Raw genomic sequence first — 112,933 nt, 5'->3', positions numbered from 1 at the left:
CGAGCAGAATAATACGCATTGCGTAAATCCCCTTGCGAATCGCATTGATCTATCTTCGAAGCGGAAGAACATACCATTATGACCCGCGCATCACAAGGAAGCGCACGGATTGTGCAAGGCAATCAGAGGGGATTCAGAGCCCTGAACCGGGCCCGCCGGGTCTGCCTGCCGTTTTTTCAGATTTACCACCCGCGCTGAGCAGCAACTGCAGCCGCCGGCTCAGATAATGCGTCATGTTCACACTTTTTTTTCCACTGCCACGTACGTTCGCATTAAGTTGCAGTCGGGACTGCTGCGGCCATTTCACCACATCGTCAGCATCGGAGAGCGTTGAAATCAGGGAAGCCGGCACGTTAAAGCTGGCAAACGGCAGGCCGGGCTGATGACAGGAGTTCAGCGGCAGCGGGCTGGAGAGGGAAAGCGCATCGACGGTGGCGGCGTTGTAAGGCCGCCACTGCGGGTCGCTGAAGCGACGAAGGGCCGCCTGCGTCGCGGTCAGGGTCAGCCCCTGTTCAAACAGGCGCAGTTCGCTGCGCACCAGGGTACTGAAATCGTAGGTCCGTAACGCCACCAGCACCAGATCGCTACAGATCTCCGCATGGCGATCCAGTCGGGTGACAAACAGATGCGCCTCCTCGACCAGTTTATGATGCAGCACGCTGGCAAAGCTTTCGCTTGCCTCCGTCACCCCCTGATTCTGGCAATCGCGCAGCGGACGAATCCGTCCATTAGGCAGTTCGACATGCGGCACCAGCATAATACTGCCCGCGATAAGCGGCACCGCAGGCAGAACATTGAGTTCGGTTACCGGATAGCGCGAAGCGTAACGCTGCTGGTTGCGCGCCTGTTCCTGCCGCAGAAACAGCTGAGAAAGTAATACTTTTGCCACATGCAGCGAAGGCGCAAAGAAGAGGTCGAACTGCTCCAGACCGTAAAAGCGTGAAAGCGCCAGACGTAACCGATGGCGCGCCTCTGCTGAGGTTTCAGAGGATAAAGGACCGTGTGCCATGGGTGTCTCGCTTTGGTAAGTGTGCGACGCAAGCGCAGGTTAAGCGAGGCGGAATATCCTTAAAAAATCACAGATATAAGGCTGAGTCAACCCGCCAGAATTTGCCCTGTAGAGTAGGCCAATGCGGCTGGACTTTAAAATGATATAAACTGACAATCCCTGTTAGTTTTTTGCACAGGGGATAAGGATGAACGGTTTGCCGCCACTGAGAGCACTGCACTATTTTCACCAGGCGGCCTTACACTGCAGTTTTAGCGTGGCAGCTGTGCATCTGCATGTCACACACAGCGCCATCAGCCATCAGATTCGTCAACTTGAAAGCTGGATGGGTAAACCCCTGTTCGTGCGCAGCAATGGCCGCGTCAGACTCACCGCCCACGGCGATCGGTTGCTGTTAAGTTGTCAGCAGGCTTTCAGCGAATTACGCAGCAGCTGCGAGCAGATCCGGACCAGTGTGCTTGAGCAGATCCGCATCTCCTGCCCCCCCAGTTTTTTATCCCAATGGCTTATCCCTCGTATCGCCACGTTTTATCAGCGCTATCCGGAGATTGAGGTTCACTTTCAGCCGCTGACCGCGGTGGCGCAGCTGCGCAGCGAGCATGTGGATGTGCTGATTCTGAGCCAGAGTGAAGCGCCTGAAGCCGACGTTGACGCAACGCTGATCAGCGAGGAGGAGATTGGCCCACTCTGCGCACCACACTTTGCCTCGCAGCTGCGCGCGGGTAGGGATCTGGCGGTAATGCCTTTGCTGCATGCTGATACGCGGCGGCACGCCTGGTCAGAGTGGGCAGAAAAAACAGGAAACTGCGGTCAGTTTGACGGCGGTCAGCATTTTGAAACGCTGACGCTGGGCATTCAGGCTGCGCGAAGTGGTCTTGGGATCCTGATGGCTCCGCGTCTGCTGGTACGACGGGAGCTGGAGGAGGGAACGCTGCTGGCCCCGTTAGGGTTTGTGCGTGTGGAACGCGCCACCTGGATGATGACGAAGCAGAGCCGCCGTCACGACAGAGAGATCAGCCTGTTTCGCGCCTGGCTGCAGGATGCCGCGCGGCCATAAAAAAAGCCGGTGAATCTCACCGGCTTCTGTGCGTTATGCCGTCAGCAGCTGGTTCATGCGACGGATAAACTGGTTTGGATCGTCCAGAGTGCCGCGCTCTGCCAGCAGCGCCTGATCCAGCAGCAGCTCGATCCACTCGCCGAAGCGTGCTTCATCCTGGGTATCCGCAACGCGTTTCACCAGCGGGTGATCCGGGTTGATTTCAAACAGATACTTCACCTCCGGCACTTCCTGTCCGGCCGCCGCAAACAGCTTCGCCATCTGGGTGGTCATCTCGTTGGCATCGGTGGTGACGATGGCTGGCGTATCGGTCAGACGATGCGTCAGACGCACCTCTTTGACGCGCTCGCCCAGCAGATTTTTCACACGCTCAACAAACGGCTCCAGCGCCTTTTCTGCCTCTTTCTGCTCGTCAGTTTCTTCATCCGCGAGCTTGCTCAGCGATTCATCCGCCTTGCTGACTGACTGGAATGCTTTACCGTCGAACTCGGTGAGGTAGCTCATCATCCATTCGTCGATGCGATCGGAGAGCAGCAGGACTTCGATGCCTTTTTTACGGAACAGCTCCAGGTGCGGGCTGCTCTTCGCGGCGGCGTAGCTGTCAGCGGTGATGTAGTAGATCTTCTCCTGACCTTCCACCATGCGGCTGACATAATCTTCCAGCGAAATGGTCTGCGCCGCGCCCTCGCTCTGAGTGGTCGCAAAACGCAGCAGCTTCGCGATCGCTTCCTGGTTGGCGTGATCTTCTGCCGGGCCCTCTTTCAGCACCAGGCCAAACTCTTTCCAGAAGGTCTGATATTTTTCGCTGTCATCTTTCGCCAGTTTTTCCAGCATCTGCAGGGTACGCTTAGTCAGCGCACCGCGCAGGCTCTGGGTAACCCGGCTGTCCTGCAGAATTTCACGAGAGACGTTCAGCGGCAGATCGTTGGAGTCAATCAGGCCACGCACAAAGCGCAGGTAGTTCGGCATAAACTGCTCGGCGTCATCCATAATAAAGACGCGCTGAACATAGAGTTTCAGGCCATGTTTATGATCGCGGTTCCACATATCGAACGGGGCGCGTGCCGGAATGTAGAGCAGGCTGGTGTACTCCTGCTTGCCTTCCACGCGGTTGTGGCTCCAGGCGACCGGGTCGCTGAAGTCGTGCGCGATATGCTTGTAGAACTCATTGTACTCTTCGTCGCTGATGTCAGATTTGTTGCGGGTCCACAGCGCCTGCGCTTTGTTGATTTTCTCCCAGTGGGTGCCCTCGCCCTCTTCATCTTTGGCTTCGATTTCCACCGGCAGCGCGATGTGATCGGAGTATTTGCTGATGATGTTGCGGACGCGCCAGGCATCCAAAAACTCATCTTCGCCTTCGCGAAGATGCAGAGTGATTTCGGTCCCGCGGTCGGCCTTCTCGATCTCAGCCAGGGTATATTCGCCCTCGCCCGCCGACTCCCAGAACACCCCTTCATCGGCGGCTGCGCCTGCAGCACGGGTGCGCACAGTGACTTTGTCCGCCACGATAAAGGCGGAGTAGAAACCGACACCGAACTGGCCGATCAGCTGGCTGTCTTTCGCCTGATCGGAGCCCAGAGATTCAAGGAAAGATTTGGTGCCCGATTTGGCGATAGTCCCGAGGTTCTCAATGACCTCGTCGCGACGCATACCGATACCGTTGTCGCTGAGCGTCAGGGTACGGTTGTCCTTATCCACAGAGAGACGCACGCGCAGTTCGCCATCACCTTCATAGAGGCTGGCGTCTGACAGCGCGCGGAAGCGCAGTTTGTCTGCCGCATCCGAGGCGTTGGAGATCAGCTCACGCAGGAAAATCTCTTTGTTTGAATAGAGAGAATGGATCATCAGGTGCAGAAGTTGTTTTACTTCCGACTGAAAGCCACGGGTCTCTTGTCCTTTCATGGTCATTGCTACCTCAACAAAACAGGTTGAACAAACGTTGAGGTTGATGTGGGGATGACAGGGAGATTTTCAAGCCGGTGTCTGTCACAACACCGGCAAGTGCTTAAAATTTAAACTTCTGGCGGCCCGCCAGTGAGTGGGACAGCGTGGTGCCGTCGACCATCTCCAGCTCACCGCCCACCGGCACGCCGTGCGCGATACGGCTGGCATCGACGCCATACTGGCCGCAGAGCTCCGCGATATAGTTGGCGGTCGCCTCCCCCTCCACCGTCGGATTGGTGGCGAGGATCACCTCCTGCAGCGGTTCGCTCTCCAGACGCTGCTCCAGACGATCCAGTCCGATGTCGGCCGGACCGATCCCGTCGAGCGGCGAAAGGTGGCCCATCAGCACAAAGTAGCGCCCGCCAAACTGGCCGGTCTGCTCAATGGCATGAATGTCTGCCGGGCTTTCCACCACGCAGATCTGACCATTCTGCTGACGCCGTGGATTGGCGCAGATGGTGCAGATTTCCTGCTCGGTAAAGGTGCGGCAATCGGCACAGTGCCCAATCTCCGACATCGCCCGGGTCAGCGCCTGGGCCAGCCGCATACCGCCACTGCGGTCACGCTGCAGCAGCTGAAAAGCCATGCGCTGCGCCGACTTCGGCCCAACGCCGGGCAGGCAGCGCAGCGACTCCATCAATGCTTCAAGCAGTGGGCTGGTTTGCATCAGAACGGCATCTTAAAGCCTGGTGGCAGCTGCATGCCTGAGGAAACAGATGCCATTTTCTCTTTCTGGGTTTCATCAATGCGACGTGCCGCATCGTTGAACGCAGCCGCGATAAGATCTTCCAGCATCTCTTTGTCATCTTCCAGCAGGCTCGGATCGACTTCTACGCGACGGCAGTTGTGCGCGCCGTTAATGGTTACTTTGACCAGGCCCGCACCGGATTCACCGGTGACTTCAATTGCGGCAATCTCTTCCTGAGCCTTGGCCATTTTTTCCTGCATCTGCTGGGCCTGTTTCATCAGGTTGCCCAATCCGCCTTTACCACCAAACATAGTTTTCTCTCTCAGCTGAGGCTGCAGCGCTATCGTTGAAATAGCCGCAGCGTGTCTAAACAGGTCGGATACTCTCCTCATCCAGGTCAGCATCAAAAAAGCGCTGTAACGTCTGAATGTGGGTATCACAGGTGATCGACTGACGCGCCTGCGCCAGTTTCTCTTCGTAAATGGCCTGACGCCACTCCAGTGGCGTCAACACCGATGAATTATCGTCTTCAACTACCGAGAGTTCAACTCTCTGCCCGGCACGCTGACTCAGCGCCTCGCTTAAGACCTGCTGCGCCGAGGGGGAATTGAGGTGACGCTGACTGCTGCGCAGATGCAGGCAGACGCCGGTTTCGGTAACCTCTTTCCAGGCATTGAGCGCCAGCTGCTGCACCAGTTTCGGCAGCGGCAGCGTGGGAATCTCTGCAGCCCACGGGTCGCGCGCCTGCGCTTCTTCCGCCAGCCGCGCCGCCAGCTCAGGGGTTTTCTCATGCTCCAGCGCAGAACGCAAGGCCTTTGGCGTCGCCACCGGCTCTGCCACTTCCACTGGCTGATTCACCGCTTTCCAGCGGTAGGCCTCCTCTTTTACCGGGGCGGCCGGTTCGCGATCGCGGATACGCTGCTGGCTGCGCTCGGTAACCGAGGCCAGCCGCTCCAGCGCGGAGTTGGCCGGCCGCGCACCTGGCGCCGCCGGCTCACTCTTTTTTGGTTTGTTCGCTCCCTGACGCAGCAACTGCGTGCGCGCCTGCAGGAGCTGACTGGTGGAACTGGAAAACGCCGAATCAGAGGCCGCCTCCGGCGGCGGCGCATCCGGTGGTGGCGTACTGTCCGGAGCCGGGTCGGGCGCGGCCATCTGCGGCTGCGCAGCGACCTGTCGCGGCGCTGGCTGAGGCGCTGGCTGTCGGGCTGCCGGTGAGGCGCCCGGCGATGACGGCGTGGCGGCGCGCGCAGCCGGCGCCGATGCCGCCGGGGAAGCGGCGGTTTCTGCCGCCGCGCCAGGCGCAACGGGCGACATCTGCTGGGTCAGCGCAGGACGCGCAATGGGTTCTGCCACCGCCGCTTTGGGATGAAACGCCAGCGCACGCAGCAATGTCATCTCAACCCCCATGCGACGATCGGGCGCAATCGGCAGATCTTTGCGGCCCATTAGCAGGGTCTGATAATAGAGTTGCAGATCGGCAGGTGGCACGACGCGCGCCAGCTCACGCAGGCGTATCGCGTTGCTCTCATCATCGTCGTTGAGTGAGGCCGGCAGCAGCTGCACCATCGCAATCTGGTGCAGCAGGCGCAGCATCTCAATCAGCAGCGCTTCCCACTCCACGCCGCGTGACGCGGCCTGACTCAGCAGACTCATCACCTGCTGACCGTCGCCGTCTACCAGCGCCTCCAGCAGGCCCAGCGGCTGTTCATCGTCCAGCGTGCCTAGCATGACGCTGACGGTGCTGCTGGTTACTTTACCCTGCCCCATAGCAATCGCCTGGTCGGTGAGGCTCAGCGCATCGCGCATACTGCCATCTGCGGCGCGGGCCAGCTGCTGCAGTGCACGGGTTTCGCTTTCAATCTCTTCCTGCCTGAGGACATGCTCAAGCTGCTGACGAATCTGGTCAACATCAAGCGCTTTGAGGTGGAACTGCAGGCAGCGCGAAAGAATCGTCACGGGCAGCTTCTGCGGATCGGTGGTCGCCAGCAGGAATTTGACGTGCGCAGGCGGCTCTTCCAGCGTCTTTAACAGCGCATTGAAGCTGTGACGTGAGAGCATGTGCACTTCATCGATCAGATAGACTTTGAAGCGGCCGCGCGCCGGGGCGTACTGCACGTTGTCGAGCAGGTCGCGGGTATCTTCAACTTTAGTGCGTGAGGCGGCATCGATCTCGATCAGATCGACAAAGCGGCCCTGCTCAATTTCACGGCAGTTATCACATACGCCACAGGGGGTGGCGGTGATGCCCGTTTCGCAGTTAAGGCCTTTGGCCAGCAGACGCGCAATCGTGGTCTTCCCGACGCCGCGGGTGCCGGAGAAGAGATAAGCATGATGGATGCGTCCCAGAGACAATCCATTCGCCAGCGCCGTCAGAACATGTTCCTGACCGACAACATCAGCAAAAGCCTGGGGACGCCATTTTCGCGCAAGTACCTGATAGCTCATGTGGATTCGACGAAGTTGGATGGAAAGATGAGCGCAGACGCTCTGCAACCCCTGTATAAGATTGCAGTAGTCTATCAGCTACGCTTTTCGCTGGCACTCGTTATCTTGATGCCGGGGCGTGACGGCCTCGCCGGGTCGCAAGGCCGAAAAAATGGCTTAGTGGCCGGGGAAGTTGACCAGGCTGTAGCTCTCGACGCCCAGGGCCTCAAGGCGGGATTCACCGGTCAGGTCGAACAGATTAATGATGAAAGCCGCATCGTTGACTTCACCGCCAGCGCGACGAATCAGCTTAACGGTCGCTTCGATCGTTCCGCCGGTCGCCAGCAGGTCATCCACTACCAGCACCACGTCGCCTGGCTGGATAGCATCTTTGTGCAGTTCCAGCGTGTCGGTGCCATATTCCAGCTCATAGGATTCGCTCCAGACCGCGCGAGGCAGTTTACCCGGCTTACGTACCGGGACAAAACCCACTCCCAGACCTAATGCGACCGGAGCACCAAACAGGAAACCGCGTGCTTCGGTGCCCACGACTTTGGTGATGCCCTTGTTACGGTAGCGCTCAACCAGCAGCGAAATCGACGCGGCATAGGCGTGGGGATCTTCCAGCAGACTGGTGACATCGCGGAACAGGATGCCTGGTTTAGGATAATCGGGAATACTTTTGATGCTGTTTTCAATCAATTCAAGCTGCTGCGCAGTGTCGGTCATAATGATACGCCTGGTAAAAAATTCTGTTTCGCGCAGCTTCAAAAGCGCTAATACCTGATAAAAGGCTCAGCGGAGGTTAATTCACAAAGGGAAGCCACGCATGAAGACGCCCAAATCTAAGCAAATGACCGGCTAAATGCAACTTTATCGCGGCGGTTGCGGTGCGTCCGCTGCTTCTGCCACCACCGGAATGCGCCACATAAACAGCAGCAGCGCCGCCAGCATGATCAGCAGCATAATGCGCACCCAGAACTGATGAACCAGAAACAAAGAGAGGCTGAAGGTCGCGACGATCAGGCAGATTGCGCGCACTTTGGCTCCCGGCGGCATCGCGCGGTAGTGTTGCCAGTGGCGCAGATAGCGGCCAAAGGGTGATTTCCACAGCAGCCAGTGGTGAAAACGCGGCGATGACCGGGCAAAACACCAGGCAGCCAGCAGCATAAATGGCGTAGTTGGTAATAAAGGTAATACAATGCCCAGCGTTCCCAGCACAATCGCCAGCCAGCCGAGGGTCAATAACAGAATGCGTTGCATGAATGCTGTCCACCTCACCGCTCATCAGCTCACGTTAACACATCAGAGCGTCATGCCATGAGTGCGAGTGTGACGCAGGCGCGTCTGGAGCACCTTCTGATCGCTCTGCGCCAGGAAATTGCACGTCATCCCGATGGTGCCTGCCGTCAGCCACGTTTTGACGCTCAGCTGTTCCGCACCAAAGGCACGCGTCTGGCTGACTACCTGCAGGAAGTCGAGGAGAATGTCGCCCGGCTGCGCGACGCCAGCCACGATCTGGCCCGCAGCGCCTGGCTGGCAGAACGGCTGGTCGATCAGATTGCTGCCCTGCAGCGCGAAGCAATGACTCAGCAGCTGCGCCTCCATCGCGAACAGCCCGTGCGTGAACCGCGTTCCTCCAGATATCAGGAGTACCGTGAGTTTGAGCGCCGGCTGCTGGCGATGATCGCGCAGCGGGAGGCGCGACTGGCGCAGGCGGAAACCCTGGCTGTTCAGCAGCAGCTGAAACAGGATCTGGAGACGCTGGAGGGCCGGCTGGCCCGCTGTCGCCAGGCGATTCGCGCTGTTGAGTGGGCCGCCTCGCTGCGTGGCCACGAGCGGGACGAATAAAACGCAGCGTAACAAAAGCACTTCTATACTGGGTGTAATTCTGCGTGGAGAAGAACGATGGGTTTACTGACCTGGCTAATGGCGGGGCTGCTGCTGGGCTGGCTGAAACGGCTGCTTATGCCGGGACGACCCGGCGGTCTGGTCGCCACCCTGACGCTGTCGATGATCGGCGCGCTGCTGGGCGGCTATATCGCCACTTATTTTGAGCTGGGCAGCCTGGCAACACTGCACGCTGGCGCACTGGGCATGGCGGTCCTTGGCGCCCTGCTGATGCTGCTGGTCGTGGCCCGATTACGTATTTAGGAGAAGCGATGTCCCTGGAAAATGCCCCTGATGACGTCAAACTGGCCGTTGATCTGATTCAGCTCCTGGAAGAGCATCAACTGCCGGTAGAGACGGTGCTCTCCGCGCTGGCAATGGTACAGCGCGATTATGAGAACAAGCGCGACCGCCAGTCGGTTTAGTGACGGGCGGTCAGCGTCGGGCTGAGACGAAGCATATCGATAACGGCATTGACCAGCGCTGGCGCGTCCGCAGCCAGATCAAAGCTCTCTGGCGCAAACAACCAGCTCTCCATCATCCCGTTAACATAACCGCGGAGGATTAGTGCGGCCTGACGTGTGCTGAGCGTGTCCGGCAGTTGGCCTGCCTCAATACACTGGCGCAGGACATCTTCGATTTTGTCATAGCATTCCAGCAGTAAACTTTGTTGCATGTTCTTCAGCGCTGACATTTCACCCACAAATTCGCATTTGTGGAAAATGATCTCCATCAGAGCCCGACGCTGAGGATCCTTTGCTGTCGCATCAAAGATATAGACCAGCATTGCGCGCAACACAGAGAGTGGATCCCCCGGGTATTTTGTCTGATACTCAAGTTCCACATCGTCCAGACCAGCATCACAACGAAGCCATATTTCGTGTAATACATCGGCTTTATTTTTAAAGTGCCAGTAGATTGCGCCTCGGGTGACGCTGGCTGCGGTTGCAATGTCTGCCAGAGAGGTGGCTGAGACGCCCTGTTGTGAAAACAGGACGATAGCGGCATCGAGAATTTGATGCCGCGTTTCAAGTGCTTGCGCTTTGGTTTTTCGTGCCATAGGGGGCTTTTTTTACAAACAGGTAAGTTTACATACATTTGTGAATGTATGTACCATAGCATGACCTGCGACTTGACACAGCAATGGGTTTCCAGTTTGTGATCCATTAACCAATTGATACCGGACACTAGAGGTTTATTTATGAATAAAAACAGAGGATTATCGCCTCTGGCGGCCGCCCTGATGCTATCAGGCAGCTTTTTATTAACAGGATGTGACAACAATAAATCCGACCAGGCCGCCCAGCAGCAGCAACCGCCAGCCGTGGGTGTGGTGACACTGAAAACTGAACCCCTCAAGATTTCAACTGAACTACCTGGCCGCACCTCGGCATACCGTGTGGCTGAAGTCCGTCCGCAGGTGTCCGGTATCATTCTGAAGCGTAATTTTGTTGAAGGCAGCGATATTAAAGCTGGCCAGTCTCTCTATCAGATCGATCCTGCGACCTATCAGGCCGCCTACGACAGTGCCAAAGGCGACTTAACCCAGGCGCAGGCGAATGCCCGTATCGCACAACTGACCGTTAAGCGTTACAAACCGCTGCTGGGCACGAAATATATCAGTCAGCAGGATTACGACACCGCCGTGGCGACCGCTGCACAAAACGATGCCGCCGTTCAGGTTGCCAAAGCCAACGTGGAAACGGCACGCATTAACCTGGCCTATACTCGCGTGACCTCCCCTATCAGCGGCCGTATCGGCAAATCGTCAGTCACGGAAGGTGCGCTGGTACAGAGCGCCCAGACCACCGCGCTGGCGACGGTTCAGCAACTGGATCCGATGTATGTCGATGTCACACAGTCGAGCGAAGATTTTATGCGCCTGCGTTCAGAGCTGGAGTCAGGTCAGCTGAAGCAGAACGACGGCAAAGCTAACGTCACCCTGCTGATGCAGGATGGCAGCAGCTATGCGCAGACGGGTACCCTGGAGTTTTCCGACGTGACCGTTGATGAAACCACCGGTTCTATCACGCTGCGCGCCATCGTGCCAAATCCGAACCATACCCTGTTACCGGGAATGTTTGTCCGTGCGCGCCTGGATGAAGGCACCAACCCGAATGCACTGCTGGTGCCACAGCAGGCGGTTACCCGTACCCCAACCGGTCAGGCCACTGTGATGGTCGTGGGTGCGGATAATAAAGTGGAATCACGTCCGGTCACCACCTCGCAGGCGATTGGCGACAAGTGGTTAGTCACGGGCGGTGTAAAAGCGGGCGAGCGCGTGATCAGCACGGGTCTGCAGCGTGCCAAACCTGGCGCACAGGTTACTCCACAAGAAGTCTCAGACGATGCGAAAGCGGCACCCGATGCAAAGCCGCAGTCTGACAAGTCATCGTCATAACAGGAGCCGTTGATTCATGGCTAAGTTCTTTATCGATCGCCCCATCTTTGCGTGGGTGCTCGCCATCATCATCATGCTGGTCGGTGCGCTATCGATTCTCAAACTTCCGATCGAGCAATATCCGAATGTTGCGCCGCCGGCGATTGAGATTCAGGCTTCTTACCCGGGTGCGGATGCGAAAACGTTACAGGACTCGGTGACCCAGGTCATTGAGCAGAACATGAACGGTATCGATGGACTGATGTATATGTCCTCGAGCAGCGACTCCTCTGGTACGCTGACCCTGACGCTCTCGTTTGAGTCAGGCACCGATGCGGACATCGCGCAGGTTCAGGTGCAGAACAAACTGCAGCTGGCGACGCCGCTGCTGCCGCAGGAAGTTCAGCAACAGGGGATTCAGGTTAAAAAATCCTCCAGCAGCTTCCTGATGGTGGCCGGTTTCATCAGCGACGACGACAATATGACGCAGAACGATATTTCTGACTATATTTCGTCGACCATCAAGGATCCGCTGAGCCGTACCAAGGGCGTGGGTGACACCCAGGTCTTCGGTGCGCAGTATGCTATGCGCATCTGGATGGATCCGCACAAGCTGAACAACTACAACCTGACGCCGGTTGACGTGATCAGCGCGCTGAACACCCAGAACACCCAGGTCGCTGCCGGTCAGTTAGGCGGTACGCCACCGGTTCCGGGCCAGCAGCTTAACGCGTCGATCATTGCGCAAACCCGTCTGACCTCGACCGATGAGTTCGGCAAAATCCTGCTCAAGGTCAATGAGGATGGTTCTCAGGTTCGCCTGCGTGATGTCGCTAAGATCGAACTGGGTGCGGAAAACTACGAGATCATCGCCCGCTACAACGGCAAGCCTGCTTCCGGTATCGGTATCAAGCTGGCTACCGGTGCGAATGCGCTGGATACCGCCAATGCGGTGAAAGCGGAACTGGCCAAAATGCAGTCGACCTTCCCGGCCGGGATGAAAGTGGTCTATCCGTATGACACCACACCGTTTGTAAAAATCTCGATTTTCGAAGTCGTGAAAACGCTGATTGAAGCGATCGTGCTGGTGTTCCTGGTCATGTACCTCTTCCTGCAGAACTTCCGCGCAACGCTCATTCCGACTATCGCCGTGCCAGTGGTCCTGCTGGGAACATTCGCCGTTATTAATGCCTTTGGGTACTCGATAAACACCCTGACGATGTTCGGTATGGTGCTGGCAATCGGTCTGCTGGTGGATGACGCCATCGTCGTGGTTGAAAACGTTGAGCGCGTGATGGCCGAAGAGGGCCTGCCGCCAAAAGAGGCGACCAAACGTTCCATGGAGCAGATCCAGGGCGCGCTGGTCGGTATCGCGCTGGTGCTGGCCGCCGTGTTCATTCCCATGGCGTTCTTTGGTGGATCGACCGGCGTGATTTATCGTCAGTTCTCCATCACCATTGTATCTGCTATGGCCCTGTCGGTACTGGTCGCCTTTATTCTGACGCCAGCACTCTGCGCCACCATGCTGAAGCCGATTGAAAAAGGCGAGCACGGCAAAACCACCGGTTTCTTCGGCTGGTTCAACCGCATGTTCGACAAAAGCACCAACCACTATGTGGACAGCGTGGGCCACATGATCCGCAGTACCGGTCGCTATATGCTGATCTATCTGCTGATCGTGGTCGGTATGGCGTTTCTGTTTATGCGACTGCCCTCCTCCTTCTTACCGGAAGAGGACCAGGGTCTGCTGCTGGCTCAGGCGCAGCTGCCTGCCGGTGCAACCCAGGAGCGTACCCAGAAGGTTCTGGATCAGGTTACCGACTACTTCCTGACAAAGGAGAAGGATTCGGTTAAATCCGTGTTTACCGTTAACGGCTTCGGCTTTGCCGGTCGCGGACAGAACACCGGTATCGCCTTTGTCAGTCTCAAACCCTGGGATGAGCGTACCAGCAGCGATATGAAAGTACCGGCGATTGCGGGCCGTGCCATGCAGGCACTGGGCGCGATCAAAGATGCGATGGTCATTCCGTTCAACCTGCCCGCGATTATCGAACTGGGGAACGCCACCGGCTTCGACTTCGAGCTGATCGATCAGAACAACCTCGGTCACGAAAAGCTGACGGAAGCGCGTAATCAGCTGTTCGGCATGATTGCCCAGCATCCTGATACGCTGGTGGGTGTGCGTCCGAACGGGCTGGAAGATACCCCGCAGTACAAGCTGACGATCGATCAGGAGAAAGCGCAGGCGCTGGGCGTATCACTGAGTGATATCAACACCACGCTGGCAGCCTCCTGGGGCGGCTCATACGTTAACGACTTCATCGACCGGGGTCGTGTGAAGAAAGTGTACGTGATGGGTAAAGCGGACTCGCGTATGTTGCCGGACGACATTGGCAAGTGGTACGTGCGAAACAGCAGCGGAACCATGGTGCCGTTCTCGGCCTTCTCAACCGCGAAGTGGCAGTATGGTTCGCCACGCCTTGAGCGTTACAACGGCCTGCCGGCAATGGAGATCCTGGGCCAGGCTGCACCAGGCAAGAGTTCGGGTGCGGCGATGGACCTGATGGAAGAGCTGGCAGCGAAACTGCCTGCGGGTATCGGGTATGACTGGACTGGTATGTCCTACCAGGAACGTCTGTCGGGCAACCAGGCCCCTGCTCTCTACGCCATCTCACTGATTGTGGTCTTCCTCTGTCTCGCCGCCCTGTATGAGAGCTGGTCGATTCCGTTCTCGGTTATGCTGGTGGTGCCACTTGGGGTGATTGGTGCACTGATCTTTACCACGCTGCGTGGCTTAAGCAATGACGTCTACTTCGTGGTGGGATTACTGACAACCATCGGTCTCTCGACCAAGAACGCCATCCTTATCGTCGAGTTCGCGAAAGATTTGATGGATAAAGAGGGCAAAGGGCTGATTGAAGCGGCGCTGGAGGCATGCCGTATGCGTCTGCGTCCTATCCTGATGACGTCACTGGCGTTCATTCTCGGGGTGCTGCCGCTGGCGATCAGTACCGGAGCCGGTTCCGGTTCGCAGAACGCAGTGGGTACCGGTGTTATCGGGGGCATGGTCACCGCAACGCTGTTGGCGATCTTCTTCGTGCCGGTATTCTTCGTGGTGGTCCGCCGCCGCTTCGGTAAGAAAAAAGATAACGCAGCAAAAAATCATCCGGTCACCGCTGACCAGACACACTAAGCTGTAACGAACAGAAGGCCGCGCAAGCGGCCTTTTTTTTGCCTGCGATTTTCCTTTCACCTGCGGCCTCTGCGTGTCGCGGCGTTATCCTCCCCCCTCGCTTTATGCTTTCCGGACACACCGATCGTTGCAATTCCGGGCGGTCTGCTGCATACTAAATGTTATAGTATAACATTACATTTGAGATCATTATGAAAGCGAATATTCATCCTCACTATCGTCCGGTGGTCTTCCACGACACGTCAGCTGACGTCTGGTTCAAAATTGGATCGACGATTAAAACCGACCGTACCGTGGAGTTTGAAGGCGAAACCCTGCCCTACGTCACCCTGGATGTGTCGTCGGCCTCACACGTTTTCTACACCGGTAAACAGAAAGATTTCGCCAAAGAGGGCAGCACCGCACGCTTTAACCAGCGTTTCGGGACTTTCCTGGGCGCAAAAAGGAGGTAAGTCATGCAGGTTGTCAGCTCACTGCGCGCCGCTAAAAATCGCCATCGCGATTGCAAAGTCGTGCGCAGGAAAGGACGTGTTTACGTTATCTGTAAAACTAATCCACGTTTCAAAGCGGTGCAGGGAAGAAAAAAAGACGCTAGTGTGTGTCGTGATGACTGGCCGGGCTTGCCCGGCCTTTTTTATGCTTACTGCATGCTCTTCAGCATCGCATTGACGTTATGTTTAAAGGCGGCCTGATAGGTCGCCGCCGGACCCGAGGCCGTGGACAGGGCTTCCGGATAGAGCTCGCCTCCCGGCTCCGCGCCGGTAGCACTGGCGATCTGCCTGACCAGACGCGGGTCGGTCTGGTTCTCAATAAAATAGCGGGTAATGTGCTGCTGCTTTAGCTGGGTGATTAAGCCGCCTACGTTGCTGGCGCTCGCTTCTGCTTCCGTAGAGAAGCCCACCGGGGCCAGGAACGTTACGCCATAGCGCTGCCCGAAGTAACCAAACGCATCGTGGCTGGTCAGCACTTTCCGTTTATCGGCCGGTATGCGATCAAAGGCAGTTTTCGCCCAGCGATCCAGCGCCTGCAGCTGCTCGATGTAGTTCTGTCCGCGCTGACGGATGGCCGGTGCATCTTCAGGGTCCGCTTTGACCAGCGCATTCATCACGTTGGTCGCGTAGATCACGCCGTTCAGCATACTGTTCCAGGCGTGCGGATCGGTGATGGTTTTGCCCTCATCCTCCATACTGCGGGTGGTAACGCCTGCTGACGCGACAACGGGCTGGCCGCGATAGCCTGAGGCGGTGACCAGCCGTTCCATCCATCCTTCCAGGCCCAGACCGCTGACAAACACCAGATCGGCCTTCGCCAGCGCCTCGCTGTCCTGCGGTGTCGGTTCAAAAGTGTGAGGATCGCCATTCGGCCCCACCAGACTTTTTACTTTCACATGATCGCCGCCCACCTGCTTAACGATATCGCCCAGTACAGTGAAGCTGGCAACGACATCCACCGTTTTTGCCATTGTCACAGGCGCGGTAAACAGCGCAGCGAGCGCCAGCGTCACGGGTAATTTTTTCATAGTGTCCTCTTATTGTTAATGACGGCGTAAAATTCCGCCGCACGGCCCTGTCAGAATGGAAAGAAAAAAGAGCATGGCGGCGCTCAGCACCACTGCGGGTCCGGCTGGCAGAGAGAAGTGCCAGGAGAGCATCAGGCCTGTCAGCGCCGACATCATCGCCATCCCCATCGCGATAAGCAGCATGACGGCCAGATGGCGACTCCAGAAACGAGCGCTGGCGGCGGGCAGCATCATCAATCCCACCGACATCAGGGTGCCCAGCACCTGAAAACCGGCCACCAGATTCAGCACCACCAGCATTAAAAACAGACCATGAACCAGCGGGGCGCTCCATTTTCCCTGTGCCCGCAGGAAATCACTGTCAAAGGCGTCAATCACCAGTGGCCGGTAGATGACAGCCAGCATAATCAGCGTAAACGCCGCGATCCCCCCACCAGCAGCAGGGCCGCGTTATCCACTGCCAGCAGCGAACCAAAGAGCACATGCAGCAGATCCACGCCTGAGCCACGCAGGGAAACCAGCGTTACGCCCAGCGCCAGCGAACCCAGGTAGAACCCGGCAAAGCTGGCATCCTCTTTCAGCGGCGTATAGCGACTGACCGCGCCAGAGAGCAGCGCCACAGCTAAACCCGCAATCAGCCCCCCCACGCCCATAGCGACCAGTGACAGGCCGGAAATCAGATAACCGATGGCGGCCCCGGGCAGCACTGCGTGAGATAAGGCGTCGCCGATCAGACTCATACGACGCAGTGAAAGAAACACGCCGAGCGGAGTGGCGCTGACAGCCAGTGCCAGGCAGGCGACCAGCGCACGGCGCATAAAACCGAACTCGATAAAAGGCTGTATCAGGATCACGTCGCCAGACTCCGCTGCACGGAAAAAGGCGAGCAGATTTCGCCAGCATCACCTTCATCCATAGACAGTACGCAGCTGAAATAGCGGGCCACCAGCGGACGATCGTGCAGAACCACCAGCAACGTGGTTCCCGCCCGCTGCTGCTGCTCCAGAATCGACATCAGGAGTGTTACCGTCTGGCTGTCGATGCCGTTAAATGGCTCATCCAGCAGCCAGAGCGCGCTGCGCTGCAGCATCAGCCGGGCAAACAGCACACGCTGAAGCTGGCCGCCTGACAGGGTTGCGGGCTGCGCCCCGGCGAAATCGCGCATCTGCACCGCCTCCAGCACCTGCCAGATTTCCCGGCGCAGCATCCGGTTAATACCGCCGAACCAGCCGCAGCGAGGCCAGCAGCCCATCGAGACCAGTTCAAATACCGTCAGAGGAAAACGGGTTTCCAGTTCGGTACGCTGCGGCAACCAGCCGATATCCCGCCGCGCAACCTGCAGTTCGCAGCGTCCCGCTATCGGCGGCAACAGACCTGCAATGGTCTTAAGCAGCGTCGATTTGCCGCTACCGTTCGCGCCGACCAGCGCGGTCATTGAGCCAGCGATGAGCTGGCCGTTCAGGGCCGGGGTAACGGCCTCACCCTGGTAGCCAGCCCGCAGCGAATCAAACCGGATCATGCGCTAATCCCCCATTTCATCGCCACGGCAAGCAACGCGATGATGAGCAGTGCAACAGCCAGCCGCCCGCCCAGTGACATAAGTAATCCGCTCTGACGCATCAGTTCACCAATATGTTATAACATAACAACTAACATACCCGATGCGGCGTGGAGTTAAACGGGAGAATGTGTATCAAAAGATAAACAGGCAGGCGATAGCAGGCGGGCCCGAACAGAGGAAACGTGCTCAGCCAGGCTGACCCTGTTTGTAAACTGACGCTTTTGTGCTTTGCAGACTTGCAAACCCGTTGCAGAAAACCAATGATAGGTTATTAATGGTCTGAAGCGAACCGGATATGCTGTCACGCATCGAATGTAATATTGTCGCAGGCGAAACGGACTGCGCAAAAATAGCTGAAGTTGTTCAGCGGAATATTCTCAAAATAACCGATCTCCTGGTGGGAGATTTACGCTGGTATTCACAAAACGCCCGTTTCGTTCCGGGTAGTTTAAAAATTATTTCTGTTGAATACCGGGATCTGAATAGTTTTAAATTACTTTACGATTTTGACTGGAATTTATTTAGTCCCTGCCAGGATCTGAATGAAACAGTGACACAGTCGGAACAGGTTAACTTTCACATCAGGCCCGGTGCACTTGAGTTTGATGTGATCGACAATCAGCAACCCTCCCCTGGCGATGAATTGTAATATTTAGTAATGGAGGTGAGCAGAACTAATGGTTTTACACTATCTTTAAGATGTCCCGTTTAATAACTGCCCCGATAATCGCTTCCTGGCCGCGTTATCCTATCTCGCCGCCCTGCGGCAACTGTGCTAGCTATGGAGGGGAAAAAGATGGACGAATACTCACCGAAACGGCATGATATTGCGCAGCTTAAATACCTGTGTGAGAGTCTGTTTGACGACAGCATGGCATCATTAACTGACAGTCATCATGGCTGGGTAAATGACCCTACTTCCGAAAGCAATCTGCAGCTTAATGATTTGATTGAGCATATTGCCTCTTTCACCATGAATTACAAAATCAAGCACGTTGAAGATGAAGCGCTGATTTCGCAAATCGATGAATATCTTGACGATACTTTTATGCTATTCAGCAACTATAGTGTGACAGGTCCGGATCTTCAGCGATGGCGACGTTCAGCGAAACGCTTATTTAATCTGTTCACTGAAGAGTGCGCTTTTCTCCAGCAACCGAGCCATTCGTTATAGTACTGAGATGAGAACGGTTTAATTATGAACAAAACCCTGACAAAAACCGATTATTTGATGCGACTGCGGCGCTGTCGCTCATTGGATACCCTGGAAAGGGTGATTGAAAAAAATAAGTATGAATTACCAGAAGATGAATTAGCCATATTCTATTCAGCGGCTGACCATCGTCTGGCAGAACTGACGATGAACAAGCTCTACGATAAGGTTCCGGGTTCAGTATGGAAATTTGTCCGTTAATCTAATCGTTTATTACTGATTTTTACCCCTGTTTAGTACCAGACATTCCTGCCTGCCGGCAAAGGATCGGCCCGGGCGGGTTTTGCCTGTCTGAGGTTCGGGGGCGCTTCTGAAGGGGATAAATGGTGGGGGCCCTGCCAGCTACATCCCGGCACACGCGTCACCTGCTGCGGCTGCTTCCTTCCGGATCTGACCGAGTTCACAAGCTAGCATTGCGGGAGAACCAACAGGGCCCCCATTGACAAGCCCTCTTTACGAGAGCGGGGGCATTATCTGGGAAGGAGGGGGCAATTGCAAGCGTAGTCGGGACAACCGTTGTTTTCTTGAACAACCCTCGCCGGAAAGCGTTCAGTGCCCCTTCTCCATGCTAAAATGAAGACTCTTTTTCCTGATGAAATAAGCAGATGGATCAGCCTGACACTTTCCAGCACCGCATCTGGCAGATTGTGGCCGCAATTCCGTATGGCCGCGTTGCCACCTATGGTGATGTCGCCCTGCTGGCCGGTTCGCCACGCGCGGCACGCCAGGTCGGCGGCGTGCTGAGCCGCCTGCCTGCAGATACCACCCTGCCCTGGCATCGCGTCGTTAACCGGCACGGCACCCTTTCACTGCAGGGGGATCGTCTGTTGCGTCAGCGGGATGCGCTGGCATCAGAAGGCATTGAGATAAGTGATAGCGGGCAGCTCGATCTGGCCACCTGGCGCTGGCAATTTTAGACAGAAAAAGGGGCGACAGTGTCGCCCCGAAAAACGCTTAAATGTGGGTGGGTGCCGGAACCGCAGCGGATGGCGTCACCATCGTCGGTGAGGTCGAAGGGACGGTGGTCGCAGCGCCTGGCTGAGTCGGCATCGCCATAGACGGAACCGGAACCAGCAGCAGCTCGGCTTTAGTGCCACCCTGATTGATCACTGGCTTCACACCTTCGGTGACAAAGGCCAGTTTGCCGTCGATGGCGATCGCTGCACTTAACAGAATACGGGCGTTGGGCTGAATGTCGGCCGGGTTAAACGGCAGAACAAACTGGAACGGCGCCTGTTTGCCCTCGGTGCGCACAACACGCTGTGACAGCACTTTTGACGGCGCATCGGCCATTGACGCATCAGACAGCGTCACGGTTAATACGGCATCCGGCGGCAGCGCAATGCGCTGGCGGATATAGATTGAGCCACTGACGTTCGGCTGCGCAATCGCCGTTGTCTGACCCGCCACGGCGGACCCCAGCGTCGGCGTTGGCACAGGTTTACTTTTATCGGCGCATCCCGCAACAGCAACCGCCATAACTACTCCACTAAACACATGCCTGAGTTTCATTGATGTCGTCTCCATTTGATCAAAATGATTATCGGCAGCGAATCCGGCTTACAGCGTTTCACTCGCCGTATGTCCTTAATGTTGGCACAAAAATGAGATTTTGCCTGGCACAGGTAAAGCCGAAAGTCTGATTGACGTTAACTGGTCCGATCTTTCACACTGAGCAGGTTACTACACTGAGGAATGCGCCATGAGTCAGGCACTGCAGAATCTGCTGAATTTATTGAATCTGGAAAAACTGGAAGAGGGTTTATATCGCGGCCAGAGCGAAGATCTGGGGCTGCGCCAGGTCTTTGGCGGTCAGGTAGTGGGTCAGGCGCTGTATGCTGCAAAGCAGACCGTCCCAGAAGATCGCACTGTTCACTCTTTTCACAGCTACTTTTTGCGGCCTGGCGACAGTCAGAAAGCGATTATTTACGATGTTGAAACGCTGCGCGATGGCAAAAGTTTCAGCGCACGCAGGGTCAGTGCCATTCAGAACGGGCAGCCGATTTTCTATATGACTGCCTCCTTCCAGTCACCGGAGCAGGGATTTGAACATCAGAATCCGATGCCACAGGTCGCGGGCCCCGAAAATCTGTTAACCGAGCAGGCGATGGCGCAAAAGATGGCTCATCTGCTGCCCGAAAAATTACGTGAAAAATTTATTGCCGAACGCCCGCTGGAGATTCGTCCGGTGCAGATCCATAACCCGCTGCGGGGACACGTGGATAAGCCTGAGCGTCAGGTCTGGATTCGGGCCACCGGGCCGCTGCCTGACGACCTGCGTATTCATCAGTATCTGCTCGGCTATGCCTCCGATCTTAACTTCCTGCCGGTTGCGCTGCAGCCGCACGGCAAAGGTTTTCTGGAGCCGGATATGCAGGTCGCGACGATCGACCACTCGATGTGGTTTCATCGCCCGTTCGACTTCACGGAATGGCTGCTCTACAGCGTGGTCAGCACCTCCGCGTCCGGCGCGCGCGGCTTCGTCCGCGGTGAGTTTTATAATCAGAAGGGTGTGCTGGTGGCATCAACCGTTCAGGAAGGCGTGATGCGCCAGCGCAGCGAATAAAAAAGGGGCGATTGCTCGCCCCTGACGCTTTTTACTGCCCGACGCTTACTGGTTGTAAGCGTTCTCGCCGTGGCTGTTCACATCCAGACCTTCGCGTTCATGCTCTTCCGGCACGCGCAGGCCGACTGTCAGATCCGCCAGCTTGAAGCCGATGAAGGCAACAACACCCGACCAGACAATGGTGATGCCCACGCTGAAGATCTGCACCCATACCTGATGGCCCATGGTCACGCCTTGTGCATAACCCACGCCGCCCAGTGAAGAGGAGGCGAACACACCGGTCAGGATACAACCTACGATACCGCACACGCCATGCACGCCGAACACATCGCAGGGATCGTCCACGCGCAGCCATTTTTTCAGGGTGGTCACACCCCACAGTCCCGCCAGACCACCGGCCAGGCCGATGATTAACGCGCCGCCGACGCCGACATAACCACAGGCTGGGGTAATCGCAACCAGTCCGGCAATAAAGCCTGAACAGGCACCCAGCAGTGAAGGTTTACCGCGCACCGCCCACTCGCCAAAGGTCCATGACAGCACGGCACCTGCGGTTGCAACAACGGTATTCAGGAAGGCCAGCGCCGCAATTTCATTCGCTGCAGACGCGGAACCGGCGTTGAAGCCGAACCAGCCGACATAGAGAATGGCCGTTCCGGTAAAGACCATCGGCAGGTTGTGCGGTTTAAAAGCTTCTTTACCAAAACCGGCACGTTTGCCTACCAGGTAAGCGCCCACCAGGCCTGCCACTGCGGCGTTGATGTGTACAACGGTCCCGCCAGCAAAGTCCAGTGCGCCATCCTGAGCCAGGAAACCGCCCGCCCAGACCATGTGTGCGATAGGCAGATAAGAGAGCGTCAGCCAGACGCCGACAAAAATCAGCACGGCAGAGAAGCGGATACGCTCGGCGATGGCACCCACAATCAGCCCCACGGTGATACAGGCAAAGGACGCCTGGAACGCTACGTGGATATACTGATAGAAACTGCCCATCACGGCGGTAAGCTGAATGTTTTTCAGCATCGCCCAGCCAAAGCCGCCGAAAAAGGCGTTGCCTTCGCTGAAGGCCAGCGAGTAGCCATAGACCACCCACAGCACACAGACCAGCGAGAAGGTGACCGCCACCTGAGTCAGCATCGACAGCACGTTTTTGCCGCGAATCAGGCCGCCATAAAAGAGTGCAATACCTGGAATTGACATAAACAGCACCAGCGCGGTGCAAATCATCATAAATGCGTTATCAGCCTTGTCCGCAACGGCAGGCGCGGCCATCGCGAGTGAGGGTAACAGTGCCAGGCTGGTGAGGCCCAACTTCACTAACATTTTATTCATTTTTATCTCATCCCATCACAGTACTGAGTCGTAATTACAGAGCGGCTTCGTCGGTTTCGCCGGTACGAATACGGATAACGCGCTGCAGTTCAGCCACGAAAATTTTACCGTCGCCAATTTTGCCGGTGTACGCTGCCTTACTGATGACATCCACCACTTCGTCTAACTGGTCGTCGGCAATCGCGATATCAATCTTGACCTTGGGCAGAAAGTTCACGCTGTACTCTGCGCCGCGATAAAGCTCTGCATGGCCTTTCTGACGACCAAATCCTTTCACTTCGGAGACGGTCAGCCCCTGAATGCCGATAGAGGATAAAGCTTCACGTACATCCTCCAGCTTGAATGGCTTAATTACGACGGTAACCAGCTTCATTGGATCCCCTCCAGCAAGTAAATAGATAACGTTTACGGACACGCAGGGATATAAGCAAAGCCTGTGCCAGAGTGTAAAACCAGCATAAATCAGTGAGTCAGACGCGACGCGGCAAGGGATGGATTGGTGTGCCGCCTGATCAGGCGCGCGGTATGACGGGGATCACAATCGAAGAATGCACTCCTTTGGTGCTTCAGGCGTCAAAGGAGTGCATTTATACAGATTATTCTGATAAAAGTGCGCAAAAAAGGTGCAACTTAGCTTTCAGCAGTCGCCACCGCGCCCGACGCCAGTTCATCACCCGCCTGCTGAAGCTGATACATCTGCCAGTAACGGCCCTGCATCGCCAGCAGTTGCTGATGGGTGCCCTGCTCCACGACATGACCGCGGTGCAGTACCAGAATCTTATCTGCCTCGATAATCGTTGAGAGACGATGCGCAATCACCACCAGCGTGCTGTGCTGGCGCAGCGTTGTCAGCGTCTGCTGAATGGCCTGTTCCGTTCCGGAGTCGATATTGGCCGTTGCCTCGTCCAGAATCAGAATCTGTGGCAGGTCGACCAGCACCCGGGCCAGTGCCAGTAACTGCTTCTGGCCCACCGACAGGTTGTTGCCCTGCTCGCCCAGACGGGTATGAATTCCCTGAGGCAGCGCATGCGCCAGCGGAGCCAGCTGCACCTGCTCCAGCACACGCCAGACGGCCTCTTCGCTGATGTTACGCCCCAGACGCACGTTCGCCAGCAGCGTATCGGCGAGCACCACCGGATCCTGTTGTACCATGGCAATACCGTGACGCAGCACGGCGTGGCTCAGGTCGCCGATGGGGCGATTGTCAATCCGGATGGCGCCGGGCGTCACCGGGTAATAGCCCATCAGCAGATTCGCCAGGGTGCTTTTACCGCTGCCGGTATGTCCCACCAGCGCTACAAATTCCCGCGGTGCAACTTCCAGATTAATATCACTCAGCACGTTGCGGTTTTCGCGGTAGGCAAAGCTCAGCTGGTTCAGCGTAATGCGACCGGATGCCAGAGGCTGCGGGTCGGCACCATACTGCTGCTGAGCTGCATCCATCAGCTCAAAGATTCGCTCACCGGAAACCACCGCCTGCTGCAGCATCGACTGCTGCGTCGTCAGCTCAATAAGCGGCTCATTCAGCCGGCCCAGATAGGTAATAAAGGCGTAAAGTACTCCGACCTCAAACACGCCAGGTACGGAGAAGCTGAACAGAATCAGCAGTCCGCACAGCACCATGGCGGAGAAGAGACTCAGTAATGGACGCAACAGAAAGCCATCGAGACGCAGCGTTTCCATGCGCGCCAGATAGTGAGAACGGCTCGCTTCGCCCATCCGCTCACCAAATCTGGCCTGCTGACGGAACTGCTGGATCACACTCATGCCGCTGATAACTTCGTTAAAGCCATTGTTGATGTCGGCCAGATAACTACGGACCCGGCGGGCAATCGGTGTGCTGTAACGCTGATAGATAAACATCACCATCAGTACCAGCGGGAAGATCATCATCGCCACCAGCGCCATGCGCCAGTCAAGGCTGAACATCGCCACCATCATGGCACCGACCAGCGCAGCACTACGCAGTACGGTAGAGACCACGGTGACATAAAGATCGCGGATCACTTCGGTGTCATTGGTGACACGCGAAATAATCTGCCCGACCGGCTGGGTATCAAAGGCGCTCAGCGGCTGACACAGCGCCGCGTTCATCACATCACTGCGTAGCCGCTGTACCACGCCGATAGCGGCACGGTTAAACAGCAGCGCCTGCCAGTAATGCAGCGCGGCGGCCAGCAGCTGAAGCAGAATAAACCCCACCACCAGCCCCGCGACCAGCCCCCAGGGCATCTGATGTTTTGCCACCAGGTTATCAATAAAGTAGCTGACCAGCACCGGTCCGGTCACTTCGGCTGCGGCAGCGATCCACAGCATCCCGACTGCCAGCGACAGCGACTTTCGCCAGGGGCTGCCGTAGCTGAGCAGGCGCTTCAGGGTCGGCCACACGCGTGCGGACTTAGCCATGCGGCACTCCTTTTTCATTTTCATCATCATCCAGCGCGGCTTCCAGCTGCTGGTAACGGTACATATCGCGATACCATCCCGCCTGACTGGTCAGCGCGTCGTGGTCGCCACGCTGCGCCACGCGGCCCTGCTGCAGCACCAGAATCTCGCTGGCTTCCGTGAGGGCAGACAGGCGGTGGGCGCTGATAATCAGCGTGCGGCCCTGCCCCCAGATGCGCAGGTTGTGCAGGATTTCGTGTTCGGTCCGGCCATCCACTGCCGAAAGCGCATCATCCAGAATCAGGATTTCGGCATTCAGCAGCAGTGCGCGGGCGATCGACAGGCGCTGCTTCTGCCCGCCCGACAACATCACCCCACGCTCCCCGACCTCGGTTTCATAGCCCTGCGGCAGACGCAGGATATCGTCATGCACGCAGGCCAGCGTGGCGGCCCTTTCGAGCTCCTCGCGGGTGGCATCCGGTTTCCCCAGCGCAATGTTGTTTGCCACGCTGTCGGAGAAGAGGAACGGCGTCTGGCTGACGACGGCCAGACGGCTGCGCCAGCTGTCCAGCCGCAGCTGAGGCAGCGGGATCTGGTGATAGCGAATGTCCCCCTGCTGAATATCAAAGTGGCGCTGAATCAGGCTCAGCAGGGTGCTTTTGCCACTGCCGGTCGGGCCGCACAGCCCCAGCATCTCACCCGGTTTGAGCTGGAAGCTGACGTCGCTCAGCACCGGACCGGCGCTGGCCGGATAGTCAAAAGCGCGAATCGCAACCTGCAGCGTGCCGGGTTCAGCTGGCAGTGATCTGTCACCATCTTCTACGGCCGGCGCCTCCGCCAGCAGCGCGCCGATGCGGCTCCAGGCCGCGCTGCCGCGTTCGACAATGTTAAACATCCATGCCAGCGCCAGCATCGGCCAGATCATCAGGCCCAGGTACATCACAAAGCTGGTGAGCTGACCCAGGGTCATCTGATCATGCCAGACCAGCCAGCTGCCGCCGCCAATCGCCAGCAGGTTAGAGAAACCGATCGCGATATAGATGGTCGGGTCGAAACGGGCATCGACCCGCGCTACGCGCAGGTTCTTTTCACCCGTTTCGCGGGCGATATCAGAGAACTGCTGCGACTGATGCTGCTCAAGCCCGAAAGCTTTTATCATCCGGATACTGGTCAGACTCTCCTGCGTCTGATCGTTAAGGCTGGAAAAAGCGGCCTGCGCCAGCTTAAAGCGGTGATGCAGCTGATTGCCGTAGCGATGAATCACGAGTGCCATAATCGGCATTGGCACCAGCGCAAGCAGCGTCAGCTGCCAGCTAATCTGCGTGCTCATGACCAGCAGCACGACGCAGCCCATCACCAGCGAGTCGACCAGTGTCAGAACGCCCTCTCCGGCGGCAAACACCACCCGATCCACATCATTCGTCGCGCGGGCGATCAGATCGCCGGTGCGGTGACGCAGATAGAAAGCGGGTTGCTGACGACTCAGCTGGCGATAAAAATCTTCACGCAGCTCAACCGCCAGCTGATAGGAGGCGCCGAACAGCAGCACGCGCCAGACATAGCGCAGCAGATAGACCACCACGGCTGTCGCCAGCATGATCCCGATCCACATCATGATGCGGCCGGTGCTCATGTTGTCACGCGTTACGCCATCCACCACCACGCCGACCACATGCGGCGGCAGAAGCTGAAGGATCGCAATTACGATCAGCAGGATGACCGCGCCCAGATAGCGCCGCCACTCCCGCAGAAAATACCAACTTAATTGACTGAATAATCGCACAACGCTGTTCTCAATCTTGGGCCCTCAGGGGGCAACAGGTAAGGCCGTGGTGTATTTAATCTCTTCCATGGCAAAGCTGGAGGTGACATCAATCAGGCCAGGCACACCATTCACCAGTCGTTTGTAGAAGGCATCATAGCGTTTCATATCAGCCACCTGAATCCGCAGCAGGTAGTCATACTCTCCCGCCATCCGGTAAAAGGCCATCACCTCGGGCATGGCGCTCACTACCGAGACAAAAGTCTGATACCACTCGCGGCTGTGCTGCTGGGTTTTCACAAACATAAAGGCCGTCAGTGACAGTCCGATTTTATCCCCGTCCAGCAACGCCACGCGTGCGCGAATGATGCCATCATCTTCGAGCTTTTTCAGGCGCTTCCAGCAGGGAGTGGTGGTAAGGTTGACGGCCTCCGCCAGCGATTGCAGTGACAGCGTACAGTCATGCTGCAGCAGTGCCAGTAATTTCAGGTCAGTTTTATCTAACATTTGCGGCTCCGAGAGAATCATTTTCTCCACTGATGCGATTTTAGCGGCAATTATGCAATCTCTTTTTCCTGCACGTGCCATAAAATGGCCTCATCATTTTTTACCGGACGTCTGAGATGCACACCTGCTGGATTCGCCACGCTATCAACGAAATTAACGCTGACTTTCAACGATCGGCAGAAACGCATCTGATCCGTTTTGATCTGGCGGACTTTCCCGGCATCTGGTTTTATCTGAAAGATGAGAGCACCCATCCCAGCGGCAGCCTTAAGCATCGGCTGGCACGCTCACTGTTTCTCTACGGCCTCTCCAACGGCTGGATTAAACAGAATACGCCGATTATCGAAGCCTCGTCAGGCAGCACTGCCGTTTCTGAGGCGTACTTCGCAAGGCTGCTGGGACTGCCCTTTATTGCGGTGATGCCTGCCAGTACCGCGAAGCGTAAAATCGAGCAGATCACTTTTTATGGTGGTCAGTGCCACTTTGTGGAGGATCCCTGCCAGCTCTATGCGGAATCGGAACGGCTGGCGCGCGAGCTGAATGGCCACTTTATGGATCAGTTCACCTACGCGGAACGCGCCACCGACTGGCGCGGCAATAACAATATTGCGGAAAGCATTTTCCGTCAGATGCAGCATGAGCCCTACCCGATTCCCCATACGGTTATCATGAGTGCGGGCACCGGCGGCACCTCGGCCACGCTGGGCCGCTACATCCGCTATCAGGGGCTGGAAACGAAACTGCTGGTGGTCGATCCGCAACACTCTGTCTTTTTCGATTACTGGCAGCAGCGTGATGCCACGCTGACCAGCACGCGCGGCAGCCTGATCGAGGGCATTGGCCGTCCCCGGGTAGAGCCATCATTTATGCCGGACGTGATCGATGAAATGGTGAAAGTACCGGATGGCGCGACGCTGGCCGCGATGCTGAAGCTGGAAAGTATTCTGGGACGCAAACCTGGTGCTTCAACCGGCACCAACTTCTGGGGCATGATGCAGGTGGCAAAACGTTTACGGGCCGCGAACCAGCGTGGATCGCTGGTCACCCTGCTGTGCGACAGCGGCGAGCGCTATCCCGACACCTACTATCAGCCTGAGTGGGTAGCAAAACATATCGGCGATATCACGCCCTGGCAGCGCGAGCTGGCATAAAAAACCGGACATCCTGTCCGGTACACGGCAAACCTCAGCATTCGGGGGAATACGCGAGGTGGGGTGTTGCCAGCCAGTGGTTTAAGTAATGAGACACAGCCTGTGTCTCGCAACGACCAATTACCGGCAGATGCGGCAGTGCGGCTTTCAGCTGCGCCATCGCATTGCCCATGATGAAACCCTGTCCGGCCTGCGCCAGCATCTCGCGGTCGTTCATCGCATCGCCAAACGCCATACACTCCGCCATTGTCAGCGACAGATGATCACATAACTGACTCAGGGCGCTGCCTTTGTTGCAGCCTGCAGGCAGCACCTCCAGACAATCCACGGCGGAAAAACAGATGTTGGCCTGCTCGCCCAGCGCCGCATCCAGCTCAGCTTTCAGCGCGTGCAGGCGTGGGTGCTCGTCGATAAAGCAGATTTTCGTCACCTGATGCGCGGGCAGCGCTTTCAGATCGCAGAGCTGATAGCGGAACCCGCTCATCTGATGGGCATTAAGCAGTTCAGGCCGCGGGCGGTCGGTAAACCACCCCCGATCGTTGAAAATATGCATTGAGGCAGACGTTCTCCAGTGACCGTGAATTACTGCTTCCGCCACGGCAGCGGGCAGATCCTGCGCAGCAATCCGCTGACCGGACGGGTCATGGATACGGGTGCCGTTGCCGGTGATCAGCCACGCGGGCAGCGCCATTTTTTCACTTAACACCTGCATCTCCAGCAGGTGACGGCCCGTCGCGAGCACCAGATGAATGTTGCGCTGATGCAGCGCCTGCAGAGTGTCGAGCGTCTGCTGTCCCGGTTGATGATTCGGCAGTAACAGTGTGCCATCCATATCGAACGCCGCTAAACGCACCATGATTGATCTCCTGATGAAAGAGGAACTCCACTATTGCCTGTTAATTGCGGAACTAATAGTGAATACTTTGAAAAAAATGTTCCGGGTTTAGAATGCGCCAGCTTAACCGTCTTAATCAGTTTCAGCGTCTGTGGCAACAAAGTCAGGGCGCGGCACAGCAGACCTGCGTGGCGGAGATGGCCCGCCACTGCATCTGCAGCGAGCGTCATCTGCGCACCCTGCTTTCACAGTGGCAGCATGCAGGCTGGCTCAGCTGGCAGGGCGAACCTGGGCGCGGCAGGCAGGGGCAGCTGCGGTTTCTGCGCACGCCGGAACAGTTACGTCAGCAGCTCCTGCAGCGGCAGCTTGAGGCCGGTGAGACGGCGGATGCCCTGCAGCTGCTGGACCTGCCGCCGGAAAGGCTGATCAACATGCTGCAGCCCCTGATGGGCGGCCAGTGGCAGAATGATACGCCGGTTTTGCGCATCCCCTACTACCGGCCAATGGAAAGTACTCATCCGCGTCAGATTGCCGGTCGCGCTGAACAGCATCTGGTTCGTCAGATCTATTCCGGCCTGACCCGCTTTGAGCAGGATGAGCCGGTCGGCGATCTGGCACATCACTGGCAGCACGATGACACGGCCTGCCACTGGCTGTTCTGGCTGCGGCCGCAGCTGATGTGGCACAACGGTGAGCCTGTCCAGGCCGGGCAGCTGGTGACACAGTTCCGCCAGATGCTGCAGGATCCGCGCGTCAGCCTGCTGCTGGCTGAGGTGGCCGTCGTCGATGCGCCCCATCCGCTTGCCGTGCGGTTTACCCTCTGTCAGCCAGATTTCTGGCTGCCCCATCGCCTCGCCCATCTGCTGTGCCTGCTGCCCCACCCCACGGAACCCACCATCGGCAGCGGCCCCTGGAGACTGCGGCACTTCAGTCCCGAGCTGGTCAGGATCGAAAGTCATGCGCGCTGGCATCTGCAGCAGCCGCTGCTGCAGGCGGTGGAATACTGGATTACGCCGCAGCTGTTTGATCCCAGCCTGGGCAGCAGCTGCCGTCATCCGGTGCAGATTGCGATAGGTGAACCCGCCGCGCTCAGGACGCTGCAACCGGTCAGCAGCAGCATCAGTCTCGGCTTCTGCTATCTGGTCTGTCGTCCGCGAGCAGGTTTTACCACCGATCAGGCACGCAGACTTTTTCAGTTAATTCAGCAGAGCGGCATCGTCGGCCGGTTGCCGCTGGATGAGGGATTGATCACCCCCAGCCGGGAGCTGCTGCCCGGCTGGGGTGTGCCGCAGTTTGAGGGGGCCCCGGTTGCTTTACCGGCGACCCTGACGCTGCATTATCAGTTACCGGTGGAGCTGCACGAGATGGCTCAGGCGCTGGTGACACTGCTGGACGCGCACGGCTGCGTTCTGAAAGTGGTGTTTCATTCGGTAAAAAACTGGCACACCCTCGCCCCGCCTGATGAAGCGGATATCGTAATGGGCGATCGGCTGATTGGCGATGCACCGATCTTTACGCTGGCCAGCTGGCTGCAGATGGATCCGCTCTGGCGCCCCCTGTGGCTTACACCGCTGGGCGAAGAGGTGGCGGCGCAGCTGCAGGCAATCCGGCAGATAGCGGAGGGCGAGACCCGAAGCGATATGCTGCAACAGCTCTGTCAACAGCTGATGCGCGACGGGATCCTGCTGCCCCTGTTTAATTATCGCTACCAGATCCACGCGCCATCCGGCGTAGAGGGCATCGAGCTGAACACGCTGGGCTGGTTTGATTTCAGCCGGGCGTGGATCCCGCCGCCCATCGATCCCGCCTGCCGCTGTTCAGCGACAGAATGAGGGATTACCATAGGCGCAAAATTTCACTACCAGGAAAATGCCATGAAACGCGCAGTTGTTGTTTTCAGCGGTGGACAGGATTCCACCACCTGCCTGATCCAGGCTATGCAGCTTTATGATGAAGTCCATTGCGTCACTTTTGACTATGGACAGCGCCACCGGGAAGAGATCGCGGTGGCACAGGCGCTGGCGACGAAGCTGGGTGCGCGCGCGCATAAAGTGCTGGATGTCACCATGCTGAACGAACTCGCTGTCAGCAGCCTGACGCGGGATAATATTCCGGTGCCGGCTTACGATCCTGCGGCAAATGGTTTACCCAGTACGTTTGTTCCCGGACGCAACATTCTCTTCCTGACCCTGGCTTCAGTTTACGCGTATCAGGTCGAGGCAGAAGCGGTGATTACCGGCGTCTGTGAAACCGATTTTTCCGGCTACCCTGACTGTCGCGATGAGTTTGTCAAAGCACTGAACCAGGCCGTGACGCTGGGGATGGCGCGCAACATCCGTTTTGAGACGCCGCTGATGTGGCTTGATAAAGCGGAAACCTGGGCGCTGGCGGACTACTGGCAGCAGCTCTCGCTGGTGCGCGAGCAGACGCTGACCTGCTATAACGGTGTGAAAGGCGACGGCTGTGGAGAGTGTGCAGCCTGTCATTTGCGGGCCCGGGGTTTAGAAACGTATCTCAACGATCGGCCGGGCATTATGGCGGCCATGAAAGCAAAAAGCGGCCTGAACTAGAGCTGTCATGCAGGGCGGCAGGGCTTTCCGGACTGTCGCCCTGTTCCGTTCAGGCCATCAGGCGCATCAGTCTTTCGCGCAGTTCCCCTTCCAGCGCCACGGCCTTCTGAGTACGCAAATCAATACAGACAAAGGTCAGTGCAGCATCCGCCACTACGGTTTCCTGACCGGCCAGCAGCACACGCTGCGCAATAATGCCGCTCCTGCCATTTAGCTGGGTAATCTCACTCTCTATCGCCAGTACGTCGCCCAGCACGGCCGGGCGACGGTAGTTGATGTTGATATTGACCACAACGAAAGCGAGCTTCTGCTCCAGCAACCAGTGAAATGCTTCGACCTCTTCCAGCCACTGCCAGCGCGCTTCCTCAAGAAACTCAAGATAGCGCGCATTGTTGACGTGCTGATAAACATCCAGGTGATAGCCGCGCACTTTTATTATGGTCTGCATAGTCATGCTCTCCTGCTCTCTCAGGTTAACTGGTTGGACCTGTCTACTGTAGCAGAGTCGCCAGCGCTGAGCGGATTAAGCATCACCGTTGTGTGCGGCCTCACAGTTTCAGCCGGGCCGCATTGCGCTCGATCAGCGCATTGCCGATGCCCGGCACTTCACTGAGTTGCTCAATAGCGCTAAACGGCCCGTACTGTTCGCGATAGTTCACAATTGCCTGGGCCTTTTTTAGCCCCACCCCATTCATGGCAGCTGAGAGCTGCTCCGCTGTCGCCTGGTTGATGCTGACCTGTTCCTGCGACAGCAACGGGGTGATCTCCGATGACGAAGCTGATGTTGCCTTCTGTGAAGTGACGCTGGCGGCCGGTTCCGGTTCCGCAGCCACAGCGACGCTGCTGTGACAGAGTGCGCCGCCCAGCGCGAGGGAAAGATAAAGGGCAATAAGTTGTGGTTTAGCCATGCTGTGTTTCTCCTTGTGTGTACTCAGCAGCGACAGCGTGTCACCGCCCTGCACAAGGCTCAAACGCCGGATAACAGAAACGGAAAAGGCCGCGAATGCGGCCTTTGATTATTACAGTCGTTACGCGGTTTCTGCGAGGCTTACTGCATTTGTGCGGCTGCGCCGTACTTGATTTTGGCCTCTTTACGCAGGTTCTGCAGCAACGCTTCAAACGTCAGCTGTGCATTGTTCTGCGTGACGCCTTTGACCATTTCGTCAATCTGCGCCTGCGGCATGCTGCCGGTTTTCACCTTATCGACCGCCACCAGCACAACGTTGCCCTGCATATCTTCGCTGACACCCCAGGACGGTTTGTTTTCCGCTGGCTGAGGCAGATTGAACGCAGCCTGCGCAACCGGATCCTGTGCATTGCGATCCACGGTCTTGCTGGCGCTCAGCGTCAGACCGGCCGCCGTCAGCGCGTCCTGCTTGCCAGCTTTAAGGTCGGCCAGCAGCTTATCGGCCTGCGCTTTAGCCTGCTGTGTCGCTTTATCGTGTTTAAGCGTGTCAGCAATCTGCGCCTTGACCTGATCCAGCGGTTTCACTGCTTCCGGCTTATGCTCGCTGATACGCAGCACAAAGGCACGATCGCCATCGACGGTGATGATGTCCGAGTTGCTGCCCGGCGCGCCGTTCTGGCCCACCAGACCACCGTTAAAGATCGCCTGTTTTACCGCGTCGAAGTTCAGCTCCGCTGGCAGTGTGTCCTGACTGAACCAGCCAGTTTCTTTGGCTTTCAGACCTGACGCCTGCTCTGCACCTGCCAGTGACTCATTGTCATTGCTGGCTGCTTCGCTGACCTTCTGTTGCAGTTTGTAGAAGGCATCAACGCCCTTCTCCTGCTTCACTTTAGCTGCAACGGCGCTGCGGACTTCATCCAGCGATTTAACCTGCTCTGGCTGGATATCATCCAGGCGAACCACCAGGAAGCCGACGGAGGATTTGATCACACCTGACATCTGGCCTTTCGCGGTCAGACCCGCATTTTTCAGCTCGTCCGGCGTCGTTGACGGTTCCAGCCAGCCCATATCACCGCCTTTACGGGCAGAGATAGGGTCAATCGATTTGGCTTTTGCCACGTCAGCGAAGCTGGCGCCCGCTTTCAGCTGCGCCAGCACCGCATTGGCATCAGCTTCCGTTTTTGTCTGAATGACGCTGTAACGGCTGCGCTGTGGCTGGGTGTAGTCCGCTTTATGCTGATCGTACCAGGCCTGAATATCAGCGTCGCTGGCCGCCTGCTGCATGCTGGCCGCATCCATCAGCAGGTAGCTGACCCGGAACTGTTCGGGTGCCATGAAACTGCTTTTGTGCTGCTGATAATACTGGCTGATTTCGTCGTCGGTGACGGTCTGTTTCGCCGCCAGCGCGTTGACGTCCAGCGTGGCCTGACGGATTTCACGCTGCTGTGACACCAGGTCAACCAGTTTGCTGGCTTCGCCTTTCAGCGTGAAGTCGGTGTTTGCCACGGCATTGATCAGCTGCTGATTAGAGAGCTGCTTGCGTAGCGCTTCCGCATACTGATCCGCGCTGAAGCCCATGTTGCCGATCAGGCCCAGATATTTCGCGTTATCGAATTTGCCGTTGGTCTGGAACGCCTGCTGGTTGAAGATCGCCTGCTTAACCTGATCGTCGCTGATGCTGAGGTGAAGATCTTTGATGTAGCTGTCGAGCAGCGCCTGATCGATCAGCTGCGACAGCGCCTGCTGGCGGATCTGCTGCATGTAACCTTCGTTGCTGGCCAGCTGCGAGAACTGGTCGCCCAGCATCTGCTGCTGACGGTTGCGTTCGCTGTTAAACGCCTGCTCCAGCTGTCCCCGGCTGATTTCCTGACCGTTAACTTTGGCTGCATAGTCGTTATTGCCGCCAATCAGATAGTTGCCAACGCCCGTCAGCACAAAGGAGAGGATAATCAGCCCCAAAATAATCTTGAGCACGACATGGTTCGACGCCGCGCGTAAATTGTCCATCATGGTATGGCAACACTCCGCTGTAGTGTGAATGTAAAGCTCGGTCGCAATTCGCCACTGGCTGGCGTCTCACGTAACTGCTTCCGCTGGCAGTCTCAATCCGGTCCTGGCCCATCTTGCGGCCCGATTCTCACCGGTTAAAACAAAAAAGGCACATCTGATTGATGTGCCCGTATGTTACATGAGAACGCGCAAAGCGTCCTCTAATCCACTGAAGAAAATGCGTCAATGAATCTATTCGTTGTTCTTAATTGACAGCGTCTTTCAATGCTTTACCAGCACGGAAGCCAGGTACTTTACCGGCCGGAATGGTGATCTCTTTACCGGTTTGCGGGTTACGGCCGGTACGTGCTGCGCGGTCACGCACAGAGAAGGTACCAAAACCGACCAGGGCCACTTCATCACCTTCTTTCAGCGCATCTGAAACAGAACCCATAAATGCATCTAAAACACGTCCCGCGGCCGCTTTAGAAATATCAGCATCAGCAGCAATTTTGTCGATCAATTGTGACTTATTCACTCTCTTCATCCCCTCTTTATTATTTCACATCGCACCGGGCTTCCGGCCGGGTACGAACGCGCAGCAAGTTATATCAAGCCTGTGGAGCCGAAACAACGGAATTTCTCTGAGAACGTCGCGTCGACAGCCACCTAAATTAGCGGCACAAAAAAAGCTGGCAAGCGCCAATTGCCTTGCCAGCTCCGCTTTTTAACGGTTTATGCCATTAATCACTATTTTGCTGTCGCGACCTGCATACCGTATGGCGCATTTTCCAGAGCCAGATTCAGCACCTCTTCAATGCGTTTCACCGGATGGATCTCCAGGTCGGCAATCACGTTCTGTGGAATGTCTTCCAGGTCACGTTTGTTGTCGTCCGGGATCAGCACGGTTTTGATACCGCCACGGTGTGCTGCCAGCAGTTTTTCTTTCAGTCCGCCAATCGGCAGTACCTGACCGCGCAGGGTGATCTCCCCTGTCATGGCCACATCCGCCCGTACCGGGTTCCCGGTCAGACAGGAAACCAGCGCCGTGCACATCGCGATACCGGCACTCGGACCATCTTTTGGTGTCGCGCCTTCAGGAACGTGAACGTGAATATCGCGTTTCTCATAGAAGTCACCATTGATACCCAGCTTCTCGGCACGCGCGCGCACTACCGTCAGCGCAGCCTGAATCGACTCCTGCATCACCTCACCCAGAGAACCGGTATAAGTCAGCTTACCTTTACCCGGCACACAGGCGGTTTCGATGGTCAGCAGATCGCCGCCCACTTCCGTCCATGCCAGACCGGTGACCTGACCCACTCGGTTTTCACTGTCGGCGCGGCCATAGTCAAAGCGCTGAACGCCCAGGAAATCCTTGAGGTTTTCGCCATTGATGGTGATGTGCTTTTTACTCTTGTCCATCAGCAGTGATTTCACTGCTTTACGGCAGAGTTTTGACAGCTCACGCTCAAGACTACGTACTCCGGCTTCGCGGGTGTAATAGCGAATGATACCGATGATCGCGCTGTCATCGACCGTGATCTCGCTGGCTTTCAGGGCGTTACGTTCGATCTGCTTGGTCAGCAGGTGCTGCCTGGCGATGTTCAGCTTCTCATCTTCGGTGTATCCCGACAGACGGATGACTTCCATACGGTCCAGCAGCGGCGCCGGGATGTTCATGGAGTTCGAGGTCGCCACGAACATCACATCCGAAAGGTCATAGTCGACTTCCAGATAGTGGTCGTTAAACGCAATGTTCTGCTCAGGGTCAAGCACTTCCAGCAGCGCAGAAGCCGGATCGCCGCGCATGTCCGAGGACATTTTGTCAATTTCGTCCAGCAGGAACAGCGGGTTTTTCACCCCGACCTTGGCCATTTTCTGGATCAGCTTGCCCGGCATTGAGCCGATGTATGTCCGGCGGTGACCACGGATTTCCGCTTCGTCACGCACGCCACCCAGTGCCATACGCACATATTTACGGCCGGTCGCTTTCGCAATCGACTGACCCAGCGAGGTTTTACCCACCCCTGGCGGTCCGACAAGGCACAAAATCGGGCCTTTGATTTTGCTGACGCGACTCTGCACCGCAAGATACTCAAGAATACGATCCTTCACGCGCTCCAGGCCGTAATGGTCGGTATCCAGCGTTTCCTGCGCCTTACGCAGATCTTTTTTCACTTTGCTGCGTGCGTTCCACGGAACCTGCACCATCCAGTCGATGTAACCGCGAACCACCGTCGCTTCAGCGGACATCGGGGACATCATTTTCAGTTTCTGCAGCTCAGCTTCCGCTTTCTCACGCGCCTCTTCCGGCATTTTCGCCGCGTCGATTTTGCGTTTTAACGCTTCATACTCGTCAGGCGCGTCGTCCATCTCGCCCAGCTCTTTCTGAATCGCCTTCATCTGCTCATTCAGATAGTACTCGCGCTGGCTCTTCTCCATCTGCTTCTTGACGCGGTTGCGAATGCGCTTCTCAACCTGCAGCAGATCGATTTCAGATTCCATCATCGCCATCAGATATTCCAGACGCTCATTGACGTCGGACATCTCCAGCACAGACTGTTTGTCGGCCAGCTTCAGCGGCATGTGTGCTGCAACGGTGTCGGCAAGGCGCGCCGCATCGTCAATGTTGTTCAGCGAGGTCAGAACCTCGGGCGGAATCTTTTTGTTGAGTTTGATATAGCCTTCAAACTGGTTGATCGCCGTGCGCACCAGGACTTCCTGCTCGCGCTCTTCGATCTCAGGCGAAACCAGGTATTCAGCTTGTGCGACAAAATGGTCACCGTTATCGGCCAGCGTCGTAATGTGGGCGCGCTGTAAACCTTCGACCAGAACTTTGACGGTGCCATCCGGCAGTTTCAGCATTTGCAATACAGATGCAACGGTCCCTACTGAAAAGAGATCGTTAATGCCAGGTTCATCCGTTGAAGCCTCTTTCTGTGCGACCAGCATGATTTTTTTATCATGATCCATTGCGGCTTCAAGGCACCGAATTGATTTTTCCCGGCCAACAAACAACGGAATTACCATGTGCGGATAAACCACCACGTCGCGCAACGGCAACACGGGGATTTCAATGCGTTCAGAACGCTCAGGATTCATAGAGCTCTCTCTTTGTTTAATGTCCGCCAGGTGATGGGAACCGCATCAGGCAGGTATGCAGTTAAACCCACAGGTATCTGAGTATATGGGGATGATTGTCTGACATTCAACGTCACAGAGGCGAGAAAAGCAAAAGGGGAAAGATTTTCCCCTTTTTTACGAGTACAACATGGACGATATGTTTATTTATTCGCCAGACGCCTGGGCTTCATGCTTACCATAAATCAACATCGGGTCAGACTGACCATCAATAACTGATTCATCAATCACGACTTTCTCCACGTCATCCATGGAAGGCAGGTCATACATCGTTTCCAGCAACGCACCCTCTACGATAGAACGCAGACCGCGCGCGCCGGTTTTACGTGACATCGCTTTTTTAGCGATCGCCGTTAATGCCTCGTCACGGAATTCCAGTTCAACGCCTTCCAGGTTAAACAGCGCCTGGTACTGTTTTGTCAGGGCGTTTTTCGGCTCACGCAGGATCTGAATCAGTGCTTCTTCGCTGAGTTCGCTCAGGGTTGCCACGACGGGCAGACGACCGATAAACTCCGGAATCAGACCAAACTTGATCAGATCTTCAGGTTCGCACTGTGAAAGCAGCTCACCTTCACTGGCTTTCTGCGATTTCCCTTTAACGGTTGCGCCAAAGCCGATACCGGAGCCGGTTTCGACACGCTGGGAGATCACCTTATCCAGACCGGCAAACGCGCCGCCACAGATAAACAGAATCTTAGAGGTATCGACCTGTAAGAACTCCTGCTGCGGATGTTTGCGTCCACCCTGTGGTGGAACGGCTGCCACGGTGCCTTCGATCAATTTCAGCAGAGCCTGCTGAACACCTTCACCTGACACGTCACGGGTAATGGACGGGTTGTCAGACTTACGTGAAATTTTGTCGATTTCGTCAATGTAGACGATGCCGCGCTGCGCTTTCTGCACGTCATAGTCGCACTTCTGCAGAAGTTTCTGGATGATGTTTTCAACATCCTCACCCACGTAACCCGCTTCCGTCAGCGTAGTGGCATCGGCCATGGTAAACGGCACATCAAGCAGACGGGCCAGCGTTTCGGCCAGCAGGGTTTTCCCGCTCCCGGTCGGGCCGATCAGCAGGATGTTACTTTTGCCCAGTTCAATACCATTGCTGGTATCGCCGTTACGCAGACGCTTGTAGTGGTTGTAGACCGCTACCGCCAGCACTTTCTTCGCTCTTTCCTGACCGATGACATAATCATCAAGGTGATGGCGGATTTCATGTGGCGTAGGCAAAGCACTACGCTCGCGGTGCGGAGCGACTTCTTTAATCTCTTCGCGAATGATGTCGTTGCACAGGTCAACACACTCATCGCAGATATACACTGACGGCCCGGCAATCAGCTTTCGCACTTCATGCTGGCTTTTGCCGCAAAAAGAGCAGTACAGCAACTTTCCTGAACCGTCTTTGCGCTTATCTGTCATCAGTTAACCTCTTCATGTTCTCAGGCCATACCCGCGTATGGCACTGGCCGTGCAGAGACGGCCGAAATTCATTCAACCCATTAAGTACCGTTGTTCCGATAACTATAGACCAGGAACAACGGCAGGTCGGGTCTTATTGACGATGCGTCAGAATCGAATCGACTAATCCATACTCTACCGCTTCATTTGCAGAGAGGAAACGGTCGCGCTCGGTATCACGCTCAATTTCTTCCAGCGTTTTACCGGTGTGCTCAGCCATCAGCTCATTCATACGCTGCTTAACTTTCAGGATTTCGCGCGCATGGATCTCGATGTCGGTCGCCTGGCCCTGATAACCGCCCAGCGGCTGGTGAATCATGACGCGTGAGTTAGGCAGACAGAAACGCTTGCCTTTGGTGCCCGCCGTCAGCAGGAAAGCGCCCATGGAGCAGGCCTGACCCATACAGATGGTGCTGACATCCGGCTTGATAAATTTCATGGTGTCGTAAATCGACATACCGGCCGTGATCACACCGCCAGGTGAGTTGATGTAGAGATAGATGTCTTTTTCGGGATTCTCAGCTTCCAGAAACAGCATCTGCGCCACAATCAGATTAGCCATGTGGTCTTCTACCTGGCCGGTCAGGAAAATGACGCGCTCTTTCAGCAGACGGGAGTAGATGTCGTAAGAACGCTCACCACGCGAAGTTTGTTCAACCACCATTGGCACCAGCGCATTGTGCGGTGCAGTATATTCACGATCGCCACTGTATGACATTACCGTCTCCTGGATAAATTTCATTGGCAACATTCTGTACCGATTCTACGTAAGACGCGCGGGAAACTCCACGCTGCATCTTTTCCGACTCCTTCAGGACGGTTAATCAGCCAGCCTCACTCTCATTTCTGCATACTCCCGGTATCTGGGGATGCTGCACGCATGTTTCAAGCATAACAATCTTTTCCCTGTTCGCTAACCCGGAAAAAGCGATGCGTGAATAATTTGCCGATAAATTAAACAAATAGCGGCAAAGCGCGGCGGCCTGGCTGCAGAATACAAAAAAGCCCGCGACTTTTCAGTCACGGGCTTAGCACACAAGGTTAATCGGGTGATCAGGCCTGAGCGGTCTGATTCATCAGATCCTGGAAGTTGGTTTCTTTCTCGGTCACTTTTGCTTTCGCCAGGACCGCTTCAACCGCCTGCTCTTCCAGCGCAACGTTGCGCATGTTGTTCATCAGCTCGTCGTTCTTGCTGTAGAACGCGATCACTTCCTGCGGATCTTCATACGCAGAAGCCATCTCTTCAATCATGGTGTTAACGCGCGCGTCGTCCGCTTTCAGCTCATGGGTACGAATCACTTCGCCCAGCAGCAGACCAACGACAACGCGGCGTTTAGCCTGCTCTTCAAACAGTTCGCGTGGCAGTTCCAGCGCCTGTTTTTCGTTGCCACCAAAGCGCTGTGCAGCCTGACGACGCAGAACGTCGATTTCGCTGTCAACCAGAGCGGCCGGGACGTCGATTTCGTTGGCCGCAACCAAACCGTCGATTGCCTGAGACTTGATGCGGTTGCGGATTGCGCCTTTCAGCTCGCGGTCCATGTTCTTACGCACTTCGGTACGCAGACCAGCCACTGAACCATCTTCAACGCCGAAACGTTTGATGAACTCTTCAGTCAGCTCAGGCAGTTCGCGCGTTTCAACTTTCTTCAGCACGATCTCGAACTTCGCATCTTTCCCTTTCAGGGTTTCTGCATGGTAGTCGTCCGGGAATTTCACGTCGATAGTGAAGGTTTCGCCTGCTTTGTGACCCACAACGCCTTCTTCGAAACCTGGAATCATGCGGCCCTGGCCCATGGCCAGAACGAAATCAGAAGCTTTGCCGCCGTCAAATTCTTCGCCGTCAACAGAACCGTTGAAATCGAGAGTTGCACGATCTTCCGGGCCTGCAGCCGCGTCGCTTTCGATCCAGTTGGCCTGCTGCTTGCGCAGGGTATCCAGCATGGTGTCAACGTCAGCGTCGGTTACTTCAACCAGCGGTTTTTCGACTTCGATGTTTTCCAGGCCTTTCAGCTCAACTTCCGGATAAACTTCGAATTCAACCGCATAGGTGAAGTCCTGACCTTCTTTGTATTCGCCTGGCACGTAGTTCGGTGCGCCAGCCGGATTAATTTTTTCTTTGATGATGGCATCAACGAAGTTGCGCGTCATCAGCTCGCCCAGCACGTCCTGACGGACAGAAGCGCCGTAACGCTGTGCCACAATGTTCATCGGCACTTTGCCTTTACGGAAACCGTCGATGCGAACTTTCCTGGCAACGTCAACCAGTTCTTTTTTTACTGCGCTTTCGATGCTGTCAGCAGCGACAGTGATCGTAATGCGACGGCCCAGGCCCTGAGTGGTCTCTACAGAAACTTGCATCTTGTTACCTCAAAAAATCACGTGCTCGGTCAACTTCAGACACCACACATCGTGAAATGCGCCGTATCTAACAACCGGGACGGCTTCCGTGAAGAGAACCTGATCCCTGTTACCAGAAGCGTCCCGAAGACATTCCGGAAAAATAGACGCAGCATTATAGCGACATCACCGGAATGAGTCGAGGACGCTAACTCACCACCGGTGGGATCTTACGTTGCTGATTGCTTTAATGAACCTGACATCATTCCTGAAACGGATCGCGGGGATATCTGTCCGCAGAAAACGGTAACCGGGGAGGACCTGTTTGTTCTGTGCTGCCTTTCCCCGCAGCAGGCCTGAGAGCGTTGTCCCGGCGAGGCATCCCCTACTCAGCAACAGTGAGCGTCAGGGCCTCTGCACACAGGCAGAGGCCCTGACAGCCCTGTGACGTTAGCGAACCAGCTGCCAGAGTGCCATCGTCTCTGCCGGCGCCCAGTGCGCCATCGACGGGTGTCCCTGCAGACAGCGATACTGTTTTCCTTTATAGGTCACGATATCCCCCGTTTTGTAGTTCACACCTGTTTTCCACGCTTCTGACGATGACGGTTGTGGAGCCGGTGTCGGCTTAACCGCACTGGCCTGCGTTTTGACCTTCAGGGCGGCACTCGCCAGTGACGTTTGTCCTTTCGCGTTTTCAGCCACAACCGTATAACTGTAGGCCGTTGCTGCTTTCAGATCCCTGTCGTCAAACCGGGTTCCCGCGAGTGTGCCGACCTGCATGCCATTACGCAGCACCTTATATTTCACTGCGCCGGCAACACTACGCCACTGAATACTCAGCTGGGTTTTCCCGGCAGAAACCAGGCTCAGACCAGCCGGCGCGTCAGGCGCGACAGTCACAGCCTCAGGAGCCGGGCGCGTTTTCACGTCCACTGCATTGCTGGCATCAGAGAGATTGCCTGCCGCATCAAATGCTTTAACGGTATAGCGCCAGGTAACGCCACCTGGCGCGATATCGTTGTCTGTCCAGCGCGTGTCTGTCGTGGAGCCAACCGGCACACCATTGCGCAGAATGGAATAGCCTTTTACGCCCACACTGTCCGTTGACGGCTGCCATACCAGCGTAATCGCGTTGTCGCTTTCCATCACTTTCAGCCCTGTCGGGGCCGTTGGTGCGGTCACATCCTCGCTCGCAGACTGGCCGGACATCAGGTCAGCCCGTTCTTTCATTTCATTAAAGTAATCGACCTGCTGGGCAAGCGGTTGCTGCTGGTTGTTGGCACCCAGCGTCCAGATAAAGAAGCCACCGTAGCCGTGTTCTGCCTGCCACCCCGCACGGTTGACATTCGTCTGGCGACTTTCTACAAACCGTCCTGCTGGCCCCCACTGAGAGTTAATCGTCTGCCCCAGGATAATTTTACGTTTGTCACCCACGGCACGCGCGTAGTTGCCATCTCCGTCCCGGTAATCATCCGAAACCGAACGGTTGCCGTCTAAACGGATATAACCTGTACTGTTACCGAAGACCGTATTAACGTTCTGGTCTGAGCGGCCATTTGCTCCCTGAAGAAGATCAGCCGACCCTTTTATTCCCGGCTGGCTGAACAGCTCCGGCTGACGTTCAAATAGCAGCGTGCCTGCTGAGGCCATTGGCCCATGGGTGACACTTTGTGGTCCTTTTATCACCGTCAGCGAGTCGTAACTTTTGGGTGTGATGTAAGCAGTGGGGGTATCCATTCGGCTGCCACAGCCCCCCTGAGTCGTGGCGCCCTCGGTCAGAATAGCCAGCCGCGAGCCAAACATCCCGCGCAACACCGGATCACCATTGCTGCCACCGCTACGCAATATTGAGAAACCGGGAATGGTTTTAAGGAGATCTGCACCGTCACTGGCAGGAACAGGCTGGCGTGGCGTTTGGGTGGAGGTCACGAGATGACCCGGATCGCTTACCGGCGCGGTAACAAACATGACCTGCTCTGCGGCGACCGGAAAAGCCGCTGCGCAGGCCAGCGCAAGCAGCAGCGGACGTCCTGCTTTACGGAGGTGCGGGTTGAGTAAAGAGACAGTGAGCATAATGATATTCCGTTGAAATCACGACAAAATTAAGCTCACTATTGTTGTGGATAGTCTGCAAAGAAGACACGCCAGCCAGAGGCGAACGGGCTCACGCTGAAAGAGACATATCTTTAAAGACATAAGATGTTTATTAAAGGCAGAAGAAGCGGGAAAGCGTCCGGCAGTAAGGCCAGGCAGAATAGCGGAGGTAACACATTCAGTCGGCCAGAGGAACGACGGGCAAAGAGGGATTTTGTTTGATTTGCTCTCAGCAGCGGGTCAATCAGCGTGGCTGACAAAGAATCGATATTCATAAGTCAGCGTGCTGACCACGCCTTCAAACGTCTCCGGAACAGAAAGAATTGGCTGACCCGGTAACGTCGCGCTGGCTCTCCTGGCAGTTGCAGCCTGTTAAATTGCGTCCCGTCGGCTCTGCTCACGACTATCATGCGGATACATTCGTCTCAACGGATTGAAACGGCCCGCAGGCCGTTTAACAGACCGGGAATCAGGCGAGTGTGCCGGCACCACGGCAGTTAGGCGAAGCCAGTACCGTGTCCTGTAATCCGTCCCACTCTTTCAGTGTGTAGGTATGCAGGGCCAGAGCATGTACGCTGCCCGCTAATTCTGCTGCCAGTTCACCGTAAATCAGGCGGTGACGTGCCAGAAAACGCTGGCCCGCAAAGCAATCGCTGACGATAACAACTTTAAAATGGCTTTCAGACCCGGCGGGCACATTATGTCGATAACTTTCGTCATGGACTTCCAGATGAGCTGGCTGAAACGCCACACGCAGCTTTTCTTCTATTTGTTCGCGAATCATGGCTATTACTCCTCAATGGCGAGCGCAGTGCCCCATCTCATTCAATCTTAGTTGCTTTTTGTGCGCTTACCCGTCAGCAGAGGGTAAATTTTTCATTTGTGATCTGCACGTTAACGGCGCGCATCATAACCCACCTTGAATGAACCGCAAACCCGTCTGCGGCAGGGCCTTTTAAAACGATTTCAGACACAATTTCACCTGTCGCGGGGCTTTTTTCACTGCCGGGCAATGCTATGATGGCCGCAGTTTTTGCAAACCAACCCCTGACATCTACGAGAAAAAGTATGTTGAAAAAACTGTTATTCCCTCTGTTGGCTGCGTTTGTTTTAGCCGGCTGTGCAACCAGCAATACCACCTTGAACATTCAGCCTAAAATTGAGTTACCTCAGCAGGATCCGGGCCTGATGGGTGTGACTGTCAGCATCAACGGTGCAGACCAGCGCAAAGATCAGGCGCTGGCAAAAGTAAACCGTGATGGTCAGTTAGTGACCTTAACGCCATCGCGCGATCTGCGTTTCCTGCTGCAGGAAGTTCTGGAGAAGCAGATGACTGCGCGTGGTTATATGATTGGTCCTGATGGCGCGGTCGATCTGCAGATTGTGGTCAACAACCTTTATGCCGATGTGACGCAGGGCAATGTGCGCTACAGCATTACCACCAAAGCGGACATTTCTATTATTGCCACCGCTAAAAACGGCAACAAGCAGGTTAAAAACTACCGCCAGACTTACAGCGTAGAGGGCGCGTTTAACGCCAGTAACCAGAAGATTACCAACGCCGTGAATGCCACGATGAGTGACGTGATCGCCGATATGGCGCAGGACACCAGCGTCAACGACTTCATCAAACAGAACGCCCGTTAATACCCTCTCTTCTCTGCCCTGCCTTGCGCAGGGCAATTTGTTATCTGCAGGATGCGCATGAATCACTATCTTCGCCTCTTCCGCCAGAAAAACGCCGCCGTATTGTTACTCCTCGGTTTCGCATCCGGACTGCCCCTGGCACTGACATCAGGCACGTTACAGGCATGGATGACGGTGGATAATGTCGATCTGAAAACCATCGGTTTCTTTTCGCTGGTCGGCCAGGCCTATGTTTTTAAATTTCTCTGGTCGCCAATGATGGACCGCTACACGCCGCCGTTTCTGGGCCGGCGTCGCGGCTGGCTGCTGATTAGTCAGCTGGCGCTGGCAGGCGGAATCCTCGCCATGGGCTTTCTGCAGCCCACGCGCGATCTCACCCTGATGGCCGCGCTGGCGGTGCTCATCGCCTTCTGTTCCGCCTCGCAGGATATCGTGTTTGACGCCTGGAAAACGGACATCCTGCCGCCGGAGGAGCGCGGCAGTGGCGCGGCAATCACCGTGCTGGGTTACCGGCTGGCGATGCTGATTTCTGGCGGACTGGCGCTGTGGCTGGCTGACCGTTATCTGGGCTGGCAGGCAACCTACTGGCTGATGGCGCTGATGATGGTGCCTGGGATTATCGCAACGCTCATGGCCAGCGAGCCGGATACGCGCATCTCAACGCCCCATTCACTTCGTCAGGCGGTCGTCGACCCCCTGACGGATTTCTTCCAGCGCAACAATGCGTGGCTGTTGATCACCCTGATTATCCTTTACAAGCTGGGCGATGCCTTCGCCGCCTCGCTGACCACAACTTTTCTGATTCGCGGTGTCGGCTTCAACGCCGGAGACGTCGGCCTGGTCAACAAAACCCTGGGTCTGCTGGCGACAATTATCGGCGCCCTGTATGGCGGCGTGCTGATGCAGCGACTGAGCCTGTTCCGCGCGCTGCTGATTTTTGGCGTGCTGCAGGCGGCGTCAAACTTTGGCTACTGGCTGCTGGCGGTGACGGACAAACAACTGTGGAGTATGGCCAGCGCGGTCTTCGTTGAAAATCTCTGTGGCGGAATGGGCACCGCGGCCTTTGTCGCTTTATTGATGACGTTGTGTAACAAATCGTTTTCGGCAACCCAGTTTGCGCTGCTCTCAGCACTCTCGGCGGTGGGCAGGGTCTATGTCGGCCCGGCAGCGGGCTGGCTGGTTGAGCTGTGGGGCTGGCCGACCTTTTATGCTTTTACGGTGGTGGCCGGTCTGCCGGGCTTGCTGCTGCTGCTGTTTTGCCGTCAGACGCTGAATCAGGTGGAGCGGAGTGGCAAATTCCTCACGCGCAGCTACTATCCTCATGGCTATCGCTGGACGAATCGTCTGTTTGTAGCCGGGTGCGGTATTCTGGCGATCTGGCTGGTGGCGCTGGCAATGGATGCGCTGGGATGGACGGCGCTTTCATCGTGGCTGACGCATCTGTTTGAGCTGGGCATGACACTCGCCCTGCTGGCGGTGCTGGCTGGCGTGTTGCTGGACTACCGGGCGCTGAAAAAAACGCCTGTGCACCCTGCATCTGACGCTTAAGCGAAATCGATAGGTTGACCGATCGGGGTTTATTTTTTTGACAGACGAATAAACCCCGATCATTTATCATCGCGTGTTATTTTTAAAAAATAGCAATATGACCTGAGGAGACACAGACTGAATACTAAAAACCGGTGAGCAATTACTTTGGTTAAATTTCATCACACAAATGATGCAGACTTGTTAAATATTTGGGAGTTAAAAGTAAGGGTTATTCCTTTCCCTGATTTTTCAGCCGTAGCTTTTATTGGTTTTTGTTATATTGGTGCCAACTGCTTGTCTGCGTTAACTATTTGTCACCTGACGCAACATCTGTGACACCCCTAGCAAAAGGTGTCAACACGCATCTGACACATCCTTAAGCTGGTTTACACTGCATAAACCTTCCCGTAAAATGCGCGCACACTTAAACGACAATAGAGCCCTTTGTCATTGAGGTCGTTAAATGAGACTCAGTAAATACAATAAAAGTTTGGGGATTTTGTCATTAATTGCAGGCACTTTATTAATGAGTGGCTGCGATAGTGCATTGTTAAATCCCAAAGGACAGATTGCACTGGAGCAACGTTCGCTGATACTGACTGCCTTTGGCCTGATGTTGATCGTCGTGATTCCCGCAGTCCTGATGGCCGTGGTGTTTGCCTGGAAGTATCGGGCATCCAACACAAATGCGAAGTACAGCCCCAACTGGTCACACTCTAACAAAGTGGAAGCCGTGGTCTGGACCATTCCGATCCTGATCATTCTCTTCCTCAGCGTGCTGACCTGGAAATCGACCCATGCACTGGAGCCCAGCAAACCGCTGCAATCCGATGTGAAGCCGGTTGAGATCGATGTGGTTGCACTGGACTGGAAATGGTTGTTCATTTACCCGGAACAGGGTATTGCGACCGTGAACCAGATTGCCTTCCCGGCAAATACTCCGGTGAACTTCAAAATCACCTCTAACTCCGTCATGAACTCTTTCTTCATCCCAACGCTCGGCAGCCAGATCTATGCGATGGCCGGTATGCAGACTAAGCTGCATCTGATTGCGAATGAGCCGGGAACTTTCGACGGTATCTCTGCGAACTTCAGTGGTCGTGGTTTCTCTGGCATGAAGTTTAAAGCCATTGCAACTAAAGACGATGCGGAATTCCAGCAGTGGGTGGCTAAAGTTAAAGCAGCCCCTAACACGCTGACCACCATGGATGATTTCGAGAAAGTGGCTGTGCCAAGCGAAAATCACCCGGTGGAATATTTCTCTTCAGCTGATCCGAAACTGTTCATGCAAGTCATCGACAAGTTCAAGATGAGCCACGGGAAAATGGACATGCCACAGCATGAAGGTATGGACATGAGTCACACCGCTTCCGCGGGAGCCGAGGAATAATACGATGTTCGGAAAATTAACACTGGATGCAGTGCCGTACCATGAGCCGATTATCATGGTCACGGTCGCCGCTATCATCTTAGGTGGTCTGGCGCTGGTCGCTGCGCTCACCTATTTTGGTAAGTGGAAATATCTGTGGTCTGAATGGCTGACGTCAGTCGACCACAAACGCCTGGGTATCATGTATGTCATCATGGCGTTCGTCATGCTGCTGCGTGGTTTCGCCGATGCCATCATGATGCGTACCCAACAGGTTATGGCTTCGGCCGGTGAAGCGGGCATTCTGCCACCGCACCACTACGACCAGATCTTTACCGCGCACGGCGTGATTATGATCTTCTTCGTGGCGATGCCTTTCGTGGTTGGCCTGATGAACATCGCCGTTCCGTTGCAGATTGGTGCACGCGACGTTGCGTTCCCGTTCCTGAACAACCTGAGCTTCTGGTTTACTGCGGTCGGTGTGATCCTGGTTAACATTTCTCTGGGTGTGGGCGAGTTCGCACAGACCGGCTGGCTGGCCTATCCGCCGCTCTCCGGTGCGGAGTACAGTCCCGGGGTCGGGGTCGATTACTGGATCTGGAGCCTTCAGCTCTCAGGTATTGGTACGACCTTAACCGGTATTAACTTCTTCGTGACTATCCTGAAGATGCGTGCGCCAGGCATGAGCCTGTTCAAAATGCCGGTCTTCACCTGGACCGCGCTGTGCACCAACGTCCTGATCATCGCTGCGTTCCCGGTTCTGACCGTGACCCTGGCGCTGTTGACCCTTGATCGTTATCTCGGCTTCCATTTCTTCACCAATGAAATGGGCGGGAACATGATGATGTACGTCAACCTGATCTGGGTCTGGGGCCATCCGGAAGTGTATATCCTGGTACTGCCGGTGTTTGGTGTGTTCGCAGAAATTACCGCGACCTTCTCCAAAAAACGTCTGTTTGGTTATACCTCTCTGGTCTGGGCGACTATCGCCATTACCGTCCTGTCGTTCATCGTCTGGCTGCACCACTTCTTCACCATGGGTGCGGGTGCCAACGTTAACGCCTTTTTCGGTATCATGACGATGATCATCGCAATTCCGACCGGCGTTAAAATCTTTAACTGGCTGTTCACCATGTACCAGGGCCGCATTCAGATGCACTCTGCCATGCTGTGGACCGTTGGCTTCCTGGTAACCTTCTCCGTTGGGGGAATGACCGGGGTTCTGCTGGCCGTTCCGGGTGCTGACTTTATTCTGCACAACAGTCTGTTCCTGATTGCGCACTTCCATAACGTTATTATCGGTGGTGTGGTCTTCGGTTGTATGGCGGGCGTGACCTACTGGTTCCCGAAAGCGTTCGGCTTTACCCTGAACGAAACCTGGGGCAAGCGCGCCTTCTGGTTCTGGATTATTGGTTTCTTCGTTGCCTTTATGCCGCTGTACGCACTGGGCTTCATGGGTATGACCCGTCGTCTGAGCCAGAATATCGATCCACAGTTCCACTCTCTGCTGGTGGTGGCTGCGGTCGGTGCGGGTCTGATTGCACTGGGTATCCTGTGTCAGCTGACCATGTTCTATGTGTCGGTCCGTGACCGTCATCAGAACCGCGATCTGACCGGTGACCCGTGGGGCGGTCGTACGCTGGAGTGGGCAACCTCTTCACCACCACCGTTCTATAACTTTGCTGTTATCCCACATGTGCATGAGCGCGACGCTTTCTGGGAAATGAAAGAGAAAGGCGAAGCGTACAAACAGCCGGCATCGTACGAAGAAATTCATATGCCGAAAAACAGCGGTGCCGCTATCGTCATCTGCGCATTCGCAACGGTGATGGGTTTCGCGCTGATCTGGCATATCTGGTGGATGGCGGGTCTTTCATTCCTCGGCATGATCGTTACCTGGATCGTGAAGAGCTTCGACGAAGACGTGGATTACTACGTTCCGGTTGCTGAAGTTCAGAAGATTGAAAACCAGCACTTTGACGAAATCAGCAAAGCAGGTCTGAAATAATGTCAACTGAAACTCTGATTAAACATCACCACGACGCCCATGCGGAGCATGGGCATCACGATGCAGGAGCCAATAAAGTCTTTGGCTTCTGGATCTACCTGATGAGTGACTGCATTATCTTCGCAACCCTGTTTGCGACCTATGCTGTCATGGTCAACAACACTGCCGGTGGCCCGGCAGGTAAAGATATCTTTGAGCTGCCATTTGTTCTGGTAGAAACCGCCCTGCTGCTGCTGAGTTCGATCACTTACGGTATGGCTGTTATCTCCATGAACAAGGAGCAAAAAGGGGCCGTTATCGGCTGGCTGGCGCTGACCTTCCTGTTTGGTCTGGGCTTCATCGGAATGGAAATCTATGAATTCCATCACCTGATTGCCGAAGGCTTTGGTCCGGATCGCAGCGGCTTCCTGTCTGGCTTCTTTACGCTAGTCGGCACCCACGGTCTGCACGTGACCTCCGGCCTGATCTGGATGCTGGTTCTGATGTTCCAGATTTCCAAACGTGGCCTGAACGCGACTAACCGCACCCGTATCATGTGCCTGAGCCTGTTCTGGCACTTCCTGGACGTGGTCTGGATTTGCGTCTTCACCGTTGTTTACCTGATGGGAGCCATGTAATGAGTCATTCTGTTAACGAACATGGCGCTTCACACGGTAGCGTGAAGTCCTACATGATCGGCTTCATCCTCTCTATCATCCTGACGGCGATCCCGTTCTGGATGGTAATGGATGGCAGTGCATCTCACGGTACTATCCTTGGTGTTGTTCTGGTATGTGCAGTCATTCAGGTGCTGGTGCACCTGGTTTACTTCCTGCACTTAGACAGCAAATCTGAGGGTGGCTGGAACATGGTAGCCATTGTTTTCTCGGCCATCATCATCCTGATTGTCGTAGTAGGCTCACTGTGGATCATGTGGAACCTCAACTACAACATGATGCCTCACTAAAGAGTCACACGTAATGTTTAAGCAATACCTGCAAGTTACAAAACCAGGAATTATTTTCGGGAATTTAATTTCTGTGATCGGCGGATTCCTGTTGGCCTCTAAAGGCAACACGGATTACGCCCTGTTTCTCATCACCCTGGTGGGCGTGTCACTGGTGGTTGCATCCGGTTGTGTTTTCAACAACGTGATCGACCGCGACATTGACATCAAGATGGAGAGAACCAGGAATCGGGTGCTGGTAAAAGGCCTCATCTCCGCGAAAGTAAGCCTGGTTTACGCCACTGTGCTGGGTATTGCTGGCTTTGCGTTGCTCTACTTCGGTGCTAATCCGCTGGCCATGTGGCTGGCGGTAATGGGCTTCGTGGTTTACGTGGGTATTTACAGCCTCTACATGAAGCGTCACTCCGTTTACGGCACGCTGATTGGCAGTCTGTCGGGTGCTGCGCCGCCGGTTATCGGCTACTGCGCCGTCTCCAACCAGTTTGATGCAGGCGCGTTAATCCTGCTGGCTATCTTTAGCCTGTGGCAGATGCCGCATTCGTACGCGATTGCCATCTTCCGCTTTAAAGATTACCAGGCCGCGAACATCCCGGTTCTGCCGGTGGTGAAAGGCATCTCGGTGGCTAAAAATCATATTACGCTCTATATCCTGGCGTTTATGATTGCCACGCTGATGCTGACGCTGGGCGGTTACGCGGGCTACAAATATCTGGTAGTGGCTGCTGCGGTCAGCGTCTGGTGGCTGGGCATGGCCTTGTCGGGTTATAAAACGGCGGATGACCGTGTCTGGGCGCGTAAACTGTTTGTCTTTTCAATCGTCACCATCACCGCGCTGAGCGTGATGATGTCGGTCGATTCGATGGCACCCGTGTCGAAGGACCTGCTGACTTACGTCTGGTAACCGGCACCGAAATGACATGAAAAGGGCGCGATTTTCGCGCCCTTTCTTTTTGTTACCACTGCTTAAAAACTATTGTTTTACCCGCCCTGCCCCGCCCCCTAGAATAAATGCAGCACATTAACAGAGGTTGGAATGAACGATAATAAAATGACTCCGGTGGAGCTGCGTGCCACATGGGGCCTCGGTACGGTCTTTTCCCTGCGGATGCTGGGAATGTTTATGGTCCTGCCGGTACTGACCACTTATGGCATGGCATTACAGGGTGCAAGTGAAGCCCTTATCGGGCTGGCAATTGGCATTTATGGCCTTGCCCAGGCAATATTTCAGATCCCTTTTGGTCTGCTCTCCGATCGCATCGGGCGTAAGCCTCTGATCGTTGGCGGGCTGTTGCTGTTTGTACTGGGCAGCGTAATCGCTGCCAGCACCGACTCTATCTGGGGCATCATTCTGGGCCGTGCGTTGCAAGGCTCAGGGGCAATTGCCGCAGCCGTCATGGCTCTCCTGTCCGATTTAACCCGCGAGCAGAACCGCACTAAAGCGATGGCGTTTATCGGCATCAGTTTTGGCATTACGTTCGCGATTGCCATGGTTGTCGGTCCGATTGTGACCCATGCGCTGGGTCTGCATGCGCTCTTCTGGATGATTGCGATTCTGGCCTCACTGGGTATTGTGATCACGCTGCTGGTGGTGCCTTCCGCCTCCCACCATGTGCTGAACCGTGAGTCCGGCATGGTCAAAGGCAGCTTCCGTAAAGTGCTGGCCAATCCGCGTCTGGTGAAGCTGAATTTCGGGATTTTCTGCCTGCATGTCCTGCTGATGTCGAGCTTTGTGGCTCTGCCGGGTCAGTTCGAGCAGGCGGGCTTTCCGGCGCCCGAACACTGGAAAATCTACCTCTCCACTATGCTGATCGCCTTTGCGGGTGTAGTGCCGTTCATCATCTATGCCGAAGTGAAGCGTCGCATGAAGCGCGTGTTTGTCGGCTGCGTCGGGATGATCGTGATTGCTGAGATCGTGTTGTGGGGCGCAGAGGGGCATTTCTGGACTTTAGTACTGGGTGTTCAGCTCTTCTTCTTCGCCTTTAACCTGATGGAAGCCATTCTCCCTTCGCTAATCAGTAAAGAGTCACCTGCCGGTTACAAAGGCACGGCGATGGGTATTTACTCCACCAGCCAGTTTCTGGGGGTCGCGGTAGGCGGCAGCATGGGCGGCTGGGTATTTGGGCATTTCGATGCGCAGACCGTCTTTCTGTTGGGCGCGATGGTGGCGGCAGCCTGGCTGTTTGTCAGCATGACGATGCAGGAGCCGCCTTATGTCAGCAGCCTGCGCATTGTGCTGAGTGACGCGGCACTGGCGTTGCCGAATCTGGAGCAGCGCCTGAAAGCGCAGAAAGGCGTTAACTCCGTATTTATCGTGCCGGAAGAGAAAAGTGCCTACATCAAAATCGACAGTAAAGTTACCAGCCGCCCTGAGCTGGAAGCCCTGCTCGGCAGCTGCTGACGGCTGAACGGAGTTGTGGCGATATCCACCCTTTAGCTTCAGGCCCGGATCGACAAGTCACAAAAGTCTCCCGATGGAACGCCTGTTCCGACAATAAAAAACCCGGCCTGTGCCGGGTTTTTTATCACAGTCTTCATGCTGAGAACACCCAGCCTGCTCTGCTTAATCGCGGAAGTTTTTAAACTGGAATGGCTGCCCCAGATTGCTGCCGCGCACGATCGCCATCGCACTCTGCAAATCGTCACGCGCTTTTCCGGTCACACGCAGGGCTTCACCCTGAATCTGCGTCTGCACTTTCAGCTTGCTGTCTTTGATCAGCTTCACCAGCTTTTTCGCGACGTCGCTTTCAATGCCCTTTTTCAGTTTTGACTCAACCGTCCAGCTTTTACCGCTGTGTTCAATCTCTTCCGGCACCTCTAAGGCACCGCCTTCAATCCCGCGCTTCAGTAGTTTCTCACGCAGAATATCGACCAGCTGCTTAACCTGAAAATCGGACTCGCTGGTGATTTTAATGGTTTCATTCTTTTCGTTGAGCACAAACTCGGCGCTCACGTTGCGGAAATCGAAGCGGGTCGACACTTCACGGTTAGCATTTTCCACCGCATTGCGAATTTCCTGCAGATCGACTTCTGAAACGATATCGAAAGATGGCATCTCTTCTTCTCCTGACGCTAAAGTGACATGCATAATACGCGTCTTAAGGTGCTAAATAAAATCAGGCTGCACACAACGCTATAATAAGAGTGTGACAGCAAATAACAGATGGATAGCCCGCCAGCGGGAGGCAGTATGAAAATTACCGTGTTAGGTTGCGGAGCGCTGGGTCAGGTCTGGCTGACCGCGTTTGCCCGCCAGGGACATGAAGTGCAGGGATGGTTACGGGTGCCGCAGCCTTACTGCTCGGCGAATGTAATCGACCCACAGGGCAATATCTCGAATCGTACGTTTATTGCCAACGATCCGCTGTTTCTGGCGGAAAGTCAGCTTCTGCTGGTCACGCTCAAAGCACCGCAGGTTTCCCCGGCCGTCAAAAACCTGGAAAGTGTGCTGCCAGAGGAGTGCCCGGTACTGCTGCTGCACAATGGCATGGGCACGCTGGAGGAACTGAAAGGACTGACACAGCCTCTGCTGCGCGGCGTCACGACCCATGCCGCGATGCGCGATGGTACCGTCATCAAACATATTGCCAGCGGCATCACCCACATCGGCCCCGGCAACCGCAAGAGTGCAGCCTACAGCGACCTTGCCGATATTTTGCACCCTGCCCTGCCCGATGTAGCCTGGCATGATAATATCCGGGCGGCCTGCTGGCGGAAGCTGGCCGTCAACTGCATCATTAATCCGCTGAGCGTGGAGTATGATTGTCAGAACGGCGCCCTGCGCGCTTATCCGCAACAGATTGCACAACTCTGCGAAGAGATCAGCTGGGTGATGGAGCGTGAAGGCCAGAGCATCGCCAGCGAAAGTCTGCAGGATATTATCTTTGATGTCATTGAAAGCACCGCAGCCAATACCTCTTCAATGCTGCAGGATGTCCGCGCCCAGCGGCTCACAGAAATTGATTATATCAGTGGTTTTCTGCTGCGCCGCGCCCGGACGCACGGCCTGGTGCTGACGGAGAACAGCCGTCTGTATGACATGATTAAACGCAAGGAGTCTCATTATGAGCGCGAACGCATGGGTGCTGGTCTGCCTGGCACATGGCAGTGAAGAAACCGAAGCCGTCACCACCATCGATCTGCTGGTTCGGGCAGGACTCAGGGTCGTCACCGCCAGCGTCGACAGCGATGGCAACCGGGAAATTGTCTGCTCGCGCGGTGTGCGTCTGCTGGCTGACGTCACGCTTGTCGACGTTGCCGACAATGATTTCGCCGCAATTGTGCTGCCCGGCGGCCTCAAAGGAGCGGAAACCTTTCGCGACAGTCCGTTGCTGGTCGAAACGGTGCGTCAGTTTCACCTCAATGAGAAAATCGTCGCCGCGATCTGCGCGGCAACAGGTACGGTATTGGTCCCGCACGATCTTTTCCCCGTCGGTAACATGACCGGCTTTCCGGGTTTAAAAGAGACTATCCCGGCTGAGCAGTGGATGGAGCGTCGGGTCGTCTGGGATCCGCGTGTCAATCTGCTGACCAGTCAGGGACCCGGCACGGCAATAGATTTTGCGCTGAAGCTTGTCGATCTGCTGGTGGGAAAAGAGATGGCGCGCGAAGTTGCGTCCCAGCTGGTGCTGGCCCCCGGCATTTATGACTATCAGGCTTAAAACAGGTCGTTTCGTTAACGCCAGTCAGCTCTGAACAGGACTGACTGGCAACGCGCTATGGCTTTATGGACGATAAACTTTGACGTTCTTAAAGCCCTGCTCATGCAGGTAGAGCGCCTGAAGACGGCTCATCACACCGCGATCGCAGTAGAGCAGCCAGGTGCGGTTCTGGTCGAGATTGCCAAACTGAGTGCTGAGTTTGTAGAACGGCAGCGACTTCACTTCCGTGGCATTCAGCGTCAGCGGATTATCTTCCTGCTCATCAATGGCACGGATATCCAGCACCACATCGTTTTCACTCAGCAGGGCAACGGTTTCCACTTCCACCACGTCCTCTTCAGTCTGTTCGGCGATAGTGCGGATATCGACATTCGTCGCCTCTTCAACAACCCGATCCAGAATGGTGAAGTCGAAATTCTGCTCTTCCGCCTCGATCTTTGCCTTGACCGCTTTCACCGTCGGGCTTTTTGAGATTACGCCACAATATTCCGGCATGGTGCTGGCAAAATCTTCGGTGCCGATCTCGCGGGCAACTTTGATGATGTGTTCTTTATCGTGCGAAATCAGGGGACGCAGAATCAGCGTGTCGGACGCATTATCAATCAGACGCAGATTGGTCAGCGTCTGGCTCGACACCTGACCGACCGCTTCACCGGTGACCAGTGCCTGCACACCGTAGCGCTCTGCAATCGTCGAGGCGGCACGTACCATCATGCGCTTCAGCACCACGCCCATCTGTCCGTCATCCACTTTTTCCAGAATCTCGCCCACCACTGGCTCAAAATTGATGGCCACGAAACGCACGCGGTGTGAACGGCCAAAACGATTCCACAGATAGTGCGCCACCTGACGGACACCAATCTCGTGCGCCGCGCCGCCCAGATTAAAGAAGCAGTAGTGCACGCGACTGCCACGGCGCAGCAGCATGTAACTGGAGACACCGGAGTCAAAACCACCGGAAATCAGCGACAGCACATCTTCCTGCGTACCGATCGGGAAACCGCCCAGGCCTTCATAGCGTGCGGTCACCAGCGTCAGTCGGTTCTCTTCAATCTCAAGATGCACCGTCATGTCCGGATTTTTAAGCTGCACGCGGGCACTTTCAATATGCTGATTCAGGCCGCCGCCGACATAACGCTCCACATCCTGCGAACTGAAGCTATGCTTACCACGACGTTTTACACGTACGGCGAAGCTTTTTCCTTCCAGACTGTCGCGATACTGCGCCAGCGTTTGTTCAAAGATGTGATGGACATCGGTGTACTCACGATCTTCGACCGCTAAAACGTGATGGATCCCCGGAATGCGCGTCAGCTCATCGGGAATAATGTCCCGCAGTGCCGGATTTTTTGACCGCACTTCAATGTGATCCCAGAAACGCACAACGGCGATATCGTCGCTCACGGTTTTCAGGACATTACGAATATTGCTGGCAAGAATCTTGATAAAGCGCAAACGCACCGACTGACTCTTGATGGTGATTTCTGGAAATAACTTGATGATAAACTTCATGGCGACACAGCTTCGTTGGGCAAATAAGTGCTAAAACAGGCAGCACTTAGCTGGTAAAATCACAAAATTGCGGGCTGCAAGGCGCAACCGCATCCGAGGCGCGGGAGTATATCACCTTTGTCAGGTGACTGCTTCTTCATCAGCCGCCGCATTGATTATTTTGCTAATCATAGGCTCTCAGCTACCATGACCGATTGCGAAATAATGTCCCAACCGTGAGTCGACACGAAATATGCCGAAAAAAGCCGAACAGCCAGCCAGCTTTGAAACGTCATTGCAGCAGCTGGAGCAGATTGTCAGCCGTCTGGAAAGTGGTGAACTGCCGCTGGAAGAGGCCCTGAATGAGTTTGAGCGCGGCGTACAGCTGGCGCGTACGGGTCAGCAGACGCTGCAGCAGGCTGAACAGCGCGTCCGTATTCTGCTGAATGAAGATAAAGACGCCGACCTCACTGCTTTCACGCCGGAAAACAACTAATGGATTTTGCCCGCTTACTCGACGATCGTCAGCAGCAGGTTAACGCTGCGCTGACGCGTTTTATAGAGCCACTTCCTTTTCAGAGTTCTCCTCTGGTGAATGCCATGCATTATGGGGCATTATTAGGCGGTAAACGCCTGCGTCCTTTTCTGGTCTACGCTACCGGTGAAATGCTCCACGCCGACCCGGCGAGTCTGGATGCGCCCGCCGCCGCGGTTGAATGCATTCATGCGTACTCTCTGATTCACGACGATCTCCCTGCGATGGATGATGATGCACTGCGTCGCGGGCAGCCAACCTGTCACATTAAGTATGGCGAAGACACCGCGATTCTGGCGGGCGACGCCCTGCAGACGCTGGCCTTTTCCATTCTGGCCGATGAAGCGATGCCTGGTGTCAGCGCGGAATATCGTCTGAAAATGCTCTCCGAACTGGCACAGGCCAGCGGCGTTGCCGGGATGTGTGGCGGACAGGCACTGGACTTAGCCGCAGAAGGCAAACAGGTCGATCTCGATCAGCTGGAACAGATCCATCGCCACAAAACCGGCGCCCTGATCCGTTCCGCCGTGCGCCTGGGGGCTCTGGCGGCCGGCGATGCGGGCCGTGACGCGCTGCCGCTGCTGGACCGCTATGCCGCAGCGATCGGTCTCGCCTTTCAGGTGCAGGACGATATTCTGGATGTGGTGGGTGACACGGCAGTCATCGGAAAACGTCAGGGTGCCGATGAGCATCTTGGAAAAAGCACCTATCCTTCATTGTTAGGCCTTGAAAATGCCCGTGCTAAAGCGCGGGATTTGTATCAGGAAGCTCTTGATGCTTTAGAAATGCTCGCTGCGCACTCTTATAACACCACAGCACTGCAGGCGCTGGCGAGCTTCATAATTGAACGCGACAAATAACTTCCATAATGAGTCTCTGATGAGTTTTGATATTGCTAAATACCCGACACTGGCGCTGGCAAACACGGTTCAGGAGCTGCGCGCCCTGCCCAAAGAGAAGTTGCCTGCGCTGTGTGATGAACTGCGTCAGTATCTGTTAGACAGTGTGAGCCGCTCCAGCGGCCATTTTGCGTCGGGTCTGGGCGTAGTCGAACTGACGGTCGCGCTGCATTATGTCTACAACACGCCCTTTGATCATCTGGTCTGGGATGTGGGTCATCAGGCTTATCCCCATAAAATTCTGACGGGTCGCCGCGATCGCATCGGCACCATCCGTCAGAAAAATGGCGTACACCCGTTTCCGTGGCGTGGCGAAAGTGAATATGACGTACTGAGCGTGGGTCACTCCTCCACCTCCATCAGTGCCGGTCTGGGCATGGCGGCCGCGGCTGAACGTGAAGGTCAGGGTCGCCGCACCGCCTGCATCATTGGCGACGGCGCCATTACTGCTGGGATGGCGTTTGAGGCGATGAACCACGCCGGCGATATCAAGCCGGACATGCTGGTGATCCTCAACGACAACGAAATGTCGATCTCGGAGAACGTTGGTGCGCTGAACAACCGCCTGGCGCAGATTCTGTCGGGCAAAACCTATTCCCGTCTGCGCGAAGGCAGCAAACGGGTGCTGACCAGCCTGCCGCCAATCAAAGAACTGGTCAGGCGCACCGAAGAGCACCTCAAGGGGATGGTCGTACCGGGGACGCTGTTTGAAGAGCTGGGCTTTAATTACATCGGTCCGGTGGACGGTCATGATGTCCTGACGCTGGTGAATACGCTGAGCAACATGCGCAACCTCAAAGGGCCGCAGTTCCTGCATATCATGACCAAAAAAGGCAAAGGCTACGCACCAGCTGAAGAAGATCCGATTGCCTGGCACGCGGTGCCTAAATTCGATCCTGCCATTGGTGAACTGCCTAAAAGCGCAGAGGGTCTGCCGAGCTATTCGAAAGTCTTCGGTAACTGGCTGTGCGAGATGGCCGCAGATGATCCGAAACTGATGGCGATCACCCCGGCGATGCGTGAAGGTTCCGGCATGGTGGCCTTCTCACGTAAATTCCCGAAACAGTATTTTGATGTCGCGATTGCCGAGCAGCATGCGGTCACCTTCGCAGCGGGTATGGCGATTGGCGGCTACAAGCCCATTGTTGCCATCTACTCCACTTTCCTGCAGCGCGCCTACGATCAGCTGATCCATGATGTCGCCATCCAGAAACTGCCGGTCCTGTTTGCTATCGATCGCGGTGGTATTGTCGGTGCAGATGGTCAGACCCATCAGGGCGCATTTGACCTCGCCTATCTCCGCTGTGTGCCGGATATGGTGATCATGACCCCGAGCGATGAAAACGAGTGCCGCCAGATGCTTTATACCGGCTATCACTATCAGGATGGCCCCAGCGCCGTGCGCTATCCGCGTGGCAACGGCGTCGGCACGCCGCTGGCGCCGCTGCAGAGCCTGCCACTGGGTAAAGCCGTGGTGAAACGTCAGGGTGAAAAGCTGGCGATCCTGAACTTCGGCACGCTGTTGCCGGAAGCCGCCGCCACCGCAGACGCACTGAACGCCACGCTGGTCGATATGCGCTTTGTGAAGCCGCTGGATGAAGTCCTGATCGCCGGGCTTGCTGCCACGCACGACTCGCTGGTCACGCTGGAAGAAGGCGCGATCAAAGGCGGTGCCGGGAGTGGCGTCAATGAATTTGTGATGGCGAAACGCCTGGCTGTGCCGGTGCTGAACATTGGTCTGCCCGACGAATTCATTCCGCAGGGTACGCAGGATGAAATACGGCACGATTATCAGCTGGACGCGGAGGGCATTCAGCAGCAGATCGCCCGCTGGCTGGCACAGTAACGTTCTTCCTCTCTGCGCTCCCTCCGGGGAGCGCAACGCCCTGCTATGCTAAAACCTTTGCACTTTCGCAGGAGCCTCCACCATGAAAATGATTCAACTGGGTACCACAGACCTTCAGGTTTCCCGTCTTTGTCTGGGCTGTATGACCTATGGCGAGCCCACACGCGGCAATCACGCCTGGACGCTGCCGGAAGCAAGCAGCCGTCCGCTGATTCAGCAGGCGCTGGACGCAGGCATTAACTTTTTCGACACCGCCAACAGCTACTCCGATGGCAGCAGTGAAGAGATTCTGGGCCGCGCGCTGAAAGATTTTGCCCGTCGGGAAGAGATCGTGGTTGCCACGAAAGTCTATTTTCCGCTGACCAATCTGTCCCAGGGCCTGTCGCGCAAAAATATCCTGCAATCGATCGATGACAGCCTGCAGCGTCTCGGTATGGAGTATGTTGATCTGCTGCAGATCCACCGCTGGGATTATGACACGCCGCTGGAAGAGACGCTGGAAGCCCTGCATGATGTCGTACAGTCTGGCAAAGCCCGCTATATCGGCGCGTCCTCAATGCACGCCAGCCAGTTTGCCCGCGCTTTGCAGATGCAGTCAGAACAGGGCTGGCACCGCTTTGTCACCATGCAGGATCAATACAACCTGATTCAGCGTGAAGAGGAGCGTGAAATGCATCCGCTCTGCCTGAAAGAGCAGATTGCCGTATTGCCGTGGAGCCCGCTGGCACGCGGTAAGCTGACCCGCCCGTGGGGCGAAAACACCGCGCGATCCGCCTCTGATCAGGTGATGGCAAAGCTCTATGACAATACGGAAGAGAACGATGCGGCAATCGCCGGGCGACTGGCGCAGGTGGCGGAAAGCAAAGGCGTCACCCGGGCGCAGGTGGCGCTCGCCTGGCTGCTGAGCAAGCCTGCCGTCACCGCACCGATTATCGGCGCGTCCCGTGCGGAGCAGTTTGAAGATCTGGTGAAGGCGGTCGAGGTCACGCTGAGTGACGAGGAGATAACCCTGCTGGAAGAGGCTTACCAGCCACATCAGGCGGTGGGATTCGAATAATGCCAGACGTGACGCCCTGCCCGGGCGTCACACCCTTCGTAAAGCGGGCTGAGCAGCTAGCCCGCCAGCCAGACCCCAAAGCCATAGAGCATCACCGCCGCGATCACGCCAGCAATGATGTCATCCACCATGATGCCCATGCCACCGTGAACGTTGCGATCAAACCAGCGAATCGGCCACGGCTTCCACATATCAAGGATGCGGAACAGCACAAAGCCCCCCGCGACCCACTGCCAGTTATTGACCGGAATCGCCATCAGCGTAATCCACATGCCGATAAACTCATCCCAGACAATACTGCCGTGATCGTGTACGCCCATGTCTTTAGCGGTGCGATGGCACAGGTAGACGCCAACGCAGATGCCCACCAGCACCACCAGCGAATAGAGATCCTGCGGCAGAAACGTCATCAGCCACCAGAAGGGGATGGCCGCCAGCGATCCCATGGTTCCGGGCACCACCGGACTTAACCCGCTGCCAAAACCGGTTGCCAGCAGATGCCAGGGATTGCTCATCCGCAGGCGGCTTTTCGCCACGTCGTTATTTAGTCTCAAAGTGATCGAACCCTTTATGGCGGAATGTCGCGGGCTTGCCGTTGTCCAGCAGCATCAGGCCTTCCGATGCCGGCGCTATCTGCCCGATACAGGTGTAAGGCACGCCCAGGTGACCCAGTGCCACATCGAGCGCGCCATGATTGACTTCCGGCACCGTGAAGCAGAGTTCGTAATCTTCGCCACCACTCAGCGCCCAGCGCAGCACCTGCTCGGGGTCGAAGTGATCGCGCAGTGCCGCCGAGAGCGGCAGCGCCTCCAGATTCAGGCGTGCGCCGCAGCCGCTGGCTTTCAGCACATGGCCGAGATCGGAGATCAGGCCGTCGGAGATATCCACCGCTGAAGAGGCGAGTGAACGCAGAGCCTGCCCCTGCAGAATACGTGGCATCGGGCGCAGATGGCGTTTAATCAGCGCCTCATGCACCACCGGATCGCTGATGCGGCAGTGATGCTGCAGCAGCGCCAGCCCGGCTGCACTGTCGCCCAGCGTGCCGGTCACATAGATCCAGTCGCCGGGTTTCGCACCGGAACGTTTCAGGGCACGGCCCTGCGGCACCATGCCGTGGATCGCCAGCGTCAGGCTTAAAGGCCCGCGCGTGGTGTCACCACCAACCAGCTGCATATCGTAATATTCCAGCAGTTCGAACAGACTTTCGCTGAAGGCGGACAGCCAGCCTTCATCGACCTGCGGCAGGGTTAAGGCCAGCGTAAGCCAGGCAGGATCGGCCCCCATGGCCGCGAGATCGCTGAGGTTTACCGCCAGGGCTTTGTACCCCAAATCGGCAGGATGAATATCCCGTAAGAAGTGCACACCCGCGACCAGGGTATCGGTGCTGATCGCCAGCGTCTGTTTTTCCGGCACGCTAAGTAACGCACAATCGTCACCGATGCCGAGTTCGACATCACGGCGGCTGCGTGTTCTGCGGTTGAAGTAGCGTGCGATGAGTTCAAATTCACCACAAGACATAATTACGTTCCGCTTAACCCTTTATGAAAAAAGGCCGGCAAGCCGGCCTTTTTATTTATTTACGATGGGGTCGAATTTGTGGACCGGCTTTATCCAGCACGCCGTTGACAAATTTGTGGCTGTCTTCAGCACCGAAGACTTTCGCCAGCTCAATGCCTTCGTTGATGGCCACTTTATAGGGCACATCATCGCGCTTGCTCAGCTCATAAAGCGAGATGCGCAGAATCGCTTTCTCTACCTGTCCCAGCTCTTCAAGCTGACGTGACAGGTAGGGTTTCATCAGTCCATCCAGATACGCACTGTTGGTCGCCACACCGGACAGCAGTTCGCGGAAGTAGGTAATGTCGACATCTTTGACGTCCTGTTCCGCCAGAAACTGGTATTCCACATCGGCAATGTCGTTGTTCGACAACTGCCAGGAGTAAAGCGCCTGAACAGCGCACTCACGGGCGCGACGACGAGCAGCAGGTTTCACAAAATTCCCCTTACAAAAATCAGGCTTTAATGGCTTTCAATACGTTGATCATTTCGAGCGCGGTCAGTGCCGCTTCGGCACCCTTGTTACCGGCTTTAGTCCCGGCACGTTCAATGGCCTGCTCGATGCTTTCAGTGGTCAGCACGCCAAACGCGACAGGAATATCGCTGTTCATGGCGACGCTGGCGATACCAGAGCTGGCTTCACCTGCCACATATTCGAAGTGGGCGGTGCCACCACGAATCACGGTACCGAGTGCGATAATCGCATCGTGTTTGCCGGCGTTAGCCAGCGTGCGGGCGGCCAGAGGCAGTTCATAAGCGCCCGGCACCCAGACGACGGTGATATTGTCATCTTTGACCTGGCCAATGCGTTTCAGGGCATCAACTGCGCCATCCAGCAGGCTGTCATTAATGAAGTTGTTAAAACGCGCAATAACGATGGCAACACGGGCCTCAGGCGTTGCAACAGCAGCTTCGATAACTTTCATACTTATCCTTTCAGGGGTTTGGTTAGCCCCGCGCAGGGGGGCGGATTCTATCATACTCTTGGGCGGCGTGCTCTCGCTTTTCCGACCATGCTATTGCGGCGTCAGCGTCAGGCGTAAATCGTCACCAATCTGCCGGACATCACTGAAACGGAAAGCTGGTGCGTCAGCCAGCTGGCTGAGTCCGGGCAGCTGGCACAGGCCACGCCCTTCATGACCTAACAGTTTAGGCGCGACATAGAGGATCAGCTCATCGACGACGCCCGCCTGTAATAGGGCACCTGCCAGCGCGGCGCCCGCTTCTACCCAGACGCTGTTAATCTGCCGCTGCCCCATCAGCATCATCATCGCGACCAGATCCAGCTGTTGCTCGCGCAGTGGCACCGCGATTTGCGTCACCGCCTCTGGCCAGCGTTGCTGATCCGGCTGATGGCGCATCAGCCAGGTTTCACCCGGCTGCGAAATAATCCGATGCTGCGGCGTCACGCGATTCTGGCTGTCGATGATAACCCGCACCGGCTGGCGCAGTGCCTGTTCATTCAGCAGAGCCTGGCTGTCATCATTGAGTTCGGACCAGCGCACCGTCAGGGCGGGATCGTCCGCCAGTATCGTGGCGCTGCTGCTGAGGATCGCGGCGCTCTGCGCACGCAGCTGCTGCACATCGCGACGGGCCGCCGCCGAGGTAATCCACTGGCTTTCGCCGCTGGCCATTGCCGTCCGGCCATCCAGTGATGCGCCCAGCTTGAGCTGCACCCACGGGAAGCCGGTGCGCATCCGCTTGAGGAAGCCGCGATTCAGCGCCTCCGCTTCGGCCATCATCAGGCCGTGACTGACGTCAATGCCCGCCTGGTACAGGCGGTGAAGCCCACGGCCCGCGACCTGGGGATTCGGATCCTGCATCGCGGCCACAACACGTTTCACACCGGCGGCGATCAGCGCATCGCAGCAGGGCGGCGTGCGGCCATGATGACTACAGGGTTCGAGCGTGACATAAGCGGTTGCGCCACGCGCTTTTTCGCCCGCCATGCGCAGCGCATGGACTTCTGCATGAGGTTCACCCGCACGCTGATGCCAGCCCTCCCCCACCACCTCGCCATCACGTACAATTACGCAGCCAACATTAGGGTTTGGCATAGTGGTAAAGCGGCCGCGTCGCGCCAGCTCCAGCGCGCGCGCCATATAGCGTTCGTCCATGGTTTAATCCTGTAGCCGGGCGATCTCTTCGCCAAAATCACGAATGTCTTCAAAGCTGCGGTACACCGAAGCGAAGCGAATATAGGCGACTTTATCGAGCTTTTTCAGCTCATCCATCACCAGATTGCCAATCAGTTTACTGGGGATCTCACGTTCGCCGGTGGCGCGCAGCTGGGTTTTAATATGGTTAACGGCGCTCTCAACCGCGTCGGCACTGACCGGACGCTTCTCAAGCGCCTTCATCATCCCGCTGGCCATTTTGTCTTCATTGAAGGGTTCGCGCACATCATTGCTTTTCACCACGCGGGGCATCACCAGTTCCGCCACTTCAAACGTTGTGAAGCGTTCATGACACATCAGACACTGGCGGCGGCGTCGCACCGAAGATCCTTCACTAACCAGACGAGAATCAATCACTTTGGTGTCCACAGCGGAGCAGAATGGGCAATGCATGACGTTTCCTGACGCGAGAGTGATGGGCCAGACAGTGTAACGCGAACTGCGGATCAACAAAATCTCTTCCGTGCCTTTCCTGGGATTCTCATCGCAGGATAAACGACGCTCAATTTCGTCTGCCGCAAAACGGACTACGCTTTACAGGCAACATTAAAAATTTTCCACTCACACACTGGAGGTTACATGGGGCTGTTTAACTTTGTGAAAGAGGCCGGCGAAAAATTATGGGATGCCGTGCATGGCGGCGATGACCAGAATAAAAAGCTGCAGGATCACATCAACAAGCTCGGCTTACCCGACAGTGACAAAGTTGATGTAAAGGTCAATGGCGACACCGTGACCGTAACCGGCGATGGCCTTTCGCAGGAGCTGAAAGAGAAGATCCTGATTGCGGCGGGCAACGTCGCAGGCATTACCAAAGTGGAAGACAAGGTTACCGTCACCGACGGCGCGACCGAATCTCAGCTTTACACTGTGAAAAAAGGCGACACGCTGAGCGCCATTTCCAAAGAGGTGTATGGTAACGCCAATGAGTACAACAAGATTTTCGAGGCGAACAAACCGATGCTCTCTCATCCTGATAAAATCTATCCCGGTCAGGTTTTACGTATTCCCAAATAACGGACAAGGATAACTTATGAACAGGTTGGTTTGGGCGCCGGTGGCACTTTCGCTGGTTACGCTGAGCGGCTGCAGCACAACGGCCGGTAATCCGCAGGTCAGAGAGTTGCATCAGGAAGTCACGCAGCTGAATCAGCAGATGCAGCATCTGACCACGCAGGCCAGTGCGCTGGAGATTCAGGGACAGCTTAACAGCCACTCTGAACAGGGTGCGTGGCTGGTGCCGCAGGCGAACACGCCGGTAGCACTGCAGACCCAGCTCGGCACGCTGCGGCTGACACTGTCGCCGGTCACCGCCGAAGCCAGCGGCTCGCGGGCGACCCTCACCGTTCGTTCAATGGACGATCGGCCTCTGCCCGCCCTGCATGCAACCGTCATCTGGGGTGAACTCGACCCGGCAACCGGTAAACCGCTCAACAGGGACAGTCTGAGCCAGACGGTTGCGCTGCCGGCTTCGCTGCTGCCACAGCACTCGGCGTCCATCCCGCTGCGGCTCAGCGGTCTGACACCCGAGCAGTTAGGTTATGTCCGGGTGCACAACGTGACCGGTGACGCCCCGGCCCCGACCAACCCTGCGGCATCCGCTACCCCTTAGGTCAGCGAGGCAAAAAAAAGGGCAGCCCTGAGGCTGCCCGTTTTTATTGCGCGACGCGCATTACGGCAGGATTGAAGGCTGATCGGCGCCCTCTTTCTCCACCTTCTGCACCAGCATGTGTTCACGCTTCATGCCCAGCTTCAGCGCCAGCGCCGAAGAGACATAAATGGATGAAATCGTACCGATCGCCACACCAATCAGCATGGTCAGTGAGAAGCCTTTCAGCAACGCGCCGCCAAAGATGAAGAGGATGAGGATCATCGCCAGCGTCGTCAGCGAGGTAATCAGCGTACGGCTTAAGGTCTGGGTCAGCGACACGTTCGTAATGTCGTAAGAGCTGCCGCGACGGATCTTGCGGAAGTTTTCACGAATACGGTCCGACACCACGATTTTATCGTTAAGCGAGTAGCCGATCACTGACATCAGCGAGGCGACAATGGTCAGGTCGATTTCAATGCGGAACAGCGCCAGCAGGCCGCAGGTGATAATCACGTCGTGCGCCAGCGCCAGTACTGTACCCAGCGCCAGACGCCACTCAAAGCGAAAACCGATATAGATCAGAATCGCAATCAGTGCAGACAGCAGCGCCATCGCCCCCGCCTGCGCCAGATCGCTGCCCACGCTCGGGCCGACGAACTCAATGCGCTTCACGGTCGCGTTTTGCTGGGTGGTCTGATTGATCACCGACACCACTTTATTGCCTAACTCGGTGCCGGCACCGCCGGTTACCGGCGCCATACGCACCATCACGTCGCGGCTGCTGCCAAAGTTCTGTACCAGCGGCTCGTCAAAGCCCGCTTTCACCAGCTCACTGCGCAGCGTGTCGAGGTCGGCGGGTTTCTCCAGCGCGATCTCAATCACCGTACCGCCGGTGAAATCGAGACCCCAGTTGAAGCCACGCACGCTCACGATGGCAATCGCCGCGAGGATCAGCAGTCCCGAAATGATGAAGGCCAGCTTATCCCAGCGCATAAAGTCGACGACTTTACGCCCGTGGTTCAACTGCTCAATGTTATATTCCTGTGCCACAACGCACTCCTCAGATAGACAGCTTGTTGATGCGTTTGCCACCGTAAACCAGGTTAACAATGGCACGGGTACCGATAATCGCGGTGAACATTGAGGTCGCGATACCAATTGCGGTAGTAATCGCAAAACCTTTGATCGAACCGGTGCCGACCGCGTAAAGAATGATAACTTTGATCAGGGTCGTAACGTTCGCATCGACAATACTGGAGAAGGCGCCTTTGTAGCCCTCATGAATTGCCTGCTGAACCGAGCGCCCGTTGCGCAGCTCTTCTTTAATACGTTCATTAATCAGTACGTTAGCATCCACCGCGACCGCCAGCGTTAACACGATACCGGCAATACCAGGCATGGTCAGGGTCGCCCCCGGCAACAGGGACATAATCCCGACAATCAGCACCAGGTTTACCAGCAGTGCACTGGTCGCAATCAGGCCAAACTTCTTATAGAAGATCACCATAAACAGGATCGACGCAAGCAGACCCCACAGGCAGGCTTCCAGACCCTGGGTGATGTTCTGCTGACCCATGGTCGGTCCGATAGTACGCTCTTCCACAATCTGGATAGGCGCAATCAGCGCACCGGCGCGCAGCAGCAGCGAGAGCTGACGTGCTTCGTTTGGATTGCTGATACCGGTAATGCGGAAGCTGTTCCCCAGGCGGGACTGGATGTTGGCGACGTTAATCACCTCTTCCTGTTTCACCAGAATGGAACGACCGCTGGCATCTTTTTTACCGCTGTCTTTATACTCCACAAACAGGGTCGCCATCGGCTTGCCGATATTGTCCTTGGTGAAGTTCGACATGATGTTACCGCCCGCGCCATCCAGTGAGATGTTCACCTGTGGCTGGTTGTACTCATCCATGCTGGAGGTCGAGTCGGTGATGTGGTCACCGGTCAGGATCACCCGCTTGTAGAGCACGACCGGCTGACCATCACGCATCTGCTTCACTTCCGAGTCACCCGGCACACGGCCACTGGCCGCGGCACCCGGATCCACGCTGGTGTTAACCAGACGGAATTCCAGCGTTGCGGTTGCGCCCAGAATCTCTTTGGCGCGCGCCGTATCCTGAATCCCCGGCAGCTCAACCACGATGCGATCAGAACCCTGACGCTGCACCAGCGGTTCCGCCACGCCCAGCTGGTTCACACGGTTACGCAGAATAGTAATGTTCTGCTGAACCGCATATTCACGCGCTTCACTCAGACGGGCATCGCTCATGGTGGCACGCAGGGCATCGCTGCCGCTGCTGTTGATCACCAGATCCTGATGACGTGAGCTCAGCCAGGAGATCGCCGCATCGCGGCTGGCAGCGTCACGGAAACGAATTTCCACGCCGTAGTTCGCGATTTTGTTAACGTTGGTGTAAGGGATGTTTTTGGCGCGCAGGTCGCTACGCAGCGTATCGGCATTCTGCTCCTGCAGTTTGCTGAGCGCCGTGTCCATGTCCACTTCCATCAGGAAGTGCACACCGCCCCGCAGATCGAGACCGAGTTTCATCGGCTCTGCAGACAGCAGGGACAGCCAGCGTGGCGTCGCGGGTGCGAGGTTCAGCGCGACAACGTAGTTTTCACCCAGCGCTTTCATGATCGCTTCACGGGCGCGTAACTGCACATCCGTATTGGCGAAGCGCGCGGTGATTGCCCCGTTTTCCAGCGCAACGGATTTGCTCTGGATATTATCTTGTTTTAATGCGGACTGAATTTGATCCAACGTCTGCTCACTGGCGGCGCTTCCGCGCGCACCAGTGATTTGAACGGCCGGATCCTCACCATACAGGTTGGGAAGCGCATAGAGCAGGCCGACGAGAATCACGACGACCAGCATTACGTACTTCCACAAAGGATAACGATTTAACACGGCAGTTCCCTTAGGGAAGAAAGAATTACAGCGCCTTGATAGTGCCTTTAGGCAGCACGGCGGCGACGAAATCACGTTTAATGACCACTTCATTGGTGTCATTCAGCGCAATCGCTACGTAGCCCGTGTCAGAGACTTTGGTTACGCGACCCACCAGGCCACCGCTGGTCAGCACTTCATCACCCTTGGAAATAGAGTCCATCAGCTTCTTGTGCTCTTTCGCACGTTTCTGCTGTGGACGCAGGATCATGAAATAGAAAATCAGACCAAATACCACCAGCATGATCACCAGAGAATACGGACTTCCCTGAGACGGTGCGCCTGCTGCGGCCACGGCGTCAGAAATGAATAAGCTCATTAAATTTCCCTCATTGATGAATTGTCAGACGTTAATGGCGGAACTTCTTTGCCCGTCCGTTGGTAAAACTCAGTTACAAAGCGCTCTAATTTACCCTCTTCAATGGCCTGGCGTAAACCTGCCATCAGACGCTGGTAGTAGCGCAAATTGTGGATAGTATTCAGGCGCGCGCCCAGTATTTCGTTACAACGGTCGAGATGATACAAGTAGGCACGACTGTAATTGCGACAGGTGTAACAATCACACTCAGCATCCAGTGGCGCAGTGTCATCTTTGTAACGGGCGTTGCGGATTTTCACCACACCTTCCGTCACAAACAGATGACCATTTCGGGCATTGCGGGTCGGCATCACGCAGTCAAACATATCGACACCGCGACGGACGCCTTCAACCAGATCCTCCGGCTTGCCGACACCCATCAGATAACGCGGTTTATCCTGCGGCAGCTGTGGACAGACGTGCTCAAGAATACGGTGCATGTCCTGCTTAGGCTCACCCACCGCCAGGCCGCCCACAGCGTACCCATCAAAGCCAATCTCTACCAGACCTTTCACCGAGACATCTCGTAAATCTTCGTAAACCGAACCCTGAATAATGCCGAACAGCGCATTTTTATTGCCCAGGCTGTCGAAACGGTCACGGCTGCGTTTCGCCCAGCGCAGCGACATCTCCATTGAGCGTTTGGCGTAGTCCCAGTCTGCCGGATAAGGCGTACACTCATCGAAGATCATTACGATATCGGAACCGAGGTCATACTGAATCTCCATCGATTTTTCCGGATCGAGGAAGATCGGATCGCCATTGATCGGGTTACGGAAGTGAACGCCCGCTTCGGTGATTTTACGGATATCGCCCAGGCTGAAGACCTGGAAACCGCCGGAGTCGGTCAGGATCGGCCCTTTCCACTGCATAAAGTCATGCAGGTCGCCGTGCAGTTTCATGATTTCCTGGCCCGGCCGCAGCCAGAGATGGAAGGTGTTGCCCAGAATGATCTGTGCGCCTGTCTCCTGCACCTCTTCCGGCGTCATGCCTTTTACGGTGCCGTAGGTGCCCACAGGCATAAACGCCGGGGTTTCCACCACGCCGCGATCAAAAATCAGACGGCCACGGCGTGCGCGCCCGTCTGTGGTATCAAGTTCAAATTTCACAAAGCCTCCATCGGAGAAACAGTCCGATGCAGATAGCCTTCATCGCGTAAGGGCGATTCCGGCTATCGGTTGATAAATCAGTCGCCCACTTTTTCCAGCGGCGCCTGCGGATTTTTGCTGATAAACATCGCGTCTCCATAGCTGAAGAAACGATACTGCTCAGCCACGGCTGCGCGGTACGCGGCCATGGTGTGCTGGTAACCGGCAAAGGCCGACACCAGCATAATCAGGGTCGATTCGGGCAGGTGAAAATTGGTGATCAGCGCATCGATCACCTGATACTCATAGCCCGGATAGATAAAAATCTGGGTATCGTCGAAGAACGGCGCAATCAGGGCATCCTGACTCGCTTTGGCGGCGCTCTCCAGCGAACGGACGGAAGTGGTGCCGACGGCAACTACCCGGTTGCCACGCGCTTTACAGGCCAGCACCGCATCGACGACGTCCTGCGGCACTTCGGCATACTCGGCATGCATGTGATGCTCTTCGATGGTTTCAACGCGCACCGGCTGGAAGGTGCCTGCGCCGACGTGCAGCGTTACAAAGGCCATTTCGACGCCTTTCTCTTTCAGCGCCTGCAGCAGCGGTTCATCAAAGTGCAATCCCGCAGTCGGGGCCGCCACGGCACCCGGACGGGCGCTGTAGACGGTCTGATAGAGCTCGCGGTCAGCCTCTTCATCCGGACGGTCGATATAGGGCGGCAGCGGCATGTGGCCGACGCTGTTAAGGATATCGAGCACGGCGCGCTCGTCATCGAACGCAATTTCAAACAGCGCATCGTGGCGTGCCACCATGGTCGCTTTCACGCTCTCATCTTCGCCCAGCAGCAGCTCAGCACCCGGTTTTGGCGCTTTTGAGGCGCGCACATGGGCCAGCACGCGCTTGTCGTCAAGCATGCGCTCGACCAGCATCTCGATTTTGCCGCCGCTGGCTTTACGGCCAAAAACGCGTGCCGGAATCACCCGGGTATTGTTGAACACCAGCAGGTCACCGGGATTGAGCTTATCCAGCACATCGGTGAACACACCGTGTGACAGGTTACCGCTGGGACCCTCAAGCGACAGCAGACGACAGCCGCTGCGCTGCGCCTGGGGATAGTGAGCAATCAGGGATTCAGGCAATTCAAAAGCAAAATCGGCGACACGCATTGAAATGTTCTTTCTCAGGCAAAAACAGGCGGCATAGTTTAGCGGAAAATCGACAAATTCTGAACAACTGGCTGTGCAAAGGCAGTTCGGCCTATAATGCGGCATGAACTTTCTCGCGCATCTCCATCTGGCCCGGCTGGCCGACAGCTCCTTACTCGGCAATCTGATGGCCGACTTCGTGCGGGGTAACCCGCACCAGCACTGGTCTGCGCCCGTCGCAGACGGCATTCTCATGCATCGGCGTCTCGACGTCATGACCGATGGGCTGCCGGAGGTACGCACCGCCCGCCAGCTGTTCCGGGCGGAAACGTACCGCGTGGCACCGATCACCCTGGATGTCATCTGGGACCACTTTCTGGCCCGCCACTGGCAGGCATTCACCCCTGACCAGACGCTGGCGCAATTTTCCGCCGCCGCCGAACAGGAGATTGTGCCGCAGCTGCGCGATACGCCTTCTGAATTTCAGCACCTTAACGCGGTGATGTGGCGCGAGCGCTGGTTTGAACACTATGCCGAGGCCGGACGGCTGGAGCGGGTGCTGCACGGCATGGCCAGCCGTCGGCCACGCCTGGCGGCGCTGCGCGACTCATACCACGATTTCACCCAGCATTACGATCAGCTGGAAGCACTGTTTTTTGACTTTTATCCGCGTTTAATGACACAGGCGACCGATAAAACCCTGTAAAACCCGATCCTCTGCTACCGGGCTGGCGACGGTCCATTTTCGTCCACTGAAAAAACGTCGCCTCACGCCACACCATCTTGCCATTACACGTCATCTGCGGCTTAATGAAGCCTTTCTTAACAGTAGTTAAGTTAACATCACAGCCAGACCGCCTGTTCAGGCGCGCCTTCCGTTCGACAGGGCAAAAAAATCATAAGAGGAAAAGATGTCATCCGCTTCGCATTCTGAAATTGACGCGCGTTACCGTTACGCCTGCGACATCGCCCGTGCGGCGGCCAGCCGGGCCTTATCCTGGTATCAGCAGCGTCAGACACTGGTGGTGGAACACAAAAGGGATTTGCAGGACGTGGTCAGCGAGGCCGACCGCAACGTGGAGGCCTTAATTAAGACCTTGATCGCTGAACGGTTTCCGGAGGACGCCGTCTGTGGCGAAGAGAGCGGCGGCGAGCTTCAGGGTGCCCCTTTTGTCTGGGTCATTGATCCGATCGATGGTACCGCCTGCTTCGTCAACGGGCTGCCAAACTGGTGCGTCTCGCTGGCGGTCGTGTGCGAGGGTGAACCGGTTATCGGCGTGGTCTGTGATCCTAATCATCAGGAGCTGTTCCACGCCCGGGCCGGTCAGGGCGCGTGGCTCAATGAGCATCGTATGCAGGTTCATGGCGCGACGCAGCTTAATGAAGGGCTGCTCGGCATCAGTAACTCCAGCCGGACAGCGGGCGACGGCGTTTCGCAATTGATTAACGGGCTGATCGCGCAGGGCGGCATGTTTATCCGCATAGGTTCGGGCGCACTGACCAGTGCCTGGGCGGCCGCCGGCCGCCTGATTGGTTACTACGAAGCGCACATGCATCCCTGGGACAGCCTGCCGGGCATTGTGCTGATGCGCGAAGCGGGCGGCGTCACTAACGATTATCTGGGTAATGGGGGGCTGCAAAACGGGAACCCGGTGCTGCTGGCCAATGCAGCGCTTTATCCCCAGATCAAAGCGCTGACCGGTAACAGCGCGCTGGATGAGTAAATGAGGCTACCTGCCCTGTACCGTTGCGCACTGATCCTTACGTCTCTCTGGCTGGCCGATCCGGCGGCACAGGCGGCAGCATATCAGCTGGAAAAAGTGGTCGAACTGAGCCGCCATGGTGTCCGCCCGCCGACGCCAGGCAACCGCAAAGAGATTGAAGCCGCCAGTCAGCAGCCCTGGACGCAGTGGAGCACGGCCGATGGCGAGCTGACCGGTCATGGCTACAGTGCGGTGGTTAATAAAGGCCGCTGGGAAGGCGAGCACTATCGCCAGCTCGGCCTGCTGAAAGCAGGCTGTCCGGATGCGACGCAGGTCTATGTGCGTGCCAGTCCGCTGCAGCGCACCCGCGCCACTGGCGCGGCGCTGACTGACGGCGCCTTTCCCGGCTGCGGCGTGCCGGTACACGCCATGGCAGGTGACGCCGATCCCCTGTTTCAGAGTGAAAAACTGGCAATCACCCGGAGCGATCCGGCTCAGGAGCTGGCCGCTAAACAGCAGAAAGCGGGCGATCTGGCGCAGCTGCAAAAGCAGCTGCAACCCGCGATTCAGCAACTGAAAACCGCCGTCTGTCCGCCCGCCAGCGCCTGCACCTTCTTCGAGCAGCCCTGGTCACTCCGGCAGACCCGCAGCGGCGGCAGTTACGTTTATGGTCTGAGCGCGATGGCGAGCATGGTGGAGACACTGCGGCTGGGTTACAGCGAAAATCTGCCATTCGATCAGCTCGCCTGGGGGCATATCACTTCCGCCGCGCAGATCACCGCGCTGCTGCCCCTGCTGACCGCCAACTACGATCTCAGCAATGACCTCTTCTATCTGGCTCAGCGTCGCGGCTCAATCCTGCTTAATGCCCTGCTGGAGACCATCGCCGACAGGCATTCACCCACCCGCTGGTTCATTCTGGTCGGGCATGACACTAATATCGCCATGGTACGCACCCTGATGGGCTTTAGCTGGCAACTACCCGGTTATGCACGCGGCAACATTCCGCCTGGCAGCAGTCTGGTGCTGGAGCGCTGGCGCGACACCCGCAGCGGCGAACGGTTTTTGCGCCTCTATTTTCAGGCGCAGAGTCTGGATGCGATCCGTGAGCTACAGCCGGTTGATGAAAAGCATCCGCTGTTACGTCAGGAGTGGCATCAGCCGGCCTGCAGAGTCACGGAGGTGGGCCTGCTCTGCCCTTATCAATCCACGCTGAATCAGCTGCGTAAAAACCTGGACAACCGCGCTACACTGCCGGTTTCGGTTATATTGCCCTGAGTCTGTGGCTAATCAAATTCAGGTCGCCACTTTCCGGCGGCCTGAATAATGTTAACCGCCGTTAATTAACGTCATTCCGACCTTTTCTTATTTAAAACGTGCCGGCTATCAGCCCCCTCTTTTTTGTTTTACGATAGTTACGTCAATCATCCCTTTATAATTATTTTTTCCTGTAATTCTTTGATTCTTTCGGCGACTGGTTTCGCCGTTTTTTATTTTCTTCGTCCGCACACCGGCTGTTCACTGCCCGCCCGTTGCGCGCTGTTGCGCGATCACGCCTGTCCGGCTATCCGGATTTCGCATCTGTGATAATAACCGCTTAATGAAATAACCTCTTCCGTCCGCCGTCGCGAAAATAAATCGCAGAACACCACGCAATATTATTTCAGCGAGATGCCGCATCGGCGATAAAACGGAATGCTGTGCCGGGGATCACACAAATAACAGAGGATAACGCAGAGGCGGGAAATAACTGGTTCTGCTCTCCCGGAGCCGGGAGAGCAGAACGGAAGATTAACGAGGCTTACGCACCAGTCTGTACCCTGCCAGCAGCAGGAGGATCCACACCAGACCCACATAGAGCGAAATGCGGGTATCAGGGAAGTAGCCAATCAGCGCGATAATAAAACAGAGGAAGGCAACGCCGACGCCTGCGGTCCAGCTGCCACCAGGCAGGGCAAAGTGCAGTTTGCTGGCCGCTTCTTTACCAATTTTGCGCCGAAACGCTATCTGCGACAGCAGAATCATGATCCAGACCCATACCGTTGCAAAAGTTGCCAGGGAGGCGATCACCAGGAACACTTTTTCCGGCATCAGGTAGTTGAGGTAGACCGCTATCAGCATGGCAAACATCATCACCACCACCGTCACCCATGGAATGCCGCGCGAAGAGACTTTCATAAAGACCTTCGGCGCATGGCCCTGCTGCGCCATACCATGCAGCATCCGGCCTACGCCAAACACATCACTGTTAATGGCAGAAAGCGAGGCCGTCAGCACCACGAAGTTAAGAATGGAGGCCGCAGCCGCGATCCCCAGGTGCTGGAAGGTCAGCACAAACGGGCTGCCGGAAGTGCCAACCTGATTCCACGGGTAGATCGACATAATCACAAACAGCGTGCCGACGTAGAACACCAGAATGCGCCAGGGTACGGAGTTAATCGCGCGGGGAATAGACTTTTCCGGATCTTTCGCTTCACCAGCGGTGATGCCGATAATCTCAATGCCGCCATAGGCAAACATCACCATCTGCAGCGACAACAGCATACCCACCACGCCGTGCGCGAAAAAGCCGCCGTTAGTCCAGAGATTGTGGATGCCGGTCGGCTGACCGCCATTGCCGATTCCCCAGATGATCATGCCAAAACCGGCCAGAATCATCACGATGATGGTGGCGACCTTGAAGAAGGAGAACCAGAACTCCACCTCGCCAAACACCTTCACGCTCATCAGATTGACCGCGCCGATGATCAGCACCACGCTCAGCACCCAAATCCAGTGCGGTACCTCAGGGAACCAGACGCCCATGTAAATGCCGAAAGCGGTGACATCCGCTATCGCCACAATCAGGATTTCGAAACAGTAGGTCCAGCCGGTGATATAGCCCGCCATCGGTCCCAGGTAATCCTGGGCATAGCGGGAGAAGGAGCTGGCCTGGGGATTATTAACAGACATCTCACCCAGTGCGCGCATGATGATGTAAGCCACGGCCCCGCCGATGATGTAGGCGAGCAGCACGCTCGGTCCGGCCATTTTTATCGCATCAGCGGAACCGTAAAACAGCCCGGTGCCAATCGCCGATCCCAGTGCCATAAAGCGGATATGGCGCGTGCTCAGTCCGCGTTTGAGCTTGTTGGTTTCTTGCATAACAACCTGTACCTGTGAAATGAAAAAACCACGGGCAAGCCCGTGGTTAAAGAAGAATCAGTGCGCTCTGTTACGAGTGAACGGCAACCTGCTCGGGTCCCTTCACCCGGTCGACAACAGCGGCAATCAGCAGCATCACCAGCGACGGCGGCAGCCAGGCAAGACCCTGGTCGGCCAGCGGCAGATGCTGACTGAAAGCGGGCAGCATATCTTTAAACCCGGTGGTTTTAATCGCATCAACAATGCCGAACAGCAGGCTGACCAGCATCGCCGGTGCAATAATCCGGCTGCTTTTGTTCCACCAGTTCAGGGTGAAACTCAGCACGACCAGCACGATACAGGGCGGATAGATCGCCGTCAGTACCGGGATGGAGATCTGAATCAGATGGCTCAGGCCGAGATTCGACACCACCATTGAGAACAGACCCAGAATAAATACCAGCGTTTTATACGACAATGGCAGGTATTGCGCAAAAAATTCCGCACAGGCACAGGTCAGGCCCACCGCGGTCACCATGCAGGCAACAAAGATTAGCGCAGCCAGGAAGAAGCTGCCCATATTGCCGAAGGTGTGCTGAACATAGGCATGCAGAATCGCGGCGCCGTTGGCGTTTTGATCCACCAGTGCGCCACTGCCTGCGCCCAGTTTGAACAGGCAGAGGTAGACCAGCGTCAGGCCCAGACCGGCAATCAGGCCAGCCAGCACGGTATAGCGGGTGAGCAGCGCCGCATTTTCCACGCCACGGGAGCGGGCCGCGTTCACGATCACGATGCCAAAGACCAGTGCGCCCAGGGTATCCATGGTCAGATAACCATTAACGAAACCGCTGGAGAAGGCCGCACGCTGATAATCAGCGGTCGCCGTAATGGTTCCGCCTGCCGGCCAGAGCAGCGCCGCCACACCGAGCACAGTCAGGGCAATAATTTTCAGCGGCGCCAGGAAGTGGCCCACGGTATCCAGCAGTTTGCCAGGATAGAGCGACACACCAATGACCAGCACGAAGTAGATCAGGCTGTAGATAAACAGCGGCAGCGGGCCTTCACCGGTCAGCGGGGCGATCCCCATCTCAAAAGAGACCGTCGCGGTGCGCGGGGTGGCAAACAGCGGGCCGACAGCCAGATAGCAGACGGTTGCCAGCACGATGCCCGCCACTTTGCCAATCGGAGTGCTGAGCGCATCCACGCCGCCGCCCACACGGGCCAGCGCGATCACGGTCATGACGGGCAGGCCGACAGCGGTGAGCAGGAAGCCGAGTGCGGCAGTCCAGACATGTTCACCAGACTGAATACCAACCATAGGCGGGAAAATAATGTTACCCGCGCCAACGAACAGGGCAAATGTCATAAAGCCCAGCGCGAGAATGTCCTTCGAAGTTAAACGATGTGTCATACGGCCTGTCACTGATGTTGCGGTGGAAGTTGAGTTTGTGTTGTCCCCCTCGCTGCGTCTGAACCGCGACGACTGACGATGTCAGAGCACGGTGTCCGTCACGGGCTGGCGCGCAGGTGGTTTAATCTGCTGTTATTCTGGTTACAGAGGGATGATTCGACAACGGCGCTAAGTAAAACGTTTATAGCGGTGAAAGGCAATACGGGATCGGAAAACCAGAAGGTTATCCCGCCCTTTTTCCAAAAGGCAGAGGATAGCGTTGATTTTTGCAGCGGGCACACCAGATGATGTGCCTGAAAAGTAATCAGGGCGTGAGAAATTCCCGCATAAACACCCGTTCAGATACACAAAAGGCGCGTTTTACGCGCCTGTCTGCACAACATTACAGTCTTACCAGACCTGTTTCGCGATATCGACCACTAACCGGATCTTCTGCCACTGCTCGGCTTCGCTCAGGCTGTTGCCCTCTTCCGTGGAGGCAAAACCGCACTGCGGGCTCAGGCAGATCTGATCCAGACTGACATATTGCGCCGCTTCCTCCAGCCGGATTTTCACCTGTGCCGGATCCTCCAGCTCCCCTACTTTGGTGGTGATGAGCCCCAGTACGACCTGCTGATGACCGGGCCTGATAAAGCGCAGTGGCTCAAAGCCGCCAGAGCGGGCGTTGTCATACTCCAGGAAGAAGGCGTCCACGTTGACGCTGCCGAACAGGATCTCCGCTACCGGTCCATAGCCGCCCTCTGAAATCCAGGTGGAGCGGAAATTGCCGCGACAGACATGCAGGCCCACGGTCAGATCGGCAGGTTTATCTGCCAGCGCGGTATTCAGCACCTGAGCATAAATCTGCGCCAGCTGTTCCGGGTCGTCGCCGCGCGCCCGGATATCGCGTTTCTGATCCTCAGAGCAGAGGTAAGCCCAGACGGTGTCGTCCAGCTGCAGATAGCGGCAGCCTGCGTCATAAAACGCGCTGATAGCCGCTTTGTAGGTCTGCGCCAGATCGCTGAAGTAATCCGCCAGATCCGGATAAACCTCCGCGTCAATGACTTTGCGGCCTCCACGGAAGTGCAGCACGCTGGGGCTGGGAATGGTCATCTTCGGCACCGCATCGCCGGCAATGCTCTGCAGGAAGCGGAAATGGTCGAGCATCGGATGGTCGGCCGGAAAGCCCAGCTTGCTGACCACTTTTACGCCATGCGCTTTGGTCTGAACGCCATTGAACTGAATGCCCTGCTCCGCCTCATAACGCTCAACGCCCTGCAAGCCGTAGAAGAAGTCGAAGTGCCACCAGCCGCGACGAAACTCGCCATCCGTCACTACCTTCAGGCCATTTTCACGCTGTTTCGCGACCACATCACGAATCGCCGCATCTTCAACCTCACGCAGTGCAGCGGCATCGATCTCACCGGCTGAAAACTGTTCGCGCGCCTGTTTAATGGCGGCAGGTCGCAGGAAGCTGCCGACGGTGTCGGCACGGAATGGGGCCGTTTCTCTTTGCATGATCACTCCTTTCTCGCCTGCCGGTAATGACGGCAGGAAATAGTTGCATTCTGATATGATCAGCCATCTGGATGGCTAAACGTCTGAGCGCAGAGTGGCACGCGCGCGGCGCGGCTGCAACTGAAGAAAATTCAGTGATGATGAAATTAATTCATGTTTGAGACTATTTCAGGGAAGCCTGTGCCTGGGCGATCTGGCTTTCCGACAGCGGCAGATAACCCGCTTCGCTGACACGCCGCTGTCCCTGAACCGAGAGCACCTGCTGCAGGAAGGCCGCCACCAGCGGCGGCAGCGGCTTACCGGGCGCTTTATTAACGTAGAGATAGAGCGGACGCGCCCAGGGGTAGCGGCCGCTGCGGATGGCGTCGGCGTCCGGAACGATCGCCTGCCCCTGATCGTTGGTTACCGCCACTATTTTTACGCCGCTGAGGTGAAAGCCGAAACTGGCATAGCCGATGCTGCGTGCATTGCCGGCAACCGCCTGTACCACCGCAGCAGAGCCGGGAAACTCCGCCACGTCGCTGCGAAAATCGCCCCGGCAGAGCGCCTGCTGCTTGAAAAATCCCCAGGTGCCCGAAGCGGAGTTGCGGCCATAGCGCTGGATCGGGCGGCTGCGCCACTGCGCCCCGGTCAGACCAAGGTCGCCCCAGCGCAGCGGCACATCGCGCGCGCCACACAGACGCGTCACCGAGAAGATGGCGTCGAGCTGACGCGGCGCAATCTGCTGCAGCGGATTATGCTGATTGACTACCACCACCAGCGCATCCATCGCCACCGGTACGGCCAGCGGCGGATAGCCGTAGCGCGCCTCAAAGGCCCGACGTTCATCGGCCTGCATCGGGCGGCTCATCGGCCCGAGTTGCGCCGCCCCCGCTGCCAGCGCGGTCGGAGCGGTCGAAGAGCCGGAGGCCTGCACCTGCACGTTAACGCCTGGCACCTGACGGCTGAAATCTTCGCTCCATAGCGTCATCAGATAGCCGAGCGTGTCAGACCCCACACTGCTGAGGTTGCCGGCGAGCGCGCCGGGCTGGGCGACCGCCAGCCCCGGCAGCAGAGTCACAATCAGTAAAAGAAGGAAGCGCATCAGGACGATCCGGCAGCGATTAATGAACGGCATTCTCCTGCATCACGCCGCTGACAATCAACCTTGCTGGCAGCGTAAAGGTAAAACAGGTCTCGCTGTTCGGCACGCTGGTGATGTCGAGCCGCGCGTTATGGTGGCTCAGCGCATGTTTCACTATCGCCAGCCCCAGTCCGCTGCCGCCGGTTGCCCGGGAACGCGCTTTATCGACGCGATAGAAACGCTCGGTCAGCCGTGGAATATGCTCTGGCGCAATACCCGGCCCGTTGTCGCACACCCGCAGGGTCGCCCCCTGCTTGCTGCGCAGCCAGCTGATATCAATTCGCGTGCCTGCTGGCGTGTGATTGACGGCGTTGTAAACCAGATTGGAGATGGCGCTGCGCAGCTGCTCATCGTTGCCGAACACCTTAAGGTGAGGATCGGTATGGAAATGAATCTCGTGGCGTCCGCCGCTCAGCGTTGCCGCCTCATGCTGCAGCAGTTTCAGCATCACCGGCACATCCACCTTCTCTTTCAGATCGATGGCCGGCGCGGCCTCGATACGTGACAGCGTCAGCAACTGCTTAACCAGACTGTCCATCCGCCGTGTCTGCTCCGACATAGTGTGTAGCGCCTTGCTGCGTGAAGGCTCGCTCATCACCGCGTCATTCATCATTTCCAGATAGCCCTGCAGCACCGTGAGCGGTGTGCGCAATTCATGGCTGACGTTGGCAAAGAAGTTGCGCCGGGCCCCTTCCAGCTGATGCATCTGCGTGACGTCGCGCGCCACCAGCAGCCACTGCCCCTCGCTGTAGGGCATCACGCGAAATTCCATGTGCAGTTTGTTGTTGAGTACCAGCGTCAGCGGCTTATCAAAATCACGCTGACGGAGGTAGCGTGAGAATTCCGGATAACGCAGAAGGTTGAGGATATTCTGGCCATTATCTTCCGGCCAGCGCAGGCCAAGATGCTGCTGCGCCAGTCCATTGCACCAGAAAATGGTCCCCTCTTCGGTGGTCAGAATCACGGCATCCGGCAACGACTCGGCCCCGCTGCGGAAGCGCTTAATCAGATTACCCAGTTCACGCCGCCGCCGCCGGTTTCGCAGCTGCATCTGATAGAGGCCATAAAACAGCGGCTCCCAGCTGGCACGCCCGGTGGGCGGCGTCATGGTCCGGTCAAGCCACAGCCAGTGCGACAGCCGCATGAGATTGTGAAAATGCCACAACAGCACCGTCAGCACGCTCAGCAGCAGCCACCAGGACAGACCGCCGAACAGCAGGCCCAGCAGCAGCCCGGGCAGGCAGGCCAGCAGCAGTTCTGCGAGTAATCTCTTCCAGGAGAGGCGTTCCAGCACGGTAACAGCTCCGTTTAGTAGCGGGCAGAGAAACGATACCCTGTTCCACGAACGGTTTGTACCATGCGATCGTGGCCGGAGACTTCCAGCGCTTTACGTAAACGGCGAATATGAACATCGACCGTGCGATCTTCCACATAGACATTGGTCCCCCAGACATGGTTGAGCAGCTGTTCGCGGCTGTAAACCCGTTCCGGGTGGGTCATAAAGAAGTGCAGCAGCTTATATTCGGTGGGGCCCATCTCCAGTGGCGTGCTTTCGGACATGACGCGATGTGAAGAGGGATCCAGACTAAGCCCCTGTATTTCAATCACCTCTTCCACGGCCATTGGCGAAATACGCCGCATCACCGCTTTAATTCGCGCCATCAGCTCTTTCGGTGAAAACGGCTTGGTGATGTAATCATCGGCGCCCACTTCCAGCCCGCGAACCCGATCTTCCTCTTCGCCGCGCGCAGTGAGCATCATCACCGGGATATCGCGCGTCATCGCTTCGCGTTTCAGGTGTTTGATAAACTGGATACCACTGCCGCCAGGTAACATCCAGTCCAGCAAAATCAGGTCGGGCCAGGGTTCAATCAGCTTGCCCACGGCGCTGTCATAATCTTCCGCCTCAATCGGCTGATAGTCGTTCTGCTCCAGAACAAAACACAACATTTCGCGGATGGGGGCTTCATCCTCCACAACCAGAATGCGCTTAGCCATTATTACTCCTGCAGATTATGACGGCTGTCACTGAGATTCGCGGCGCCATTATGCGTCAGTTTTGTGACACTTTTATGAAAAACATAACCTGCCTGTAACCTGCTTGAAAATCATTTATGACAGGGCCACGACATTTTTTTGCTTTGGCCGCAGAGCCCGTATAATCGCCGGGCGAATCACAACGGCAGGGATTTATCATGCGCATTATTCATACTGCGGACTGGCATCTGGGGCAGTTCTTCTATAACAAAAGCCGGGCGGCGGAACATCAGGCGTTTCTCGACTGGCTGTTGATCCAGATTGAACAGCATCAGGTGGATGCGCTGATTATCGCGGGCGATCTGTTCGACACCGGAACGCCGCCCAGCTATGCCCGCGAGATGTTCAACCGCTTTGTGGTGGCGCTGCAGCCCACGGGCTGCCAGCTGGTCGTGCTGGCGGGCAACCACGACTCCGTGGCCACGCTGAATGAGTCGCGTGAACTGCTCGCCTGCCTTAATACGCGGGTGATCGCCACGCCGCAGGAAAATGACGACGTGCTGCTGCTCACTACCCGCCAGGGCGAACCGGGCGCGCTGCTGTGCGCCATCCCCTATCTGCGTCCGCGCGATATCCTGCGCAGCCGGGCGGGCCAGTCGGGCCGGGATAAGCAGACCTCGCTGCTGGAGGCGATCGCCAGTCACTATCAGCAGCGTTTCGCCGCCGCACAGGCGCTGGGCCATGCGCTGCCAGTCATCGCGACAGGCCATCTCACTACCGTCGGCGTCAGCCAGAGCGATTCGGTGCGCGACATCTATATCGGTACGCTGGACGCCTTCCCCGCCAGCGCCTTTCCGGCAGCTGACTATATTGCACTGGGGCATATCCACCGCGCCCAGCGCGTCGCGGGCAGCGAGCATATCCGCTACAGCGGCTCGCCGATTCCGCTGAGTTTTGATGAACTGGGCAGCGAAAAAAGCGTCTTTCTGCTGGAGCTCGCGGCCAGCGGCCTGCAATCCGTCACGCCGCTGGTGGTGCCGCAGACGCAGCCGATGCGGATGCTGAAGGGATCGCTGGCGCAGATTGCCGACCAGCTCAATACCTTCAGCACGGATCCGCAGGCGAAGCCCATCTGGCTCGACATTGAGGTCACCACCCAGGAGTATCTCAGCGACCTGCAGCGGCAGGTCGAGAGCCTGACCGCCGCGCTGCCGGTGGAGGTTCTGCTTCTGCGCCGCAGCCGTGAACAGCGGCAGCAGAGTCTGGCGCGGCTCGACAATGAAACCCTGAATGAGCTGAAGGTGGAAGAGGTCTTCGCCCGCCGCCTGGCGCTGGATGAAGCGCTGGATGACACACAGATCGACGAGATGACTACCCTGTTCCGCCAGACGCTGGCCGCCATGGAAGAGACCCAATGAAGATCCTCACGCTCCGGTTCAAAAACCTTAATGCCCTGCGCGGTGAATGGTTCATCGACTTCCGTGCCGAACCTTTTGCCAGCAACGGTCTGTTCGCCATTACCGGTGCTACCGGCGCCGGTAAAACCACCCTGCTGGACGCCATCTGCCTGGCGCTCTATCACCAGACACCACGCCTGGGGGCGATATCTCAGAGCCAGAATGCGCTGATGACCCGCGACAGCGCGGAATGCCTGGCCGAAGTGGAGTTTGAGATCAAAGGCGAAGCCTGGCGCGCCTTCTGGAGTCAGAACCGTGCACGCGGCACCGCTGACGGCAAGCTTCAGGCGCCGCGCGTGGAGCTGGCGCGCTGCGCCGACAACGTGATTGTCGCCGATAAGGTTGGCGACAAGCTTAAGCTGATCGAAACCCTCTCCGGGCTCGATTTTGAGCGTTTTACCCGCTCGATGATGCTCTCTCAGGGGCAGTTCGCCGCCTTTCTCAACGCAAAGGCCAGCGAACGCGCCGAACTGTTGGAGGAGCTGACCGGCACGGAGATCTACGGCCTGATCTCCACCGCGATCTATGAGCGCCACAAAGAGGCGAAGACCCAGCTGGATCTGCTGCGCAGTCAGGCGGGCGCGATGGCACTGCTGGATGAGGAGGCGCGAGCGGCGCTGCAGCAGCAGCTCGCCGATCTGACCGACGCCGAACAGCGGCTCAGCACAGACTCTCAGCAGGCCCAACAGCAGCAGCAGTGGCTGCAGCAGACGCAGCAGCTTGGGCAGGAACGTGAGCAGGCGGTGGCCGCGGTTCAGCAGGCGCAGGCCGCCTCGCAGGCGGCAGAGGGTGACCGCCAGCGGCTGGCCCGCAGCGAACCGGCAGAAAAACTGCGCGGCATCCTGCAGCAGCGCGACACGCTGCGCGCCGAGCAGCAGCAGGCGGACAGCCGCTGTCAGCAGCTTACGGCGGCCGCAGAGCAGGCGCAGCAGCAACAGCAGCAGCATCAGCAGCACTACGCCACCAGCCAGACTGCCCGCCAGCAGGCGCTGCATGACCAGCAGCAGCAGGAAAGTCTGCTGTCAGATCAGGTGCTGCCGCTGGATCAGCAGATTGCGACACGCCAGCAGCAGCTCTCCGAACAGCAGCAGGAGAACAGCCAACAGCAGCAGCATCTGGATCAGACGCATCTCACCCTGACGGCGCAGACGCGTCAGGTCGCTGCCTGGCAGCAGGCGCTGGCTGAACAGCAGCAGTTACAACAGCAGCTGGCCGATCTGGCGCAGTGGGGCGCCTCCCTGCCCGTCTGGCAGGAGAACTTCGCGCTGCTGGCTCAGCGTGAGGCGACGCTGGCGGATCTGTCACAGCAGGCTGAACAGCAGCAACGGCAGATCGCCGCGCAACAGGCGCAACAGCAGCAGCAGGCAGAGCAGGCGCAGTCGCGTCAGCAGGCGGAGCAACAGGCTGGTGTGGCGCTGTCGCAGGCAGAGCACGCGCTGACTTCGCTTCAGGAGCAGCATCCGCCAGCCGCGCTGCGTCAGGCACTTAACCAGTTGCAGCATAACCGTCCGGCGCGTCAGCAACTGCTGCTGCTCGCCACGCAGTGGCAGCCGCTGCACCAGCAGCTCGGCCAGCGTCAGCAACGTCTGAGCGCGCTGGAAAAAGCGCATCAGCAAAGCGAGGCGGAGCTGCAGACCCTGCGCGAGACGTGGAAACGCGAAAAGCAGCAGCTGGACGATGTCGAAAAAATCTGTGCGCTGGAGCAGCAGATCGCCGACCTCAGCGATTATCGTGCCCGTCTCACCGCCGATCAGCCCTGCCCGCTCTGCGGCTCCTGTACGCATCCCGCCGTCGAAACCTACCGTTCGCTGGAAGTAAGTGCTAACCAGCAGCGTCGGGCCGCGCTGCAGCAGCAGACCGAGGCGCTGCGCGAAGCGGGCACTACCAGAGCGGAGCAGCTGAAACAGTCCGCTCAGCAGCAGCAGACCCTGCGTGAAGAGATCGCGCAGACGCAGCAACAGCTCATCCGGCTTGAACAGCAATGGCAGGCACTGAGCAGTGAGCTGGCACTCACTTTCCCGATAGCTGACGGCGAGGCGCTGGCCGCGTGGCAGCAGCAGCAGAGCGAACGGGAAAGCCAGCTTGAGCAGCAGCGCCAGGCGCAGGAGGCCGCAGAACAGGCGCGCCAGGCCGCGAAAGATGACTACCTTCAGCAGGCGCAGGCCTGGCAGCAGCATCAGCAGGCGGAACAGCTCGCTCAGCAGTCACTGGCCAGCCTGCAGCAGTCGCTGGAGGCGCTGCAGCAGCGCCAGCAGCAGGAGCAGGAGGCGTGGCAGGCGCTGCAGAGCCGCCTGACGCAGCAGTTCAGCGCCCACGATCTGGCCCTGCCCGCCGCCGCCGATCGCGACGCATGGCTGGCAACGCAGCAGCGTCGCTGGCAGCGCTGGCAGGAAAGTGAGCAACTGCTCGCTAACCTCCAGCCGCAGCTGCTTAAGGGGGAAACCCAGCTTGCTGCCCTGCAGCAGCAGGTGGCACAGGAACAGCAGCAGCTCGCCACCCGTCTGCAACAGCAGCAGCAGAGTCAGGCACAGCTCAGCGAAATGCGGCAGCAGCGCCAGGCGCTGTTTGGCGATCGCGATGTCGCGCACGCGCGTCAGCAGATGCAGGCGCGGGTTCAGCAATGCGATGACCAACTGGCGCAGCAGCTGACCGCCCTGCAGCAGGCCCAGGCGGAGGTCAGTCGCCTGCAGGGTGAGTGCTCGGCGCTGGAAATGCAGCGGCAGAGCCTCAGCCAGAAACGGGCGGAGGCGGATGCGGCCCTGTGTCAGGCCCTGGCGGACGCCGGCTTCGCGGATGAAGAGCAACTGCGCGCGGCGCTGCTGGATGAGCAGACGGCCCGGCAACTGCGCCAGCAGCTGCAGCAGCTCGATCAGCAATGTCAGCAGCAGCAGACCCGTCTGGCGGATCTGGACCAGCGGCTGACAACCCATCAGCAGGCCAGGCCTGCCGCAATGCCGGAATCGGCTGTGGCGCTGGCAGAGCAGCTGGAGCAGTTGCGGCTGGCCCTGCGCGACAACGCCAGCCAGCAGGGGCAGATTCAGCAGCAGCTGGACAGCGATGCCAGCCTTCGTAATCGCCAGCAGAGCCTGCTGACGCAGATTGAACAGGACGGCGCGGCGCTGGCGCAGTGGAGCCGGCTTAACGACCTGATTGGCTCCGCCAGCGGCGACAAGTTCCGGCGTTTCGCCCAGGGATTAACGCTGGATCACCTGGTGGCGCTGGCGAACCGTCAGCTCGACCGGCTGCATGGCCGCTATCTGCTGCAGCGCCGTGCCCAGGATCAGCTGGAGCTGGATGTGGTCGATACCTGGCAGGCGGATGCCACGCGTGATACCCGCACGCTGTCGGGTGGCGAGAGCTTCCTGGTCAGCCTGGCGCTGGCGCTGGCGTTGTCCGATCCAGTCAGCCATAAGACACGCATCGAGTCGCTGTTTCTTGATGAGGGGTTTGGCACGCTGGATGCCCGGACGCTGGACACCGCGCTGGATGCACTGGATGCGCTCAACGCCAGCGGCAAAACGATCGGGGTGATCAGCCATGTCGAGGCGATGAAAGAGCGGATTCCGGTGCAGATTAAAGTCCGCAAAATGAACGGGCTGGGTTACAGCCAGCTGGAGTTGCCGCAGGGGTAACGGGCACGGGTGCGCCCGTGAGTCTCCGATCAGCGGACGCTGACGTGTTTGTCGCGAGGACTGGTGAGCAACCCGCCCTGCTCGCTGTGCGCCAGCAGCCGATCGCTGGTCAGCCCGGCGACGGGGTGCGCTTTGTCCGTCACGTAGCAGGCAATCTGCTTCACCGCCGCACTGACCCGCATCCCGACCAGACCGTTGTTGCCATTTTGCTGATTCCCGTCGGTCGCCGTCGCGGCGTCCTGCCAGATCGCGTTGCCACTGCGCAGCTCCACCAGCCACGCGGTTGCTGACACGGTGGTCATGCTGTCAGTCACCCGGTAGCCGAAGTCGACAGGAAGCGCACTGCCGGCGTGGAAAATCTCATTCAGACGCTTTGCGCTGACCGCCTGGATGTCGCTGGCGCGGGTCAGGCCGTTCTGTTAACAGGAAGAGCAGCGCAAAGGCATATTTTTCTGCATTTCCAATCCATGAATTAAAGGAGACGCCATCCGCTCCGGGGCGGTAAATTCTGGTTCTGCCGACAGTCGGAGGAATGCCATAGCATTCGTCAGGCCGGTCTGTAGACTGTGGCAGCAGACCGCCGGATCTTTAAGGGAAATTAGCTATATAAATGAATGTCATTAATCTGATAAAAAGAATGCTGCCAGGGATAATGATTGCCATGACGCTCAGCGCCTGTCAGCAAGGGCCTGTAACGCAAAAGAATAGCATGGCAAATCTCTGCGATATCGCTCAAAACCCTGACAGCAAATCCTGTCACTGGACTCATCAGATGCAGCCGATCCTGAACCGGCAATTCCGCGATGCGGCGCGCTATGCGGGCCAGCAATGTCTGGTCCGGATGGAGTGGCAGCAGAGTGGGCGGTATGCGGTAACGCAGACTGAAGGCAGCGAGGCGCTTTGCCTGCGCGCCTGGCAACTGGTGGCACAGAGCCGCGACCTGCCGCCCCCGCCAGAGCCGGATCAGCCAGCGTGGTTCGGCTTTGCGCCTTAGGGTTAGCTGGCCAGCCCCTCCTGCCGCCACTGACGCGGGCTGATACCAAACCAGCGGCGAAAAGCGCGGGAAAACGCGCTGACTTCGGAGTAGCCCAGCAACAGGGCCATCTCCGAGATGGGCAGCTGTTTCTGCTGCAGATAGTGCGTGGCCATTTCGCAGCGCACCTGATCCACCAGTGCGCTGAAGCTGCTGCCCTCCTCACGCAGCCGCCGCTGCAAAGACCAGCTCGACAGGCCGAGTTTATCGGCCACCTCCTCCAGCACCGGCTCGCCCTGCATCAGCGACAGATTAACCTGCGAGCGCGCCTGCTCGATCATACTCTGCTGCGACGCGCCCCGGTTAAGCCGCCGGATCGCATCCTGCATCACCATCAACAGGATCGGATCGCTTTCCGGCATGGCGCGCAGCAGATCGCGTTTCGGGATCACCAGTGAGTTAAAGGGCTGATCGAACCAGACCGGCGCATCGAACACTTTGCAGTGATCGTGCCACTGGCCAGGCCGGGGATGCTCAAAATGCACCTCACGCGGTGCCCAGTGCCGACCCGCGACGTGGCGAATCAGATTCATAAACATGCCCAGCGTCAGCTCGGCATCCTGACGGCGGGAGAGGATCGCGCCATGCCGCACCTGATAGTCGAGCCGCCAGCACTCGCCCCTGTCCACCAGGCGAGTCAGCGTGTCGTGCTGATGCCAGGGAAACGCGGCCACCACGTTATGCAGCGCCTGTTCCAGCGTATCGGAGCAGAGGCCGATATAGCCGATCAGACCTAATGACTGCGGTTTAAACTGCCTGCCGTAGTGCAAACCGAAGTTATCAGATCCGGAGTGGCGCGCCGCCTCTTCCAGCACCCGACAATAGTTCACCAGCCCCAGGCTCAGTGTCGGGCTGGCCAGCCGTTCCGGATCGATGCCGCTGATGCCGAAGATGCGATCGGCATCGCCGCCCTGGGTATGAATAAACTCGCTTAATCCGGTCGCCGCCGCAGCCAGCACGCCGTGATTGCCTGCGCCTGTTGCGGCAGAGCAGGCAGCAAACGCATCGGGTTTTATCAGTGTCGGATTCATGGTCGCCTCTGTCAGATTCAGGTGGATCACCCTCACCAGTCTCTGAGCAAGTTCCATACCAGGTCCCCGCAGCCCTGACAGCGGCCTGCGGGCAGCCCCGGGCGTGCAGAATCCTGATAACCGGCACTGCAGCGGCGCAGGGACGCCCGCCGCTGGTGCATCAGGCGCCGATCGGCAGTGCGCTGCCCTCCAGATAACGGCGGCAGAGGCGCACCGAGTGGCTGGCCCAGGCTGGCCCAAGGCTGCGCGCCATCTCCGTTTCCGCATGCGATCCTACCCAGGCGGTGAGCTGGATGCGACGCTGGATCAGCAGCGCGGGCAGCATCGCCATCTCCGCATCACTGATATGAGCCACCTGCTCATAACCGCGGATCCAGTGTTCGATCCACTCTGGCGCGCGTGAGTGGTGCTCAACAAAACTGATCGCGGCCGCCAGATCGTGCAGATACCAGCCCAGCCCGCAATCGTCAAAGTCGATCACTCGCGTCTCTCCTTTGTGCAGCAGCAGGTTGGTCAGCCGCAGATCGGCATGGATCAGGCCATAGCGATCCGATCCTTTACCAAACTGTGTCAGCGCCGATCCCACCTGCGCGATGGCCTCTTCTACCACGCCGTGATCGGCGGGATGAAGATCAGGCGCATCCTGCCAGCGTCCCCAGTGGCTTCGGGCGCTGGTCATAGTGTCGTGATCCCAGATGATGCGGCGGAAACCCGCAGGCGGCTGCCACTGTTTACTGTGCTGATGCAGCCGTGCGGTAATCTGCCCGAGTTGCTGAAACGCGCGGGGATCGACGTCGGTCGTGGGCATCTCTCCCTCAATCCAGTGAAACAGCACGGCGTGACGCTCACCGCCCTCCGGCAGTCGCAGCGTCAGGACCTTTTCGCCCGTGTTGTCCGGCACCGCTTCCGGCACCATGATGCCGGTTTCGCGAAGCGCATCGAGCCACAGCAGCTCGCTGACGATGTCCGCTTTCTGATGATAATCGCCACGGTGCAATCTCAGCGCATAACGCCGGCCAGCAGCCTGCAGCAGAAAGGTGGCATTCTCTGAACGACACAGCAGGCTAAGCGTGCCCTGCAGCGCAGCGGGATAGCAGGCCAGCGCCTGCTGTGCCATCAGGGTAAGTTGGGAATCTGTCAGATTGTCATATTGTTTAGCGCTCATCATTCCGGCTCCTGGTCACTTTCGTTTTGTCAGCATGCGTCGCCGGACGTGTCGCTGCTTGACTGCAGAAGAGACAAAGTTGACCGCAGCGTGCAGCCGGCCCGGTTGCTGCCGCTGAGTTGACCATGGAGGACAGAAATCACTGCGTCCGCGTCAAGTCGCCGCGCGCAGGGCTTCGGCATTATCACTGCTTTAGCGTCATGGCGGTGTAGCGCCGTGTAAGACTGACAACAACGGGGATAACGGTATGACAGACAGACTCAAGCCCACACTGGGCACGCTGCATCTGTGGGGAATTGCGGTTGGCCTGGTGATCTCAGGCGAATATTTTGGCTGGAGCTATGGCTGGGCCGTTGCGGGCACGCTGGGATTTCTGGTGACGACCGCGCTGATCGCCACGCTCTATACCTGCTTTATTTTCAGCTTCACCGAACTGACCACCGCGATTCCCCATGCGGGCGGCCCTTTTGCCTACAGCCGCCGCGCTTTTGGCGAAACCGGCGGGCTGATCGCCGGTCTGGCGACGCTGATTGAGTTTGTCTTTGCGCCCCCGGCAATTGCCATGGCGATCGGGGCCTATCTCAACGTGCAGTATCCCGCTCTTAATCCAAAAACCGCGGCGGTGGGTGCCTATCTGCTGTTTATGACGCTGAATATTCTCGGTGTGAAGCTGGCCGCCATGTTCGAGCTGGTGGTGACCGTGCTGGCGGTGCTGGAGCTGCTGGTGTTTATGGGCGTCGTCTCACCCGGCTTCAGCCTGGCAAATTTCACCGCACATGGCTGGGCGGGCAGCGACAGTTTCGGTCTGCCCGCCTTCTCTGGCATCTTTGCCGCGATTCCCTTTGCCATCTGGTTTTTCCTCGCCATTGAAGGCGCGGCGATGGCGGCTGAAGAGGCGAAAGATCCCAGACGGACTATCCCCCGCGCCTATATCAGCGGCATTCTGACGCTGGTGGTGCTGGCGATTGGCGTGATGCTGCTGGCGGGCGGTGCAGGTGACTGGCGCAGACTCTCTGATATCAACGACCCGCTGCCGCAGGCGATGAAAATGATTGTTGGCGAACATTCCACCTGGATGCACATGCTGGTCTGGATCGGCCTGTTTGGTCTGATTGCCAGCTTCCACGGCATCATCCTCGGCTATTCGCGGCAGTTTTTCGCCCTGGCACGTGCGGGCTATCTGCCGCCTTCTCTGGCAAAACTGTCGCGTTTTCAGACGCCACACCGGGCTATTATTCTCGGCGGTGTCGTGGGTATTGCGGCGATCTACAGTGACGGCGTGATTAACCTGCAGGGAATGACGCTGACGGCGGCAATGATTACCCTGGCGGTGTTTGGCGCAATTGTGATGTATATCATGAGCATGCTGAGCCTGTTTAAACTGCGCCGCAGTGCACCAGAGATGGCCCGTAGTTTCCGCGCCCCCGGTTATCCGGTAGTGCCGGGCATCGCCCTGTTGTTGTCGGTGCTCTGCCTGCTGGCAATGCTGTGGTTTAATCCGCTGATTGGCGCGCTGTTTGTCGCCATCATGCTGGCAGGCTGGCTCTACTTTCTGGCGACCAAAACGCAGCGCGCACGGGCCCCGCAGGACAGTATGCTGGTGGGCGAATAGTCACGCCAGGGTAACGCAACAGAGATAAACGCTTCAGCGCCTGCCGCTGAAGCGTCTGCGGCCAGCCTGACATCAGCCGTTTAGCGGCCAGAGCCACGCGGCACCGCGCACGCCACTGGAGTCGCCATGCTGCGCCTTACAAACCGGCGTTTCGCACTCGCCGCCAAACACCCACTTCTTCATCAGCAGCGGTACGGTCTGGTAAAGGCGATCCACATTGCTCATGCCGCCGCCCAGCACGATGACATCGGGATCAATCAGATTTACTACATGCGCCAGCGATTTCGCCAGCCGGATCTCATAGCGGCGCATTGCCAGCTCGGCGATCGGATCCTGCTGCGCCAGCAGCGCAACGATCTCCGCCCCTTTGCGATGTACCCCGCTCAGCCGCTGGTAGTCGACGCCAAAGCCGGTGCCGGACACAAAGGTTTCTATGCAGCCCTGCTGACCACAGTAACAGGGGACTTCCTGACGATAGCGCAGTTCATCCTCATCCATCCACGGCAGCGGGTTATGGCCCCACTCACCGGCGTTACCGTTGCCTCCGATGCGTGATTCCCCGTTGATCGCTACGCCTGCACCCGATCCGGTGCCGATGATCACGGCGAAGACGACTGGCTGACCAGCCCCGGCGCCGTCGATTGCTTCCGACACCGCCAGGCAGTTGGCGTCGTTGGCGATGCGCACCTCACGGTTCAGCATCCGGGCCAGATCCTTATCCAGCGGCTGACCGTTCAGCCAGGTGGAATTGGCATTTTTTACCCGCTTTGTATAGGGCGAAAGCGAGCCAGGGATCCCGATGCCGACCGTCCCGGTCTCACCGGTTTTCTGCTCGGCGAGGGTAACCAGATCGACAATCGTCTGAACGGTTGCCTGATAATCATTACGCGGAGTATTCACCCGGTGTCGGAACTGCGCTTCTCCCTTATCCGACAACGCGATGACTTCTGTCTTGGTGCCGCCGAGATCGATGCCTATACGCAAGGTGAATTCCTCATTGATGAGTCAGGTGAGAAATACAGTAAAAGGGGTCTGCCGGAAAGGCAATGAAACCACGCCCATGTTTCGTTATCATGCGCGCTGACTCTCGCAGACTTGTGCGCCCGATCGCGCTACGGTAAGGAATCCCGATGTTGTGGTTTAAAAATATGATGGTTTATCGTCTGAATCGTGACATTCCGTTGTCCGCAGATGAGATGGAAAAACAGCTCGACGCTTTCACGTTTTCACCCTGTGGCAGTCAGGATATGAGCAAGACGGGCTGGGTCCCGCCGATGGGCAACCGCAGCGACGCGCTGACCCACGAAAATAAGGGCCAGATTGTTATCTGCGCCCGCAAAGAAGAGAAAATTCTGCCTTCGCCGGTAGTGAAACAGGCGCTGGAAGCGAAAATCGATAAGCTGGAAGCGGAACAGAGCCGAAAGCTGAAGAAGACTGAAAAAGATTCGCTGAAAGATGAAGTGCTGCACAGCCTGCTGCCACGCGCCTTCAGCCGTTTCAGCCAGACCTTTATGTGGATCGACACGGTTAATAACCTGATTATGGTGGACTGTGCCAGCGCGAAAAAAGCGGAAGATACGCTGGCGCTGCTGCGCAAAAGCCTGGGTTCCCTGCCGGTCGTGCCCCTGACGCTGGAAAACCCGATTGAGCTGACGCTGACTGAATGGGTACGGTCGGGCGACCTGCCCGCCGGTTTTGCGCTGATGGATGAAGCGGAGCTGAAGGCCCTGCTGGAAGATGGCGGCGTGATCCGCTGTAAGAAACAGGATCTGGTATGTGATGAGATCGCCAACCACATCGAAGCGGGCAAAGTGGTAACCAAACTGGCCCTCGACTGGCAGGAGCGTATCCAGTTCATGCTGGCCGATGATGGTTCGGTAAAGCGTCTGAAGTTCAGCGACACGCTGCGCGATCAGAACGATGATATCGACCGTGAAGATTTTGCGCAGCGCTTTGATGCGGACTTTATTCTGATGACCAGCGAACTGGCCGCCCTGACCAGCAATCTGGTGGAAGCGCTTGGCGGCGAAGCCCAGCGTTAATTCATATTCCGGCTGGGGATGTGTCTCTCGCTCGCCCTGAAAGCCTGCCCGCATAGAAAACCGGGTAAGTTCGGCAAGACGACAACATCCCATCCATGACAGCCTGTTTTGTGCGATTACGCACCTCATCTCTGAGGTGCGACCGTGAACCGGCCAGGCGTTGCGCTGTTCAGACATGCCAGCGTCGTTTTCAGCGGCGAAACGCGTCTCTCTTCTGGCCGTGTTATCTGTACGCGACGCTTATTCATAGCGGCCTGAATCAGGCTGCCCGGGGTTTACCACACACGAAAAGGGCCGCTGAGCGGCCCTTTTTTAATCTTTCAGGTAACGGCAGAGGTAAGAACTGGGTTCGCCGACCTGCAGATGGAATTCGCTGTGACCCGGCACGTTAAACACCGAACCCGCTTCAAACCATTTCCACTCGGTTTCGCCCGGCAGCAGCACCTTAAGCGACCCGCTGACCACGGTCATCTCTTCCGGCTGACCGGTTCCGAAGGTGTATTCACCTTCCGCCATCACGCCCACGCTGGCACGGCCCGTGCTCGCACTATCAAAACCGATAGACTTAACTTTTCCGTCAAAATACTCACTTACGTTGAGCATAACCGTTCTCCAGAGCACATGTTGTGTGTCTGGCAGTGTAGAAGGGAACCTGCTGATCTGTCACGCGAAATCATGGTCGTTTGTGATCTGTTGCGCCAGGCTGCACGGTGAGCCGATGGCAATTCTGATCGGAGAGTGACGGAACAGAAGCAGAGAGGTGAACAAACAGCGAAGTCAGGTGGCGGTCAGTTCCGCGCGGTGAGCGAGTCGCGGCAGGCGAACAGGCCGGCGTCCCTGCCAGCATCAGCATTTACTCTTTCTCGACGTCTTCATAGCGCTCTTTGGCATCACGCGCTTCTTCTTCCGTCTCATGCTCACTGATTAATGAATTGGGTTTGGGATGATCGGCACGCAGTTCATAAAACGTGACTTTCTTTCCCTCAGGGCCCTTCTCAACAGGCACGATTTTCGCTTCACGCGGATAGGGTGGTCTGGTCGGCATACTGTGTCCCTCTTGTCTGAATAACATTCCACAGGACAGGCTGCTGCCTGCCATGGGATCAGTATAGACAATGGTGTCTGAAGCGGAACGGAAGCGGGAATAATCTGAGATTCAGCTGGCGCGTGCCAGGGAGAGCGAAAGCAGGATCGCCTCCACGACCTGTTCAGGCGACTGCATGGCATCCACCTGATGATGCGCCGCCGCCTGATAGAGATGTGTGCGTTCACGCAGCACATCGCTCATCTCATCCGCGATGGGTCGCCCGGTCAGGGTCGGACGCTGAGCGGCTTCGGGTTCACTCTCCAGCCGCTCTGCCAGGACCGCCGGCGATGCACTGAGCCAGATGACCTGCCCCTGCTCCTGCATGAAACGGCAGTTCTCTTCTGCCAGCACCATCCCGCCGCCCGTGGCGATAACGGTACGCGGTGCGGTGACGGCCCGCAGCGATTGGGTTTCACGGGTGCGAAACCCTTCCCAGCCTTCCTCTGCCACAATCTCCGCTACGCTCCGCTGCGTGCTGAGTTGCAGATGGTGATCGGTATCCGTAAAGGCGTAGCCCAGCGCCTGCGACAATGCCTCGCCGACCGTGGTTTTGCCGCAACCGCGAGCGCCAATCAAAAAGATGGGTAGTGACATCAGGGCCGTTCCTCCGCCTGACCGCGTGATGCGGCTGAATAGTGAGCTGATTAATGCGACGCATGATAGCCGGAAATGATTATGGCCTCCACCCGTCGGGCACGATTTACGCATTTTCATCTGCTCAACAGCGATAACCGTCGGTTTTTCAACGGGTAACCTATGCACACTTTGTGCATCAGCAGCCTGAACCAGCGGTAAAAATCGCACAAAACCGGCGGTAAATGGAGCTGGCAATATTTGCTTACCGCCCCGATTTTACTTTTCTCACTCGCGCCCACATATACTGTTAACCATCGCCACAGGAGAGTCATCATGCAACGCGAAGAACAACAACTGATCGAAGGGCTGTTCAGCCGTCTGAAACAGGCTGAAAGCCAGACCGTGGCACGGGATGCCGCAGCGGAACAACTGATAAACCAGCATCTTCAGACACAGCCTGGCGCCCCTTACTATATGGCGCAGGCGATCCTGATCCAGGAAGCGGCGCTGAAAAAACTGAATGAGAAAATATCCGCGCTGGAAAGCCAGGTTTCTCAGCTGCAGCAGCAACAACAACAGCAACCCGCGCAAAGCAGCGGCGGTTTTCTGTCGGGACTGTTTGGCAGCGGTTCACGTCAGCAGCAGCCCGTACAGCAGCAACAGCCGTCGCCGTGGAACAGTGCGCCGCAGCAACCGGCTCAGCAGCAGTATGCGCCCGCGCAGGCCGCCGCACCACGCGGCACCGGCTTTCTGGGCGGCGCACTGCAGACGGCCGTCGGCGTTGCGGGCGGCGTGGTGATGGCGGATATGCTGACCAGCATGTTCCACCACTCGCAGCCAGAGGAGATCGTCAACATTATCAACGAACCACCGCTGCCTGAGATCAACGACAACCTCAACACCTTCAACGGTGGTGATGACACGGCTGATAGCTTCAGCGGCGGCAACGACAGCAGCTTCCTGGATCAGAACAGCAGCTGGGACACGGATTATGCCAACAACGGCGACCTCAACGATTTTGGCGGCAGCGATTTCGACGACGACGACAGTTTCGTTTAATTGCCACGTTTCTGCTGGGTGAGCCAGCTATCCAGCTCATTTGCAAACTGCTGGCGGTCTCGGGGACTCATGGTCGCGGGGCCGCCGGTCTGTACGCCGCTTGAGCGCAGGGTATCCATAAAATCGCGCATGGTCAGGCGTTCACGAATCGTGGCCGGTGAGTAACGCTCACCGCGTGGGTTGAGTGCCGCCGCCCCCTTCTCAATAACCTCCGCCGCCAGCGGAATATCTGCGGTGATCACCAGATCGCCAGGCTGCACACGTCTGACGATCTCGTTGTCCGCGACGTCAAATCCGGCAGGCACCTGCAATGTGCGCAGATAAGGCGATGGCGGTACGCGCAGAAACTGATTTGCCACAAAAGTCACCGTGGTCGCGGTGCGATCTGCCGCACGGTAAAGTACCTCTTTAATCACATTCGGACAGGCATCGGCATCGACCCAGATAGACATGTTAATTCCTTACAGTCAGAGAAGGTTCAGATCTTGCCGGGTTCCGTTTAAATGGCAAATTTTATTTGCGGTGCCTTTCCCGGCCCTGACGCTGACTTGTTATTCCGGCTGGCTGAAGTAAGCTGCCTGATAACAAAATGATGACGTGCTGAGGAGAAGGCGATGCTGACAAAAAAAATCGGGTTTATCGGTGGCGGAAACATGGCGAAAGCCATCATTGGCGGGCTGGTGAAGAGCGGAAAAGTCACCCCGTCAGATATTTTGATTTTTGATCGCAAAGCCGAAACGAATCGGGCGATGGCGGAACAGTATGGTATCCGTGCGGCGGAGAGTGCAGATGCGCTGGCGCGTGAAGTGGATATTCTGTTCGGCGCGGTGAAGCCGAATGTGATTCTGAAAGTCCTGAAAGAGCTGTCGGGTAGCCTGAAAAAAGAGGCGATGGTCGTGTCGATTGCGGCGGGTGTCACGCTCGACTCCCTGTCGTCGGTGCTGGGTTATGACCGCAAAATTGTCCGGGCGATGCCCAATACTCCCTCGCTGGTCAGCCAGGGCATGACGTCAGTGACGCCGAATGTGCTGGTTGAGCAGGCTGAAACCGACGAGATTGTGGCGATCTTTGAGAGCTTTGGCAAAGCAGCCGTGGTGGATGAATATCTGATCCACTCTGTCGTCGGCGTCAGCGGCTCAGCACCGGCTTATGTATTTATGTTTATTGAAGCGATGGCGGATGCAGCCGTTTCTGGCGGCATGCCACGCGCCCAGGCCTACCAGTTTGCGGCGCAGGCGGTGAAAGGCGCAGCTGAGATGGTCCTGACTACCGGCAAACATCCCGCTGAACTCAAGGATATGGTCTGCTCGCCTGGCGGCACGACTATTGAGGCGGTCAACGTGCTGGAACAGAAAGGGATGCGGTCGGCGGTGATTGAAGCGATGCAGCGCTGCATGGCGAAATCCGAGGCGCTGAGCCGCAACTGACAGGCCAGAGAGAAAACGCAGGACGACCCGGCTCGCACCGTCGCCCTGCGTCCGTTTTAACTGAGGTGTGGCTGGCAGAGCGCCACGGCTTCCTCAAGCGTCATTGGCTGCTGCATTCGTTCAATCAGTTCAGCCGTCAGCGTATAGAGGCCACACGAGCAGATCGCGGCCAGTTTCCCCTGCTGTCCATAAAACGCCACAAACTTTTTAGCCTCCAGCGAGCCGAGCAGCTGAAAATTATCCCACTCTTTGGCATGGCCCAGATACTCGTAACGGGTGCCGTACTGGGCGGTCCAGAAAAACGGCACGCGATCGTACGCGACGGCCCGATCCAGCATATTCCAGGCGGCAGTTTGTCCCTGCTGATGTGCGACACGATAGTGCTCAATGCGCAGTGGCCCCTGCGCTGACGGATAGGTGGCGATATCACCAGCCGCCCAGATTGCGTCAGCGACCCGCAACTGTTCATCCGTCTGCAGGCTGCCATCTTCAGCCAGCGGCAGATCGTGGATAAAGTCAGTAACGGGTTTGACACCGGTGGCAAACAGCACCACGCTGGCCGCGATCTGCCGTCCGCCTTTAAGCCGGACGCCGCTGACTTCCTGCTCCCCCTCCACGGCTTCGATCTCGCCCTGCACCCACTTCACGCCGTTTTGCTCATGCAGCTGATAAAAATAGCGGCCAATCTGCTCGCCGAACTGTTTCGCAAACGGCAGTGCCTGACGGGCAACCACGGTGACATCAATATCACGGTTACGCAGCGCCGACGCCAGTTCGGTGCCGATAAAACTGTTGCCGATAATCACAATCTTATGGGTAGCATCCACCGCCTTCAGCAGCGCATCCGTCTGCGCTTTACTGCGCAGCAGATGGACGCCCTGCAGGTCGCGGCCCGGAAGGTCAGGCACCACCGGCGCGGCACCGCTGGCGATCAGCAGCCTGTCAAAGTTCAGCGTCTCACCATTGTCCAGAATCAGCCGTTTTTGCTGTGCATCAAGCTGACTTACCCGGGCCTGAATACGTTCAACATGATCCAGCACATCGGCCTTCAGCAACTGAGGTACCTCGTCGATCGCCATTTTGCCGGAGGGCACAAATTTAGTCAGTGCAGTGCGGTCGTAGGGCGCGTCGGCTTCGCGCTCAACCAGGATGAGCCGGCCTTTGAAGCCGTCGTGACGCAGACGCCACAGCGCTGCGCTGCCCGCTGCGCCGCCGCCGAGCACCACATAAACCGGCGCATCAGCCCCGCTGCCAATCGGCGCCGCAGGCGACATCGCTTTTGGATTAACCATCACCCGCCCCGCTTCGATTCGCAGCGGGTACTGCTTAAGATCGGCCAGCGCCAGCGGTTCACACATTTTACCCTCGGCCAGATCGAATGCGGCTTTGTGCCACGGGCAGACCAGCCGGTCGCCGCAGATCGCACCCTGCTCCAGCGGTGCGCCTGCATGCGGGCATTTCGCCTGGTAAGCACGGACGCGATCGCCGTCGCGGATCAGTAACAGCTCCACTTCGCCAAGCGTTTTTTTAACCGGCTGTCGCTGGGGCAGATCGTTCAGGTCGATGATAAATTGATAATTCACGGCATGGCTCCTTTCGCGGTTCGGATTAAGGCGGCGTGGCAGAACAGCGTTCTGCGTAAACCCTCACAAACAGTAAGTGTGGCAAAGGAAGCGGGAAGCCTGAGGCAGAATGTTTATCAGAAAGTTAACCTGTTGTTGCAGTGGGATATTTAATCGGACGACGGGGCGAAAAGAAACGGCCACCGTGGTGGCCGGGGAAGCAATCAGCTTTTTTTCAGGCACTGGCTCATAAAGGTTTTACGCGCATCGCCCGTTAACTTTTTCTCGCCAGCCTCACCGTTACAGCTTTTCATCTTCATCTGCTGCGGCGACATTTGTGAGAGCTTGCTGTCTTTCTTCAGGCATTCGCTCATAAAGGTTTTGCGCGCATCCCCTTTGAGATCCTGTGATTTCGCATGCTGGTTACAGAGAGTCATCTTCTCCTGCTGCGGGGTTTTTTCTGCCGCACCGGCCACGCTACTCATGAGCAGACCGGCCATCATCATTGCCATTACACCGATTTTCATCCTGTTTTCTCCAGTGTGGGTTGTTCCCTTTTATTCTGGCAGTGAATAAGCAAAGCGGAAAATGTTTCAGGTCAAAGTGATGTGACGATCCCATTCCCGGCGGGGGCGTAAAAATCAGTGGCGGGGATGCCGCAGCAGCCTGTCGATGTGGTCGCGCAGCAGCTGCGCATCATCGTCATTTTCGGCTAGATGGGCCAAGGCGGTATCAATGGTGGTCGTGATCTCGCGATGCTGCTGCGGATCCAGCTTGCGAATCAGTGCGGTGACGACAATTTCCAGCGCCTCGATCTGCGCCACCTGTTCTTTCACTGTCGCCTCTTTTTCGGCCAGCTTAACCAGTAACTCAGCAATCAGGTTTTTCATACTGTTGCCTCAGCGAGGATGGAACGCTGAAATTATCACCACGCTGGATAAAAAAACAGAGGGCAACAGCCTTTTTTTCAGTGAGTTAGCCCGCATCCCGGCGCTTTTCTTCGCCGGTACCGGCTGACTCTGGCGGGCGAAACGTTTTGCGGACTGGTTACACAAGCGCGCGGGTTCCGCCCGCCGCCCAGCGCTTAACGGGGATCGGTAAATCCGCGTCCCGGTCCGCCGCCCGGTCCGCCCCAGCCACCGCCGCCCCCACCGCCCGGCGGCGGGAAGAGGCAGCCGCTTAACGTCGTGACCAATGCCAGGATGGCCGCCAGCTTAACGATTCGAATCATAGTAACCTCAGAGTGATAAAATCGGGCTGAGTGTATGAAGCCACCCGCGCGGCGACAAGTGAGATTCCTCCGCATCCGGCGGCTATTCATCTTTGCTGACCAGACTTAACGTTTTATCCCCACTACACCGGCACAATCACTACATTCCGTTGGGCTTGCGCTTACATTTTTTTCTGAATCGGGACGGCAGACTCTTTACAGCCTGCGCAATTTTGCGCATTGTGAGCGCATTACATTTTCAGGATACGCACATGGCACTTTCCCAGGCAGCTCTCAGCGACATTCTCTCCCGGCGCGACTGGGAAAATCCGGTGGTAACTTCACTGCATCGGCTGGATGCCCACCCGCCGTTTGCCAGCTGGCGCGATGAGATGGCCGCACGCGACGACCGCCCGTCGGCCTCACTGCGCAGCCTTAACGGAGAGTGGGGATTCAGTTATTTTGCGCAGCCTGAGGCGGTGCCCGCCAGCTGGCTGCTGCAGGATCTGCCGGACGCCACAACCCTGCCTGTTCCGGCCAACTGGCAGATGCACGGCTTTGATGCGCCCATCTATACCAACGTGCAGTATCCGATTCCGGTCAATCCGCCGTTTGTGCCGGCGGAAAATCCGACCGGATGTTATTCGCTCACATTTACGCCGAATGCGGACTGGCTTACTTCCGGGCAGACCCGCATCATCTTTGACGGGGTCAACTCCGCCTTCCACCTCTGGTGCAACGGTCAGTGGATCGGCTACTCGCAGGATAGTCGTCTGCCCGCTGAATTTGACCTGAGCGGCGCGCTGCGGCCCGGCCAGAACCGGCTGGCGGTAATGGTGCTGCGCTGGAGTGACGGCAGCTATCTGGAAGATCAGGATATGTGGCGTATGAGCGGCATTTTCCGCGACGTCACGTTGCTGCATAAGCCGCAGGTGCACCTGGCAGACGTTCAGCTGGAAACCCGGCTCAGCCCGGAATTTTCTTATGCTGAACTGCGCGCCAGGGTCCGGGTTAGCCTGCCCGCATCAGCGACCGCAGGCTGCCAGCTGCGCCTTACGCTGTGGCGCGGTGAGGCGCAGATTGCGCAGTGTCAGCAGCCGCTGGGCAGCGCCATTATCGACGAGCGGGGTCACTACCCGGAACGCGCCTTGCTCAGCCTGCCGGTACAGCAGCCCGCGCTGTGGAGCGCCGAAACGCCCCATCTTTATCGCGTCACAGTGGCCCTGCTGGATACGCATCAGCAGGTGGCCGAGGTGGAAGCCTATGACGTGGGCTTCCGTCAGGTCACCATCGATAACGGCCTGCTCTGTCTGAACGGCAAACCGCTGCTGATCCGCGGCACCAACCGTCATGAGCATCATCCGGAGCGGGGTCAGGTGATGACGGAAGCGGACATGCGCCGCGACATCATCCTGATGAAGCAGCACAATTTCAATGCTGTGCGCTGTTCGCACTATCCTAACCATCCTCTCTGGTACCGGCTCTGCGACCAGTTCGGGCTCTATGTGGTGGATGAGGCCAATATCGAAACGCACGGAATGCAGCCGATGAACCGGCTTTCCGACGATCCGCGCTGGTTCGCCGCCTATAGCGAACGCGTGACGCGCATGGTTCAGCGCGATCGTAATCACTGCAGCATTATTATCTGGTCGCTGGGCAACGAGTCAGGTCATGGTGCCACCCATGATGCGCTCTACCGCTGGGTAAAAAGCAGCGATCCCACTCGTCCGGTTCAGTATGAAGGCGGCGGTGCGGATACCGCGGCAACCGACATTATCTGTCCGATGTATGCCAGAGTGGATGAAGATCAGCTGTTTCCGGCCGTACCGAAATGGTCACTGAAAAAGTGGATTGGCCTGCCGGGCGAAACCCGTCCACTGATCCTGTGTGAATATGCGCATGCCATGGGCAACAGCTTTGGCGGGTTCGCGAAGTACTGGCAGGCTTTCCGGTCATTTCCGCGCCTGCAGGGCGGCTTCGTCTGGGACTGGGTCGACCAGAGTCTGACCCGCTATGACGAGCGGGGCATCCCCTGGCAGGCCTACGGCGGCGACTTTGGCGATAAGCCTAATGACCGTCAGTTCTGCATGAACGGGCTGGTGTTTGCTGACCGCACGCCGCACCCGGCGCTCTATGAAGCGCAGCGCGCGCAGCAGTTCTATCTGTTTACCGCCGATCCGGATGATCCGCTGAGCTTCACGGTCAGTAGTGACTACCTGTTCCGCCGCAGCAGCAACGAGCGCCTGCGCTGGCGTATCGAACAGGCGGGGAACGTGGTGGCGCAGGGAGAAGTGCCGCTGGACATTGCCGCGCAGGGCAAGCAGCGTATCACGCTGCCAGCACCGCCCGCGCTGCAGGGCGAATGCTGGCTTAATGTCGCGGTTTATCAGATTCAGCCGACGGCATGGAGTCCTGCTGACTGGCGTGTCGCCTGGGATCAGTGGGCACTGCCCGCTGAGATGGCACTGCCGCAGCGGCCGGAAGCAGGTGACGCGCCGGTTATGCACGAAGCCGCTGATGAGATCGTTGTCAGTTACCAGCAGCAGCGCTGGCACTTTTCACGCCAGAACGGTGAACTGATGCAGTGGATGGCGGATGATCAGCCAACGCTGCTCTCCCCTCTCCAGGACTGCTTTATCCGTGCGCCGCTGGACAATGATATCGGCACCAGCGAAGCGGAGCGGGTCGATCCGCATGCCTGGGTCGAGCGCTGGAAAGCCGCAGGTTATGATCAGATGCAGAGCCGTCTGATTACCCTGACCGCCCATGCGCTGCCGCAGTCGGTGCAGATCGAGACGCAACATGGCTGGTACGCCTGCGACCGGCTCGCCTTTATCAGCCGTAAACGTTACCTGATCAACGATCAGGGTGAGTTACAGCTGCAGCTTTCCGTTGAGCAGTCGCGTGGATTACCGCCGCCCGCCCGCATCGGCGTGCGCTGTCAGCTGGCGCCGATTCCGGAGCAGGTAAGCTGGCTGGGTCTGGGACCGCATGAAAACTATCCTGACCGGCAGCTGGCCGCGCAGTTTTCCCGCTGGCAGCAGCCCCTGGAGCAGCTCTTTACGCCCTACGTATTCCCGGGCGAAAACGGTCTGCGCGGCGGCACCCGTGAGCTGGACAGCGGAAGCTGGCAGGTCAGCGGCGACTTTGCGTTTTCACTGAGCCGCTTCAGCCTGGAACAACTGCGGGAGACCTCCCATCGTCACCTTCTGCGGCCGGAGGCGGGCTGCTGGCTGCATCTGGATGCCTGTCACATGGGGGTCGGCGGCGATGACTCCTGGAGCCCGAGCGTCAGTCCGGAGTTTTTGCTGACGCAGCAGCGCTGGCAGACTGAGCTGACGATTCGCCTCCGGTCACGCAGTCAAGGCACGCCGGCAGAAATGCTTCAGAAATAATCTTTTAACCAGCACGGCCAGGGCGCTGGGCAGGCAGACCCAGCGGAAGAACGCCGTCTGCAATCCGGGCCCGTCAGCCAGCAGCCCGCCGGACATCGGCTCCTGGATCACGCCGCCTGTCTAATCGGTTGAGACAGTGCTCAGCGTCCTGCCGCGCCGCTTTTCCGGCAGGCGACTGACAGCGCCTGCTTTGAGAACCGGTTTCTCTACCCCGTCTCATCAATATGAAAAAATATGTCATTCTGTTACTGACAACATTCTACGGCGCTTCTATGTTTAAAAAACCGCCAGCCACGGCGGTGTGGCGATCTCTCTGATCGGCGCGACGCCCTCCGCAAAAAAAACGGTACCGTCCGACGACGCTGAGGCGAATCAGCTTCATATATTGATATCCGGATGCCCGCGCAAGCGAAAGGGCACTGTGTTAGCGGAGGTGGAGAATGCGTACAGCGCCAGACAGCGCCAGCCGTGCTATCAGAGACTATTTCAGCAGCCCGAACTGGCGGACGCCGCCTGAAGCCGACCTGCTGGCGGTCATTCTGCGTGAACTCATGGAAGCGGGAGAACCCGCGACCAACAATGCCATTATCGCGCGTGTTATTGATAAGCTAAAAGTAGAGGGTGACGAGATGCAGCTGCAACGTTACGGCACCCTGCTGACGCAGCTGATCGGGACGCAGCCAAAGGGATAATACCTTCCGCTACTGTACCCAGCGCAACCTGTCCGCTTCGCTGACGCTGGCCCGCCCGCTGCTGCGCTGAAACAGGCACAGCTCCCGTCCGCGCCGGTTCTGCATGTGACGCTGCGGGTAGCGGCCTTCCAGCAGCAAGGCGCTGTAGCCGATGGTGTCGTCATACTCAATAGCCTCGCCCAGTACCTGCACTTTGCTCAGGTGGCTGGCGTTGATGCATGCCTGCACCATAGTGTCATGACGCTTTTTCCAGGCCTCTGCACTGGATGCCTGCGCCAGTGTGCTGCTGAGTAACAGTATGGGCAACAGTGCCACGATGCGTTTCATTTTTTCTGCTCCTGTTCCGGCCCGAAGGCGCTAAAAAAATTCCCGCCGGGGCGGGAATAAACAAGACGAGCACGATTTATGATGTGACGAGGAGGTCTCTCAAACGCGCTGCTATCCTCCCCTGCTGTGATGACAGCCCGATGACAGCGCTGCCGTCAGCCACAATAAACCGAGCTGATAGTGCCATTTTTGTCGGCCAGGAAATTAAGCCGGCTGAGGTTGAAGTCCATAGTAACAGCCGCGTTATACGGAATAGGACGTACCTGCTGCTCAAAGTGCTGACCCTGCAATGCCGTTAAGGGTTTGCCTACATAGTTCTGAAACTGAGACGCGCCACAGCGGTCCGTTTCGGGATCCTGGGCCACGCGCGCCGTGTCAGGCTGAGACGCGGACTGACAGGCGGTAAGTGCAAACAGGCCAGCTACCAGCAGCCCTTTTCCATAAAATTTCACGTTCATTCTCCTGTTGGACGGGTAAAACTGTCCCCTAAGCGTAGCAAAACGTGCCTGCCGGCCTGAAGCCCGGAAAGGTAAAGTTATGACATCGCGTATGAAACCTTATGGCCAGCAGCACAATTTTTTAAGATTAATCGCACGTCGCGCCAAATAAAATGCAGGTGAAAGAGCCAGACTATTTAAGAATAGTCTTAGCCATGAGGAGGTCATGATGGAACTGGTTATTTTTATTGTCTGCGCAATGCTGATGACTGCCGTCGCGGTCAAAGTCCGTTAAACGGTTTCAGCCTGATGCTGCGCCGTTCTTTCCAGAAGCGTACTGAATGCCGCCAGCGGCATTGGCCGACCGAGGAAGTAGCCTTGCCCCTCTTCACACGAGAGCTGTTTTAGCTGATTCAGCTGCGCTTCTGTCTCAATGCCCTCAGCGGTGATCGTCAGGGCAAACGCGCGTGCCAGCGCAATAATCCCTGCCACCACCGACTGCGCCTGTTGCGACTCCGGGAAGTCTTTCATCCAGGAGCGGTCAATTTTGAGGCCGTTAAACGGAAACGTTTTCAGGTAGCCCAGCGCCGCATAGCCCGTTCCAAAATCATCGACCGTCAGTCTCACCCCCAGTGAGCGTAATCCCTGCATCACTTCCAGCGCATGCTGCGGATGCTCAAAGGTGACGTTCTCGGTGATCTCCAGCTCCAGTCGGGTCGCTGGCAGACCACTTTTGGCCAGCGCATTTGCGACCCGCTGAACCAGGTCGCTGGTGCGGAACTCCATGGGTGAAATATTGACGGAAACGTAGCGATCGCAGCCCCATTCCAGCGCGTCTTCACAGGCGCGCATCAGCACCCAGTCGCTGATGCTGGCAATCAGTCCACTCTCTTCCGCCAGCGGAATAAAGTGGTCAGGCGTGATCCACTCGTCGGGAGCAATCTGCCAGCGAATCAGCGCTTCGGCACCGGCCAGCTGTCCGGTAAGCAGCTGGTAGCGGGGCTGATAGTGCAGTCTGAACTCATTGTTTTTAATCGCCTTTTCAATCCGGCGCGCCATCTCTCGTTTATCTTCCCGCTGGCTGGCCATCTCACTGGCATACCAGACCCACTGATTACGCCCTGCTTCACGCGCCTCGTTCAGTGCGATATCAGCCATGCGTAGCAGGACTTCAGCATGGGAAGCATCCTGCGGAACACGGGCGATCCCCATACTGATAGTGAGATAGTGAACATGCTGACCTGAGCTGATCGGCTGCTGAATCTCATGCACCAGATTTTCGCACCGCTGATCAACCCGCTCGCGGGTCGTTTCACGCAGCACCAGCACAAACTCATCGCCACTCAACCGCGCGACCAGTTCCTGCGGACCGATACAGCGCCTGAGACGCTGCGCGACCTGACTCAGCACGTCGTCTCCCGTGGCATGGCCCCAGGTTTCGTTGATTGGCCTGAACTGATCGAGATCGAGCGTGATCAACGTCAGCGGTACGAGACCCTCGGGCTGCTCCAGGTGCAGTGCCAGAAACTCCTGCAGCTGGGTGCGATTAGACAGGCCGGTTAAGGCATCGTGACGCGACAGAAACTGAATGCGCGCCTCCGCTTCCATACCCTGAGTAATGTCCGATACCGTGCCGCGAAAGCCGATGCGTTGCGCGTCATGCCAGATGGTTTTCGCCACCATCTGGCCAATGCGTCGTTGACCCTGTGCAGACATAAACTGGCAGCGCAGCGGCATCGTCTGCCCGTCCTGCTCCTGACGTCGCAGCCAGGCGACCAGCGAATGGCTCGGATGTGTCAGCAGCTGATCGATGTGACGCCCCAGCCAGTGTGAGATGTCGTGCCCGGTTACGGTGTGGAAGCGTGCCGAGAGATAGATCAGGCGGCCCTCTTCATCCGTCTCCCAGATCCAGTCTGATGCGGCTTCCGCGAGGTCGCGAAAGCGCGCTTCGCTGTTGGCCAGCTCCTGCTGACTGATCGCCAGCAGCGCAAAGCGTCGGTCAGAGAGAATGGCGTTGGAGAGGGCGTGACGGCTGACGCGCCGGGTAATAATGCCGATAATGAGCACCATCAGTGCCAGCAGCGGCAGCAGAAAACAAATCAGGCCAAGGCCTGGCATTTTTGACGTCCAGCGCAGCACAATCGACTCGCCGTCTGGCTGTGCCAGCACCATACGGGGTTCACGCATCGCATCCTCTTCACTGATCGGCAGACGCAGATCGCGTACATCCAGCATCTTTCCCAGCGCCTGAAGTTTTTCCGGCGTGAACAAATTCACAAAGACCATTACGGATGGCGGTCCCGCCATTGGCGGCATATTGACCAGCTTGCCACTGCTGATAGGGGCGGCGACCACGATGGCGGGTATATGATTGATCATCACATCCCGCGTTATCGCCTTATTGTTGAGCTGGCGACTGGCCGCAATCAGCGACGGCGCCTCTTTACCCAGCCAGGCCTCCAGCGGCGTCTCTGTCAGCATGCCATCGATAATTGTATAAGTAGTGCGACCCTGACCGTCGACCACAAACGCGCCTTCGTAGTGATATTCCTCGTAAAGGCCGGGACCAAAGTTCTCTTCATCATACGCCCAGACTTTGTCGACCCTGACATGAAGATTGCGCCAGGCTTCGCCCCAGAACGCATAGTCCCGGATGTCGGTGATCATCGCCTCCTGCCGGTTTTTCCACGCCTGCTGCATCAGCAAACGATCATGATCCACCGAGACACTGTTCTGCCGCTGCGCAATTATCAGCACCATCAGCATTGAGAGCACCAGCACGCCAAACAGCAGCAGCGAAAGCGTACGCAGGCTGCGCCGCGTAAAGCGGACAGTACGATCTTCGGCGGCATGGCTGAATGGCGCTGACGGCGGCGCCGGAGGATTAAAAGTCATCAAAAGTGCTCACTACACAATCAGGGTTCAGAACGGGCGGCTGGCAGGACAACAGGGCTGCTGCTGCAATAAGTTCTCTCAGTTATCGGCTGGTCAGGTCGGGTGTTTAGTCCCCGGTCGAAATTTAGCGCTTTAAGATTGTTACGGGCTGACTCGACAGCGATCGGGGGCATTGCTACTATGCGCTAACCTTCGCTGGCTGAGTCGCCTATGAACACCAATTCCGACAGAGTGACCCTGACGCTGTTCTACGTCGGCAGCTTTGTGGTCTATTACCTGGTTACCATGCTGATCACGCTATTTCCTAATTACAGCGTGCTGCGTAATGACGGCCTGCTGGTGCCGGTGCTCTGCCTGTTTGAATTTGCTGTTATCTATCCGCTCTACCGCTTCTACTGCCAGCGCCGTACCGATTTGCCGCTGGGTGAACTCTGCACGCTGCAAACGTTGCTGTTTACGGGCGCGCTGTTGGTTTTGATGGCAGCCCAGATGCAGTTTATGCAGCCGGAAGGGTGGCTGGTAATGCAGGCTCAGCAGGGACGTAATTCACTGCTGATTCTGCTGCTGACCGCCGTACTGCTCGCACCGGTATTTGAAGAGGTCCTGTTCCGTGGTTTCCTGTTGCAGGGCTTTTTGCTGTGGGCTCCCCGCAGCCGCTTTGCCTGTATGCTACTGACCTCGCTGCTGTTTGCAGTTATGCATACTCAGTATGTGCACTGGCAGACGCTGCTTGCCCTGACCCTGTTTTCGCTGCTGCTTTGCTACGCCCGGCTGCGGAGTAACAGCCTGGCACTGCCTATCTTCCTGCATACGCTGAACAACCTGATCGCGCTGCTGCCAGCCTGGTATTTTGCTGGTTAACCTCCTGACGTCTTTGCTTCTGACGCACATGAATCCCGCCGCTGTTACTCCGCCTGGCGGGTGACCGCCCACACTGTTCATGCTGACCGGTCACGTTTGTCTATACTGGATGTTAAAAAAAGATAAAAAGCGCCACAGTCCGGACCACCAGACCGTGTTAAGGAGAGGAACGATGTTAATAGGATTTGTGTTGTTGGTGAGCGCGTGCGGTTACGATGCCTGTGAGGCGTTGCCTGTCTCGGAGCGTATCTATCCGACCAAAATCGACTGCGAAACGATGGCGAACCGTATTCATAAAGTCAGACCAAATGTGGTCCTGCTCTGTGGTGAGGTTCATCGCTGATTCAGGACCAGCATCAATAAAGCGGGCAGCAACATTGCAAGCTGACGCTTTAGCGTACAAAATATAAGCTGTTGTGAACCACTACCGTTGTGAATCCCATGAAAACATCACGCCCCCGTCGTCCTGGTGGACGCTGGGTTTATTATCTTTTATATGATGGCATTCTGTGGCCCTGCCCCGTCCGATGGGAGTGGGAGAGCAGCTATGGCGGCTGGTTACCCTTTTACTACACGCCAACCTTTGAGTTTGTGGTGGGCGACCCGCGCAAAGCATACCGGATTGCACGCAGTGATGTGCGCACCAGACGACGTGAAGATGCCTGGGTATGAACCTGATATCCCCCTGGCAGCCAGAGAGTAAGCAGAAAACAGACGGCCTCCGTCACCATCAGTAACAAACCCAGCACATAACGGCCAGCGTTCTTCATCGCCTCAGGCCCGGACCAGGGTTGCCCCGCACAGCCACAGCGACGCACTGCAGAAATCCGGCCGACGCTCCTTTTCACGCCTTTCAGTCATCTGATTTTCCCCCCTGTAGTTGCCTCTCTGCCAGAACGCAAAAATGCGCCCGAAGGCGCATCTTTTCCGGTCCCCGACAGGACCGTGGGTGCTGTCTATAATGCCCGGTTCACCCTGTGGCGACCCGAAGCATCCCTCAGTTGTTGAGGGTATAATCCAGCGTAATTTCAGCGTTCAGCAGCTGAGACACCGGGCAGCCCGCTTTGGCTTTATTGATGATCTCATCGAAAGTGGACTCATCGATGCCTGGCAGAGAGACGGTGCTGGTCAGCGCCACTTTGGTGATGGCAAAGCCGTCGCCTTTCTTGTCCAGTGACACGTCAGCCGTGGTATCGATGCTCTGCGGCGTATGGCCTTCGTTACCCAGCATCAGTGACAGGGCCATTGAGAAGCAGGCCGCATGGGCTGCACCAATCAGCTCTTCCGGGTTGGTGCCTTTGCCACCCTCGAAACGGGTGTTGAAACCATAGGGTTGCTGGCTTAACACACCGCTCTCGGTGCTGACCGTGCCTTTACCTTTGATGTCGCCTTCCCAGTGCGCCGAGCCTTTCTTATGAATGGTCATGTCATTCCTCCTGTTGGTTAAGAAACTAAGTATAGACAATACATTCGCTTTCGCAGGCTCAGCTCACGGCGCGCGGTCGGGAGGGCGCGAGCTGTGGGCTGAGTAACGCCTCCGCCTGCACCAGCGAGTCGCGGGTGATGTCGCCGATCGATTTTGCGCCGGTAAGCGTCATGGCGACGCGCATCTCTTTCTCAATCAGATTCAGCAGATTTTCCACCCCACGCTGGCCGTGAGTCGCCAGCGCATAGATAAAGGCCCGTCCCAGCAGCACGCTGTCTGCACCCAGCGCGATCATCCGCACCACATCGAGCCCGTTGCGGATACCGCTGTCTGCCAGAATGGTGATGTCACCTTTTACCGCGTCGGCAATCGCCGGTAGCGCTCGCGCCGAGGAGAGCACCCCGTC

At 57.0% G+C, this 112,933-nt stretch carries 111 protein-coding genes, 1 other RNA gene, 2 pseudogenes and 1 other annotated feature (2 of these 115 cut by a window edge); of the genes and pseudogenes, 47 read left to right on the top strand and 67 right to left on the bottom strand.

Annotated elements, in window-relative coordinates; genetic code table 11:
• Both adk and ACLHDD_RS01855 read right to left on the bottom strand, forming a co-directional pair.
• Window positions 1-19: the beginning of an adenylate kinase gene (gene adk, locus ACLHDD_RS01860; protein ID WP_313654475.1), read on the bottom strand. The gene continues 626 nt to the left of window position 1, outside the view; 19 of the gene's 645 nt are visible here — the first part of the coding sequence; it begins with the start codon at window positions 17-19; its stop codon lies off the left edge, out of view.
• A gap of 114 nt (window positions 20-133) precedes the next feature.
• Complete coding sequence (locus ACLHDD_RS01855) at window positions 134-1,009, bottom strand: DUF6024 family protein (RefSeq protein WP_427102698.1); 876 nt, start codon at window positions 1,007-1,009, stop codon at window positions 134-136.
• A 187-nt stretch (window positions 1,010-1,196) separates the two neighbouring features.
• Here ACLHDD_RS01855 and ACLHDD_RS01850 point away from each other — a divergent pair, with 187 nt between their 5' ends.
• Window positions 1,197-2,066, top strand: a complete 870-nt coding sequence (locus ACLHDD_RS01850) for a LysR substrate-binding domain-containing protein (RefSeq protein ID WP_427102697.1) — start codon at window positions 1,197-1,199, stop codon at window positions 2,064-2,066.
• 33 nt (window positions 2,067-2,099) lie between these two features.
• On the opposite strand, the gene htpG is transcribed toward ACLHDD_RS01850, so the two are convergent.
• From htpG to ACLHDD_RS01820, 6 genes are all read right to left on the bottom strand, one after another.
• Complete coding sequence (gene htpG / locus ACLHDD_RS01845) at window positions 2,100-3,974, bottom strand: molecular chaperone HtpG (protein ID WP_427102696.1); 1,875 nt, start codon at window positions 3,972-3,974, stop codon at window positions 2,100-2,102.
• Window positions 3,975-4,071: 97 nt separating this feature from the next.
• Window positions 4,072-4,677 carry a recombination mediator RecR gene (gene recR, locus ACLHDD_RS01840; protein WP_140917132.1) on the bottom strand — a complete coding sequence of 202 codons (606 nt, stop codon included), beginning with the start codon at window positions 4,675-4,677 and terminating at the stop codon, window positions 4,072-4,074.
• On the bottom strand, window positions 4,677-5,009 hold the full coding sequence (locus ACLHDD_RS01835) for a YbaB/EbfC family nucleoid-associated protein (protein ID WP_427102695.1): 333 nt from the start codon (window positions 5,007-5,009) through the stop codon (window positions 4,677-4,679). The genes recR and ACLHDD_RS01835 overlap by 1 nt, the downstream gene beginning before the upstream one ends.
• A 55-nt stretch (window positions 5,010-5,064) precedes the next feature.
• Entirely contained in the window at window positions 5,065-7,143 is a 2,079-nt protein-coding gene (gene dnaX, locus ACLHDD_RS01830) for a DNA polymerase III subunit gamma/tau (protein WP_427102694.1), read from the bottom strand.
• Window positions 5,662-5,723 (bottom strand) — a sequence feature (DnaX frameshifting element). (Overlaps the previous gene by 62 nt.)
• A 156-nt stretch (window positions 7,144-7,299) precedes the next feature.
• Window positions 7,300-7,851, bottom strand: a complete 552-nt coding sequence (gene apt / locus ACLHDD_RS01825) for an adenine phosphoribosyltransferase (RefSeq protein WP_427102693.1) — start codon at window positions 7,849-7,851, stop codon at window positions 7,300-7,302.
• A 144-nt stretch (window positions 7,852-7,995) separates the two neighbouring features.
• Complete coding sequence (locus ACLHDD_RS01820; RefSeq protein WP_427102692.1) at window positions 7,996-8,385, bottom strand: DUF454 family protein; 390 nt, start codon at window positions 8,383-8,385, stop codon at window positions 7,996-7,998.
• Between the two features lie 57 nt (window positions 8,386-8,442).
• Between ACLHDD_RS01820 and priC the strand changes: the two genes are divergently transcribed.
• From priC to rsmS, 3 genes are read left to right on the top strand one after another with little or no spacing between them, the layout of a single operon-like run.
• The gene (gene priC, locus ACLHDD_RS01815) at window positions 8,443-8,973 is read left to right on the top strand and encodes a primosomal replication protein PriC (RefSeq protein ID WP_427102691.1); all 531 of its coding nucleotides are present in this window, start codon (window positions 8,443-8,445) and stop codon (window positions 8,971-8,973) included.
• 57 nt (window positions 8,974-9,030) lie between these two features.
• Window positions 9,031-9,276, top strand: coding sequence for a hypothetical protein (locus tag ACLHDD_RS01810; protein ID WP_427102690.1), 246 nt, complete (start codon window positions 9,031-9,033; stop codon window positions 9,274-9,276).
• A gap of 8 nt (window positions 9,277-9,284) precedes the next feature.
• Entirely contained in the window at window positions 9,285-9,437 is a 153-nt protein-coding gene (gene rsmS / locus ACLHDD_RS01805) for a pleiotropic regulatory protein RsmS (RefSeq protein WP_427102689.1), read from the top strand.
• Here rsmS and acrR read toward each other — a convergent pair.
• The gene (acrR, locus tag ACLHDD_RS01800; protein ID WP_427102688.1) at window positions 9,434-10,072 is read right to left on the bottom strand and encodes a multidrug efflux transporter transcriptional repressor AcrR; all 639 of its coding nucleotides are present in this window, start codon (window positions 10,070-10,072) and stop codon (window positions 9,434-9,436) included. The two genes, rsmS and acrR, sit on opposite strands and share 4 nt — an antisense overlap.
• Before the next feature lie 141 nt (window positions 10,073-10,213).
• On the opposite strand from acrR, the gene ACLHDD_RS01795 reads away from it, so the two are divergent.
• The 4 genes and pseudogenes from ACLHDD_RS01795 to ykgO form a co-directional block, all read left to right on the top strand.
• Window positions 10,214-11,413, top strand: a complete 1,200-nt coding sequence (locus tag ACLHDD_RS01795) for an efflux RND transporter periplasmic adaptor subunit (RefSeq protein WP_427102687.1) — start codon at window positions 10,214-10,216, stop codon at window positions 11,411-11,413.
• Between the two features lie 16 nt (window positions 11,414-11,429).
• Window positions 11,430-14,585, top strand: a complete 3,156-nt coding sequence (locus tag ACLHDD_RS01790; RefSeq protein ID WP_427102686.1) for an efflux RND transporter permease subunit — start codon at window positions 11,430-11,432, stop codon at window positions 14,583-14,585.
• A gap of 191 nt (window positions 14,586-14,776) precedes the next feature.
• Window positions 14,777-15,037 carry a type B 50S ribosomal protein L31 gene (locus ACLHDD_RS01785; protein ID WP_427102685.1) on the top strand — a complete coding sequence of 87 codons (261 nt, stop codon included), beginning with the start codon at window positions 14,777-14,779 and terminating at the stop codon, window positions 15,035-15,037.
• A gap of 3 nt (window positions 15,038-15,040) precedes the next feature.
• Window positions 15,041-15,172: pseudogene (gene ykgO, locus ACLHDD_RS01780) on the top strand (type B 50S ribosomal protein L36); the annotation flags it as partial.
• A 53-nt stretch (window positions 15,173-15,225) separates the two neighbouring features.
• Here the strand turns inward: ykgO and ACLHDD_RS01775 are convergent.
• The 3 genes and pseudogenes from ACLHDD_RS01775 to ACLHDD_RS01765 form a co-directional block, all read right to left on the bottom strand.
• Entirely contained in the window at window positions 15,226-16,104 is an 879-nt protein-coding gene (locus ACLHDD_RS01775) for a metal ABC transporter substrate-binding protein (RefSeq protein ID WP_427102684.1), read from the bottom strand.
• 15 nt (window positions 16,105-16,119) lie between these two features.
• A pseudogene (locus tag ACLHDD_RS01770) lies at window positions 16,120-16,958 on the bottom strand (metal ABC transporter permease).
• A complete protein-coding gene (locus tag ACLHDD_RS01765) occupies window positions 16,955-17,623 on the bottom strand; it encodes a metal ABC transporter ATP-binding protein (RefSeq protein ID WP_427102683.1) in 669 nt (222 codons plus the stop codon). The pseudogene ACLHDD_RS01770 and the gene ACLHDD_RS01765 overlap by 4 nt, the downstream one beginning before the upstream one ends.
• Before the next feature lie 337 nt (window positions 17,624-17,960).
• Here ACLHDD_RS01765 and ACLHDD_RS01760 point away from each other — a divergent pair, with 337 nt between their 5' ends.
• The 3 genes from ACLHDD_RS01760 (at window position 17,961) to ACLHDD_RS01750 (ending at window position 19,079) form a co-directional block, all read left to right on the top strand.
• Window positions 17,961-18,314, top strand: a complete 354-nt coding sequence (locus ACLHDD_RS01760) for a hypothetical protein (RefSeq protein ID WP_427102682.1) — start codon at window positions 17,961-17,963, stop codon at window positions 18,312-18,314.
• A gap of 147 nt (window positions 18,315-18,461) precedes the next feature.
• The gene (gene tomB / locus ACLHDD_RS01755) at window positions 18,462-18,839 is read left to right on the top strand and encodes an Hha toxicity modulator TomB (RefSeq protein ID WP_427102681.1); all 378 of its coding nucleotides are present in this window, start codon (window positions 18,462-18,464) and stop codon (window positions 18,837-18,839) included.
• A 21-nt stretch (window positions 18,840-18,860) separates the two neighbouring features.
• Complete coding sequence (locus tag ACLHDD_RS01750) at window positions 18,861-19,079, top strand: HHA domain-containing protein (RefSeq protein ID WP_427105154.1); 219 nt, start codon at window positions 18,861-18,863, stop codon at window positions 19,077-19,079.
• Between the two features lie 132 nt (window positions 19,080-19,211).
• Here ACLHDD_RS01750 and ffs read toward each other — a convergent pair.
• Window positions 19,212-19,308, bottom strand: an RNA gene (ffs, locus tag ACLHDD_RS01745) — signal recognition particle sRNA small type.
• A gap of 175 nt (window positions 19,309-19,483) precedes the next feature.
• Between ffs and ACLHDD_RS01740 the strand changes: the two genes are divergently transcribed.
• Window positions 19,484-19,795, top strand: a complete 312-nt coding sequence (locus tag ACLHDD_RS01740) for an MGMT family protein (RefSeq protein ID WP_427102680.1) — start codon at window positions 19,484-19,486, stop codon at window positions 19,793-19,795.
• A gap of 37 nt (window positions 19,796-19,832) precedes the next feature.
• Here ACLHDD_RS01740 and ACLHDD_RS01735 read toward each other — a convergent pair whose 3' ends face one another.
• Window positions 19,833-20,390: a YbaY family lipoprotein gene (locus ACLHDD_RS01735; RefSeq protein WP_427102679.1), complete on the bottom strand. Its 558-nt coding sequence runs from the start codon at window positions 20,388-20,390 to the stop codon at window positions 19,833-19,835.
• A gap of 190 nt (window positions 20,391-20,580) precedes the next feature.
• Here ACLHDD_RS01735 and tesB point away from each other — a divergent pair, with 190 nt between their 5' ends.
• Complete coding sequence (gene tesB / locus ACLHDD_RS01730; protein ID WP_427102678.1) at window positions 20,581-21,444, top strand: acyl-CoA thioesterase II; 864 nt, start codon at window positions 20,581-20,583, stop codon at window positions 21,442-21,444.
• Window positions 21,445-21,489: 45 nt separating this feature from the next.
• On the opposite strand, the gene amtB is transcribed toward tesB, so the two are convergent.
• From amtB to ACLHDD_RS01705, 5 genes are all read right to left on the bottom strand, one after another.
• Window positions 21,490-22,776 carry an ammonium transporter AmtB gene (gene amtB, locus ACLHDD_RS01725; protein ID WP_427102677.1) on the bottom strand — a complete coding sequence of 429 codons (1,287 nt, stop codon included), beginning with the start codon at window positions 22,774-22,776 and terminating at the stop codon, window positions 21,490-21,492.
• Between the two features lie 34 nt (window positions 22,777-22,810).
• Entirely contained in the window at window positions 22,811-23,149 is a 339-nt protein-coding gene (gene glnK, locus ACLHDD_RS01720) for a P-II family nitrogen regulator (protein ID WP_003850469.1), read from the bottom strand.
• A 257-nt stretch (window positions 23,150-23,406) separates the two neighbouring features.
• Window positions 23,407-25,182 (bottom strand): SmdB family multidrug efflux ABC transporter permease/ATP-binding protein, encoded by a 1,776-nt coding sequence (locus ACLHDD_RS01715; RefSeq protein WP_427102676.1) that lies wholly within the window; start codon window positions 25,180-25,182, stop codon window positions 23,407-23,409.
• On the bottom strand, window positions 25,175-26,944 hold the full coding sequence (locus tag ACLHDD_RS01710) for a SmdA family multidrug ABC transporter permease/ATP-binding protein (RefSeq protein WP_427102675.1): 1,770 nt from the start codon (window positions 26,942-26,944) through the stop codon (window positions 25,175-25,177). The genes ACLHDD_RS01715 and ACLHDD_RS01710 overlap by 8 nt, the downstream gene beginning before the upstream one ends.
• Window positions 26,945-26,968: 24 nt before the next feature.
• Window positions 26,969-27,430, bottom strand: a complete 462-nt coding sequence (locus ACLHDD_RS01705; protein ID WP_427102674.1) for an Lrp/AsnC family transcriptional regulator — start codon at window positions 27,428-27,430, stop codon at window positions 26,969-26,971.
• A 116-nt stretch (window positions 27,431-27,546) separates the two neighbouring features.
• Between ACLHDD_RS01705 and ACLHDD_RS01700 the strand changes: the two genes are divergently transcribed.
• The gene (locus ACLHDD_RS01700) at window positions 27,547-28,581 is read left to right on the top strand and encodes a PLP-dependent cysteine synthase family protein (protein ID WP_128084892.1); all 1,035 of its coding nucleotides are present in this window, start codon (window positions 27,547-27,549) and stop codon (window positions 28,579-28,581) included.
• 34 nt (window positions 28,582-28,615) lie between these two features.
• On the opposite strand, the gene cof is transcribed toward ACLHDD_RS01700, so the two are convergent.
• Window positions 28,616-29,437, bottom strand: a complete 822-nt coding sequence (gene cof / locus ACLHDD_RS01695; protein WP_427102673.1) for an HMP-PP phosphatase — start codon at window positions 29,435-29,437, stop codon at window positions 28,616-28,618.
• A gap of 92 nt (window positions 29,438-29,529) precedes the next feature.
• On the opposite strand from cof, the gene ACLHDD_RS01690 reads away from it, so the two are divergent.
• Window positions 29,530-31,248 carry an SgrR family transcriptional regulator gene (locus tag ACLHDD_RS01690; protein ID WP_427102672.1) on the top strand — a complete coding sequence of 573 codons (1,719 nt, stop codon included), beginning with the start codon at window positions 29,530-29,532 and terminating at the stop codon, window positions 31,246-31,248.
• A gap of 42 nt (window positions 31,249-31,290) precedes the next feature.
• Entirely contained in the window at window positions 31,291-31,986 is a 696-nt protein-coding gene (gene queC / locus ACLHDD_RS01685; RefSeq protein WP_427102671.1) for a 7-cyano-7-deazaguanine synthase QueC, read from the top strand.
• A gap of 49 nt (window positions 31,987-32,035) precedes the next feature.
• Here queC and ACLHDD_RS01680 read toward each other — a convergent pair whose 3' ends face one another.
• The 11 genes from ACLHDD_RS01680 to ACLHDD_RS01630 form a co-directional block, all read right to left on the bottom strand.
• Window positions 32,036-32,434, bottom strand: coding sequence for a YbgC/FadM family acyl-CoA thioesterase (locus ACLHDD_RS01680; RefSeq protein ID WP_427102670.1), 399 nt, complete (start codon window positions 32,432-32,434; stop codon window positions 32,036-32,038).
• A 100-nt stretch (window positions 32,435-32,534) separates the two neighbouring features.
• Window positions 32,535-32,894: a ComEA family DNA-binding protein gene (locus ACLHDD_RS01675; RefSeq protein WP_427102669.1), complete on the bottom strand. Its 360-nt coding sequence runs from the start codon at window positions 32,892-32,894 to the stop codon at window positions 32,535-32,537.
• 140 nt (window positions 32,895-33,034) lie between these two features.
• Window positions 33,035-34,903 (bottom strand): peptidylprolyl isomerase, encoded by a 1,869-nt coding sequence (ppiD, locus tag ACLHDD_RS01670; RefSeq protein ID WP_427102668.1) that lies wholly within the window; start codon window positions 34,901-34,903, stop codon window positions 33,035-33,037.
• A 244-nt stretch (window positions 34,904-35,147) separates the two neighbouring features.
• On the bottom strand, window positions 35,148-35,420 hold the full coding sequence (hupB, locus tag ACLHDD_RS01665) for a nucleoid-associated protein HU-beta (protein WP_033731763.1): 273 nt from the start codon (window positions 35,418-35,420) through the stop codon (window positions 35,148-35,150).
• 212 nt (window positions 35,421-35,632) lie between these two features.
• On the bottom strand, window positions 35,633-37,987 hold the full coding sequence (lon, locus tag ACLHDD_RS01660; RefSeq protein WP_427102667.1) for an endopeptidase La: 2,355 nt from the start codon (window positions 37,985-37,987) through the stop codon (window positions 35,633-35,635).
• 186 nt (window positions 37,988-38,173) lie between these two features.
• A complete protein-coding gene (gene clpX, locus ACLHDD_RS01655; RefSeq protein ID WP_111140962.1) occupies window positions 38,174-39,445 on the bottom strand; it encodes an ATP-dependent protease ATP-binding subunit ClpX in 1,272 nt (423 codons plus the stop codon).
• A gap of 133 nt (window positions 39,446-39,578) precedes the next feature.
• Window positions 39,579-40,202: an ATP-dependent Clp endopeptidase proteolytic subunit ClpP gene (gene clpP / locus ACLHDD_RS01650; protein ID WP_111140963.1), complete on the bottom strand. Its 624-nt coding sequence runs from the start codon at window positions 40,200-40,202 to the stop codon at window positions 39,579-39,581.
• A gap of 335 nt (window positions 40,203-40,537) precedes the next feature.
• A complete protein-coding gene (gene tig / locus ACLHDD_RS01645) occupies window positions 40,538-41,842 on the bottom strand; it encodes a trigger factor (protein ID WP_427102666.1) in 1,305 nt (434 codons plus the stop codon).
• A 429-nt stretch (window positions 41,843-42,271) separates the two neighbouring features.
• Window positions 42,272-43,894, bottom strand: coding sequence for a carbohydrate-binding protein (locus ACLHDD_RS01640; RefSeq protein WP_427102665.1), 1,623 nt, complete (start codon window positions 43,892-43,894; stop codon window positions 42,272-42,274).
• Between the two features lie 490 nt (window positions 43,895-44,384).
• Window positions 44,385-44,699, bottom strand: a complete 315-nt coding sequence (bolA, locus tag ACLHDD_RS01635; protein ID WP_427102664.1) for a transcriptional regulator BolA — start codon at window positions 44,697-44,699, stop codon at window positions 44,385-44,387.
• A 73-nt stretch (window positions 44,700-44,772) separates the two neighbouring features.
• Window positions 44,773-45,063 (bottom strand): hypothetical protein, encoded by a 291-nt coding sequence (locus ACLHDD_RS01630; RefSeq protein ID WP_427105237.1) that lies wholly within the window; start codon window positions 45,061-45,063, stop codon window positions 44,773-44,775.
• Between ACLHDD_RS01630 and ACLHDD_RS01625 the strand changes: the two genes are divergently transcribed.
• The 8 genes from ACLHDD_RS01625 (at window position 44,984) to ACLHDD_RS01590 (ending at window position 53,813) form a co-directional block, all read left to right on the top strand.
• Window positions 44,984-45,562, top strand: coding sequence for a lipoprotein (locus ACLHDD_RS01625; protein WP_427102663.1), 579 nt, complete (start codon window positions 44,984-44,986; stop codon window positions 45,560-45,562). The two genes, ACLHDD_RS01630 and ACLHDD_RS01625, sit on opposite strands and share 80 nt — an antisense overlap.
• 57 nt (window positions 45,563-45,619) lie before the next feature.
• Window positions 45,620-47,110, top strand: coding sequence for a muropeptide MFS transporter AmpG (ampG, locus tag ACLHDD_RS01620; RefSeq protein WP_427102662.1), 1,491 nt, complete (start codon window positions 45,620-45,622; stop codon window positions 47,108-47,110).
• A gap of 445 nt (window positions 47,111-47,555) precedes the next feature.
• On the top strand, window positions 47,556-48,482 hold the full coding sequence (gene cyoA / locus ACLHDD_RS01615; protein WP_111140967.1) for a cytochrome o ubiquinol oxidase subunit II: 927 nt from the start codon (window positions 47,556-47,558) through the stop codon (window positions 48,480-48,482).
• Between the two features lie 4 nt (window positions 48,483-48,486).
• On the top strand, window positions 48,487-50,469 hold the full coding sequence (gene cyoB / locus ACLHDD_RS01610; RefSeq protein WP_427102661.1) for a cytochrome o ubiquinol oxidase subunit I: 1,983 nt from the start codon (window positions 48,487-48,489) through the stop codon (window positions 50,467-50,469).
• Window positions 50,469-51,086 carry a cytochrome o ubiquinol oxidase subunit III gene (locus ACLHDD_RS01605; protein WP_009091720.1) on the top strand — a complete coding sequence of 206 codons (618 nt, stop codon included), beginning with the start codon at window positions 50,469-50,471 and terminating at the stop codon, window positions 51,084-51,086. Before cyoB ends, ACLHDD_RS01605 begins: the two co-directional genes overlap by 1 nt.
• Window positions 51,086-51,415: a cytochrome o ubiquinol oxidase subunit IV gene (locus ACLHDD_RS01600; protein ID WP_008924889.1), complete on the top strand. Its 330-nt coding sequence runs from the start codon at window positions 51,086-51,088 to the stop codon at window positions 51,413-51,415. Before ACLHDD_RS01605 ends, ACLHDD_RS01600 begins: the two co-directional genes overlap by 1 nt.
• A 13-nt stretch (window positions 51,416-51,428) precedes the next feature.
• Entirely contained in the window at window positions 51,429-52,316 is an 888-nt protein-coding gene (cyoE, locus tag ACLHDD_RS01595; protein WP_111142256.1) for a heme o synthase, read from the top strand.
• Window positions 52,317-52,448: 132 nt separating this feature from the next.
• Window positions 52,449-53,813: an MFS transporter gene (locus ACLHDD_RS01590; RefSeq protein WP_427102660.1), complete on the top strand. Its 1,365-nt coding sequence runs from the start codon at window positions 52,449-52,451 to the stop codon at window positions 53,811-53,813.
• Window positions 53,814-53,975: 162 nt separating this feature from the next.
• Here ACLHDD_RS01590 and ACLHDD_RS01585 read toward each other — a convergent pair whose 3' ends face one another.
• Window positions 53,976-54,467 carry a YajQ family cyclic di-GMP-binding protein gene (locus ACLHDD_RS01585; RefSeq protein ID WP_427102659.1) on the bottom strand — a complete coding sequence of 164 codons (492 nt, stop codon included), beginning with the start codon at window positions 54,465-54,467 and terminating at the stop codon, window positions 53,976-53,978.
• A 135-nt stretch (window positions 54,468-54,602) separates the two neighbouring features.
• Here ACLHDD_RS01585 and panE point away from each other — a divergent pair, with 135 nt between their 5' ends.
• Both panE and yajL read left to right on the top strand, forming a co-directional pair.
• Entirely contained in the window at window positions 54,603-55,523 is a 921-nt protein-coding gene (gene panE, locus ACLHDD_RS01580) for a 2-dehydropantoate 2-reductase (protein WP_427102658.1), read from the top strand.
• Entirely contained in the window at window positions 55,477-56,073 is a 597-nt protein-coding gene (gene yajL, locus ACLHDD_RS01575; RefSeq protein WP_427102657.1) for a protein deglycase YajL, read from the top strand. Before panE ends, yajL begins: the two co-directional genes overlap by 47 nt.
• A gap of 63 nt (window positions 56,074-56,136) precedes the next feature.
• Here yajL and thiI read toward each other — a convergent pair whose 3' ends face one another.
• Window positions 56,137-57,585 (bottom strand): tRNA uracil 4-sulfurtransferase ThiI, encoded by a 1,449-nt coding sequence (thiI, locus tag ACLHDD_RS01570; protein WP_427102656.1) that lies wholly within the window; start codon window positions 57,583-57,585, stop codon window positions 56,137-56,139.
• A 232-nt stretch (window positions 57,586-57,817) separates the two neighbouring features.
• On the opposite strand from thiI, the gene xseB reads away from it, so the two are divergent.
• The 4 genes from xseB (at window position 57,818) to ACLHDD_RS01550 (ending at window position 61,901) form a co-directional block, all read left to right on the top strand.
• Window positions 57,818-58,060 (top strand): exodeoxyribonuclease VII small subunit, encoded by a 243-nt coding sequence (gene xseB / locus ACLHDD_RS01565; RefSeq protein ID WP_313654368.1) that lies wholly within the window; start codon window positions 57,818-57,820, stop codon window positions 58,058-58,060.
• A complete protein-coding gene (ispA, locus tag ACLHDD_RS01560) occupies window positions 58,060-58,959 on the top strand; it encodes a (2E,6E)-farnesyl diphosphate synthase (protein WP_427102655.1) in 900 nt (299 codons plus the stop codon). Before xseB ends, ispA begins: the two co-directional genes overlap by 1 nt.
• A 19-nt stretch (window positions 58,960-58,978) precedes the next feature.
• Window positions 58,979-60,844: a 1-deoxy-D-xylulose-5-phosphate synthase gene (dxs, locus tag ACLHDD_RS01555; protein ID WP_427102654.1), complete on the top strand. Its 1,866-nt coding sequence runs from the start codon at window positions 58,979-58,981 to the stop codon at window positions 60,842-60,844.
• An 82-nt stretch (window positions 60,845-60,926) separates the two neighbouring features.
• Window positions 60,927-61,901 (top strand): aldo/keto reductase, encoded by a 975-nt coding sequence (locus tag ACLHDD_RS01550; RefSeq protein WP_427102653.1) that lies wholly within the window; start codon window positions 60,927-60,929, stop codon window positions 61,899-61,901.
• A gap of 56 nt (window positions 61,902-61,957) precedes the next feature.
• Here ACLHDD_RS01550 and pgpA read toward each other — a convergent pair whose 3' ends face one another.
• From pgpA to nrdR, 6 genes are all read right to left on the bottom strand, one after another.
• The gene (pgpA, locus tag ACLHDD_RS01545; RefSeq protein ID WP_427105153.1) at window positions 61,958-62,461 is read right to left on the bottom strand and encodes a phosphatidylglycerophosphatase A; all 504 of its coding nucleotides are present in this window, start codon (window positions 62,459-62,461) and stop codon (window positions 61,958-61,960) included.
• Window positions 62,442-63,419, bottom strand: coding sequence for a thiamine-phosphate kinase (gene thiL / locus ACLHDD_RS01540; protein ID WP_427102652.1), 978 nt, complete (start codon window positions 63,417-63,419; stop codon window positions 62,442-62,444). The genes pgpA and thiL overlap by 20 nt, the downstream gene beginning before the upstream one ends.
• Before the next feature lie 55 nt (window positions 63,420-63,474).
• On the bottom strand, window positions 63,475-63,894 hold the full coding sequence (nusB, locus tag ACLHDD_RS01535) for a transcription antitermination factor NusB (protein WP_009091744.1): 420 nt from the start codon (window positions 63,892-63,894) through the stop codon (window positions 63,475-63,477).
• A gap of 19 nt (window positions 63,895-63,913) precedes the next feature.
• Entirely contained in the window at window positions 63,914-64,384 is a 471-nt protein-coding gene (gene ribH / locus ACLHDD_RS01530) for a 6,7-dimethyl-8-ribityllumazine synthase (RefSeq protein WP_111140005.1), read from the bottom strand.
• A 90-nt stretch (window positions 64,385-64,474) separates the two neighbouring features.
• On the bottom strand, window positions 64,475-65,575 hold the full coding sequence (gene ribD / locus ACLHDD_RS01525) for a bifunctional diaminohydroxyphosphoribosylaminopyrimidine deaminase/5-amino-6-(5-phosphoribosylamino)uracil reductase RibD (protein WP_427102651.1): 1,101 nt from the start codon (window positions 65,573-65,575) through the stop codon (window positions 64,475-64,477).
• 3 nt (window positions 65,576-65,578) lie between these two features.
• Entirely contained in the window at window positions 65,579-66,028 is a 450-nt protein-coding gene (gene nrdR / locus ACLHDD_RS01520) for a transcriptional regulator NrdR (protein ID WP_009091750.1), read from the bottom strand.
• A 186-nt stretch (window positions 66,029-66,214) separates the two neighbouring features.
• Here nrdR and lysM point away from each other — a divergent pair, with 186 nt between their 5' ends.
• Window positions 66,215-66,652, top strand: coding sequence for a peptidoglycan-binding protein LysM (gene lysM, locus ACLHDD_RS01515; RefSeq protein ID WP_427102650.1), 438 nt, complete (start codon window positions 66,215-66,217; stop codon window positions 66,650-66,652).
• Window positions 66,653-66,668: 16 nt separating this feature from the next.
• Window positions 66,669-67,247, top strand: a complete 579-nt coding sequence (locus ACLHDD_RS01510) for a DUF3251 domain-containing protein (protein ID WP_427102649.1) — start codon at window positions 66,669-66,671, stop codon at window positions 67,245-67,247.
• A 60-nt stretch (window positions 67,248-67,307) separates the two neighbouring features.
• Here the strand turns inward: ACLHDD_RS01510 and secF are convergent, their stop codons facing one another.
• The 5 genes from secF to queA all read right to left on the bottom strand — a co-directional run bounded on the left by secF (window position 67,308) and on the right by queA (window position 72,788).
• Window positions 67,308-68,276 (bottom strand): protein translocase subunit SecF, encoded by a 969-nt coding sequence (gene secF / locus ACLHDD_RS01505; RefSeq protein ID WP_427102648.1) that lies wholly within the window; start codon window positions 68,274-68,276, stop codon window positions 67,308-67,310.
• Between the two features lie 10 nt (window positions 68,277-68,286).
• A complete protein-coding gene (gene secD / locus ACLHDD_RS01500) occupies window positions 68,287-70,134 on the bottom strand; it encodes a protein translocase subunit SecD (protein WP_427102647.1) in 1,848 nt (615 codons plus the stop codon).
• A gap of 25 nt (window positions 70,135-70,159) precedes the next feature.
• A complete protein-coding gene (yajC, locus tag ACLHDD_RS01495) occupies window positions 70,160-70,492 on the bottom strand; it encodes a preprotein translocase subunit YajC (protein ID WP_009091760.1) in 333 nt (110 codons plus the stop codon).
• Window positions 70,492-71,640 (bottom strand): tRNA guanosine(34) transglycosylase Tgt, encoded by a 1,149-nt coding sequence (gene tgt / locus ACLHDD_RS01490; RefSeq protein ID WP_111140010.1) that lies wholly within the window; start codon window positions 71,638-71,640, stop codon window positions 70,492-70,494. The genes yajC and tgt overlap by 1 nt, the downstream gene beginning before the upstream one ends.
• Before the next feature lie 77 nt (window positions 71,641-71,717).
• Window positions 71,718-72,788 (bottom strand): tRNA preQ1(34) S-adenosylmethionine ribosyltransferase-isomerase QueA, encoded by a 1,071-nt coding sequence (gene queA / locus ACLHDD_RS01485; RefSeq protein WP_427102646.1) that lies wholly within the window; start codon window positions 72,786-72,788, stop codon window positions 71,718-71,720.
• 103 nt (window positions 72,789-72,891) lie between these two features.
• Between queA and ACLHDD_RS01480 the strand changes: the two genes are divergently transcribed.
• From ACLHDD_RS01480 to ACLHDD_RS01470, 3 genes are all read left to right on the top strand, one after another.
• Window positions 72,892-73,473 carry an ACP phosphodiesterase gene (locus ACLHDD_RS01480; protein ID WP_427102645.1) on the top strand — a complete coding sequence of 194 codons (582 nt, stop codon included), beginning with the start codon at window positions 72,892-72,894 and terminating at the stop codon, window positions 73,471-73,473.
• A gap of 205 nt (window positions 73,474-73,678) precedes the next feature.
• Window positions 73,679-74,491 (top strand): inositol monophosphatase family protein, encoded by an 813-nt coding sequence (locus tag ACLHDD_RS01475; protein WP_427102644.1) that lies wholly within the window; start codon window positions 73,679-73,681, stop codon window positions 74,489-74,491.
• Window positions 74,492-75,748 (top strand): histidine-type phosphatase, encoded by a 1,257-nt coding sequence (locus ACLHDD_RS01470; RefSeq protein WP_427102643.1) that lies wholly within the window; start codon window positions 74,492-74,494, stop codon window positions 75,746-75,748.
• Between the two features lie 513 nt (window positions 75,749-76,261).
• Here ACLHDD_RS01470 and proY read toward each other — a convergent pair.
• The 6 genes from proY to phoB all read right to left on the bottom strand — a co-directional run bounded on the left by proY (window position 76,262) and on the right by phoB (window position 83,622).
• A complete protein-coding gene (proY, locus tag ACLHDD_RS01465; protein WP_427102642.1) occupies window positions 76,262-77,614 on the bottom strand; it encodes a proline-specific permease ProY in 1,353 nt (450 codons plus the stop codon).
• Window positions 77,615-77,684: 70 nt separating this feature from the next.
• Window positions 77,685-79,004: a branched-chain amino acid transporter carrier protein BrnQ gene (gene brnQ / locus ACLHDD_RS01460; RefSeq protein ID WP_313654343.1), complete on the bottom strand. Its 1,320-nt coding sequence runs from the start codon at window positions 79,002-79,004 to the stop codon at window positions 77,685-77,687.
• Window positions 79,005-79,394: 390 nt separating this feature from the next.
• Window positions 79,395-80,501, bottom strand: a complete 1,107-nt coding sequence (locus ACLHDD_RS01455) for a cobalamin-independent methionine synthase II family protein (protein WP_427102641.1) — start codon at window positions 80,499-80,501, stop codon at window positions 79,395-79,397.
• Between the two features lie 163 nt (window positions 80,502-80,664).
• On the bottom strand, window positions 80,665-81,585 hold the full coding sequence (locus tag ACLHDD_RS01450; RefSeq protein WP_427102640.1) for a PstS family phosphate ABC transporter substrate-binding protein: 921 nt from the start codon (window positions 81,583-81,585) through the stop codon (window positions 80,665-80,667).
• A 19-nt stretch (window positions 81,586-81,604) separates the two neighbouring features.
• A complete protein-coding gene (phoR, locus tag ACLHDD_RS01445) occupies window positions 81,605-82,918 on the bottom strand; it encodes a phosphate regulon sensor histidine kinase PhoR (RefSeq protein ID WP_427102639.1) in 1,314 nt (437 codons plus the stop codon).
• 14 nt (window positions 82,919-82,932) lie between these two features.
• On the bottom strand, window positions 82,933-83,622 hold the full coding sequence (gene phoB / locus ACLHDD_RS01440; RefSeq protein WP_427102638.1) for a phosphate response regulator transcription factor PhoB: 690 nt from the start codon (window positions 83,620-83,622) through the stop codon (window positions 82,933-82,935).
• A gap of 197 nt (window positions 83,623-83,819) precedes the next feature.
• Between phoB and sbcD the strand changes: the two genes are divergently transcribed.
• Both sbcD and ACLHDD_RS01430 read left to right on the top strand, forming a co-directional pair.
• Entirely contained in the window at window positions 83,820-85,019 is a 1,200-nt protein-coding gene (sbcD, locus tag ACLHDD_RS01435; protein WP_427102637.1) for an exonuclease subunit SbcD, read from the top strand.
• Window positions 85,016-88,690, top strand: a complete 3,675-nt coding sequence (locus ACLHDD_RS01430) for an AAA family ATPase (protein WP_427102636.1) — start codon at window positions 85,016-85,018, stop codon at window positions 88,688-88,690. Before sbcD ends, ACLHDD_RS01430 begins: the two co-directional genes overlap by 4 nt.
• Before the next feature lie 29 nt (window positions 88,691-88,719).
• Here the strand turns inward: ACLHDD_RS01430 and ACLHDD_RS01425 are convergent, their stop codons facing one another.
• The gene (locus tag ACLHDD_RS01425) at window positions 88,720-89,100 is read right to left on the bottom strand and encodes a GNA1162 family protein (RefSeq protein ID WP_427105152.1); all 381 of its coding nucleotides are present in this window, start codon (window positions 89,098-89,100) and stop codon (window positions 88,720-88,722) included.
• 299 nt (window positions 89,101-89,399) lie between these two features.
• On the opposite strand from ACLHDD_RS01425, the gene ACLHDD_RS01420 reads away from it, so the two are divergent.
• Window positions 89,400-89,684: a cell envelope integrity TolA C-terminal domain-containing protein gene (locus ACLHDD_RS01420; protein WP_427102635.1), complete on the top strand. Its 285-nt coding sequence runs from the start codon at window positions 89,400-89,402 to the stop codon at window positions 89,682-89,684.
• Between the two features lie 2 nt (window positions 89,685-89,686).
• Here the strand turns inward: ACLHDD_RS01420 and qhpR are convergent, their stop codons facing one another.
• Window positions 89,687-90,754, bottom strand: coding sequence for an AraC-like transcriptional regulator QhpR (gene qhpR / locus ACLHDD_RS01415; protein WP_427105151.1), 1,068 nt, complete (start codon window positions 90,752-90,754; stop codon window positions 89,687-89,689).
• A gap of 160 nt (window positions 90,755-90,914) precedes the next feature.
• Window positions 90,915-91,919: a phosphotransferase enzyme family protein gene (locus tag ACLHDD_RS01410; protein ID WP_427105150.1), complete on the bottom strand. Its 1,005-nt coding sequence runs from the start codon at window positions 91,917-91,919 to the stop codon at window positions 90,915-90,917.
• A 247-nt stretch (window positions 91,920-92,166) separates the two neighbouring features.
• On the opposite strand from ACLHDD_RS01410, the gene eat reads away from it, so the two are divergent.
• Window positions 92,167-93,531, top strand: a complete 1,365-nt coding sequence (gene eat, locus ACLHDD_RS01405) for an ethanolamine permease (protein ID WP_427102634.1) — start codon at window positions 92,167-92,169, stop codon at window positions 93,529-93,531.
• Between the two features lie 72 nt (window positions 93,532-93,603).
• Here the strand turns inward: eat and mak are convergent, their stop codons facing one another.
• Window positions 93,604-94,515, bottom strand: a complete 912-nt coding sequence (mak, locus tag ACLHDD_RS01400) for a fructokinase (RefSeq protein ID WP_427102633.1) — start codon at window positions 94,513-94,515, stop codon at window positions 93,604-93,606.
• A gap of 146 nt (window positions 94,516-94,661) precedes the next feature.
• On the opposite strand from mak, the gene rdgC reads away from it, so the two are divergent.
• Complete coding sequence (gene rdgC, locus ACLHDD_RS01395; RefSeq protein WP_427102632.1) at window positions 94,662-95,573, top strand: recombination-associated protein RdgC; 912 nt, start codon at window positions 94,662-94,664, stop codon at window positions 95,571-95,573.
• A gap of 312 nt (window positions 95,574-95,885) precedes the next feature.
• Here rdgC and ppnP read toward each other — a convergent pair whose 3' ends face one another.
• From ppnP to aroL, 3 genes are all read right to left on the bottom strand, one after another.
• The gene (gene ppnP / locus ACLHDD_RS01390) at window positions 95,886-96,176 is read right to left on the bottom strand and encodes a pyrimidine/purine nucleoside phosphorylase (protein ID WP_009091800.1); all 291 of its coding nucleotides are present in this window, start codon (window positions 96,174-96,176) and stop codon (window positions 95,886-95,888) included.
• A 250-nt stretch (window positions 96,177-96,426) separates the two neighbouring features.
• Window positions 96,427-96,618 carry a YaiA family protein gene (locus ACLHDD_RS01385; RefSeq protein ID WP_313654319.1) on the bottom strand — a complete coding sequence of 64 codons (192 nt, stop codon included), beginning with the start codon at window positions 96,616-96,618 and terminating at the stop codon, window positions 96,427-96,429.
• Between the two features lie 111 nt (window positions 96,619-96,729).
• Window positions 96,730-97,254, bottom strand: a complete 525-nt coding sequence (aroL, locus tag ACLHDD_RS01380) for a shikimate kinase AroL (RefSeq protein WP_427102631.1) — start codon at window positions 97,252-97,254, stop codon at window positions 96,730-96,732.
• A 315-nt stretch (window positions 97,255-97,569) separates the two neighbouring features.
• Here aroL and ACLHDD_RS01375 point away from each other — a divergent pair, with 315 nt between their 5' ends.
• Window positions 97,570-98,295: a DUF2076 domain-containing protein gene (locus ACLHDD_RS01375; RefSeq protein WP_427102630.1), complete on the top strand. Its 726-nt coding sequence runs from the start codon at window positions 97,570-97,572 to the stop codon at window positions 98,293-98,295.
• Here ACLHDD_RS01375 and ACLHDD_RS01370 read toward each other — a convergent pair.
• Complete coding sequence (locus tag ACLHDD_RS01370; protein ID WP_111140890.1) at window positions 98,292-98,747, bottom strand: YaiI/YqxD family protein; 456 nt, start codon at window positions 98,745-98,747, stop codon at window positions 98,292-98,294. The two genes, ACLHDD_RS01375 and ACLHDD_RS01370, sit on opposite strands and share 4 nt — an antisense overlap.
• A gap of 162 nt (window positions 98,748-98,909) precedes the next feature.
• Here ACLHDD_RS01370 and proC point away from each other — a divergent pair, with 162 nt between their 5' ends.
• On the top strand, window positions 98,910-99,722 hold the full coding sequence (gene proC, locus ACLHDD_RS01365) for a pyrroline-5-carboxylate reductase (protein WP_427102629.1): 813 nt from the start codon (window positions 98,910-98,912) through the stop codon (window positions 99,720-99,722).
• A 56-nt stretch (window positions 99,723-99,778) separates the two neighbouring features.
• Here the strand turns inward: proC and ACLHDD_RS01360 are convergent, their stop codons facing one another.
• From ACLHDD_RS01360 to ACLHDD_RS01345, 4 genes are all read right to left on the bottom strand, one after another.
• Window positions 99,779-101,305: an FAD-dependent oxidoreductase gene (locus ACLHDD_RS01360; protein WP_427102628.1), complete on the bottom strand. Its 1,527-nt coding sequence runs from the start codon at window positions 101,303-101,305 to the stop codon at window positions 99,779-99,781.
• A 203-nt stretch (window positions 101,306-101,508) separates the two neighbouring features.
• Window positions 101,509-101,811 (bottom strand): PsiF family protein, encoded by a 303-nt coding sequence (locus ACLHDD_RS01355; protein ID WP_427102627.1) that lies wholly within the window; start codon window positions 101,809-101,811, stop codon window positions 101,509-101,511.
• A 114-nt stretch (window positions 101,812-101,925) separates the two neighbouring features.
• Window positions 101,926-102,174 carry an anti-adapter protein IraP gene (iraP, locus tag ACLHDD_RS01350; protein WP_427102626.1) on the bottom strand — a complete coding sequence of 83 codons (249 nt, stop codon included), beginning with the start codon at window positions 102,172-102,174 and terminating at the stop codon, window positions 101,926-101,928.
• Window positions 102,175-102,368: 194 nt separating this feature from the next.
• Window positions 102,369-102,515, bottom strand: coding sequence for a hypothetical protein (locus ACLHDD_RS01345; protein WP_427102625.1), 147 nt, complete (start codon window positions 102,513-102,515; stop codon window positions 102,369-102,371).
• Between the two features lie 251 nt (window positions 102,516-102,766).
• Between ACLHDD_RS01345 and ACLHDD_RS01340 the strand changes: the two genes are divergently transcribed.
• Together ACLHDD_RS01340 and ACLHDD_RS01335 are read left to right on the top strand one after the other, a co-directional pair.
• A complete protein-coding gene (locus ACLHDD_RS01340) occupies window positions 102,767-105,889 on the top strand; it encodes a beta-galactosidase (RefSeq protein ID WP_427102624.1) in 3,123 nt (1,040 codons plus the stop codon).
• Window positions 105,890-106,329: 440 nt separating this feature from the next.
• On the top strand, window positions 106,330-106,581 hold the full coding sequence (locus ACLHDD_RS01335) for a biofilm development regulator YmgB/AriR family protein (protein WP_427102623.1): 252 nt from the start codon (window positions 106,330-106,332) through the stop codon (window positions 106,579-106,581).
• A gap of 9 nt (window positions 106,582-106,590) precedes the next feature.
• On the opposite strand, the gene ACLHDD_RS01330 is transcribed toward ACLHDD_RS01335, so the two are convergent.
• The 3 genes from ACLHDD_RS01330 to ACLHDD_RS01320 form a co-directional block, all read right to left on the bottom strand.
• Window positions 106,591-106,908, bottom strand: coding sequence for a hypothetical protein (locus tag ACLHDD_RS01330; protein ID WP_427102622.1), 318 nt, complete (start codon window positions 106,906-106,908; stop codon window positions 106,591-106,593).
• A gap of 155 nt (window positions 106,909-107,063) precedes the next feature.
• Window positions 107,064-107,360 (bottom strand): I78 family peptidase inhibitor, encoded by a 297-nt coding sequence (locus ACLHDD_RS01325; RefSeq protein ID WP_313654303.1) that lies wholly within the window; start codon window positions 107,358-107,360, stop codon window positions 107,064-107,066.
• 276 nt (window positions 107,361-107,636) lie between these two features.
• Window positions 107,637-110,240 (bottom strand): bifunctional diguanylate cyclase/phosphodiesterase, encoded by a 2,604-nt coding sequence (locus ACLHDD_RS01320; RefSeq protein WP_427102621.1) that lies wholly within the window; start codon window positions 110,238-110,240, stop codon window positions 107,637-107,639.
• A gap of 210 nt (window positions 110,241-110,450) precedes the next feature.
• On the opposite strand from ACLHDD_RS01320, the gene ACLHDD_RS01315 reads away from it, so the two are divergent.
• The 3 genes from ACLHDD_RS01315 (at window position 110,451) to ACLHDD_RS01305 (ending at window position 111,773) form a co-directional block, all read left to right on the top strand.
• Entirely contained in the window at window positions 110,451-111,101 is a 651-nt protein-coding gene (locus ACLHDD_RS01315) for a CPBP family intramembrane glutamic endopeptidase (protein ID WP_313654298.1), read from the top strand.
• A gap of 172 nt (window positions 111,102-111,273) precedes the next feature.
• Window positions 111,274-111,444: a hypothetical protein gene (locus tag ACLHDD_RS01310; RefSeq protein WP_191938429.1), complete on the top strand. Its 171-nt coding sequence runs from the start codon at window positions 111,274-111,276 to the stop codon at window positions 111,442-111,444.
• Between the two features lie 98 nt (window positions 111,445-111,542).
• On the top strand, window positions 111,543-111,773 hold the full coding sequence (locus ACLHDD_RS01305; RefSeq protein ID WP_128086331.1) for a hypothetical protein: 231 nt from the start codon (window positions 111,543-111,545) through the stop codon (window positions 111,771-111,773).
• Between the two features lie 325 nt (window positions 111,774-112,098).
• On the opposite strand, the gene ACLHDD_RS01300 is transcribed toward ACLHDD_RS01305, so the two are convergent.
• Window positions 112,099-112,527, bottom strand: a complete 429-nt coding sequence (locus ACLHDD_RS01300) for an OsmC family protein (RefSeq protein ID WP_313654295.1) — start codon at window positions 112,525-112,527, stop codon at window positions 112,099-112,101.
• Between the two features lie 58 nt (window positions 112,528-112,585).
• On the bottom strand, window positions 112,586-112,933 hold the 3' portion of the coding sequence (gene lldD / locus ACLHDD_RS01295; protein ID WP_427102620.1) for an FMN-dependent L-lactate dehydrogenase LldD. 840 nt of this gene lie beyond the right edge of the window; only the last 348 of its 1,188 coding nucleotides appear in the window; the start codon falls outside the window, past its right edge; it ends in the stop codon at window positions 112,586-112,588.

This window comes from Pantoea sp. NSTU24 (assembly GCF_050157905.1).
In the GTDB taxonomy this organism is placed as follows: domain Bacteria; phylum Pseudomonadota; class Gammaproteobacteria; order Enterobacterales; family Enterobacteriaceae; genus Pantoea.
Note: the sequence above shows the minus strand (reverse complement) of the source record. Positions and strands in the feature narration are given on the sequence as shown.

Coding starts and splice junctions, on each gene's coding strand:
- ACLHDD_RS01855 (WP_427102698.1), bottom strand. CDS start 1,009: ATGGCACACGGTCCTTTATCCTCTGAAACCTCAGCAGAGGCGCGCCAT.
- ACLHDD_RS01850 (WP_427102697.1), top strand. CDS start 1,197: ATGAACGGTTTGCCGCCACTGAGAGCACTGCACTATTTTCACCAGGCG.
- htpG (WP_427102696.1), bottom strand. CDS start 3,974: ATGACCATGAAAGGACAAGAGACCCGTGGCTTTCAGTCGGAAGTAAAA.
- recR (WP_140917132.1), bottom strand. CDS start 4,677: ATGCAAACCAGCCCACTGCTTGAAGCATTGATGGAGTCGCTGCGCTGC.
- ACLHDD_RS01835 (WP_427102695.1), bottom strand. CDS start 5,009: ATGTTTGGTGGTAAAGGCGGATTGGGCAACCTGATGAAACAGGCCCAG.
- dnaX (WP_427102694.1), bottom strand. CDS start 7,143: ATGAGCTATCAGGTACTTGCGCGAAAATGGCGTCCCCAGGCTTTTGCT.
- apt (WP_427102693.1), bottom strand. CDS start 7,851: ATGACCGACACTGCGCAGCAGCTTGAATTGATTGAAAACAGCATCAAA.
- ACLHDD_RS01820 (WP_427102692.1), bottom strand. CDS start 8,385: ATGCAACGCATTCTGTTATTGACCCTCGGCTGGCTGGCGATTGTGCTG.
- priC (WP_427102691.1), top strand. CDS start 8,443: ATGAGTGCGAGTGTGACGCAGGCGCGTCTGGAGCACCTTCTGATCGCT.
- ACLHDD_RS01810 (WP_427102690.1), top strand. CDS start 9,031: ATGGGTTTACTGACCTGGCTAATGGCGGGGCTGCTGCTGGGCTGGCTG.
- rsmS (WP_427102689.1), top strand. CDS start 9,285: ATGTCCCTGGAAAATGCCCCTGATGACGTCAAACTGGCCGTTGATCTG.
- acrR (WP_427102688.1), bottom strand. CDS start 10,072: ATGGCACGAAAAACCAAAGCGCAAGCACTTGAAACGCGGCATCAAATT.
- ACLHDD_RS01795 (WP_427102687.1), top strand. CDS start 10,214: ATGAATAAAAACAGAGGATTATCGCCTCTGGCGGCCGCCCTGATGCTA.
- ACLHDD_RS01790 (WP_427102686.1), top strand. CDS start 11,430: ATGGCTAAGTTCTTTATCGATCGCCCCATCTTTGCGTGGGTGCTCGCC.
- ACLHDD_RS01785 (WP_427102685.1), top strand. CDS start 14,777: ATGAAAGCGAATATTCATCCTCACTATCGTCCGGTGGTCTTCCACGAC.
- ACLHDD_RS01775 (WP_427102684.1), bottom strand. CDS start 16,104: ATGAAAAAATTACCCGTGACGCTGGCGCTCGCTGCGCTGTTTACCGCG.
- ACLHDD_RS01765 (WP_427102683.1), bottom strand. CDS start 17,623: ATGATCCGGTTTGATTCGCTGCGGGCTGGCTACCAGGGTGAGGCCGTT.
- ACLHDD_RS01760 (WP_427102682.1), top strand. CDS start 17,961: ATGCTGTCACGCATCGAATGTAATATTGTCGCAGGCGAAACGGACTGC.
- tomB (WP_427102681.1), top strand. CDS start 18,462: ATGGACGAATACTCACCGAAACGGCATGATATTGCGCAGCTTAAATAC.
- ACLHDD_RS01740 (WP_427102680.1), top strand. CDS start 19,484: ATGGATCAGCCTGACACTTTCCAGCACCGCATCTGGCAGATTGTGGCC.
- ACLHDD_RS01735 (WP_427102679.1), bottom strand. CDS start 20,390: ATGAAACTCAGGCATGTGTTTAGTGGAGTAGTTATGGCGGTTGCTGTT.
- tesB (WP_427102678.1), top strand. CDS start 20,581: ATGAGTCAGGCACTGCAGAATCTGCTGAATTTATTGAATCTGGAAAAA.
- amtB (WP_427102677.1), bottom strand. CDS start 22,776: ATGAATAAAATGTTAGTGAAGTTGGGCCTCACCAGCCTGGCACTGTTA.
- glnK (WP_003850469.1), bottom strand. CDS start 23,149: ATGAAGCTGGTTACCGTCGTAATTAAGCCATTCAAGCTGGAGGATGTA.
- ACLHDD_RS01715 (WP_427102676.1), bottom strand. CDS start 25,182: ATGGCTAAGTCCGCACGCGTGTGGCCGACCCTGAAGCGCCTGCTCAGC.
- ACLHDD_RS01705 (WP_427102674.1), bottom strand. CDS start 27,430: ATGTTAGATAAAACTGACCTGAAATTACTGGCACTGCTGCAGCATGAC.
- ACLHDD_RS01700 (WP_128084892.1), top strand. CDS start 27,547: ATGCACACCTGCTGGATTCGCCACGCTATCAACGAAATTAACGCTGAC.
- cof (WP_427102673.1), bottom strand. CDS start 29,437: ATGGTGCGTTTAGCGGCGTTCGATATGGATGGCACACTGTTACTGCCG.
- ACLHDD_RS01690 (WP_427102672.1), top strand. CDS start 29,530: ATGCGCCAGCTTAACCGTCTTAATCAGTTTCAGCGTCTGTGGCAACAA.
- queC (WP_427102671.1), top strand. CDS start 31,291: ATGAAACGCGCAGTTGTTGTTTTCAGCGGTGGACAGGATTCCACCACC.
- ACLHDD_RS01680 (WP_427102670.1), bottom strand. CDS start 32,434: ATGCAGACCATAATAAAAGTGCGCGGCTATCACCTGGATGTTTATCAG.
- ACLHDD_RS01675 (WP_427102669.1), bottom strand. CDS start 32,894: ATGGCTAAACCACAACTTATTGCCCTTTATCTTTCCCTCGCGCTGGGC.
- ppiD (WP_427102668.1), bottom strand. CDS start 34,903: ATGATGGACAATTTACGCGCGGCGTCGAACCATGTCGTGCTCAAGATT.
- lon (WP_427102667.1), bottom strand. CDS start 37,987: ATGAATCCTGAGCGTTCTGAACGCATTGAAATCCCCGTGTTGCCGTTG.
- clpX (WP_111140962.1), bottom strand. CDS start 39,445: ATGACAGATAAGCGCAAAGACGGTTCAGGAAAGTTGCTGTACTGCTCT.
- clpP (WP_111140963.1), bottom strand. CDS start 40,202: ATGTCATACAGTGGCGATCGTGAATATACTGCACCGCACAATGCGCTG.
- tig (WP_427102666.1), bottom strand. CDS start 41,842: ATGCAAGTTTCTGTAGAGACCACTCAGGGCCTGGGCCGTCGCATTACG.
- ACLHDD_RS01640 (WP_427102665.1), bottom strand. CDS start 43,894: ATGCTCACTGTCTCTTTACTCAACCCGCACCTCCGTAAAGCAGGACGT.
- bolA (WP_427102664.1), bottom strand. CDS start 44,699: ATGATTCGCGAACAAATAGAAGAAAAGCTGCGTGTGGCGTTTCAGCCA.
- ACLHDD_RS01625 (WP_427102663.1), top strand. CDS start 44,984: ATGTTGAAAAAACTGTTATTCCCTCTGTTGGCTGCGTTTGTTTTAGCC.
- ACLHDD_RS01630 (WP_427105237.1), bottom strand. CDS start 45,063: ATGTTCAAGGTGGTATTGCTGGTTGCACAGCCGGCTAAAACAAACGCA.
- ampG (WP_427102662.1), top strand. CDS start 45,620: ATGAATCACTATCTTCGCCTCTTCCGCCAGAAAAACGCCGCCGTATTG.
- cyoA (WP_111140967.1), top strand. CDS start 47,556: ATGAGACTCAGTAAATACAATAAAAGTTTGGGGATTTTGTCATTAATT.
- cyoB (WP_427102661.1), top strand. CDS start 48,487: ATGTTCGGAAAATTAACACTGGATGCAGTGCCGTACCATGAGCCGATT.
- ACLHDD_RS01605 (WP_009091720.1), top strand. CDS start 50,469: ATGTCAACTGAAACTCTGATTAAACATCACCACGACGCCCATGCGGAG.
- ACLHDD_RS01600 (WP_008924889.1), top strand. CDS start 51,086: ATGAGTCATTCTGTTAACGAACATGGCGCTTCACACGGTAGCGTGAAG.
- cyoE (WP_111142256.1), top strand. CDS start 51,429: ATGTTTAAGCAATACCTGCAAGTTACAAAACCAGGAATTATTTTCGGG.
- ACLHDD_RS01590 (WP_427102660.1), top strand. CDS start 52,449: ATGAACGATAATAAAATGACTCCGGTGGAGCTGCGTGCCACATGGGGC.
- ACLHDD_RS01585 (WP_427102659.1), bottom strand. CDS start 54,467: ATGCCATCTTTCGATATCGTTTCAGAAGTCGATCTGCAGGAAATTCGC.
- panE (WP_427102658.1), top strand. CDS start 54,603: ATGAAAATTACCGTGTTAGGTTGCGGAGCGCTGGGTCAGGTCTGGCTG.
- yajL (WP_427102657.1), top strand. CDS start 55,477: ATGAGCGCGAACGCATGGGTGCTGGTCTGCCTGGCACATGGCAGTGAA.
- thiI (WP_427102656.1), bottom strand. CDS start 57,585: ATGAAGTTTATCATCAAGTTATTTCCAGAAATCACCATCAAGAGTCAG.
- xseB (WP_313654368.1), top strand. CDS start 57,818: ATGCCGAAAAAAGCCGAACAGCCAGCCAGCTTTGAAACGTCATTGCAG.
- ispA (WP_427102655.1), top strand. CDS start 58,060: ATGGATTTTGCCCGCTTACTCGACGATCGTCAGCAGCAGGTTAACGCT.
- dxs (WP_427102654.1), top strand. CDS start 58,979: ATGAGTTTTGATATTGCTAAATACCCGACACTGGCGCTGGCAAACACG.
- ACLHDD_RS01550 (WP_427102653.1), top strand. CDS start 60,927: ATGAAAATGATTCAACTGGGTACCACAGACCTTCAGGTTTCCCGTCTT.
- thiL (WP_427102652.1), bottom strand. CDS start 63,419: ATGTCTTGTGGTGAATTTGAACTCATCGCACGCTACTTCAACCGCAGA.
- ribH (WP_111140005.1), bottom strand. CDS start 64,384: ATGAAAGTTATCGAAGCTGCTGTTGCAACGCCTGAGGCCCGTGTTGCC.
- ribD (WP_427102651.1), bottom strand. CDS start 65,575: ATGGACGAACGCTATATGGCGCGCGCGCTGGAGCTGGCGCGACGCGGC.
- nrdR (WP_009091750.1), bottom strand. CDS start 66,028: ATGCATTGCCCATTCTGCTCCGCTGTGGACACCAAAGTGATTGATTCT.
- lysM (WP_427102650.1), top strand. CDS start 66,215: ATGGGGCTGTTTAACTTTGTGAAAGAGGCCGGCGAAAAATTATGGGAT.
- ACLHDD_RS01510 (WP_427102649.1), top strand. CDS start 66,669: ATGAACAGGTTGGTTTGGGCGCCGGTGGCACTTTCGCTGGTTACGCTG.
- yajC (WP_009091760.1), bottom strand. CDS start 70,492: ATGAGCTTATTCATTTCTGACGCCGTGGCCGCAGCAGGCGCACCGTCT.
- queA (WP_427102646.1), bottom strand. CDS start 72,788: ATGCGTGTCGCCGATTTTGCTTTTGAATTGCCTGAATCCCTGATTGCT.
- ACLHDD_RS01480 (WP_427102645.1), top strand. CDS start 72,892: ATGAACTTTCTCGCGCATCTCCATCTGGCCCGGCTGGCCGACAGCTCC.
- ACLHDD_RS01475 (WP_427102644.1), top strand. CDS start 73,679: ATGTCATCCGCTTCGCATTCTGAAATTGACGCGCGTTACCGTTACGCC.
- ACLHDD_RS01470 (WP_427102643.1), top strand. CDS start 74,492: ATGAGGCTACCTGCCCTGTACCGTTGCGCACTGATCCTTACGTCTCTC.
- proY (WP_427102642.1), bottom strand. CDS start 77,614: ATGCAAGAAACCAACAAGCTCAAACGCGGACTGAGCACGCGCCATATC.
- brnQ (WP_313654343.1), bottom strand. CDS start 79,004: ATGACACATCGTTTAACTTCGAAGGACATTCTCGCGCTGGGCTTTATG.
- ACLHDD_RS01455 (WP_427102641.1), bottom strand. CDS start 80,501: ATGCAAAGAGAAACGGCCCCATTCCGTGCCGACACCGTCGGCAGCTTC.
- ACLHDD_RS01450 (WP_427102640.1), bottom strand. CDS start 81,585: ATGCGCTTCCTTCTTTTACTGATTGTGACTCTGCTGCCGGGGCTGGCG.
- phoB (WP_427102638.1), bottom strand. CDS start 83,622: ATGGCTAAGCGCATTCTGGTTGTGGAGGATGAAGCCCCCATCCGCGAA.
- sbcD (WP_427102637.1), top strand. CDS start 83,820: ATGCGCATTATTCATACTGCGGACTGGCATCTGGGGCAGTTCTTCTAT.
- ACLHDD_RS01430 (WP_427102636.1), top strand. CDS start 85,016: ATGAAGATCCTCACGCTCCGGTTCAAAAACCTTAATGCCCTGCGCGGT.
- ACLHDD_RS01420 (WP_427102635.1), top strand. CDS start 89,400: ATGGCAAATCTCTGCGATATCGCTCAAAACCCTGACAGCAAATCCTGT.
- qhpR (WP_427105151.1), bottom strand. CDS start 90,754: ATGAATCCGACACTGATAAAACCCGATGCGTTTGCTGCCTGCTCTGCC.
- ACLHDD_RS01410 (WP_427105150.1), bottom strand. CDS start 91,919: ATGAGCGCTAAACAATATGACAATCTGACAGATTCCCAACTTACCCTG.
- eat (WP_427102634.1), top strand. CDS start 92,167: ATGACAGACAGACTCAAGCCCACACTGGGCACGCTGCATCTGTGGGGA.
- rdgC (WP_427102632.1), top strand. CDS start 94,662: ATGTTGTGGTTTAAAAATATGATGGTTTATCGTCTGAATCGTGACATT.
- ppnP (WP_009091800.1), bottom strand. CDS start 96,176: ATGCTCAACGTAAGTGAGTATTTTGACGGAAAAGTTAAGTCTATCGGT.
- ACLHDD_RS01385 (WP_313654319.1), bottom strand. CDS start 96,618: ATGCCGACCAGACCACCCTATCCGCGTGAAGCGAAAATCGTGCCTGTT.
- aroL (WP_427102631.1), bottom strand. CDS start 97,254: ATGTCACTACCCATCTTTTTGATTGGCGCTCGCGGTTGCGGCAAAACC.
- ACLHDD_RS01375 (WP_427102630.1), top strand. CDS start 97,570: ATGCAACGCGAAGAACAACAACTGATCGAAGGGCTGTTCAGCCGTCTG.
- ACLHDD_RS01370 (WP_111140890.1), bottom strand. CDS start 98,747: ATGTCTATCTGGGTCGATGCCGATGCCTGTCCGAATGTGATTAAAGAG.
- proC (WP_427102629.1), top strand. CDS start 98,910: ATGCTGACAAAAAAAATCGGGTTTATCGGTGGCGGAAACATGGCGAAA.
- ACLHDD_RS01355 (WP_427102627.1), bottom strand. CDS start 101,811: ATGAAAATCGGTGTAATGGCAATGATGATGGCCGGTCTGCTCATGAGT.
- iraP (WP_427102626.1), bottom strand. CDS start 102,174: ATGAAAAACCTGATTGCTGAGTTACTGGTTAAGCTGGCCGAAAAAGAG.
- ACLHDD_RS01345 (WP_427102625.1), bottom strand. CDS start 102,515: ATGATTCGAATCGTTAAGCTGGCGGCCATCCTGGCATTGGTCACGACG.
- ACLHDD_RS01340 (WP_427102624.1), top strand. CDS start 102,767: ATGGCACTTTCCCAGGCAGCTCTCAGCGACATTCTCTCCCGGCGCGAC.
- ACLHDD_RS01335 (WP_427102623.1), top strand. CDS start 106,330: ATGCGTACAGCGCCAGACAGCGCCAGCCGTGCTATCAGAGACTATTTC.
- ACLHDD_RS01330 (WP_427102622.1), bottom strand. CDS start 106,908: ATGAAACGCATCGTGGCACTGTTGCCCATACTGTTACTCAGCAGCACA.
- ACLHDD_RS01320 (WP_427102621.1), bottom strand. CDS start 110,240: ATGACTTTTAATCCTCCGGCGCCGCCGTCAGCGCCATTCAGCCATGCC.
- ACLHDD_RS01315 (WP_313654298.1), top strand. CDS start 110,451: ATGAACACCAATTCCGACAGAGTGACCCTGACGCTGTTCTACGTCGGC.
- ACLHDD_RS01310 (WP_191938429.1), top strand. CDS start 111,274: ATGTTAATAGGATTTGTGTTGTTGGTGAGCGCGTGCGGTTACGATGCC.
- ACLHDD_RS01305 (WP_128086331.1), top strand. CDS start 111,543: ATGAAAACATCACGCCCCCGTCGTCCTGGTGGACGCTGGGTTTATTAT.
- ACLHDD_RS01300 (WP_313654295.1), bottom strand. CDS start 112,527: ATGACCATTCATAAGAAAGGCTCGGCGCACTGGGAAGGCGACATCAAA.